The following is a 115,343-nucleotide window of genomic DNA, read 5'->3' on the forward strand; positions in this document are numbered from 1 at the left end:
GTCCAAGATCAATTGATAAATAATGACCATTCTGAGGAAGCGGTTCTGGCTCCTTGACCTCATAGATAACAATAAGGTCACATTTTCCATCTTCCGGTGGATAGATCCGCAGCTGTTTTATGTGATCCATGTTCCTGAAAATCTTATTTTCAAGATATAGAAATTTTTCATGAATCCCATAAGCTTCTTCCATATAGCTTTTCAGATCCTTTGACAGAGACAGCCGCAATTGGTCGGAACCTTTCTCGTGCCGGATTCCCATCTGCATATAAGTGATCGGTATATTGTCCTGTTTAAATCGCGGTGGATTTGGCTCTTTGATCCCACCGGTCTTTTTAAGAACATAAAATGATTTCCAGGCTTTATCCAGCTGCTTGCAGGTCTCCTGCGCTGTCTGGGACGGAAGCTGCCTATACCACAGATCTCCTTTATGCGCTTTCTTCTGATAATACCAGTCAGGATACTTCTCCAGCCCCAATTCTTTATATCGACGACGTTCATAGTTGCAGACATTCCAGAGCTTGGAAGCAGCGTAACACATATGCCCTATAATATTAGAATATTCCGGCCGGATATTAACCGATGTTCTGTGAGACAGCAGCATTCCCCTTCCCCCCTTCAGACAGCCATGCATATGAATATTTACAATTCACATTGAATTAATACGACTTGCTCTGATGTTCAATATAACGGCGAATATTTTCCTCAGATACGGATCCGATCGTTTCCACATAATAGGAATGGTTCCACAGTTCTCCCTTCCACAACTGGTTTCTTATTTCCGGAAAACGTTCGAATAATTTCCTGCCTGTGATCCCCTTCAGATACTTGATAATGGCTGTTATTGACAGCTTTGGTGGAGCTGATACAAAACAGTGAACATGATCACCTTCACCACATTCAAATAAATGAACGGTAAAGCCTTTATCGTCAGCTATCTGCTGCACGAGTTCCTGCAGGTATTTCTCAACTTCTGGGGTTAATATCTTCCGTCTGTATTTCACCGACCATACCATATGGTAGTTAATATTACACACGCAAGTTCTATAATGTATCAGATTTCCTTTCATACATATAGTATATCATATTGAAGTGTAATACGCAATTATTATTCGAACATATTTTCGTTTTTATTGTATGCCGGTTACGGCATTACTATCAAAGGATGAGAATTATTATACTATTTGCATTGTGCAGATATGCACACTCCTGCGCTTTCATCTCGGTAATTAAATTGCCGAGGATTCCCGCTTATTGTCCTAAAAATTTAATTGACTGGCTGATTTCAGAATAAACTTGAAAAAGAATGTGCCTTTTTGTGTAATAGAGAATTCCAAGGAATTTCCTATTACACAAAAATAGCGGCGGTCTGCACTCATCATGCAGGACCGCCGCTGAAATTGATTCTATAAAGTTACTTTCTCATAATGATCTCATCACGTCCCGGACCATTGGATACCATGGTTACCGGTACGCCAAGCTCTGCCTCGATCGTCTCGATGTAGTTGCGGCACTCTGCCGGGAGATCTTCGTATTTCTTGATTCCGCGGATATCACATTTCCAGCCCGGAAGTGTCTTCAGAACCGGTTTTGCTTTCTCCAGCTTGTAGGTTACCGGGAAGTCTTTGACAACTTCGCCGTCGATCTCGTAGCCAACGCAGATCGGGATCTCGTCCAGATATCCCAGAACATCCAGAACGGTCAGAGCCACTTCGGTTGCACCCTGAATACGGCAGCCGTAACGGCTTGCTACTGCGTCGAACCAGCCCACACGTCTCGGACGTCCGGTGGTTGCGCCGAACTCGCCCTTATCACCACCGCGGCGGCGAAGTTCGTCTGCCTCATCACCAAAGATCTCGCTGACAAATGCGCCTGCGCCGACTGCACTGGAGTATGCCTTTACAACGGTTGTGATCTCTTTGATCTCGTACGGCGGAATGCCTGCGCCGATAGCGCCGTAAGCTGCCAGAGTCGAAGAAGAAGTAACCATCGGGTAAATACCGTGATCCGGGTCTTTCAGGGAACCTAACTGACCCTCAAGAAGGATGTTTTTGCCCTCTTTGATCGCGTCATGCAGATATGCAGATACATCGCATACATACGGCTCTACCATCTTCTTGTATTCCATCAGCTCTGCCAGAACCTCATCCGGGTTCAGCAGCGGTTTGTGGTACAGATGCTCTAACAGGACATTCTTTGTCTCGCAGACACGCTGTACTTTATCTTTCAGAGCTGCCTCGTCCTCGAACAGTTCGCTGACCTGGAAACCAATCTTCGCGTATTTGTCAGAGTAGAACGGCGCGATACCGGACTTGGTGGAACCGAAGGACTTGCCGCCCAGACGCTCTTCCTCATACGTATCAAACAGAACATGATACGGCATCAGGATCTGTGCGCGATCCGATACCAGAATATGCGGCATCGGAACACCCTGAGATACCAGACTTTCCAGCTCTTTTACCAGGAATGGAATGTTTAATGCCACACCATTGCCAATGATGCTGGTTGTGTGTCCGTAAAATACACCGGACGGCAGAAGGTGAAGTGCGAAACGGCCATAATTGTTGATAATCGTATGACCTGCGTTGCTTCCTCCCTGAAAACGGATAATGATGTCGGATTCCTTAGCAAGCATATCGGTAATCTTACCCTTGCCTTCGTCTCCCCAGTTAGCTCCTACTATTGCTCGTACCATGAATTTTCCTCCCTCAGAAGAATATAAATACTTTTTGGCATGTTCGAAAAACGATCATGCCTTCTTACTGTATAATCATACACAACTTTTCTATATAAGTAAAATCAATATTATTTATAAACTACATAATTAACACTTATATCATTGATGCTCACACATATGCCAGGCAATGTGATTTGAAAAACCACTACTGTGCAGCTCCTATTTTTCTCATGTGGTTACCTTCGCCAGCTGATTAAAAAGCTTCGCAGCCGCTGGGGACATCCAGGCTTTCTCAGCTGCCACCAGACAAAACTCACGGGATGGCATCTCTTCGTCAAATTCCAACGCAAAAACATCCCCATTTCCAAGAGCCTCCGATGCAAAATCCGACATCAGACAGCCGATTCCCAGATTCCGCTTAACAAACTGGACAATCATCTCACTGGTGGCCAGTTCAAACTCCGGTTCCAGCCGAACCCCGCGCTTTGTCAGAAACTCATCCATAAAGCGGCGCGTACTGGTATTGCGCTCCAGGAAGATGCAGGGGCAGTTCAACAGCTCTTTATATGAAAGTTTTCTGCCCTTTAACTGGGCTGCGTATTTGGGTCCGGCTATAAACACATTGCGGATCTCCTGAACCGGAAGACTCTTTACCTCCTGCTTGGTTTCAAAAGGTGTGCTGACAATACCGAAATCAATGTGTCCCTGATAGAGTGCTTCAAGGGTCTCGGGCGTCGGACCGTTTGAAACCGTCACCTTGATATTCGGATACTGCTCATGAAATTGTTCCAGATATGGAAGCAGATAAAACTGGAGTGTCATATCGCTCGCGCCAATGCGGATCTCGCCCGTTTCCAGGTCCTTCATGCGCCGCAGCATCGTCTCCCCGTCCTGTATCGCATCAATTCCCCGTCTGACATACGACAGAAGCAATTCTCCCTCGCTCGTCAGCTTCACGCCGCGGGATGTCCGCAAAAAAAGGCGGCAGCCAAGCGCGGTCTCCAGTTGTCGGACCGCCTGGCTGACCGCCGGCTGGGAAATGCAGAGTGCCTCTGCGGCCGCCGTGATGCCGCCGCATTCGCACACGCTGCAGAATACCCGGTAATACTCCAGATTCACACTTCCATGTAAATCCTGTTTAGACATTAATCTCTGCTTTTACGCCCAGATCTTCTTTATTTGCATCCAGAATCGGCTGGATTACCTCTGCCAAGAACTCATCTACCTGCTCTTTTGCACGGCCGGTGTAGCGCTCCGGTTTCATCGCTGCTTTCAGATCATCTAAGGACAGATTGAACGCCGGATCCGCTGCAATCAGCTCGAGAAGGTTGTTATCCAGACCTTTCTCTTTCACATTCTTTCCAGCTTCCATCGACAGAGTACGGATCTTCTCATGCAGTTCCTGACGGTCACCGCCTGCCTTTACTGCATCCATCATGATATTCTCGGTTGCCATGAACGGAAGTTCTGCCATCATGTGTTTCTCGATAACCTTCGGATATACAACCAGACCGTCAACGACATTCAGGTACAGATCCAGAATACCATCAATTGCAAGGAAGCCTTCCGGAACACTCAGACGCTTGTTCGCAGAATCATCCAATGTACGCTCAAACCACTGGGTAGATGCAACCAGCATCGGGTTCATCACGTCTGCCATCACGTAGTTAGCCAGGGAAGCCATACGCTCGCTTCTCATAGGATTTCTCTTATATGCCATAGCAGAGGAACCGATCTGATTCTTCTCGAAAGGCTCTTCTACTTCTTTCAGATGCTGAAGAAGACGGATATCGTTGGAGAATTTATGGGCACTCTGTGCAATACCTGCAAGAACATTTAATACACGTGTATCCTGCTTACGGGAATAGGTCTGTCCGGATACCGGATAGCAGCCATCAAAGCCCATCTTCTCCGCGATCATCTGATCTACCTTGCGGCACTTTGCATGATCCCCATCAAAGAGCTCCAGGAAGCTTGCCTGTGTACCGGTTGTTCCCTTGGAGCCAAGGAGACGTAAGGATCCAAGCACATAATCCAGATCATCCAGATCCTGCTTGAGCTCCATCATCCACAGAGTTGCACGCTTGCCGACGGTGGTCGGCTGTGCCGGCTGGAAATGGGTAAATGCCAGGGTCGGCTGTGCTTTATATTTATCAGCAAATTTAGCCAGCTCATCCAGAACACTGATCAGTTTCTTACGTACCAGCTTCAGGGCTTCTGTCATAATGATGATATCGGTGTTGTCTCCTACGTAGCAGGAAGTTGCACCCAGATGGATGATTCCTTTTGCTGTCGGGCACTGTACGCCGTACGCATACACATGGGACATAACATCGTGGCGCACCAGTTTCTCACGCTCTTTAGCAACATCAAAATTGATTTCATCCTTATGTGCTTTCAATTCATCGATCTGCTCCTGCGTGATCGGAAGGCCAAGCTCCTTCTCCGTCTCTGCCAGCGCAATCCAGAGTCTTCTCCAGGTGCGGAACTTCTTGTCCGGGGAGAAAATATACTGCATCTCCTTACTTGCATAGCGCTCAGAAAGAGGGCTTACATATCTGTCATACATGGCTAATTTACCTCGCTTTCTTTTTTCCGGGTATGGAAAATAGTCTCTTTCGCAGCCATTTGAAGGCGTCACCGACACATTTTCTCAATATCCTACCTGCAAATTATAATACAGGCACTTTTCAAAATCAATCACTTTTCCTGCATAGTATTCCCATATCCAGTATTCTTTTTATGAATCACCCGAATTCGTGCATCCTTCACATACCTTTCCGCATTATAAGCAGGTATAATAACCGAAACTTTTACCATTTTTTCTCCTTTACAGGCACAAGCGTTCCACCCGCCACCTCATACACTACATCGCAAGCTTCTATAGTATACATGTTGTGAGCAATAATCAGAAATGTTCTTTTCTTTGCCATCTCCCTGATGGTATCCAGCACGATAAATTCCGTATCTTTATCCAGTGCGGCGGTCGGCTCATCCAGAATAAAGAAATCACAATCCCGGTAAATCGCCCTGGCAATCCCAAGCCGCTGTCTCTGGCCGCCGGAAAGCCGGATGCCGCCTTCCCCAATCTGCGTATCCAGTCCATCCGGAAGACTTCTGATAAAGGAATCCAGTCCAACCGCCTGAAGACATTCCATAACCTTCTTCTCATCCATGTTCTGATTTTCCAGACCGAAGGCGATATTGCCCTTGATTGAATCGTCCAGCATAAATGAATTCTGTGGAATATAACCGACTTTCACTTCCTTCTTTCCTGCTGTATTTACATAGATTTCTCCGGATTCCGGAGTCAAAAGACCCAGAAGAAGATCCGCCAGTGTTGTTTTACCCACACCGGACTCCCCGATGATGCAGGTGATTTGTTCAAGAGGAAATGCTGCATTTGCATGTTCCAGAATCCACCTGCTGCCGGATGGATAACGGTAACTGAGATCCTTCATATAAAGCATATCCGTCATCTCGTGTTCCACTGTCCGGCACGGAATGCTTCCATATACATGGCACCTCTCATCGGAAGCGTCTTCTAATGCCCCTGTAATCCGGTCCAATGATTTTTTGCGATAGTGAATCAGGGATACGGCTGCCGAGATCCGGACTGCCGCAGGCATCAGCTTGACCGCTGCCATGGCAAAGGCACTGACTGCCGGCAGAACCTGTTCCAGTTCCACTCCCGACATCACCAGCAGATACAGATAACCAAGCATGGAACAGATACATACGGTTTCCACAAACATCCGCGGAATCGAAGCATACACGGCATTCCGGCATTCCAGGCGGCAGATCACCTCCGCCTCCCGTTCGATATGATTCACGATATAATCTTCGGTCCGAAGTGTTTTTATCTCCTTAATGCCTCTTAATCCCTGTATGAGCCAGCTGTTTCTACGGATATTGTGTTGAATCTCCTGATTTCCAATTTCACCGGTTCGGGGACGTATCACTGCCAGAATCACTGCCACCACCACCGTCATGGTAAAGACGGCCCAGATCGTCATGAAAGGATTGATAAGAAAGATAGCAGCTGCCAGAAAGATGGCGATGACACTTTCCGTCAGAATCGTCAAAATCGCCTGAATAATAGAGACAACTGCAGATGTATCATTCACAATCAGCTGGAAGATATCATTGGAATTGGTTGTCAGAAAATGTTCATAGGAACGATGCATATAAAAGTCCGTCATCCGGTTTTTCAGCCGCCTGCTGCAATCAGAAGAAAATCCCGCGCAAAGTTTCTGTTCCCAGAACATATACAGATTTTTAATTATATACACCAGAATCAGGGCGCCGATGCAGAACGCCAGAAAGGAATTCCTGCAGACCATGGGCAATTTTGTACACATGGCCCCTACATACCGTTTTTTTTCTGCCAGATCCGGATCCAGGATCGCCTGGATCATCGGAACCACCAGAGTCACACTAAGGGTCTCTAAAAAAGCTCCCAGCAGCATGGCAAAAAACAGAAGAAACAGATGCTTTTTCTGATCCGGCTTTAAAAGAACTGCAATTTTTTTACAAATCTCTCTCATCTGGCTCCTTTCCCCGGGAAAGCAGCTGTCTGAGTTCCTCTCTTGCAAAAGCGGAGCAGAATGTACCTCTCACAAGGCGGAAAACTACAAAAAAGGGGATCCCTATCTTGTATTTATACAAAAATGGATAATTTGTTTTCCACCACCATCGATCCGGAACCACTCTCCGGGCGATATATTCTGCCTTTCGCCCGATTCCCGTATGTGCCCGATAGTTAAACTTACGGATGCTGTTCTCAGCACTTATCTGCTCACTTCCATGAGAACCGGACCGGAACATATAGGATAAAAATTTCTCCTCTTCTTCGGAGAAATCAAATACCGGAATCTCATCTGCAAAAAGTTTATCCGAAAGAGTCCGGATTCTCTCTTCAAATTCAGAGAGACCCAGCTGTTTCAGAAGTTCTCCAAGCTTCTCCCAATCCATGTCCTTTCCGTATTCTTTCAGGTAAAAGTATGTGTCCGTGATATACCGGATACCGGTTCCGCTGCCCTGATAATGATGGTCTGCGTGAGCCAGAAAATGCAGGTAAAAATCCTCCGGTGTCATCTCATACAAAAATTTATTATTCTCCACCCTATGAAGCTTCGGAAATATCCGGTTCAAATAAGAAGCCGCTGCATCTTCTTCCTCCGTCTCGTCCATAAGTCTCCAATGCATCTCAAAATGATACGATGGATTTTTCAGGTAACTATCATGTTTTCCAGATGAAGGTGATGCCTTGTATCCTCGTTTTTCCATGTATCTGCGGATCGTCTGGCAGTACTCCGGATCCACCAGAATATCATTATCCGATGCATATCGGGTGCCCACTGACGGGTACAGGGGCTGAATCTGAATCCCCTTCAGCGGACAGTGCCAGATCCCCTGTTCATCCATAAAATCAAAAATCCTTGCCCGCTCTGTATTCATAAGAAGTTCCCGGTGCAGGGCATGATCGTATGACAGCTGCAGCTGTCCCTTCAGTTTCTCCGGCAGCACTATCTTCTCTTCCAGAAACCAGGTATAGATGAGTTCTGCCTGAGACTGGGCATAGGCCGTACGAAACATCCGGCTCACCGCCTCCTCCCCCGGGTTTATCTCGTCGAAATAAGAGGCCGGAAGGCGAAGAACGGCTCCCCGAAGGCTCTTCAAATACAATTTCTGTTCTTCTGTTATCATCTTTTCGTTCTCCTCATGATCCTTCCGAAAACATCCCGTAAAAACAGAATGAAGGCACGCAGCGGAAAAAGTCCGCACCAGAGCCGGACATACAGACGGTACCTCCATCCATCCAGGGGAACTTCCTTTCCCTTTCGCACAATACCCGTCATAACTCCCACCAGATGTCTGTCCCTGATCCCGTATTCCAGCCGCCACCGGTTGTCGCCGCAGATCACGTAGTCCTGCTCCCGCACCTTCAGAATCCGATGAAGCACATAGTTCTCCCCTCCATCCCGCCGATACAGGGGAACGTCATATTTTTTCAGCCGCTGCCCCGGCTCTATCTTCTGGATCGTCACAATATCCCTTCGATTTGCCAGAAGCGGCTCCATGCTGTCGCCTCTGGTGGTGCAGACTGTGATTCCATTTTTATCCAGTTCTTCCTGAATCGCTGATCGCATCATTCTGTCCTCATAGCTTCATAAGAAAGCCGGGCCGCCTCTACATCCGGCAAGGCTTTTAATCCATAAAACGGCACCATCTCAGCCAGTTTGCTCAGAAGGTTCATCATCTGCTCTGCTTTTCCCCTATCCCGGAACCGGTACGCATGAGACATCATGCGGGGAAATACTTCCTCCGGTGACAGCCTGCGTATCTCATTCTTCGTCCCCCGCTCTAACAGGCAGATCCCCGCAAGGGGGCAGGAAGTATTTGTATTCTGTCCTTCTTTTCCGCACCAGGGGGAACCATATACCGTCACCGCCTCTTCTATCTTCAGAAACGGCTTATCTCCGTTTATCACGGTAAGAGCCTCCCCCAGAAGTTCTTTCCAAAATCCGATGTGGGTTGTCTTTCCTGTTCCGCTTTTGGCGCAAAACAGATAAGCCTGCCCCTCCACTTCCACCGCTGCACCGTGAATGAGAAGTATATGGAAATCAAGAAGCGCCTCTGCGATCTTGCGGTTTAACGCAGATATTTCCAGTTCTTCGTCACTGACCGATCCGTTCTCCCGTTTTTCTGCCGCACAGACCGCCTCATATTGTTTTCTCTCATAGGCCAGATCCTCTCTGGTTATGGTCACCTCAAGCTCCGATTCTCCGGAAGGCACCAGATACTTTCTGCAGTGCATCAGTACCTTCTGGTACCGATGGACAACCCGGATTTTCACTCCGGCAATCTGAATCACAAACGAGTACCGTAGCCTCTCTTTCTCGCTTTCCTTGTGCTTTCTTTTATAGGAAAGCCTGCGCTGTCTGGCCCTCTTCTCCTGTTTCTCCCATTCCGGATCCTCCAGATAGGAAAACTCCGGAAATACAGATGCGTACCTGCGGAATATATCCGAAGAAACGAGACAATATCCGGGGTTCCAGGGTTTGGAACTCCCGTTGTAATGAAGGATACGGCAATCCTTTAAGACCTTTCTTCTTTCCCCGGAAGTTAGTTTATCCAACGCATAGGTCGTGCAATTATAGTATTTCGGATCCTCAAATTTAACGCAGCGGTAAAATACCGCATTCAACACATCCTGATCCCCATAGATCAGACGCTTTCCAAAGACCTGCAGATACCGGGTATATATCCGGATCCAGTTTCTTTCTCTGGGCTTCTAAATCATACAGAAGGACACCAGCATTGAAATATCTGGCATCCGGAGGCAGCGTCAATTGATTTAAGGATGCATGGTAACTCTCCTCATCCATGACAGAACAGGCAGCCAGAAGATTCCCCTCCAGGTCCTGATGATAAAACTCTGTGATATCTCCGCAGATTACCACATCGGCATCCAGCCATAGAATCCGGTCCACACTTTCGGGCAGAAGTTTCTGAGCCAGCAGCCGGTAATATGTCTCCGGAGAGATCCATTCCAGTGTCGGCAGATCCGCATAGGTGCTTTCAGCCACTAGCAGAAACACGCACCGGCCGCGGCCTTCTGCCATGGTTATTTCTGAAATCCTGTCTTTTTCCGCTTCGGTCAGTCGAGAATAAATAATATAGAAGACTACCTCGCAGTCATGATTGCAGAGCAGAGAGTAGATGGTTACCATCGCAGGCTTACAGTATTCCGAATTAAATGCCATCAATATATTCATCTGTTTTTCACTCCAGAATTCCGTTTTCTGTCAATGTTCCCAGAAAATCATCCAGATCCTTTCTCGCCGTCTCCTCATCAATTCCATATTGTGCAAGAAGGGCAGATACCAGCTCCTCCTTCTCACTTCCCTTTTCTATCTTCTCCCAGAGAAATGCTCCGGTGGAGTTGAGGCGGACCATTCCGTTGAACTCCTCCGCCCTCTCATCCACTGCCACAACCAGATTCTGGACTCCCACTTTCATCAGCTTAAATCCTGACTTTACCTTCATAAACTTCTCCCTCCTAATTCTCATTCCAAATCGGCAAAATCGGCCTGTTCACACATACCTTGACCCGCTCATACGAAAAAAGGGTATATATCCAGCGATATATACCTCTTTTACTACTACGAATACTAAAAGCCTCAAGTTTCCCAAGGATAAGCGGTTGGCGATGTTGATGTAGCTACCACATCCACCGTCTCAAAGATGACAACCTCTGCTTCCGGTTTCTCATATTCCTTCATATGCACATCTCCTTTCAGCTGCATGTTCTGAATGCCTCGCCACCTAAAGAGGTGGGAGTCATCTCACATCTGATATGTCTAATCTTTTTGTTGATTATACTCTTTTTTCAGATAACCTGTCAAGAAAAAGGCATCATTACTCCGCTCTATTTTCTTCATGAATCATCTCCAGCTGCCAGGTTTTCAGGTTAATGCGGATCCTTGTGGCGGCCTCTGAATCCCCCTCCGGCAGCCGGTATTCGATCTCCTCACACTCTCTGATGGACCAGATCTTCTCCCGAAGTTCATAGACACTGGCCAGATAGAAAAAGACCGCTGCCGCCAGTCCGTAAAGGAAGAAACGCTGTCTCCGCCTCATCCGGAAACGTACACCTTTCAGGTAGCGCCGCACCTTCTTTTGCTGAAATTTACTATTATCTGACATCTGCATACCTCCCTGCAGGTGCCTCTCCAAATTCAATTATATGCCTGTTCTTAACCAATCACATCTGCCATATCATAACGTCCTGCCGGTTTTCCCGCCAGGAACTTCGCCGCCTGTACGGCACCCTTGGCAAAAATTGCCTTGGAATATGCGGTATGATTAAAGGTGATCACCTCATCCTGACCGGCGAAGATCACATCATGCTCTCCAACGATGGTGCCGCCGCGGATGGCCTGGATACCAATCTCCTTCGGATCCCGTTTTTCACGGGTTGCTGAACGATCATATTTATAATGGTAGGTATTTCCCATCGCCTCATTGATAGAATCAGCCAAGGCAATGGCAGTTCCGCTTGGTGCATCCACCTTCTGATTGTGGTGTTTCTCCAGAATCTCAATATCAAATCCAGCCGGAGCCAGAATCTGCGCTGCTTCTTTCAGAAGCTTTAAGAGCATATTGATACCAAGAGACATATTTGCAGAGCGAAGAACAGCTGTCTTCTCTGCCGTCTCTTCTACCTTTGCCAGCTGTACCTCGGAAAGTCCTGTCGTACACAGAACAACCGGCATTTTCTTCTCTGCACACCAGTCGAGAAGTTCATCGACAGCTGCTGCATTGGAAAAATCAATCACAACATCCGCTTCTACCTTACATTCGTTCAGAGACGCAAAAACCGGATAATCATTTTTCTGCTCGGTTCTCATATCAATACCCGCAACGATAGAGATCTCCTCGTCCTTCGCTGCGATTCCGGAAATAACCTGTCCCATGGCGCCGTTGCAGCCATGCATAATTGCTCGTACCATCTGTTAAAACCTCATTTCCCTATCTCATCCTAATTTTAACGGTTCTTATCACTCTTTCAGGCTGATTCCGTAATTTACCAGTTCTCTTCTCAGACGATCGCGGTTTGCCGGTTCCATATCCACTAACGGTTTACGGAACGGACCCACTTCCTCGCCCATCATGTTCATCGCTTCCTTAACCGGAATCGGGTTTACCTCGCAGAACAGCGCCTCAATCAGCGGAATTGCATCTATCTGCATCTGTCTTGCCTTCGCTACATCGCCAGCCTTGAATGCCGCGCACATATCATGTACCTGACGCGGTGCCACGTTGGATAATACGGAGATAACGCCCTTTGCGCCCAGTGCCATCATCGGAACCGTCTGGTCGTCGTTGCCGGAGTAAATATCTACTGTTCCGCCTGACAGGCTTGCAATCTGTGCGATCGCGGAGAAATTGCCGCTTGCTTCTTTGACACCGACGATGTTATCATATTCCTTGCACAGTGCCACGATCGTCTCCGGGGTGATATTGACGCCGGTACGGCTCGGTACATTGTACAGAAGGATCGGAAGATCAACTGCCTTTGCGACCTCTGAGAAATGAACCTTTAAACCCTTCTGGGTTGATTTATTGTAATACGGGGATACGAGCAGAAGTCCGTCTGCGCCTGCCTTTTTCGCTTCGGTAGACAGATATACCGCTGTCTCTGTGCAGTTGGAACCGGTTCCTGCTACAACCGGGATTCTCTTATTTACGACCTGACATACGAAACGAATCACCTCGATGTGCTCCTCATGGCTTAATGTAGCCGCCTCGCCGGTCGTACCGCAGGCGATAATACAGTCTGTACCGCCAGCGATCTGTTCTTCTACGATCTGCTCCAGTTTCTCATAATTTACGCTTCCATCCTCATGAAATGGCGTTACCAGCGCTACGCCTGCTCCTTCAAAAATAGACATTTTGTTTCCTCCTTATTCTTTTGCACGATGGCTGAGTTTCTATTCCAGAGTCCGTTTCTGTCCCTGCTTCAAACGAATGTTTGCAGCCTGTCGGTCCTGAGCGTACAAAAAGCTGGCACAATGGCCAGCTCTATGAATTCAAATCCAAACTCCCAGTAGCTCCCCATCTGTCGATGACAGTTACAGAATTCTTCATCCTGCACCCAGGAACTGCAGATACAGGCGCCGCAGCCCTTCGGCGTATCATCCTTTCAGCTGTCTTCTCCTGCACCTGCCGCATCCGACCGCTTACTGATAATCAACGCAACCTCTACTTGTTTTTTCTATCTTAGCATTACTTTGAATACTTGTCAACCGTTCATGCACGCATGATCGTTTGACGGCTTCAGGCATTCCAGGCGCGTCACCTCGTCTGCATGCTCCTTGGCCCCAGCCGGGCATACTTTTCCGGTCAGAATCAGATCGACATTCTCCTCGCGCGCTGCCAGCAGTGTTTCCAGAGCATCGTCTCCGACCAGTTTCTGATCTAACACCCCAAGAAATTCATCCAGAATCAGCATATCGCATTCGCCGGTACAGAGTACTTTTTTTGCAAAATTATACCCGTTCTGAATGTTGCAGAGCTCTTCCTTTTTGCCTTCTTCAGAGAGATTTTCATAATACTCATTCTGTTTTTCAAATCGGAATACTTTAAATGCCGGCTCCAGCTGTTTTAACCCATCTGCTGTCTCATGGCTCAGCACTCCCTTTAAGAATTGTATCATAATTACCTTCCGGCCGTGCATGGCTGCACTGACACCACGTCCCAGTGCCATCGCTGTTTTTCCCATCCCGGTGCCGAAGATGATATGAACTTTCCCCTTTTTCATTTCCCTCTCCTCTTTCTGTGCTTCCCGCTGCGCTGGCGCACAGACTGTCTTTCCTGATGTCTTGTTACACACAGGCCTGTGTGTTTTATTTCTATCCATCCAATGATCGTTTTACGAATTCTGTAAACTGCCTTATTCTAGCATATTTTATCTGTTTTGGCAAGCTATGGCAAAACCAGCCATTTATCATGCCCTATAGATTGCATAACCGACTTCAAACTTTGCTGTAACATCCTAAACCTATCCTATTCTTCCACGCACTCCAGCTTGCTGACCGACACCTCGTATGCCACACGTTTCTCGCACTCTGTCTCGCTCAGTTTCTTCGTATATTCACGGCTCTGCACGCGCCCCCACACGCACACGTGGCTTCCCACGCCAAATCCGGACGCATAGCGGGCATTTCTGCCCCACGCAATACACGGTATGTAATCGGATTTTCCATACGGACGGTTGACCGCCAACAGCATATCGGCAATCTCGCGTCCCAGCGGTGTTTTCCGATAGATTGGCTCCTTGCAGATATAGCCTTCCAGAAAAATCTGGTTGGTTTTGGTGTAATCCGTAAATTCTTCCAGGAAATGAATCTCACGGACAAACACAGATAGCACCAGACGGTTTTTCGCGCCCTCATGACGGTTGTAGGAACGGAACTGGCCGATCGCCTCCATCGTCATTCCGCGGTAGTCTTTCGATACATCCAGAAGCCGTTCCGAAATCATGAGTGGAATCACGTCCACCTGATCGCTCAGACGGCTGACTGCCAGGTCTGCGATATAAAATCCTTCCCCGAATACTTCGTGGCTGAATGTAAATTCCGATACGACCTCACCAATCACGCTAACCTTGTTGTTTTCAATCATTTTTTCCGACATAGTATCTCTCTCCTCTTCTTTTTTGCAGTTTTTCACGGCAGGTTCTTGGAGTCCTGCTTCTTACTGTATATATGTATGAAGAAGATATGCGTTTTAGAAGAAGAAGTGAATGAGAAATTTCGACAGGGTGGGTGACATGAATCGACAGAGGGAATGGGAGCGGCAGAGGGACGGAAACGGCGGGGCGCGTCGTTTCCTGGATATCTCTCGCTTGAATATACGAAAAGGAGCAGCTGGCTTGCGCGGCTGCTCCCACTTTACGATTATTTAGCTATTTTTACGGCTGATCATCGCTCTCTTTCTCAGAGTCGGATCAAGAATCTTTTTACGGATTCGTAAGCTGGTCGGGGTGATCTCGAGAAGTTCATCGGTATCGATGTAGTCGAGGCACTGCTCCAGGCTCATGATTTTCGGCGGAACAAGGCGGAGGGCTTCATCGGCGCTGGAAGAACGGGTGTTGGTCAGCTTTTTGGTTTTGCAGACGTTTAACTCGATGTCTTCCGGTTTTGCGCTCTGTCCGACAATCATGCCGGAGTAAACTTTAACGCCCGGTCCGATGAACAGGGTTCCGCGCTCCTGGGCATTGAACAGACCGTAGGTGATGGACTCGCCTGCCTCAAATGCAATCAAGGATCCCTGTTTGCGGTAACTTAATTCGCCCTTGAACGGTGCATAGCCGTCAAAGCTGGTGTTTAAGATACCATTTCCCTTTGTATCGGTCATGAACTCGCCACGGTAGCCGATGAGACCTCTGGACGGAATCGAGAACTCCAGTCTTGTGTATCCGCCGCCGATCGGGCTCATGCCCTGCAGCTCACCTTTACGGCTGGTCAGCTTCTGGATAACAGCACCGGTAAAGTCATCCGGTACGTCGACGTAAGCAATCTCCATCGGCTCTAATTTGCGGTTTCTCTCGTCATATTTGTAGAGTACCTCCGCCTTGCTGACTGCGAACTCAAAGCCCTCGCGGCGCATATTCTCAATCAGGACGGACAGATGCAGCTCGCCACGGCCAGATACCTTGAAGCAGTCAGCGGAGTCTGTCTCCTCTACACGCAGGCTGACATCGGTATTCAGCTCCCGCATCAGACGCTCGCGGATGTGGCGGGAAGTGATGAATTTACCTTCCTGACCTGCCAGCGGGCTGTCGTTTACCATGAAATCCATGGAAATGGTCGGCTCAGAAATCTTCTGGAACGGAATTGCCTCCGGTTTCTCCGGTGAACACAGGGTATCACCGATGTGGATATCTGCGATACCGGAAATCGCTACGATCGAACCGATCTTTGCCTCCTGTACTTCTACTTTATTCAGACCCTCAAACTCATAGAGCTTACCGATCTTAACTTTGCGGAACTTGTCCGGCTCATGATGGTTGACGATGACGCAGTCCTGATTTACTTTCAGGTAACCGTTGTCGATCTTACCAACGCCGATACGTCCTACATACTCGTTGTAATCAATCGTACTGATCAGAACCTGTGTCTCTGCATCCGGATCTCCCTCCGGTGCCGGGATGTAATCCAGAATGGTCTGGAACAGCGGCTGCATATCCACATTCGGATCGTCCAGGTTCTTCTTTGCATAGCCAGAACGTGCAGATGCATACAAAAATGGGCAGTCAAGCTGCTCGTCGGATGCATCCAGATCCATCAGAAGTTCGAGAACCTCGTCCACAACCTCCTCCGGACGTGCTTCCGGACGGTCAATCTTATTGATACATACGATAACCGGCAGATCCAGTTCCAGTGCTTTACGCAGAACGAATTTGGTCTGCGGCATCGCGCCCTCGTATGCGTCTACCAGAAGGATAACGCCGTTTACCATCTTAAGAACACGCTCTACCTCGCCGCCGAAGTCCGCATGTCCTGGTGTATCGATAATGTTGATCTTGGTGCCGTTGTAATTAACAGCCGTATTCTTGGACAGAATCGTGATACCTCTCTCACGCTCAATATCGTTAGAGTCCATGACACGATCGACTACTTCCTGATTGGCACGGAATACACCGCTCTGGCGGAGCAGCTGGTCTACCAGCGTCGTTTTACCGTGGTCAACGTGAGCGATAATTGCAACGTTTCTGACATCTTCCCGTTTCATTTTCATATCTGCTTACTCTCTTTTCTTATGATGATTCATTACATGTACTAATTAATAATTATTTTCTGTCACAGACAAGCATCCTGCCGTTTCGTCTTTGGCAAAGGATCCGCCCACAAAATAATACAGCTTGTTATTTTAGCATTTTTTTATCCATTATTCAATCTTTTTTTACAATAAAATGATTTTTCCGTCATCCATGCCAAAATAAACCTCATCCAGTTTTTCGATCCGGCATCTTCCATTTGTGCCCTCTATGAGCTTCTTCTCCGCTGCTCCCGCCTGGTCAAACGGCACCAGGATCGTCAGATCCACACCCTCGCCGTACTCGCTGTCCAGAATCGGCAGCTCTGCTTCTGCCAAAATGTACTGCACCTTTCCAAGCCCGCTGTAGTCTGTCCCGACCTTCCATTTACGAGCCAGGCATTTTTCCAGAACCACACAGTTTTTAAGACCTTCCTGGAGCGCGCCGCCGTATGCCCGCACCAGTCCGCCAGTTCCTAAAAGTGTCCCGCCAAAGTACCGGGTCACAACCGCACAGACGTTGTGAAGCTCGCGTCCCAGCAGCACATCCAGCATCGGGCGTCCCGCCGTCTGCGCCGGTTCGCCGTCGTCGCTGCAGCGCGCCACCTCGTTATTTTCTCCGATCGTAAATGCCGAACAATGATGTCTCGCATCCCAATATTTCTTCTTGACTTCCGCAATAAATGCCGTCGCCTCTTCTTCCGATTCCACCGGGCGGATCTCCGCGATAAAGCGGGACTTCTTCTCCACAATCTCGCCCTCGCCGCCCTGATAGACGATTTTATAGCGCTCTTTCATCTTTTCCTCCATCTATGAACTACGCATCCTTAAAACGGATGTTTTTTCACTTCTTTAACCGCTTGTAAACCTTAGTTACTGTTCACGCATACGTGCCCAGTAACAAACCTTATCTTTTATGATACCGTAAAAAAAACTTCATGACAATAGTATTTATTTATCCTATGAATTTTGATATAATTGGAAATACTGTATTTATTAATAGAATGAACCACTACGAACCCAAAGGAGGTTCTCATGAATTACGGTGTAAAAGCAACCAAGAAACGGATCCGGGCAGCCAATTCCCGGAAGAAGAAATACGCCAACCGGCTGTTTCTGACCTTCTTCAAGACTGCCTTTGTTCTTGTTCTGTTTCTCTGCGTGACGGGTGCCAGCACCTTTATCGGCATGTTTAAAGGCATTCTGGACAGTTCGCCAGACTTCAACCCGGACAGCTTCACCCCAAGCGGATATTTTTCTACTATATATAATAGCGCCGGGGAAGTGACTGACACGCTGGTCGGTTCCAACTCGAACCGAATCGAAGCATCCTACGAGGATTTTCCTCAGGATCTGATCGACGCGTTCGTCTCCATCGAGGACTCGCGTTTCTGGCAGCACAGCGGTATCGATCTGCGCTCCATTTCACGCGCCGTGGTCGGCGTCCTGACAAATAATTATAAGGGCGGCGCCAGCACCCTGACCCAGCAGCTCATCAAAAATACCGTTTTCAACGGCGGTATGGAGACAAGCAAGGGTTCCAAAATCGAGCGAAAAATCCAGGAACAATATCTGGCGCTGCAGCTGACAAAAAACGTCGATCGGAAGGTCATTTTAACGAACTATTTAAATACGATCAACCTCGGCAGCAATACGCTGGGCGTCAAAGCAGCAGCGCTGCGCTATTTTAATAAGAACGTCTCCGATCTGACTCTTTCTGAGTGCGCGGTCATCGCCGGTATCACACAGAATCCGTCAAAGCTGAATCCGATCAGCGGCGCGGAGGCAAATGCCGCCCGGCGCAAGGTCATTTTGCAGGCAATGTATGAGCAGGGCTATATCACAAAAGAAGAACAGGAGGAAGCGCTGGCAGACGACGTCTACGCCCGTATCCAGAATGTCGACACGGCGCTCAAGGAAAATGAGACACCGTACTCCTATTACACGGACGAGCTGATCAGCCAGGTCACCGAAGCACTCAAAGAGCAGCTCGGCTATACTGACACGCAGGCGTCCAATCTTCTGTTCAGCGGCGGACTGCAGATTTACACCCCGCAGGATCCGCAGATTCAGGCGATCGTCGATGAGGAAGTCAACAATCCTGCCAACTATGACGCGGCTCGCTATTCGGTTGAATACCGCCTTTCCCTGACCCATCCAGACGGGGAAACGCAGCATTATTCACAGGAAACTCTGAAAACATGGATCCAGCAGGTCAAGGGACAAAGCGGTTTTGACGGGCTGTTTAATTCCGAGGAAGAGGCGCAGACGGCGATCGATGAATACCGCACCGCCCTCACGCAGGACGGAAGCACCGTTCTCGGTGAATCAGTTACCATGATTTTAGAGCCGCAGACCTCGTTCGTCCTGATCGAACAGTCCACCGGCTATGTCAAGGCAATCAACGGCGGACGCGGACAGAAGACGGCAAACCGCACCTTAAACCGTGCGACCGACTCCCTGCGGCAGCCAGGATCGACCTTCAAGGTCATTTCCTCCTTTGCCCCGGCATTGGATGCCTGCGGCGCGACCCTATCAACTGTTTACTATGACGGGCCATACTCTTCCGGTGAAAAAGAGTTCCGAAACTGGTGGGGCAGCGATTACAAGGGCTATCACACGATCCGCGACGGCATTACCTATTCCATGAACATCGTCGCCCTGCGCTGCATGGCGGACACGGTAACGCCGCAGCTCGGTGTCGAATATGCCGAACGGCTGGGAATCACTTCCCTCGTAAGCCAGGATCAGACTCTCTCGACAGCACTCGGCGGTCTGACAAAGGGCGTCAGCAACCTGGAACTGACAAATGCATTTGCGGCGATCGCCAACGGCGGCACCTACACGAAGCCTGTCTTCTTTACTAAGATCCTGGATCGCAACGGAAAGATACTGATCGACAATGAACCGGAGACGCGGCAGGCGCTCAAAGACTCTACCGCCTATCTTTTAACCAGCGCGATGCAGGATGTTATGCAGAGCAATACAATGTATACGCGTTCCGGTTCCGGGGTTAAATCGACCGGTACGACAGCGGCGATTCCCAATATGAGCTGCGCCGGAAAGAGCGGTACGACCACCAGCAACGTCGACGTCTGGTTTGTAGGCTTTACGCCGTACTACACTGCCGGTATCTGGGGCGGATGTGACAATAACCAGCCATTAAAAGGCGGCACCGTTTCAAACGGCGGTACCAGTTACCACAAGCGCATCTGGCGAAATATCATGACACGTGTCCATGAGAGTTTAAGCGACCCCGGATTTACGGTTCCGGACAGCATTGAAACTGCTGAAGTATGCCGCAAATCCGGCAAGCTTCCGGTTTCCGGCGTCTGCAGCAGTGACCCGCGCGGAACGGCCGTCTACACTGAATATTTCGCGAAGGGCACGGTTCCGACCGAGACCTGCGATCACCACACCCGCGTGACAATCTGCTCCGCCTCCGGCGGCATCTCGACTGCCTTCTGCCCGACGAACCAGCAGATTTCCAAGACAGTTATGGTCGTTCCGGAAGACGGCGGAGAAACGGACGATTCCCGCTTCTCCATGCCGGGCGAGTGCAAGATTCACAATGGTTCGTCCACGATCATCCATCCTTCTGAGAGCGCCGATTTCTCAGCTCCGGGCTACAGCCCCGATTCAGATAATCTATCGGCTCCGATCCACTCTGTGGTTCCACGCCCGATGACGGGAAGTGGACGGAATGGAAATAATATTCCGATTGTCCCGGCGAATCCGGAGCATTAACAGCAAAATAATATATCTGCAAAAAGCTGCTGTAAAAAGTGACATTCATATGCCTCTTTTACAGCAGCTTTTTATTTCCTCAACTGATTTTCTTTTGCTTTGCTTTCTTTTACTTTTCTTTCGTCTTCTCTCTAATCCTTCATCTTGGGTTTGCAAATCAGCGACGACAGATAGCCGAAGATCAACGCCCCGGAAATCCCCGCCGCACCCGCCGTGAATCCGCCGGTGAACAGCCCCAGAACCCCATCCTTATCTATTCCATCCCGCACACCCTTCCAGAGCGTATTCCCAAACCCCAGCAGCGGCACTGTTGCCCCGGAACCCGCCCATTTGGCATACGGTTCGTACAATCCGATCGCACCGAGAATCGAGCCACATACCACCAAAAGTACCATGATCCGCCCCGGCATGAGTTTCGTTTTATCCATCAGAATCTGCACGGCGGCACAGAGGAGTCCGCCGGTCACAAATGCTTTGATATAGTCCATTTTTCTGCTCCCTCTCTAAAGTTTCTTGCAAATATCTATTATTCACCGAACGATTCTTTTCCCTCAAGCACCACTCCATGGGCAATCCCCGGCACATTCTGCCCCTCATTAAAGCTGATCTGGGACAGCAGCGCCCCGGTCGGCACAAACAGGACGCGTTTCCACTCACCCACCTGTATTTTCGGAAGAATATAGCCGCACAGCACCGCCGCCGAGCAACCGCAGCCGCTCCCGCCCGAATGGGTATCCTGCGTCTTCGGGTCAAACATTTCGATCCCGCAGTCCATATGGATGCTGGAAATATCCTGTCCTGCCTCGCGCATAAAATCAAGCAGGATTTCCTTCCCCACCATTCCCAGATCGCCAGTGATGATCCGGTCATAGTCAGATGGTTTCCGGTTAAAATCACGGAAATTCTGCAAGATTGTGTCTACCGCCGCCACCGCCATTGCCGCCCCCATGTTCATGGAATCGCGCATCTGCATATCGACGATCTTTCCGGGGGTGGCAGCTGGGATACAAGGTTGAAATTTGGGATGCAATTTTTCCTGTCCAGCATTTTTCAGTGATTCTGACGCATTTTCTTTCGCTCTGCGCCCATCTTTCCCTTCATTTTTCTCATTTTCCTCGATCATCACACACCCGCACCCGGTCACCGTCCAGGTTGTGGACTGCGGTCTCTGATTCCCATACGCCAGCGGAAACCGGAACTGCCGTTCTGCCGATGCAAAATGGCTCGACGCCAGCGCCAGAACCCGGTTCGCATAGCCAGCCCCTGCTGCCATCGCCCCCAGAATCATCGCCTCTCCCATCGTCGAGCAGGCGCCGTAAAGCCCGAAAAACGGGATATCAAACGACTCCACACCAAACGAGGTCGCCACAATCTGTCCCAACAGGTCTCCCGCAAACAGGCAATTCACATCCGCCGCCTGTCTGCCCGCCTTATCCAGGCATTTCTGCACCGTCTGGCGCTGCAATTCACTCTCCGCCTCCTCCCACGACTTTTTCCCAAACGTCGGATCCGGCTCCACCCGGTCAAAAAAACTTGCCAGCGGTCCCTCGCCTTCCGTCTGCCCCACGATCGATGCCGCCGATGTGATGATGGGCGGATGCTCAAACTGGATGCTTGATTTACCTGCCTGCATAAAATTCCTCCTGAAACATAAAAACATTGTCAAAAATATACTGTTCAAACTTTCGCTACAATCTCAGTATTTACACAAACATACATTTTTATGTTTTCTAGTAATCTGCATTCCTCGCAGGCTTCATTCACCCGTTTTTACCATATTATTAATACTGCACCGCCGCCAGTTTCTCTCTCAGTTCCTGCGGGTCCTGGGACGCATCGACTGCCGTCTGCGGTGTGATCACGCCCTCTTTCGCCATACGGATCAGAAAATTATCCATCGTAATAGAGCCCTCTTTTGCACTAGAAAGCAGATAGCTCTGCATCTGCGGTGTTTTTCCATCGCGGATCAGATTCCGGATCGCCGGCGTGAGCATCATAAGCTCACAAGCTGCCGCCCTGCCCTGGCCGCCCGCCCTCGGCACCAGCTGCTGTGACAGCACCGCCCGCAGCGTCATCGAGAGCTGCATCCGGATCTGCGGCTGTTTATCCTCTGGAAAAACACCCACAATCCGGTCAATGCTGTCGATTGCCGAATTGGTATGAATGGTGGAAAAAACAAGATGTCCCGTCTCCGCCGCCATCAGCGCCGTCTCGATCGTCGCCGGATCACGCATTTCTCCAATCAGAATGACATCCGGGTCCTCACGGAGCGCCGCATAAAGCCCCTTATCATAGCTCTCTACGTCCACGCCCACCTCGCGCTGGTTGATGATCGCCTGCGCCGGTTCATAGACATACTCGATCGGGTCTTCCAGCGTAATCATATGGAGCGGACGATTCTGGTTGATCTCATTTAAAATTGCCGCCAGCGTCGTTGACTTGCCGCTTCCCGTCTCGCCGGTTACCAGAATAATGCCTTTATTCCAGCTTGAAAACTGATTCACTGCTTCCGGAAGCCCCAGCTCCGACAGGTTCGGAATCGTACTGCCCAGAAGACGGATCGCCGCAGAGAGCGCGCCCTGCTGCCGGAACAGATTCACTCGGAGACGCCGTCCCGCAAACGAAGCACTAAAATCCAGCTGTCCGATCGCCTCGATCTGATCTGCCGCATTGCCTGCCAGCTGGCGTCCATATTCCTCACAATCCTCACGCGTCAGCCCGCCATCCGTCAGCGTCTCGATTCTGCCGTCAATTCTGCATTTTGGCGGCAGCCCTGCAATCAGATGCACATCCGATGCCCTTTTTTCAGCTGCCAGCGCGATTAATTCCTCGATTCCATACATACCATCTGTCTCCTCTTCTCTTTCTGCACCATTTACAGTGCCAGCAGCGTCCGGATCACCTCGTCTACCGTCGAAACACCCTCTTCTACCAGCTTCTGCGCGTGTTCCAGCATCGGAACATACTGGCTCGCTCTTCTGGCTGCCTCTAAGAAACGTGTCCGGTCAGCTCCTTCCAGAATGCACCGGCGCAGCTCCTCCTGAATCAGCATTACCTCAAACACACCGATTCTGCCCCGGTATCCCGAATGGAAGCACTGATCGCATCCGGCTCCCTGCCAGTATAATTTTCCAGGGTTCTCCGGGATTCCTGCCATCTCAAGCGCTTTTTTCGGCGGCTGAATCTGGGTTTTGCAGTTCGAACAGATTTTCCTCAGCAGCCGCTGGGAAATAACGCCTCGCAGTCCCGCCGCAATCAGGTATGGCGCCACGCCCATATCTCGCAGACGGTCAATCGCCGAGATCGCATCTTCCGTATGAATCGTGGTGATAACGAGATGTCCCGTCATTGCCGCACGCATCGCGATCTCTGCCGTCTCACCGTCACGGATCTCGCCGACGCAGATGATATCCGGATCCTGACGCAGAACTGAGCGCAGACCCGATGCAAAGGTCAGCCCCACTTTTTCATTGATCTGCACCTGTGTCGCGCCTTTGATATGGTATTCCACCGGATCCTCCAGTGTAATCAGGTTGGTCCGATCCGAAAGAAGTTCGCGGATCAGCGTATACATCGTCGAAGATTTACCTGAACCTGTCGGTCCTACAATCATGATAACTCCGGAAGTAAGCCCTAAAAGTGTATCAATCTTTGCATCCTCCACTGCCGGAATACCGATACCGCGGCGGTTCAGCGTCTCCTCATTTCGTTTCAGAATACGGATAACCACTTTTTCTCCATACAGGGTCGGAAGGGTGGATATACGCATATCAATATCTTTTCCTCTTAAATGCATCACCGCACGACCATCCTGCGGAATTCTTTTTTCGACGATATCGAGCTGGGACATGATTTTAAGCCTCGAAATGACCGAATCCTTGAGTTCCGACGGGATCGTCATGATCCGATGAAGCTGCCCGTCGATACGCATCCTGACGACCATCTCCTCCTCCGTCGGCTCAAAATGGATATCCGAAGCATTTTCCGAAATGGCGCGCTCAATAATCGAATTGACCAGGCGGATCATCGGCGTCACATTTTCCTGTCCTTCTCTTGCCGCCGTCTGCACCTGACGCACCTCTTGTGCCGCTGCCGTCTCTGCCTGCATCTGCGCCATCGCTTCTGCCGCTCCCTCGTTGCCATACAAAATATTGATCGCACGCTTCACCGCCGGTTCAGAGGCGATCATCGGCACAATTCTCTTTTTGGAAGTATGCTGTGCTTCCTCAATCGCCATGAAGTTCAGCGGATCCGCCATTGCCAGATAAAGCTGGTCTTTGGAAATACGCACCGGTACGATCGTCATCTTCTTTGCCAGGTTTTTCGGCACAAAACGCGACATTTCCGGGCTGATATCGACCCGCGTCAAATCAATATAGTCAATGCCCAGCTGCATGCGAAGCGCATCGATCAGCTGCCCTTCCGTGATATAATGATGCTTGACCAGCGTTGTTCCCAGACGTTCTTTCTCCTTCGCCTGATAGTCAAGCGCCTCTTTAAGCTGCCCTTCCGTGATCAGTCCCAGCTCCAAAAGCATGTCTCCCAATCGCTTTGTACGCATTCTCTCTACCTCCCTATAAATATGGATCTGGTTATTCAGCCATTTTACTGCGGAAATCCCGAATCCGGTCAAAGCAGTCCCGATCCATCTCGATGGCCGTCTGATTTCCAGTCGTCACAATCCACGCTTCTTCCAGAAGCCGCCGGATGATCCGCGCCGCCTCTTTCTGATCCTCTGCGGTCGTCTCACGGATCTCCTCTGTCCAACGACGGATCTGTACAATATCCAGACCATTGTACGCATACTGCATCGCTGCCATACGTCGCCCCAGGCATCCGCACGGCGCCGTCGCATTGCCGTAACTGCTTAAAATATAGCCATTCCGATCTGCCTCCGAAAGCTGCAGTTTTTCCAATACACCCGCTGCCGCCCGGATCGCCTCGATCGTCTCACTGACCTTCGGATCCCGGTATGTACTCGCCACGATCCGGTCCATCGTCGGCGTAAATGCAAACGACGCGCTGTATGCGCCGCCTTGAAAACGGAGCTGCGGCACAAAATACCGGTCATCCAGCGCATTTACATACGGAAGAATCCGCCCGGAAAATCCATCTACAGCGCTCAGCTCTGCCGAAAAGACGGTATACTGGCTGGAGCTCTCCACAATTACCGCCTCCCTGCGCGCCGGAACCGGGAAAGTATACCCAGCATTTTCCCCTCTGTTTTCCGTTTTATTCTCATGGTCTGGCATCTGTTCTCCCCGCAGATTTCCCAGAATCCGCCCTGCACAGTTCCGCATCCATTCCAGATTTTCCCTCGGTGCAACATGAAGGATCGTCACCGCTGTTCCATGCAGGATGCGGTCGCGCACCTCCTCCATCTTCTCTGCCAGCTGGAAGATCGCTGCATCCTCCTGTTCCAGTCGCCCGCGCAGTTTTTTCAAAAACTCATAAAACGCCTGTCCGCCGACATATTCCTGATACCGCGTATTGATGCTATAGCCAGATGCCGCCAGACGCACCGCCAGCGAATACGCATCACTGCGCGACTCATCACAGGACGGAATCGTCTCATCCAGTGCCTGAAGAACCGCATTCTTATCTCTCCAGAGTGGATGTGATAAGAGTTCCAACAGGACATACAGGCTCTCTTCATAATCCTCCGCCATCCCATACCAGCTGACCGCCAGCGTCGGATGGCTGTTTCGTCCCGCCCGAACCTCCGGATGTCCCTCATTCATGGAAAAATCATGCAGATAGCGCTCAATCTGATTTTCCTTTTCCATTCTGCCATACCGGGCATTTTCAAGCTCTGAAACAAACATTGTATATAAAGGAATGTAAAAACGGTCCTCTTCCGGCACGCCGCTCAAATCCAGGTATAAACGGTTATAGCTGATCGCTTCCAGATCCGACGGCGATTCATAGACCGAAATCCCATTTATCTCATATATCTGATATTCCGGCGTCTCTTCCGGCGGCGGAAGCTCATCGACCCGGATCATAAAATCCGCATTCGAACACTCCGACGCATTCCACGCATCAAAATCCAGGGTCTTCGCAATCAGCGCATCCAGCTCTGCCTCGCTCATCTCCGCCTTCATCTGCGCCAGATACGCGTCGCGCTCCTGCTCCATCGCCTCTGCCATCCCCGGCGTCGGAATCGTCGTGACAAGAACCCGCCGCTTCGCCGCGCCAAGCTCTGCCGCAAACCGGCGAATCTCCGCCTGTGCCGTCCCTGCATCCAGAGAATCATAGGCTGCCGCCTCATCCGCATACACATCCGCATCGCCCGTCAATGCCCATTTCAGGCTGACTTCCGGCACGATCGAATCCGCAAATACATCCGTATCTTCGCCTGCCGTATAATCATGTATCGCCCGCGCCTTGAGCGCCGTCTCCACCACTGACGGGTCGATCCCGCGCTCCTGCATCTCGCATAATGTCTCATCCGACACCTGCCGGAACCGTTCTGCATCCTTCGGACTGCTGTCTGTCATTTCGAAAACAAAAAATGGCTTTTCTGCCTCCATCATCACCGATGCACTCGCATCACAATGGATGCCCGCCGTCCGCAGCTTTTCCCTGAAAACCGATCCATCCACATTCATCATTCCCGCAATGATGCTGTACTGGATCAGCTTTTCCCATGAAATGCCGCTCAGATCCATCGCATACGATACCACCGCCGCATTCTCCGATGCGTCTCCCCGGTAAGCAGGACTGGGAACGGTTGCCTGACGGAAGAATGATTCTCCCCCATTTTCCAAACCATCTGGCTCGGGGCTGTAAAACGCACTCATCCCTATATTCTGCATTTCCTGTTTTTCCTGTCGCCCGCTGCCTGACTGGAAACTCCATCCGTCTTCTTTTCCATAGCTTTTCTTTGCATCACACAGATACTCTTTATCCAGGAATGCCAGAAACCGTTTCCAGTCCAGATCCCCATACAACAAAATCAGAGCATTATCGAACCGATAAAATCGATCATACATCTCCATCGTATGTTCATACGTCAGATCCTTATAAAAACGGTGCGCCTGTCCATTCGCATTTGCCGCCGTCTCCCCCGGATACAGCGCCCGCAAAACATTCCGCAGTGCCTCATTATCTGTATCATTCAGCATGCCGAAATCCTCGCTGTACACCGTTCCTGCCAGCGTAATCGGGCTTTCGCGGTCGCGCAGCTCATAGCGGACCGCTTCACGGTCAAAAAAGCGGCGTTCCCGCCGGATTCCCGGCGCTTTCATGCAGCTTAAATACACATCTGCCATCTTAAGCAGCTGTTCCTCGCTCTGGCTGCACACCGGATATGCCGTAAACGGTATATAGGTAAATGCATTTACAAATGTGTGGTATGTCTTGCTGCAAAGATCAAAAAAAATATCCTTACTCGGATATTTATCAGAGGAAGCAAGTACCGAATGCTCAAACACATGATTCGTGTCCGTCTCATCCAGATGCGGTGTCCGATAGGAAATCGAGAATCCCCGGTTTGTATCTTTATTTCTGATATAAAACAGGGACGCCCCGCTTTTCTCATGTTCAAAATACAGTGTCTGCGCTCCCAGCGCCTGCAGTTTTCCCACCTGTTTCAATGTAAAACCTGCTGTCTGAAATCCCGGCTGCAGTCTCCCATCTGCCGCCCTCCACTGCTTTGTACCTGCCATTCTTTTATCATGCCTCCTGCCATCATTCGTCTGCTGTCTTTTCTCTATATCTATTATACAAGAGCACGTCCTATATTTCCATAAAAAAAAGCACATCCGGTTCTCTCTGTGTTCCGGATGTGCTTCTCTGATTCATAAATCTATTATTTATTCTTTCCGCAGCACTTCTTATATTTCTTACCGCTTCCGCATGGACACGGATCGTTCGGGTAAATCTTATGTGTATTGCGGACTGTGCCAGATGCCTTCTGCTCGCGGTACAGCTCTGTTCTTCTCTCCTCAGTCAGGATTGCATCCCACTGCGGAAGCTCATACAGCCAGGTAGCCTTTGCCTCTACCATGTTGTAATATAACTTCTCCGGGTCGATCTCAATCTTAACCTTGGTATCCTCATCCATGGTCTCGATCGGGTTCTCATAGCCCTTTAAGCTCTCATTGATTCCATCCAGGAAACCGGTCATGATCATAACTTCGGTATCATACTTCTCAGCCAGTTCCTTAACGGTACCTTCTACAACCTCAGTCGGGTTTGCAAGAATCTGCTCGTAAATGCCTTTCTCAATCGTAAAATATCCAGACCAGAGTTCCTCTTTCTTTTTATCATCCAGCCCGTCACCATATGCCAGATTGCGCCAATTTTCTAACAGTGTCATCGGTAATTCCTTCCTTTTTTCGTTCTTTCATTACTATAATAACATAGTATATTTAAGTATATAACAAGTTGGGGGGATTTGCAAGGAGGAAAACTGGCATCTGCCTATTTTATCGCATAAGCAAACGTATCACTCATTCCGTATCGCCGCCAACGGACTCAGCTTCATCGCGCGCATTGCCGGGAAGAATCCGGCTGCCATGCCGATGATGATGGCAAATCCTACCGATGGAACTGCCAGCCAGATCGGGATCACGGACAGTTTTCCATCCATTCCATATAAAAAAGTCGCTGCCAGAAACTGGTTAATCAGCACGGAAACCATAAAACTCAGCGTCAGTCCGATGAGTCCTCCCATGAAACCGATAAAACCTGCCTCAATCAGAAACATATTTCGGATGGTTGCAAGGGAACATCCCAGCACTTTCAGCACGCCAATCTCTTTCGTCCGCTCATAGATGGACATCATCATCGTGTTGGCGATGCCAATCGCAGCAACCAGGAGGGAGACGGCGCCGATGCCGCCGAGGGCTGCCTGAATCATATTAGACTGCTGCTTGGACTGTTCCAGCCACTCCATCTGGCTGTTTGCCTCGTAGCCCATGTTGCTGATGGCTTTCTGCACCTCAATTACATGATCCATGTCGTCCACATTTACCGTCGCTTCTTCATAGACAAAATAATTGTAAGGTTTTCCTTTTTTGTTGGTCGGCTGTCCCGGAATCGGCTTTTTCTTAAATATCTGTTTCAGCTGTGTCTTGAGCTTATTCAGATCAACGTAGACGCCGTAGCTGTAATCACTCCAGTCTTCCGGTCCACCCGCTACCATTCCAGCCGTTTTCATCATATATTTCTTTGGCGCCGCTACTTTCTGGCTGCCATCCTCGCCGCTGGAATTTCCCTTGGACTGATAGTACGCATCCGTGTCAAAGATCGTAAACATCGGTTTGTTGATAAAATCGATGTCCGGCATCTCCCCGGTGTCCCAGTAACCTTTTCCTGTCTTGGCATTGCTAAAATTCTGTGCGACCATATTTCCGACTACCATCTCCATGTCCTTCGTTTCAGTTGTCGGCAGGCTTCCTTCTCCCAGCTTGATATTCTTCATCGCTCCCAAGGGGATCCCATGCAGCTGCACGTTTCCCTCGTAGGCACCCTGACGCATAATCACATTCAGGTTCAGATCCGGATAAGCACTTGTCACATGCGGAATCTTTTCAAATGTCTTCATCGTCTCATCCGTCATGAAGCTGTCTTCCGGATTTTTCTTGTCACTGGAATTTCCATTGTTATAATTATATACCTGAATCGCGGTCAGGCTTCCATAGGAAGAATACTGTTTGATGGTAAATTCTTTCAGTCCTATTCCGATGGAAACCATGACAACGATCGATGCCGTACCAATCACGACTCCCAGAACCGTCAGAAAGGTACGGAGCTTTCTGCGAAACAGGTTGTTGACGCTCATCGTCAGCAGATCACTGAATCTCATTTTCACCGGTCCTTTCTATTTTTTCTTTCTTTTCAGATGATCGTTTTGTTCTTTTTCAACGTCCTTTGTTTCGTCTTCCGATACATCTGCTGTCGTCATTTCCGGCTCGCCCAGCTCATTGTCCAGTTCCTCTTCTAATTCGTCTTCAAGCGCCTTTTCTCCTGCTATTTTCTTCTTTTTCCTCTTCCAGACAACTACACCGACACCTGCGCCCACCAGCGCAGCGATCACAAGCATCGGAGCGATCCGCCCAGCGCCGCCCGCTTGCGCCGCATCGGCATCTGCATCCATGCCGTTGTCCATTCCATCCATGCCGTCCATCCCGTCATCGGAAAACGCCTCACTCACGTTCAGAAGCATTTCTTTTTCAGTCTCTGAAACGACTCCATTTTCATCCTCATAGGAAATGATAATCTTCACTTTTCCATCATCGGTTGTCGGCGCAATCGCGGTCAGCATCGTATCGACATTGCCGGTTTCGCCCGGCTTGATATTTCCCACATAAGCGTCAGCTGGTTGGATAGAATCTGCCTCAAAACGCGCCATAACATTGTAAAGAATTACTTTTCCGGTGTTGTTGATGCCAAACATGACATTCGTCTCAGAACCAACCTCAACCGCATCCGGCATCACATCGATCGTACTGGTGTTCAGACGCGGCTCCTGCTTGACCGGAAGTGCAATCTTGACCTCTTCCTTGGCATTTTTAAACTCCGGGCTGTCGTACTGCTCCTGGATTGTCATGCGGTATGATTTCTGCTCTGCCGTCGGCGCTGCCTTAAATACCATCGACAAATCCGCCGTCGCCCCCGGCGCCATATTGTTGACTACCACCGAAGTCGAACCGCTCTCCGAGGTAAAGATCGGTGTATTTTCAACCTCTTCTGACGCAAATGTAAACATGATATTGGAAGCCGACACATCGGAGGAGGCATTCTTCATCCGCACGCGCAGCTCAAACGGCTGCCCGGCATAGATTTCTGCCGGAATCGTCTCGAAACTATCTACGATGATTCGGGATTTGGTACGATCCTGCTCGCCCGCATCGGCTGAAAGCTCATCGTCATCCTTTCCCTTGACACGCACGTAAAATACCTTGTCCACCGGATCGGAGAACTCGCCGCCCTCTTCTTCGCGGTATGTAACCAGATAGTGAATCGGGAAAAAGCCCGATTTTACGTTCTCGCGCACCATCATGCTGTACGGAACCGTCACCATCTGCCCTGGTTCCATGTCGCCCATCTTGCGGTTATAGTTGCCCTCGTTGATATCAAACGGAAACTTTGTTATATCCGCGTCAAGCTGCATATCCACGCGGACATCGTAAACCTTTTTAAGCCCCGTATTCGTCAGATTCACGCCAAAATTCATGACCTGATTGTAGCCCGCATACGGTGTCTGCTGGTTGTCACCGATGGAAAAATCGTAATCCAGCTTCGTGTTGTCGTCTTCCTCGGTGGAGGAACCATCGTAGGCGGATACCCAGATGTTGATGCCGACTTTTAGGCTGTCATCAATATAGAAAAACGCCTGATAATATCCTGCTGCCAAATCCCGGCGCAGTTTATACGTCAATGTTACACTTTTAGACGAACCTGGCTTTACATCAATTCTTTTTTCTTTAAACGTATTTGAATCAGCTTCAAATGGAAAATGTTTTCCAGACCATGAAATATTGGAATCCGAATCACTGTCATCATCGTCATCATCATATGTATAAAATTGATCGTATTGATCCGCATTGGCTAAACGAATTGTTCTTAAATAATTATCTCCTTTGCTGCCATTATTATGAACCGTCATCTTAATCGAAATTTTATTTCCGGCCTTTCCGTGCGGCACTTTACTGACGGTAATTAAATCATCGTTATATTTTGTCATATCCAGCATTTCCGCCTGCGCCGTCCGGCTTCCTCCCACCGCCAGCACCGCAAAAAGCAGCAAAAACACCGCCCATCTCTTCCACTTTCTCATACCTCTCATTTTTCATACCTCCATATCCTCTCACATTAAATGCTGCTTTTATCAATTTCTCATTCTATCGTCAGCATTCCTGTGTTTTAGCCTTCTATTTTCCCATCTTCCTTACCCATTTGCCGATTCTCCTCTATCTTCACAATCTTACCATCGATAATATGGAAGATCCGGTCCGCATACGCCGCCAGATGGTTATCATGCGTGACCATAACCAGCGTCTGGTTCTGTTCCCGGACGATCCGCTGCATCAGTTTCAGCACATCCATCGTCGTATGGGAATCCAGATTTCCAGTCGGCTCGTCTGCAAAAATGATCTCTGGATGTACCACCAGCGCCCGTGCGATGCCGACACGCTGCTGCTGCCCGCCGGACATCTGGTTCGGCATATGATCGCCGACTTTTTCCAGTCCGACCATTTTCAGATATTTTTCCGCCATCTCCCGGCGCCTGACGCGCGGCACACCGCGGAAGGACAGCGGAAGCGCTACATTTTCAACCGCATTCATCGTACCGAGCAGGTTATATGACTGGAAGATAAATCCGACCCGCTCCCGGCGGAATGCCACCAGCTGGTTCTCGTTTAATTTTTCTATGTGCTGTCCGGCTATGACAATCTCGCCCTTCGTCGGCTTCTCCAGCCCCGCCAGCATATTCAATAAGGTAGATTTACCCGAACCGGAGGTACCTACAATCGCACAGAATTCGCCACGGTACATCGTAAAATCAACGCCGTTCAGCGCGTATACCTTCGTCTCGCCGACGCGGTAGACTTTATATAGATTTTTTACCTGTATGACAGGTTCCCGTTTCCGGAATTCATTCTTCCCCGGCACTTTCCGCTCTTCCATCAGCCTTCTCCATTTTCTAACTTATTTCATGCTCCTGAATATTCCATCGAAATCCATTCCTGACAACCTGGATTTATACAAGTTTCAACCATTGCAATTCCAGTTCTTCTTTCTACATTATACCGGATTTGTTTCAATTCTCCTACCTTATTTTTCTTAATGTTCCTTACGCTTTTCTTACCGTTACTGTTCACACACGTGTGCCCAGCAACGGGATTTTGCCGATGCTGCGCATTCCAAATCGGCAAAATCTGCTGCCAGAACTGTATCGTACGGAATTTTCAGTTCAGAAAATTCCTACCTGTGAACAGTTACTTCTTACCAGTTTTTCTCCCTGTCTGACCGTTCCTTACGCTAATCTATTTTGCCCTGGAAAGTCATTTTTATTTCCTATTTCATCGCAGGTAATCTTCCAGCCGTCATCACATTGTCCATATTTTCTATCCCCCCTATTCATATTTTTTATATCACAGATCATTAAAAGCTATAGCAATCCATCTGGAAATGTTTTATAATAGTTGGGAAAAATATGCTAATACGAATAGAGAAGGAGAATCAAATGAGACATTTGCTGAATCCACTGGATTTTTCCGTTGAGGAGATCGACCAGCTTCTGGATCTCGCTTCCGATATCGAAGCCAATCCAGCCAAATATGCACACGTCTGCGACGGAAAGAAAATCGCGACTCTGTTTTATGAGCCAAGCACCCGTACACGCTTAAGTTTTGAGGCTGCTATGCTGAACTTAGGGGGACGGGTTCTTGGCTTTGCTTCTGCCGATTCAAGCTCTGCTTCCAAGGGCGAGAGTGTGGCAGATACCATCCGCGTTATCTCCTGCTTCGCAGATATCTGCGCGATGCGCCACCCGAAGGAAGGTGCGCCGATGGTTGCTTCCCTGCACTCTTCCATCCCGGTTATCAATGCCGGCGACGGCGGTCACCAGCATCCGACGCAGACCTTGACCGATCTGATGACGATCCGTTCTTTAAAAGGACGCCTGAACAATTTAACAGTCGGTCTGTGCGGCGATTTAAAATTCGGACGCACGGTTCACTCCTTAATCAATGCGCTGTCCCGCTACACAGGCATCCGTTTCGTCCTCATTTCCCCGCCGGAACTGCGCGTCCCGGATTATATCATTGAGGATACACTGAATGCAAAGGGAATCGAGTACAAAGAGGTGGAAAACCTGGATGAGGCGATGCCGGAGCTTGATATTCTCTACATGACACGTGTCCAGAGAGAGCGTTTCTTCAACGAGGAAGATTACATCCGTATGAAAGACTGCTACATTCTCGACAAAAAGAAGATGGAGCTTGCCCGTGATGATATGTTTGTGCTCCATCCGCTTCCGCGTGTCAATGAGATTTCCGTTGAGGTGGACAACGACCCGCGTGCCGCTTACTTCAAACAGGTTCAGTACGGCGTATACGTCCGTATGGCTCTGATCATGACTTTACTGGAGGTGGAAAAACCATGTTAAATATCAGCGGATTAAAAGAAGGTTTTGTTCTGGACCACATCCAGGCAGGACGCAGTATGGATATTTACTTTAAACTGGGGCTGGACAAGCTGGACTGCCAGGTGGCTATTATCAAAAATGCGCGCAGCAGCAAGATGGGACGCAAGGACATCATCAAGATCGACGGCAGCCTTGATCTGGTAAATGTTGATGTGCTCGGCTACATCGATCACCGTATCACGATCAACATCATCAAGGATGGAAAAATCGTAGAGAAAAAAAATGTCAAGATGCCGAAAAAAATCACGAATGTCATCCACTGCAAGAACCCGCGCTGCATTACCTCGATCGAGCAGGAGCTTCCGCATATCTTCTATCTCGCGGATGAGGAAAAAGAGGTATACCGCTGCCAGTACTGTGATGAGAAGTATTCGCTGTAAATTCTCCTGAATATATCAAATGAATATCAAAAAAGCCATGAACGACTTTTCTGTAGATTTACAGATCATAAGCGATTTCATGGCTTTTATTATTTTCCAGATTATAGATTCCAAAAGTGCCTACCCTTGAACATCTTAATTCCAGAACTCTGTCTTACCTTCCAGCCCGATACTCTCAGCCTTGAAGCACGGATTCTTGCCTTCCTTTTTCTGCACCAGGTAATCATCCAGACATTTGAGCGCTGTATTTCCCAGAATCACGATAACCGGCAGGTTGATGATCGCCATGATACCCATGAGGACATCCGCGAGATCCCATACCAGACCGAACTGGAGCTGTGCGCCGATGAAGACAACTACCACCGCAAACAGGCGGAACACGTTCATTTCTTTGTTTTTCAGCGTACGGCGTGCGATGTAGTTGAGACATCCCTCACAGTAGAACAGGTTGCCGAGCAGTGTCGTAAATGCAAACAAAAGAAGTGCAAATGTAATGAAATACGGTCCAATCACGCCAAATACCGTTCCCAAAGATTCCTGTACGAACGGAGCGCCTTTCAGTTCTTCGGACGGAACGATACCGGTGCAGAGGCACATCATCGCTGTTGCCGTACAGATGAGGATTGTATCGATAAAGACGGAAAGCATCTGTACCAGTCCCTGCTTAACCGGATGGCTGACATCGGCTGCTGCCGCCGCGTTCGGTGCAGAACCAACACCCGCCTCGTTGGAATACAGACCTCTCTTGATTCCCTGCATCATGGCAGAACCTGCAAATCCGCCGAAGATCGCCTTGAAATCAAAGGCATTGGAGAAGATATTGACAAATACCTCCGGGAGTCTTCCGATGTTTAAGATCATGACCGCAATCGCCATCAGGATGTAGAAAACGCCCATAAACGGAACCAGCACGCCGGTAATGCGGACAATCTGTTTTCCGCCGCCTATGATACAGATGCCGACCAGAATCGCCAGAATGGCGCCGCCGATCATCGGAACCAGGCTCCTGTCCCCCATCATAAATTGATGGTAAAAGCCGTAATTCGACATGCTGTCAATCAGGTTAAAAGACGCCAGCATATTAAAACCGCCAGCATAAGTAGCAATCAGGGCAATCGCGAAGACAACGCCCAGCGCACGGCTCTTCAGCGCCGCCTCGATATAATAAGACGGACCTCCGTAGCTTCCGCCGGATGCGTCGCGCTTCTTATAAATCTGTGCCAGCGTGCTCTCAACAAAAGCCGATGCGCCGCCCACAATCGCGATCAGCCACATCCAGAACACCGCGCCGTAACCGCCGATCGCGATCGCATTGGCTACACCTACGATATTGCCTGTGCCGACGCGGCTCGCCGTCGATACCATCAGCGCCTGAAATGCGGATACGGAGTTGCTGTCTGTCTTTTCTCCGACTACCCGGATTGATTCCGGAAGCAGACGGAGCTGTACGAAACGGCTTCGGAGTGTGAAATACAGTCCGACCGCCAGCAGCATGATAATCAACAGATAGCTGTACATAACATTGCTGATCACACCAACGAGTGATGCAAATCCTTCTAACATAAAATTTCCCCCTTTTCTTTTGTATGCAATATAGAAAAAAGAGCCGCTGCCAAATAAAGATGCTCTTTGGTATCTGCATTCGGCAACAGCCCTCTTAAATGATTTGAGCAAAACGGTAAGCCGGGTTATGTCGTTGAATGGTCATCTATCTAGTCCTGCTGTCGCCAGCAGGCTCAAGCGACCTACCCGAGAGCAGACGGGCCGCCTTGCGCTCTCTGTTCGGTCTTGCTTCGGATGGGGTTTACATGTGCCCCGGCTGTTACCAGCCGGGCGGTAGTCTCTTACACTGCCCTTCCACCCTTACCCGGTAAACCGGGCGGTACATTTCTGTTGCACTGTCCTTGGAGTCGCCTCCACCAGACGTTATCTGGCATCCTGCCCTGTGAAGCCCGGACTTTCCTCACCTGCAGCCTTTCGGTTCTGCAGCCGCGACCATCTGTCTTACTCAAAACATCCTAACTCTACCATATTTTCAGGCATTTGTCCAGTCAATCATACTTTAAAACAGCTTCCGCCGATAAATTCGCGCACAATCGAATTGTGCGGCACCTGTTCGCTGCTGACACCCAGAAAATAATCGAGAAATTTGAGCAGCCGCTTCGCCTCGTTGTACTCCGCCGAATCACGCGGAACACTATATAAGATCGGCTCCGCATACTGTTTGAGCACCGAAAGCTCATATAAAAATGCCGAATTGAACATCGCATCCGCCTCTTCCTGATACGGGAAAATATTCCGCTCCTCGCCCCGGCGTACGGAATCCCACATCCGGATCGTGTCCTGTGCCGACGCACCGCGCGTTCTCGCATCGCGGACCATCCGCCGGATCAGACGTCCGTCCGTCGTCGGAACGCGGTTGTGATCGTCGATATTTAACTGAGTCAGCGCACTGATATAAATCTTAAATTTCTTATCACGCGGCAGTGAATACGACAAATCATCATTCAAACAGTGAATTCCCTCGATGACCAAAATATCCTCCGCCCCAAGCTGCAGAAAATCGCCCTTATATTCGCGCTCGCCCTTGACAAAGTTGTAAACCGGCAGCTCCACGCGTTTTCCCGCCAGAAGTGCTTCCATATCTTCATTAAACTGTTTCACATCGATGCAGTTTAATGCCTCATAATCGTAATTTCCATTTTCATCCCGCGGGCTGTCCACACGGTTGACAAAATAATTGTCCACCGCGATCGGATGCGGTTTCATTCCCAGCGCGGCGAGCTGAATCGACAAACGGTGTGAAAAGGTCGTTTTTCCCGAAGAGGACGGTCCTGCAATCATGATCAGTTTGCGTCCGCTCTCATGAATCTGCTCCGCGATATCTCCGATCTTCTTTTCCTGCAGCGCCTCCTGCATCAGGATCAGGTCGTTCATGCGCCCCCGCGCGATCGTATCGTTGAGTGTTCCCACGTCAAACACACCGAGCTTGTGACCGAGCTTTTCCGCCTCCTGCTGGACATCAAACAGTTTTTTCTGCGGATGGAACGGCTGAATCGCCTTCGGCTGCTTCTTGTTCGGCAGACGCAGGATAAATCCTTCCTCGTACATCTGTAAATCAAAATATTTGAGATACCGGGTGCTCATGACCATATATCCGTAGAAATAGTCGTCATAATCGCCAAGCCGGTAAACATTGACCCGCGACGCCCGCCGGTAATTGAACAAACGCGCCTTGTCATACATGCCCTGCTCCTGGAAATGATCCATCGCCTCATCCGTATTTTCACTCCGTTTCTGCAGCGGCAGATCCTGCTCAGACAGGCGCTTCATCTCCGCTTTCACACGGTCTAAGAGCTCCTGGCTGAGTGTTACCCTGCCTTCCACCTCCACATACAGACCATTTTCAACAGAAAAGCAGACCGTGATATTTTTCACATTTTCCCTGCCTGCCACATTCTGAAAGGCTTTCATCATCAGAAAGACGGCACTTCTCTGATATGCCAGATAGCCAGCCGTATCTGCCGCTGTGATAAATTCCATCTGGCAGTCCTTCTGCAGTGTTTTATGCAGCTCCCGCAGCCGTCCATTTACCGAGACCAGAAGAATATCATTCTCGTAATTCTTCTGATATTCCTCCGCAATCTCCGCATAGGCGGTTCCCTGCGGATATGTTTTTATCTCACTCCCAATCCGTACTTCCGGCATGTAATCCCCTCCCTAAACAATCTGGATTGGAAACGCCGGTTTCTCCCGCACAACCTTCACGGCGTCTCCCAGCTTCCCCATCAGATATTTCTCCATAAATTCAGTAAAAATGTGTTCAATTCCATAATGTCCAGCGTCGATGACCGCCATGCCCTGTGCAACCGCGTCGATTCCTTCATGGTGGCTGATATCTCCTGTGATATAAACCTGCGCCCCGGCTGCCAGTGCCTCTCCCATCGTGCTTCCTCCTGCGCCCGGGCAGACCGCCGCTTTCTGAATCACTGCCTCACCGTCCAGCTCACCGAAGACCGCCACATACGGCAGGCCAAATGCCTCCTTGACCTGCTCGGCAGCTGCCCGCAGCGTCATCGGCTGTTCGAAGCGTCCAGTGCATCCGATTCCGTAGGAAGTACCGTCTCCGGTCTCTCCCATTTTCTCTAAAACTTCACAATCCGTCAATCCCAGCTTCTTTGCCGCCAGATCTGCCATGCAGCCCGGCGCTGCGTCGAAATTCGTGTGCATCGCATAGTAGGAAATATCATCCTGAATCATCCGCAGGACTCTTCTGCCGATGAAATTCTGATCGGACACCTGCTTGATTCCTTTGAAAATAAGCGGATGGTGCGTCAAAATCATATCCGCCCCCGCCTGCTCTGCCTGCTCAATCACAGAATCGGTAGCGTCCACCGCCAGAAAGATCGTCTTCACTTCCTTCCCGCTGCGCCCCGCTAAAAGCCCCGGATTGTCCCAGTCACATGCCATGCTGCGCGGCGAAAGTGTTTCCAGGATCTTGATAATCTCACTGCATTTCATGTCTTGTCTCCTCTATCAGCGCCAGATAGGCGGTCAGTTCGTTAATGCGTGCTCCACGGCGGCTGATCGCCGCCTCTCCCGCTTCACTGGCTTCTAAAGTTTTCTTCTTGTTCTGGGCATCATTTTCTGTCAGCCCTGCCAGCACCTGTCGCGTCATCTTCTCTTCTTTCTCCAGATACGCAAGCAGCACCGGATCTTTCTTCCGGATCAAATCGGCTCCAAAACGGTAATCCTGCTCTCTCCCCGGCCGCATCGTGCCTCGCGCCGCTTCTATCACTATGTAATATTTTCCCTCGTCCGTCAGCATCGCTTCCCGGAGAATCGAAAATCCCTGTTCTTCCAGAAAATGACGCACTTCGTCCTGCTCCGACTGCGGCGACAGAATCAGGCGTTCTTTTCCCTCGCTCCAATTCTCCCACACATGGCGTCCCTGTTCCAGAATCCGGCAGGTCAGTTTTCCGCCCATTCCTGCGATCACAACTGTGTCTGCCTCGCCTGCCTTCAATTTTGCCAGTCCGTCTGACAGGCGCAGTTCAATTTTCCCGGAAAGCCCCACCTCTTCCACGTGTTCTTCCGCCCGCTCCAGCGGGCCTTTCCGCACATCCATCGCCAATGCCGACGGGCACACGCCCTTCTGCACCAGCCAGATCGGCACATAACCGTGATCGGTGCCGATATCTGCCACCCGGCTGCCCGGCTGTACAAAAGAAGCGATCCGTTCCAGACGCTTCGAGAGTTTTACTTCTGTCCGCATGATTTATTCTCCTGTGTTCTACTTTTTATTTCTTCTTTCCAGATCATTCATCCAGATAATCCTTCAATTTTTTGCTCCGGCTCGGATGGCGCAGCTTCCGCAGCGCTTTCGCCTCGATCTGGCGGATCCGCTCGCGGGTGACATTGAACTGCCGTCCTACCTCTTCGAGCGTGCGCGGTCTGCCGTCGTCCAGGCCAAAGCGCAGACGCAGCACCTTCTGCTCCCGCTCGGTCAGCGTATCGAGCACTTCCATGAGCTGTTCATGCAGCAATGTATAGGTTGCCGCATCGACCGGAACCTGCACATGATCGTCCTGAATGAAATCGCCCAGATGACTGTCTTCCTCCTCGCCGATCGGTGTCTCCAAGGAAACCGGATCCTGTGAAATCTTCATGATCTCCCGCACACGCTCAACCGGCATCTCCATCTTTTCCGCGATCTCCTCCGGGGTAGGTTCCCGTCCAAGTTCCTGTAAAAGCTGTCTGGAAGTCCGGATCAGACGGTTGATCGTCTCCACCATGTGAACCGGAATCCGGATCGTCCGCGCCTGATCCGCGATCGCGCGCGTGATCGCCTGACGGATCCACCAGGTTGCATAGGTGCTGAACTTAAATCCTTTTGAATAATCATATTTTTCAACCGCCTTGATAAGACCCAGATTTCCTTCCTGAATCAGGTCAAGGAACTGCATACCTCTGCCGACATAGCGCTTCGCAATGCTGACAACCAGGCGCAGATTCGCCTCCGCCAGACGTTTTCTGGCATTTTCATCTCCCAGCTCCATCCGCTTCGCCAGTTCAATTTCCTCTTCCGGGGAAAGCAGCGGCACTTTTCCGATCTCTTTCAGATACATCCGGACTGGATCATCGAGGCTGACGCCATCCGGGATGCTGAGATCCAGGTTGTCCACGTCGATCGGCTCCTCCTCGCCGTCTTCAAAAAGTTCTGGCTCCATGTCCTCATCGTCATCCATCCGGAGAACGTCTACATGATGATTTTCCAGAAAATCATAGATCTGATCGAGCTGTTCCGGGCTCAGTATCTCACCATGGAAATAATTCAATATTTCTTTATTGTCCAGTACATTTTTCTTTGTTTTTGCCAATTCCAGAAGCTGTGTGAGTTTTTCTTCAAATGTAACTTTTTTCTCTTCCATAGTTCGTCCTTCCTTCCATCCTCAGAACCTGCCCGACCATTTCCAATTTTGTTACTGAACACGCATACGTGTCCAGTAACGGAATTTGCCGTGGCTTCGCATTTCAATACGGCAAATTCCTGCTGCCACCACGTTTTCTTACGGCACTTTCGGTTCCAAAAGTGCCTACCCGTGTACAGTAACCCAATTTTTCCCAATCCGCAATCACTCCAACGTAATTACGAGCGAAGGCAATCCCGCCTGTTCCCGTATGAGCCGCTGCAGCTCATTCAAATCCGACGCCCGCCGGATCTGATCGTCGAGGCTGTTCTTCTTGATCCGGCGCACCGTCTCCGCAAATGCCTTTTTCTGCTCCTCATTGTTTAAGGATTCTTCCAGACTTGCATTGAAAAGCGCCGCGACTTCTTTATAATTGCCCTCGTCGTCGATAAAGCGGTTCAAAATCGCCGCCGGATTGACATTTCCAGCTTCCAGACCCTCAAATACAGCTTTTGCTGCTTCTTTATAAAGTGGTTTTACAAAATCCTCCGGTCCGATGATGTCCTTGATCCGGGCATACAGCGATGGTTCTTCAATCAGCCATGTAAGAAGCAGGCGTTCTGAACGGCGGATGCCCTCGTCCTTCTCCTTCTTCCTGCCCACCGGTCTCACCGCCGGTCCCGTATTTCCCGGAAACTCTGCATTTCCAGCACCGCGGTTTTCCGCCATTGCCCCGGCACTGCCGACGCTTCCGCCTACCTCCCTGTTTTGTACCGCACCAGTCGTATTTCCGGTTCTATATGAATCACCATAGCGACCCGCATATCCGCCTGCTGCCGTCTCCCCGACGCCATACCGGCTTCCGAGCTGGTTGACCAGCCGCCGCAGATCTTCATAATTGATAAAGTATTCCCGCGAAACCGCCTGTATATAATTATCCCGCTCCAGCGCCTCGCCAAATTCAAGCAGCTTGCGCGCCGTCTGATTGTAAAATGCCGTCTTCTGCTCCGGATCTTCCATATCAAAGCCGGCTTTCAGCACATCGATCTCATAGAGAAAGCTGTTTCTAGCCGTCTCGATCCGCTTTTCAAACTCCTCTGCTCCCAGGTTTTTCATAAATTCATCCGGATCCTTATACGGACGCATATTCAGTACCTTGGTTGAAATTCCTGCCCGCTTGAGGATCGGAATCGCCCGCAGCGCCGCCTTGACGCCCGCGCCATCGCTGTCGTAGGTCAGAATGACCTGATCCGTATACCGCTTCAGAAGCGCCGCGTGCTGCTCGGTCAGCGCCGTTCCCAGCGATGCGACCGCGTTCGTATAACCCGCCTGGTGCATGGAAATCACATCCATGTAGCCCTCGCAGAGCATCATATATTTCTTTCTCGAAGTACGCGCGTAATTAAGTCCGTATAGATTCCGGCTTTTGTCAAACAGCATCGTCTCCGGTGAGTTTAAGTATTTCGGTTCCCCGTCCCCGAGGACACGTCCGCCAAACCCGATCACCCGGCTGTTGACATCCATGATCGGAAACATGACACGGTTCCAGAACTTGTCCCTGGCGCCGCGCTCCTCGATCGTCACCAGCCCCGTATCCTTTAAAAGCTCGTCCTCATAGCCCTTGCTTTTCAGATACCGGTACAGATCGTCGCTGATTTTATTGGAAAATCCCAGTCCGAACCGCCGGATCGTCTCATCCGTCAGCTTCCGCTTTACCAGATAATCATATCCTATCTTTCCCTGCGGCTGCTTGAGCTGGTAATAAAAATAATTGGCTGCCAGCTTATTGATCTCCAGAAGCGCCGCCTTGCGGTCCGCCTTCGCCTTTGCCTCTTTAGAATATTCCATCTTCGGCAGTTTCACGCCCGAACGGTCCGCCAGCATCTCAACCGCCTCGCGGAATGAATAATTTTCATATTCCATCACAAACGTAATCACATTGCCGCTGACACCGCAGCCAAAGCAGTGGTACATCTGCTTGGACGGCGACACCGAAAAGGATGGCGATTTCTCATGATGAAACGGGCAGAGTCCAAACAGGTTGCTTCCCTTCTTCTGCAGCTTCACGTATCCGGAAATCACATCCACAATGTCGCTACGCATTCTGACTTCCTCGATTACCTCTTCCGGATAATACATTTCTTCCTCCTTATACGCTCCAGGCTTTCGGAATAAACAATTCCTTAAACCGGTCAATCGCGTAAATATCTGTCATACCCGCGATATAATCGCATACCGCGCGCTCTTTCGTCTCATTTCTCATCTCCATAATCCGGTGGGATTCTTCCGGAAGTTCCTCCGGATGCGCCATATAATATCCATACAGCATCTCGATCATCTGCTGTGCGCGCCCTTCCTCCGCTTTCGCAATCCCGTCATGGTAGACATGGTCAAACATCCAGCGGCGCAGCCCGTGCATCGCCTCCTCGCGTTCCGGTGACATCGCCACCTCCGGCTTGTCCTGGCTGTGCTCGATGATGTCGTGGATCATGATATTCAGCCGCTCATGCACACTGTTTCCCAGAATGTCCGTGTACTCCCGCGGCAAATCCTCTTCCTTCATGATCTTTCCCCGGATCGCATCATCTATATCATGGTTTATGTAGGCAATTTTATCTGAAAGCCGCACAACATTCCCTTCCAGCGTCGCCGGATGACCGCTCGTCCGGTGGTTCAGGATCCCGTTGCGAACCTCCCAGGTCAGGTTCAGCCCCTGCCCCTTCTGCTCCAGCACCTCCACAATGCGGACACTCTGCTGATAATGCGCGAACCCCTCGCTGCAGAGCCGGTTGAGCACCGCCTCCCCCGAATGACCAAACGGCGTATGTCCCAGATCGTGCCCCAGCGCGATCGCCTCCGCCAGAGACTCATTCAGCCGCAGCGCTTTCGCGATCGTGCGCGCTATCTGCGATACTTCCAGCGTGTGCGTCAGGCGCGTCCGGTAATGGTCGCCCTCCGGCGCCAGAAAAACCTGCGTTTTCTGTTTCAGACGCCGGAACGATTTGCTGTGCAGAATACGGTCGCGATCGCGCTGATACTCTGGCCGGATGTCGCAGAGCGGTTCTTTCCGCTCCCGTCCCCGTGTATTCGCACTCAGCGACGCATACGGACTCAGGGTTTCCTGTTCCCATTTTTCGATCGTTTCTCTGATATTCATCCAGATCCCACCTTTATTCAGAATAATTTACGGAATAAATTCGAAAGTTCGCCCATTATCTTATAATAATATCATATTTTTGTAATTTGGGACAGAGGTTTTCCATGGATTTTTGATCTTTTTCTATTTTCTTTTTTTATTTTATGTGGAAAGAAGGGGAATTATGACTACTTATTTCCATCTATTGAACAAAGGGGCTTAGAATGAAAAAGAGAAGACATCTGTTCTTTTGAATACAGACATCCTCTCTTTACTATCATACATACAAAACGTAACGGCTGTCCCTGATGGACCTCATCTACATTTTATTTTCACTTATTATTTTTACTTATCCGCTTTTTCAAGCAGTTTCTTGATACCCTGAATTGCTACTAATACACCCAGGATTAACAGCAGCACTGCAAATACAAGCTGCAGTGTATTTCCCAGATCCAGACCGGTCGTCATAAATGCGTTTGTGAGCTTTATGATGGTCATGCTCAGTGCAGTAAAGGTAACTGCCATCATGAACAGCATCGGCACCCAGAGCATCCAGCCCTGACGCTTGGTTTTCTTTAAGAATACTGCACAAGCTACAAGAGCAAGTACCGATAACAGCTGGTTTGCAGAACCGAATAACGGCCAGATCTCTGCATAGCCGACCTTGGTAAGCAGGTACGCGAGTACCAGTGTGATGATGGTTGCAAAATATTTATTGGTTACTACCTTTACAAACGGGCTCATATTTTCCTCGTCTGTGTCCGAATCCATGAAAAATTCCTGGAACGACAGACGTCCTACCCGGGCAACCGAATCCAGGGAAGTCAGTGCAAATGCAGATACCGCCAGGTTGATTAATGTAAATACAAGCGAATGCGGCAGACCAACTACGGAAAGAAAATTTGCGATCGCGCCTGCAAAAATCTGTGGCTGGGTGGTAAGTCCCTGTGCTGCTGCCTCGCCATCTGCAAAGGAAGCAACTGCAATCAGTGCGATGATAGCAAGCATACTCTCCATCAGCATTGCGCCAAACGAAACTGGAAGCATGTTCTTTTCATTTTTGATCTGTTTAGATGCAGTACCGGAAGATACCAGAGAATGGAAACCGGAAACTGCGCCACAGGCAATCGTTACAAATAAAATCGGGAACATATACTGTCCATTTACATTAAAGCTTGTAAACGGTTTCAAATTACATGCCGGATTGGCCACAAATACACCGATAACTGCACCGACGATCATAAAGATCAGCAGATAGCTGTTCAGATAATCACGCGGCTGAAGCAGCGCCCATACCGGAGCGACACTGGCAATCAGAATGTACACAAAGATAATAATATGCCAGGTTCCAAGATCGACATAGACCGGGAAATTCAGTCCCAGTGCGATCGCTGCCACCAGTAATAAAATAGCGACGGCTGTGTTGATCCATTTGTTGAATTTGGTATATTTGAGGAAATATCCAAGTGCAACTGCCTCGATGATAAATAACATAGAAGTAGTTGCAACGGCTCCATTTGCCGCTATCTTTGTGACAGCACCTGCCTCATCGACCGTAAATCCCTTAAATGTTCCCGCTACAACGTCTGCAAACGCTGCAACAACCAGAATACAGAACAGCCAGCAGAATAAAAGGAATAATTTCTTTCCTAATTTTCCAATGTACTCTTCGATGATGTATCCGATTGTTCGTCCCTTATTTTTGACAGACGCATACATGGATGCAAAATCCTGAACGGCGCCGAAAAATACGCCGCCGATTAAAATCCAAAGCAGGACCGGAAGCCAGCCAAAAATTGCCGCCTGGATCGGACCATTGATCGGACCCGCACCGGCGATCGACGCGAACTGATGACCAAACACAACGTTTGTATCAGCCGGTACATAATCGACACCGTCCTCCATCTCATATGCCGGAGTTTTGGCATTCGGATCGATGCCCCACTTATTCTGGAGATAACGCCCGTACAGGAGGTATGCTCCTCCCAGAACAACGATGGCGATTATCATCATCATTACTCCACTCATAGTTAAACCTCTTTCCTTTGTTTATTTATAAAAAAACGCCTCTGCTATCCAGTCGGATAACAAAGGCGAATTTTCTATCCCAACAGCTTTCCCGATCCATCCAGTGACTCTCTGTATTTCCGTTCTTTTATGTCTTTCCATGCTCATTGCATTTTATATCATGTAAATTATACTCTTTTGAGTGGAAAATTCAATTAACACTTTAAATATAATTTACAATTTCATTTATTGTTTTTTGTGCACCTTGCACTTCCTATTGTTTTTACAACGGGAAACTTCGCTCCAGACACAATGCCCCATACCCTACCCGCTCATTCGGATATACCGTCTCCCCCGGCAGACTCCGCGCCCCGCGGATGAAATATGCTTTCAGCTTCTCCCCATACAGGTAGGGATCGTTCCCATTTACAATCCCCCATTGCATCATCAGCGCCGCCGATCCGGTCACAAATGGAGCGGCAAAGGAAGTTCCTGTCACCGCCTCATATCCGCCGCCTGCGCGAGCGGTGATAATATTTACACCAGGTGCCGCCAGCTCTGGTTTGATCGGATGCCCCAATCTTGCAAATCCACGACCGGAAAAATCTGCATACGCCTGCGTGGCGTCATCGTACGCCCCCACCGAGATCGCCCGGCTGGCGGTCGATGGGATTGTCAGCGTCGTGTCCGGCGATGCCGTCAAAAAACGTGTTTCCCTGTTCAGTGCCATGCCCGCTGGCAGCCACAGATCATACTGACCATCCCGTATTTCTTCTGGAATCAGACGGATTTTCCAGAGCCCGTCCTGAATGTAGCTTCCTTTTGGAATCAAATCCAGATAAATCTCCTGCGCCTGACTGTATGGACTCGGCATCCCATAATATAGAAGAATCTCTTCCGTCTCATAGGAAAGCCGCTGTGCTCCCAACGATTCCCGGATCACCCCGGTGCTGCTGCCGCCCGGGCTGAAAATTTCTACTGAAAACCGGTCCTGATACAATTTCCATAGCTGCACACCGAAGCCCGTCTGATATTCCCCCACTGCAAGCTCTATCTCCACCGGACGTCCCATCTGCAGAAATCCCGCCCGGTGTCCCATGCTGTATCCTTCATTTCCGGTTCCCACGATGATGGAAGTCCGCCCCCGCTCTGCCATCGAATTTAGATACGTCTCCAGCAGGCTGGTTCCGTCATGAGAACCGTAGGTATTTCCAAAGCTCAGATTCACCGCCACCGGCATCCGCCATTCCTGTGCGATTCCCACCACATAGTCCAGCGCCCGCATCAGCTCTGTTGTCCTGGGAAATGAATCCGCAAGCGGCGTTCCAAGCTTCACGACCAGAAGTTCACTCTCCCAGGCTACTCCCCGGTAGTGTCCGCCGCCCTCCCAGCCATTTCCGGCTGCAATCGCCGCAACTGCCGTCCCGTGCCCGCTCACATCCCGCGACTGGACGATCTCGTAAGCGCGTTCCCGGCTGCCCGCCTCCAATGCCCGGTTGAGCTCCTCCCGCGTATAAATCCGGTTCTGCTCCTGATCCCAGAGTGCGGCGATGCGCGTCGTTCCATCTGCGTTTCGAAAGTCTGGATGGAAATAATCGATTCCGGAGTCGATGATGGCAGTCAATGTGCCGCGACCACTTAAATCAGCATCTCTGCCATACACGTTTTGAGAGACTTGATTTCCGCTCTGCACCGGCGCAATACAGGTATCACGAATCGCCCGGTTCACCTCAAAATAAAGACGCTTCGGCTTTTCTATATACTCAACCTGTGATAATCCTGCCAGATCATCCACCTGCGATTCAGGGAGCCGCACAATCGCGTAGCCGCCGGAAAGTGGATAAATTTCCGCCTGCGGCAGCTGTTCCTGCAACTTTTCCACAGTTCCATTATATTGAATGATTAATTCCCAGCGTTTCGTATTCTGGTCGTATCCCATCTGAAGTGCCGGGGACTTTTCCCGTTCCGCTTCTGTCGCATCCAAAGATAAGTTTAAAAGGTTTTCTTTTTTCTGGCTCTTGCCATTCACTAATTCACTCATTTTACAGTTTATGCTTATATGGCAAATCCCAGCATCATATTCTATCTATTTTTTTAACAAAACAAAACCCGGTACATCTCTGTACCGGGCTATCGATCATGCAGAAGAAGGGACTTGAACCCTCATGATGTTGCCATCACACGGACCTGAACCGTGCGCGTCTGCCAATTCCGCCACTTCTGCTTACTGCGGGAGATGGGACTTGAACCCACACGAGCATACACCCACAAGATCCTTAGTCTTGCCTGTCTGCCAATTCCAGCACTCCCGCTTACTGTTTTTCAATTTTCTCTGTCCGATGATTTTCTCACCGACAAAGAGTAGTATAGCACAATTTCATTTGAATTGCAAGCCTGTTTTCCGCAAATTTATATCTGAATTTATTGAATCAGAGTATAGCAAAAACCCGGCACATCTCTGTACCGGGCTATCAGTCATGCAGAAGAAGGGACTTGAACCCTCATGATGTTGCCATCACACGGACCTGAACCGTGCGCGTCTGCCAATTCCGCCACTTCTGCTTACTGCGGGAGATGGGACTTGAACCCACACGAGCATACACCCACAAGATCCTTAGTCTTGCCTGTCTGCCAATTCCAGCACTCCCGCTTACTGTTTTTCAATTTTCTCTGTCCGATGATTTTCTCACCGACAAAGAGTAGTATAGCACAATTTCATTTGAATTGCAAGCCTGTTTTCCGCAAATTTATATCTGAATTTATTGAATCAGAGTATAGCAAAAACCCGGCACATCTCTGTACCGGGCTATCAGTCATGCAGAAGAAGGGACTTGAACCCTCATGATGTTGCCATCACACGGACCTGAACCGTGCGCGTCTGCCAATTCCGCCACTTCTGCTTACTGCGGGAGATGGGACTTGAACCCACACGAGCATACACCCACAAGATCCTTAGTCTTGCCTGTCTGCCAATTCCAGCACTCCCGCTTACTGCTTTTTATTTTTGCCTGTCGAGTGAGTCACTCACTGACGAAGCTTAGTATAGCACAGGCGATCCGCGAATGCAAGCATTTTTTTGTTTTTTTTATTTTTTTTTATTTGTTCTAATTATTCCTATATTTTTATAGTTTCTTTCTACTGCAAAATCATGTATTTCAGCCCTATCCTACCACTCCGCAGCTCCCTTAAAAAATCCTTTCTTACTTCTTAAACAGGAAAACAGACAACCATTACACATTTCTGGTTACTGTTCACGCATACGTGCCCAGTAACCATTTCCGCATTCCTATAGCCACAAAATGTCTCCTTTGAGATTGAAAAAGCGCTGTCTTTCTGCTATAATACATAGTTGCATTGATTTCTTTCATTAAAATTAAGAAAGATTACAAAAAGGGCGTAAAAAGGCGCAATAAGAAACCGAAAGAAAGGCGGAAATCCTGATAAGCAAAGGGTTTTCGGATAGGTAAATCATAAAATGAAATTAGGAATCGTAGGTCTGCCAAACGTAGGCAAAAGTACACTGTTTAATTCTCTGACCAAGGCTGGCGCTGAGTCTGCCAATTACCCGTTCTGTACCATCGATCCGAACGTCGGTGTCGTACCGGTTCCGGATCCGCGTCTGGGTCAGTTAGCAGCTCTTTATAATTCTGCCAAAATCACTCCGGCCGTGATCGAGTTCGTTGATATCGCTGGTCTGGTAAAGGGCGCTTCCAAGGGCGAAGGTCTTGGAAACCAGTTCCTTGCCAATATCCGTGAGGTAGACGCGATCGTACACGTTGTCCGTTGCTTTGAGGATCCAAATGTTATCCATGTAGACGGCAGCGTCAATCCGCTCCGCGATATCGAAACCATCAACCTGGAGCTCATCTTCTCCGATATGGAAGTTCTGGAACGCCGTATTGCCAAGACCACCAAGAGCGCCATGGGAAATAAATCCCTTGCAAAAGAGCTGGAAACTCTGAAAAAACTGTATGCGCACCTTGAAAACGGCAATCTGGCTAAGAGCTTTGAGCCGGAGGACGAGGATGAACTCACGTTCATCAATACGCTGGATCTCTTAACCTGGAAACCGGTTATCTTCGCTGCCAACGTATCCGAGGATGATCTGGCAGATGACGGTGCTTCCAATGAATATGTAAAACAGGTTCGCGAATTTGCAGCTGAGAACGACAGCGAGGTATTTGTTATCTGCGCCCAGATTGAGCAGGAGATCGCTGAGTTAGATGAAGATGAGAAGAAAATGTTCCTCGAAGATCTCGGTCTGACTGAATCCGGTCTTGAAAAACTGATTGCAGCCAGCTACCGTCTGCTTGGTCTCATCAGTTATCTGACTGCCGGAGAAACCGAGACACGCGCATGGACCATCAAAGTCGGCACCAAAGCTCCGCAGGCAGCTGGAAAGATCCACTCTGATTTTGAGCGTGGTTTCATCAAAGCCGAGGTAGTCAACTATCAGGATCTCTTAGACTGCGGTTCCTACAATGCAGCCAGAGAAAAAGGGCTGGTGCGCATGGAGGGCAAGGACTACGTGGTGAAGGACGGCGATGTCGTACTCTTCCGCTTCAATGTTTAATATCGTGTCATAAAATCTCAGAAGCTGCCATCCGCTGATCAGATTCCCTTTTCGTAGATTTGGGGGAGGGGTATCCTCTCAAAGCATATCAACGGATGGCAGCTCTTTTTATTTCTCCCTTTTTACAAAAGTGTGTCTGATGCATACTAACTCATAATTATACGAAACACCACTCTTTTATTCATTTTCTATTCATTTCTGGCTAATGGGTATTCATTTTTACTCTAAGTTGTCGTGCAATTTATTAGATTTGAATTTTTGAAAGAGCCAGCACCTTGAATGGGCTGACTCTTTCAATGTCACCTGTAATTGACAAACTGGAATTTGGCTATTTCGTTGCAACAATACTTATCCAATGATTTTTTGCATTTGAATACGTTTTGATCTCTGTAAAACCCGCTTCTTTCAAAGCGGCAACAAGTTGTTTAGATGTGTAAATCTTCATACCATTGATCATCTTTGTCCATTTTTCATCTGCGGCATTCGTTCCGTCACTCTCGTTACAAATCAGGAATATGCCTTCGCTTTTTAGCACACGGTTGATCTCGGAAAAGCATTTTACTAATCCTGGCCAAAAGTAAACTGTTTCGAAGGCAGAAACATAATCAAAAGTCGCGTCAGAAAAGGGTATAGCAGATACATCTCCTTGAACTACATTACATTTCCCTTGTTTAATGGCGAGGGCGTTCAATTTTTGAGATTCTGCCACACTAACCTCAGAATAATCCATTCCTGTCACGTGGCCATTTCCACATCTATCAAGCCAGACCGCAATATTGGCTCCGCCGCCACAGCCGACGTCCAGAACTTCAGCATCAGACTTCGCGGAGATATTTGAGAATCCCCATTGCGATAATTTGGCGTGACCGCTGTTCATCATCTTCGTCATCAATTTTCCGCCGAAGCCTTGTGGCTTACGGGTATTTTCAAAAAATTTCATTACAGAATTCCTCTTACACAAATACCGGTTTTCTTAATTCGACAAACCGGTATTGCTCAATCGTTTTTCTCCGTTAGGAGAATATACAATCCATAAATAAAAAGAACAAGGAATAAAACCGTAGGAATCAATAATCCATTTTCTAAAATACTTACAATCATTCTTCCAGGTGGCGTTACCCATTCAGTTGCTGGATTTTGCATTGCCACTATTATCATTCCCACAATACCAACAACACCACCTAATGTTAAAAAACCACCTTTTATATTTCTACTCATAATCATTACCTCCTCGTTAAATACCGATTAGTATAACAGTAGTCTAACACATGTTGTTTAAAAATACTACAGCCAAGCTAATGTCTGTAATTTACCCTAAAATTTCATTTTATGGAATTTGGACTACTTGATTTTCTAATCGCATACGCAATTTGTGAAATGTATCATTATACTGTTGATACATCAGACACACAAATGTAAATAGGGACTTTTATTTTTATAACAAATCATATTCTTTCATTTTCCCTCAAACCGTCTCATACACTGTACTAAACGAATTCCGGAGCTTTCTTATGAGTTCAAAAACAAAAATTGTCGTACTCCGCATGAAAGAGATTATTTATACTGCTATCTTTATCGGGCTGGGGCTTCTTCTCATCGCGCTTCTCCTCATCATGTTCCGTCCTGGAAGGAAGACACAGAGTGCTTCTGCCCCTGCTGCGGCTGGTATCCACTATCTGCCAGGCATGTACAGTTCTACCCTGACACTTGGCAGCCAGGCAGTCAATGTCGAAGTCACGGTTGATTCCACCCAAATCACCTCTGTTACCTGCCGTCCTTTAAGTGATTCCATCGAAACTATGTACCCGCTGCTCTCCCCTTCCGCTTCGCATCTCTCGGAGCAGATCGTGAGCACGCAGTCGCTTGAAAATCTCTCCTTTGAAAGCGGCAGCCAGTATACCTCACAGGCACTCTTAAATGTGATACATACCGCACTGGCGAAAGCGATCCTTTAAGTTTCATATCACTCCATATAGCTTCTTCTAATCAAAACGTCCGGCTGAACCGTCTTTCCAAACGGTTCAACCGGACGTTTTACTTCCGTATTCGTGACTGTTCAGTACCTTCACAGTCACGCGTATTCATTTACGTTATTTACTGAATAACCTTAACCGGGCACTTCGCTGCACAAGCTCCGCAGTTTACGCACTTCTCATAATCGATAACAGCTACGTTGTTATCCATATGGATTGCGTCAAACTTACACTGCTTGGTACACAGCGTACAGCCGATACAGCCAACCTGGCAGGCTGCCTTGACAGCCGGTCCACGATCGTGGGAGCTGCACTGTACCAGATGTTTTGCCTTGTACGGTACCAGGTCGATCAGGTGTTTCGGGCAGGCTGCCACGCAGGCACCACACGCTACACACTTCTCTTTGTCTACAACCGCTACGCCGTCTACCACGTGGATTGCATCGAATTTACATGCCTTCACACAGGTTCCGAAACCGGTACAGCCGTAAGAACATGCCTTTGCACCGCCACCCGGTACAACGGATGCCTTCGCACAGTCCTCGATACCATGGTACTCGTATTGTACTTTTGTCTTGTCGCAGGTACCTTTACATTTAACGAAAGCTACCTTCTTCTCAGAGGAACCAGCCTCTACGCCCATGATAGCAGCGATCTTCTCGCCAACCGGAGCACCGCCGACCGGGCAGGCATTAACCGGAGCTTTGCCCTCTGCGATGGCCTTTGCAAGACCATCACAGCCCGGGTAACCACAGCCACCGCAGTTGTTGCCTGGCAGCTCTTCACGAACAGCTGCCTCTTTTTCATCTACTTCAACTTTAAATTTCGCGCCGAACAGACCCAGACCGACACCGACGATGATGCCGACTGCCGCGATCACGACAGCAGCGATAATGATTGAATTCATATCCATTTTCGTCTCCTCCTTCTACAGTAATCCGGAAAATCCGAGAAATGCAATCGCCATCAGACCAGCCGTTACAAGTACGATAGGAGATCCCTGAAAGTTATACGGGATATCATTTCCCTCGATGTGCTCACGGATACCTGCCAGAAGCACGATGGAGATGGTATAACCAACGGCTGTACCAACACCATTTACCACGCTCTGTAAAAATCCATATCCGTTCTGAACGTTTGTCAGGGCAACACCAAGAACGGCACAGTTTGTTGTAATCAGCGGAAGGAATACACCCAGCGCGTTATACAGGGAAACCATGCACTTCTTTAAGAACATCTCAACGATCTGAACCAGTGCTGCGATAACGAGAATGAAAACGATGGTTTTCAGGTAATCGATACCAAGCGGTGCCAGAACGAACTGATAAATCAAGTTTGCAACGATGGATGCGATGGTAATAACGAAGATAACCGCACCACCCATACCAGCTGCTGTTTCAACTTTTTTGGATACGCCGACGAAGGAGCAGATACCGAGGAACTGGCTCAGTACGACGTTGCTGACCAGCGCCGAGCTTATCGCAATAATAAGTAATTCTTTCATCACTTCTCCTCCTGTTCCTTCTTAACTTCTGCATCATGACCAGCACAGCTTAAGCAGTCGCCGCTGCAGCAGCCACCCTTCTTCTTCTCTTTTACGGAACCGTTTGTTGCACACGGCATCTTCAGACGATTCTGAAGAGCAGTAAGGCAAGCCAGTACGAAGAATGCACCCGGCGCCAGGATGAAGATTGAGATCGGCTGATAGGAAGCCGGCATAATCTGGATACCAAAGATAGTACCTGCACCCAGAAGCTCACGGAAGGAACCGATGAGTGCCAGAGCAACTGTAAATCCAAGTCCCATACCGATACCGTCAAATGCAGACAGGATCGGACCGTTCTTCATAGCATATGCCTCGGCACGGCCAAGGATGATACAGTTAACTACGATCAGCGGAATGTAAAGTCCCAGGGAAGCATATAAGCTTGGAACGAAACCTTCCATCAACATATCTACGATGGTTACGAAGGATGCTACGACTACGATCTCTGCCGGCAGACGCACGCCGTCCGGAATGATCTTACGAAGCAATGCAATCAGAAAGTTCGCCGCAATCAGTACGGCGGTTGTCGAAAGTCCCATGCCGACACCGTTGATGGCGGAAGTGGTTACCGCCAGGGTCGGACACAGACCCAGCATCTGAACGAAAATCGGGTTTTCTTTCCAGATACCGTTATATAAGCGCTCTACATATTTATTCATAATCTTTCCACCTCCTACTGTGCCAGGCAGTTAGCCACGAAATAGATAGCTGCATCTGTCGCGTTGGTGACTGCCTTGGAAGTGATCGTTGCACCACTGATGGCTTCAATCTGATTATCTGCAGACGCGCCTGTCTTTGTAACTTCCAGGTTCTCAGCTTTCTTGCCGATAAACTGATCCTTGAAATCCGGTTCTTTGGCTCTCATACCAAGACCTGGCGTATCGCTGATGCTTAAGAAACCGATACCGGTCAGCTCGCCCTCGTTGCTGATACCAACTGCGATCTGCACGTTGCCGCCGTAGCTCTCTGCGGAGGTAGAGGTAATCAGGTAACCGATCTGGTTGCCGCTTGCATCCAGCGCTTCTTTTGCATCATTGATGGTAACTTTTCCAAATCCCCACTCAGAGATGCTGTCCGCTGCAGCAGTTACTGCGTCAGCCAGCTCCTGCGGTTCATCAAAGCTTGCCGCATCCGGGTAAACTTCCTGATAAGTTTTAGTAGCTGCTGCCTCCTGTGCCTGTGCAATCGGATCCAGCGTAATATCATGTACTGTTCCCAGACAGATACCAGCTACCAGAGTAATAACGAAAAGGATGATTGTATTTTTGATAATCTGGTTCATTATTTCTTCTGACCTCCTTTTCCAAATGCTGTCGGAAGCGTATAGCGCTCAATCAGCGGAACCAGCAGGTTGCTGAAGATAATTGCGTAGGAAACACCCTCCGGAGAAGCACCCCAGAGACGGAAGATTCCGGTTACGATTCCGAGGATCAGTCCGTATACGATCTGTCCCTTCGGAGTCAGAGGACTCGTTACATAATCGGTTGCCATAAAGAATGCACCGAAGATAAGACCACCTGCACAGATCTCACTGAGAGAATAGGTCAGGTTGAATCCGCCAAACAGGAATGTAAATACAAATACGGTTCCAATGTAAATCAGCGGGATAACCGGGCTGATAACTTTGCGGACTACCATGTAAATCGCACCAATCAGCAGGGCAATTACAGATACCTCACCGATAGTTCCCGGGATACGTCCGATTACCAGGGATGCCAGATCCACTGTCTCACCGGCTCTTAACTGTGCCAGCGGAGTTGCACCTGTCAGACTGTCAAATCCAAGCTTTGCGGATGAGAAGTTATTCATAAACAGAGCGAAGGAAGTCAGAAGGAAACATCTGGCTGCCAGTGCCGGGTTCATGAAGTTCTGTCCCAGACCACCGTAAAGCTGTTTTACAACGATGATTGCAAAGAATGCACCAAGAACCGGGATCCAAACCGGGATTTCCGGCGGCATATTCAGTGCAAGAATCATGCCGGTAACAACTGCACTGCCGTCCGAAATCGTAATCGGCTTGTGCATTAATTTCTCATAAAGATACTCGGCTGCCACACTGGCGATCACGGTAGCGATCAGAACCAGAAGTGCATTCATGCCGAACTGCCATACACCATAAACACTGGCAGGAATCATGGCGATCACAACGTCAAACATCAGGCGCTGTGTCGTAACTCCGTCACGAACGTGAGGTGATGACGATACTTTTAATAATTTTTCCATTTCTTCCCACCTCCTACTTTCTGCGGCTGGCTGCTACTGCCTTACGCATCTCTTTGAATGCCTGAGTCAGCGGCCGTCTTGCCGGACAAGCATATGCACAGCATCCGCACTCAACGCATTCCATGCCGTTTAAGCTCTGGAATTTCTCAAGGTCGTGAGCCGTAGATGCCTTCATCATCAGCGGAGGTACAAGATGCTCCGGACAAACGCCTACGCAGCGTCCGCAGCGGATACATGCTGACGGCTCCATCGCTGCTACCTGATCCTTGGTAAAGGTGGTCAGAGCAGATGAAGTCTTCGCTACCGGGAAGTCAAGGCTGAAAAGAGCCTGTCCCATCATAGGACCACCGGAAATCATCTTCTCCGGTTCCTGTTTAAAGCCGCCTGCTGCCTCTACCAGTCTCTGATAGTTGGTACCAAGGCGTACCTCAAAGTTCTGCGGCTCTGCAATGGCATCACCGGTTACCGTAATGATCTTGCGGATCAGCGGAGTTGTCTTGCATACTGCATTATAAATAGAAGCAACGGTATCAATATTGTCTACGATACAGCCTGCATCTGCCGGCAGCATGGAAGAATTGATCTCACGTCCTGTCACTGCATAGATAAGTGTACGCTCACCACCCTGCGGGTACTTGGTAAGCAGCGGACATACTTCGATTCTCGGCTCGTCCTTTACCATCTCCGTCAGCTTCTTGATAGCCTCCGGCTTGTTGTTCTCGATACCGATAACACCCTTCGCATTGTCAAACAGCTGAAGCATAACCTTCAGGCCGCCGATAATCTGCTCCGGACGCTCCATCATGGTACGATAGTCACTGGTTAAGTACGGCTCGCACTCTGCACCGTTGACGATAACGTAATCAATTGCGTTCTCATCTTTCGGAGTAAGCTTTACATGTGTCGGGAAACCAGCGCCGCCCAGGCCGACGATACCGGCATCCTTAACGATCTTACGGATCTCTTCTTTCGACAGCTTTGTTGCATCTCTGTCTGTTCCGAAGCCCTCAATCGCCTCTTCTTCACCGTCATTCTCCACCAGGATTGACTGAACCATTGCACCATTGGCAACCAGCTTGGACTCGATTCCCTTTACCGTACCGGAAACAGAACTAAGTACGTTTGCGGAAATAAATCCGCCTGCCTCTGCAATGATCTGGCCTTTCAGCACGTGATCGCCCTTCGCTACCAGTGGTTTCGCAGGTGCGCCAATGTGCTGGGACAGCGGATAAACCATGATCTCGCCCTGTAACGGTTCGAGAACCTTGATCGGCTTATCCTCAGACAGTTCTTTACCCTCATATGGATGAATGCCGCCTATAAATGTAGCCAAACCCATCAATTAAACCCTCTTTCTCTTACTAAATTTTCCTTCATCCTCCACCCATTCACCTCCCGTCAGATGCCTTTTCTGCCGAAATTGTGAAAATATTATCGGGCGTAGGAGCTAGAATCTACCGCGTATAGTATAACACAGGTAAAAAAAATTCACAATTGAAAAATGAATCTTCTGCCCCCTTCACTCTGTATAAAAATTAATACAAATGGTTATAATATAGCTTTTGTTTATACAGAATCAACAAAACTGTGTAAAAATCCCGTAAAACTTTCCCTTAAATACTATGTCAATAGCCTTGGCGAACAAAGGAAAGTCCGGCGGAGTTTGCCTCTGCCGGACTTTCCTTTGTTCTCGTTACCTAAAGAGCTGCACAGTCTACTGGAAAAACTTACTCCAGTACCCCTGCACAAAAATAAACAGCACAATCAGTGGAATGACATATGTCACATACGCTCGCACCTGGCGCGGGAACTTCACGCCTTTTCCCTCATTTGCCTCCTTGAGAAAATTCTCAAATCCCCATCCATACCGGCTGGTACAGAACATCAGGTAAACGAGACTTCCAAGTGGAAGCAGGTTGTTGCTGACGATGAAATCCTCGAGATCCAACACGTTGCTGCCCTCTCCGAACGGCATGAAACCACTCCAGAGATTGAAACCCAGCACACACGGAAGCGACAGGACCGCAATCACCACCAGATTGATGCAGACTGCCTTTTTGATCGAACAGCCAGTCAGATCCGTTGCAAAGGATACGATATTCTGGAATACCGCTGTGACCGTTGATGCCGCCGCAAAGGTCATAAAGACAAAGAACAGCGTGCCCCAGAAACGTCCGCCTGCCATGTGGTTAAATACATTCGGCAGCGTGATGAAGATCAGGCTTGGTCCCTGTCCTGCCTCGATGCCGTAAGCCGCGCATGCCGGGAAAATGATAAGTCCTGCCATAAACGCTACCAGCGTGTCAAGGACCAGTACATTGATTGCCTCGCCGGTCAAGCTGCGCTCTTTATCGATATAACTTCCAAAAATCGCCATCGCACCGATACCGATACTCAACGTAAAGAACGACTGTCCCAGCGCTGCAAATACGACCTTGCCGACACCAACCTCCTGAATCTTGCCAAAATCCGGCTTTAAGTAAAATTCAAGTCCCGGACGTCCGCCTTCCATCCGCACCGAATTGATTGCCAGCACAACCATCAGGAATAACAGGCAGACCATCATCATCTTTGTGATCTTCTCAACGCCGTTCTGGAGTCCCATCGCACAGATGGAAAAACAGAATACGACACAGAGCAGCATAAATACCGTCATCAGTCCCGGATTTGCCAGTACAGAGCCAAATTCCCCTGCTACACCGTCCGCATCCAGACCCACGAAATCGCCTTTCGCCATCTTGAACACGTACAGCAGAAGCCATCCGGCTACCGTCGTATAAAACATCATCAGGACATAGTTGCCCGCCATCGCGAACCATTTTTCAAAATGCCACTTAGTACCCTTTGGCTCCAGCACATCAAATGAAAGCGCCGCACTCTTCTGGCTCGCTCTGCCGACCGAGTATTCCATAACGATGATCGGAAGACCTAAAAGCACCAGAAATGCCGCATAAATCAGTACAAACGCCGCGCCGCCATACTGACCGACAATGTACGGGAATCTCCACACATTTCCCAGACCGATCGCACAGCCCGCGGAAATCAGGATAAATCCCAGCCGAGAGGAAAAACGTTCTCTTCCCATTTCTACTTACCTTCTCCTTTTTTATTTCTACAGGCCCACACTGACAAGAGTCAGACGGGCGCAAAAAAGAGGCGCCTCCGCAAATCCCGGTACCAACCCGAATTTCGGAAACGCCACCAAATGGTATTTTACTATATTCTGTTTTAAAAGACAAGCTTTCAGGTGCTTTTTATCCCTCAAACGTCTCTACTTCCTCCCGGTTCGGCACCGACGGAGCTGCTCCTGGGCGGGAAACGGCGATCGCTGCCGCTTTTGCCGCATGTTCCAGCGCCGTCTTCGGGTCTTCACCGAGCTGTAAGCCGCCGATAAAATAACCGGTAAATGTATCGCCTGCCGCCGTCGTGTCCACAACCGGCACTTTATAGATTCCCTGACGAAGGACTGTATCGCCATCGCGGTACACGGAACCATCGCCGCCGAGTGTCAGGACAATCTTCGCCTCCGGGAACCGTTTTACCAGTCCGTTCATCAGCGCCTGCGGATCTTTGGTTGCCTCAATGCCGCAGATATCCGACGCCTCCACCTCATTTAATAAGAAGTAATCCACATATTCCAGCGGATAGGACAGGATCTTCGCATTCATCGGGGACGGATTCAGAACGATCTTCATGCCTTTTTCATTGGCTTTCTCCATGATATAGCCGATCTCGCTGATCTCATTCTGTAAAATCAGGAAATCGTCCGCCTCAAACTGTGTCAGGACGCGATCCACCATTTCCCTCGTGATCCGCTGGTTGGCACCGCCATACAGCAGAATGCAGTTCTGCCCTGCCGGATCTTTCTGAATGATCGCGTGTCCTGTCTGCCCGTCGAGATGCTCGATCAGCTCCGTGTGGACGCACGCCTTCTTCATCTGCTCGATGAGGAAATCTCCATCCCCGGCTCCGACAGCTCCGGCGTGCCATACGTCTGCGCCCGCCTTGCTCAGCGCGATCGACTGATTCAGCCCTTTGCCGCCGCTAAATACCTGCAGCGACTCGGAGGACATCGTCTCTCCCGCTCTTACAAAATGATCCACCTGATACGTATAATCAATATTCAGTGAACCAAAATTCAATACCTTCACTCTGCTCCCCTCTCTCTCCGGTTACCGAGACGGCTGTATTCTCGCCGTGCTCTCCCGCACCACCAGTTCCGGGGCAAAGATCACCTTGCTCTCCGGTCTTTTATGTTCCCGTATCTGTTTCAGAAGCAGCCGTACCGCCTCTCTTCCCATCTCCCGTACCTGCTGGCGTATCGTTGTCAGCGGCACCTCCAGCATCCGGGCATAGAAAACGTCATCGTATCCGACAACCGAAACATCTTCCGGTACTTTCTTTCTGTATTCCTTGAGTTTTCTGCATACGCCATACGCCGAAGCGTCGTTGCAGGCGAAAATCGCCGTAAAATCCTGTGAAATGAGCTTTTCGACCGCCGCCGCGCCGCCCTCCTGCGTATACTCGCCGGCACAGACGAGACGTTCATCCACTGGAATTCCCGCCTCCTCCATCGCCCGGCAGTAGCCATGGTAACGGGCCTCCGAATCCATCTGGGTCGCATGCGGTCCCACAACGCAGGCAATCCGCCGGTGTCCAAGGCTTAACAGATGGCGCGCCGCCAGATAACCGCCGATCTCATGGTCGGTACCGACCGCCGGACAGTTCCGAAGCTCCGGGATCCGGTCAACTACCACATAGGGTATGTGGATCGATTCCAGATAATCAATCTCCTCCGCCGCCATCTCCCGCGTATTATCTTTAGCCATGATAAACACAATGCCGTCCGCGCCTTTATCCGCCAGAAGATCGATATACTCGCGATCCCGGTCATAATTATCATTCGTGTTGCAGAGAATCACACTCCAACCATTTTCGCGGCACGCCTCATCGATCGCGCGCGCCATATTGGCAAAATATACATTGGAAATATCCGGGACGATAAATCCTATGGTCTTGCTCTGCCGCTTTACCAGACTGACCGCGAGCTGGTTCGGACGATAATTCAGTTCCCGCGCCTTCGCTAGGATCTGATTCTTTGTCTCATCCGAGATCTTATATCCTTTTCCATTGAGAACCAGTGAGATTGTCGTCACGGAAAAACCAGTCTCAGCGGCAATATCCTTGATGGTTGCCCTCACTCATCCACCTCCGATGCGATCAGATCCATGAGAACCTGAATGGATTTCTGATATTTTTCTATCTCGACCCGCTCATTTGGCTTATGCGCCATACCTGCCTCGCCCGGACCAAATAAGAGAACGGCTGCATCCAGCTTGTGTTCCACCAGGATCGAAGCATCTGTAAAGAAATTAATCCCAGTCGTCTCCACTGGAAGCCCTTTTTTCTCCAGTTCCTTCGAGAGCTGTTTCACAAGCGGATGTGATTCTCCAATCTCGATCGCCCGCCGGTCATTGACAATCCGGCAGCTGACGCGAAATTTTTCTTCTGATGTAACGGAACGCGCCGCCGCAAACGCCTCCGCCTGACCGACTACCATCTGACTTGTCAGTCCCGGTGTCATACGGATATCCATGAGAATCCGGCAGGTGTCCGGCGTCATATTTGGCGCCACGCCGCCGGAAATCTGCGTTACCTGCGCGGTCGATGCGCCGAGAACCGGGTGTGTGAAGCTTTTCACATATGTTTCAATCTCACCTGTCAGCGCCATCGCCTGTTCCACGGCATTGCAACCCTCCTGCGGGTATGCCCCGTGGCTCGTCTTTCCGTGTGCTTCTATCTCCAGCCACAGGCAGCCTTTCTGCGCCACGCCCAGCCTGCATCCCGTCGGTTCTCCTATCAGAAGCGTTCCAATCGACGTCTCCGGGACTTCCTTTAAGATCTCCCTGGCGCCGATGCCGCCCTTTTCCTCATCACAGGTTCCGAGGAAATGGATCGTACGCGGCACCGGACGACCGGATTTTTTATATTCACAGAGCGCGTACACCATCGCGGCAAGCCCACTCTTCATATCGCTGGCACCGCGGGCATAGAGAAAACCGTCCCGTTCCACCGGAACCGCCGGGTCAGTCTTCCATTCTCCGGTATCTCCGTAAGGAACCGTGTCCAGATGCCCGTTCCAGAAGATCGGAGCGCCATCCGACTCCCCCTCAAGCTCCGCCAGCACATTGGCGTGTGTCGCGTCAATCCGCTGTATATGTGCAGAAATTCCCGATTGTTCGAAATACTTACACAAATATTCTGCCACTGCTCCCTCGTCATCCCGTCCATTGACACTCCGAATGGTCAGAAGCTCTTTTAAAAGTTTCACCGCTCCGTCCATACGCGCTCTCCTTTTTCCTGCTATCTTATTTCTGAATCAGCCAGTCTGCGATATTCTGCCACAATTTATTGTAGTATTCCCACTCGCAGAATTCCGGCGGTGCCCAGTGCGGTGCACAGTCGGTTGTGACAACACCGCTGCGCCCTTTTCCATAAGAAGCAAACGCGATAAACGGATCGCCCTCTACAGTAACCGGAACCTCTGCCTCCGGTTTTGCGATTACCTTATTGTAACCGAGAACCTCCGGCCAGTCGGTCGGAATGCCCTTTAAAGCTTCATGCTCGCCCACGGTTACCGGTTTTACACCCTCGCAGTGTTCCATACGGTCATCGACCGTCAGAACCTCGACTGGAAGAACCTCCTGTACGGCTGTGTCATGCCATTTGCCCTTTGCATCCACGCCGGAGAAGGTCAGATAGCCGCCGACCATCAGAAGAGCGCCGCCATCGTTGACATAGTCGCGGATCAGATTGCAGCGGTTCGGCATTTTTTCACTGCGGTTAAACGTAGCGCCCGGCAGAAGCAGGGTGTTTGCTCCGATATCGGACAGAATTACCAGATCATACTGTTTCAGTTCTTCCATTGTAAATGGAAATTCCTCATTTGCCAGATGGTTCGGAAGGAAGGTTACTTCGTAGCCGCCTGCCTCCAATGCAGCTTTCAGCCATTTCTCTCCTGTCTCATAGGTAGAGGTATAAAACGCGTCAAAGCCTTTTACATGGGTGGTATAGCTCATCCAGGACTCGCCTGCCAGTAAAACTTTCTTGCTCATATTTTTATCTCCTTATATATTTATCAATTCCTTATTTCTTCTCTCCCCAGGAAAGAATCAGTTTCGCATACACCAGAATCGCTTCCAGATAGGAATCGAGCTTCAGCCACTCATCCACGGTATGGCACTGTGCGCCCTCGCCCGGTCCGTACTGGATCGTCGGGCATCCGGCAATGTTGCGCCACAGGCGGGAATCACAGCCAAAATGGGATCCTTCCACCTTCACGCTACGCGAAAGTGCCTCACTGTACGCCTCCTTAAAGGTGTCTACCAGCGGATGATCCTCCTCCATCTCAAACCCGTGTCCGGTCTGGTAAATGGAAATCTTCGGCGGATGTGCCTCCATCCACGCGTCGGAACGGCTGATCCGCTCAACGACCTCTGTAAATTCCTTTACAACCATATCCTGATTCATCAGGGTCGGAACATAGTGGACGCAGGTAGAAAAACTGCACTCGCCCGGCACGGTAGAACCGGCGGTTCCACCCTCGATCACGCCGATATTTAAGCTCGGCGGCGGAAGCAGGCGGTGGCGGATCGTCAGAAGCCAGCGGTGCTCCATCTCATTTAACCCCTGAATTACCTTGATCGCCTTCTCGATCGCGCTGACGCCCTCGGCTTTTGCACCGGAATGGCACGCTTTTCCTTCAAAATCAACCTTAAAGAATACCCAGCCCATATGCGCCAGAATCAGGGTATCGTCGGTCGGCTCGCAGTTGACAACGCCGTCGGCTTTCAGACCGCGCATTACCGCCTGGATCGAGCCATTGCCTCCGCCTTCCTCGTCACACACGGAGGTAATTGTCACATCGCCCGGCAGCTCATACCCGGCATCCTGCAAAAGCTTTACCGCCATCACCGATGCCATCAGACCGCCCTTCATATCCGTGCAGCCGCGTCCGTACATCTTGCCATCCCGAATTACCGGCTCAAACGGCGGGTTCGTCCAGCCGTCTTCCATCTCCGCCGGCATAACGTCAATATGACCGTTAAATAACAGGCTTTTTCCGCCCTGTTTTCCTTTAAATGTCGCATAGACATTGGCACGGTCGGTCTGGTTGTGCCCCAGGTTTCCTTCCTGGTGCTTTTTGTAGCTTTCCTGAATCACAGCCTCATCCATCGGATCCACCGTGATCTCGTCGGCTCCCATCGATTCAAACAGGTTTACCATATACTCCTGTCCCTGTTTCTCCAGACCACCATCGATTCCGTGCCCTAAGTCATGGGTATCAATTCCCACCAGATTCTTGAGTTCTTCGATATATTTCTCTTTGTTCTGCTCTAAAACTTCTTTCAGGTCTCTCATCTATATCTGCCTCCGAACACAAGTATTATAAACTATGCCTCGCTGTATCTTCTCAGCCCTGCCTCAACGATATCCCAGAACTTCGCCGCATCGATATCGATCGCTACGTTTGCAGTCGGCTCCTGTCCGCCGTAACCGAAGAAATCGCAGTTAGTACGTCCGTAGGACTGGACGCTGCGGATGTCAATGTCCACATGCATCGGTTTCAGGGTCACAACGCTCGGATCAATCAGCCATGCGATCGTAACCGGATCGTGCAGAGGTCCGCCTTCCCAGCCAAATACCTCTTTCTGGGTCTTGCAGAAGAAGCGCATCAGATCCGCAAAGAGCTTGGATGCCTTATTGCCTATCTTCTCCATCCGGTCAACGATCTCCGGATAGCACAGTACCTTGCGGGTAACATCCAGACCCATCATCGTGATTGGGCGTCCGCTGGTAAAGCATACATACGCTGCATCCGCATCGGCGATGATATTGAACTCTGCCGCTGGAGTTACGTTACCATTGGTATACGCGCCTCCCATCAGGACGATCTGTTTGATCTTCGGAATAATCGCCGGTTCCATCCGCATCGCCATCGCCAGATTGGTCATCGGACCGGTTGTCACCATCGTGATATCGCCATCGGACTCCATCAGGGTTTTAACGATGAAATCGACTGCATGCTCTTTCTCTAATTCTTTTGTCAGCGGCGGGAAAACCGGACCATCCAGCCCTGTTTCACCGTGGATATCGCCCGCTATCATTTTTTCACGCACCATCGGCTGTCCGCAGCCCGCATACACTGGCACATCCACACCGAGCCACTGGCACACATTTCTCGCATTAATCTGCGTTTTCTCCAGCGTCTGGTTGCCTGCTACGACTGTAATACCTAACAGATCGATCTTGTCACTGTTCGCCGCCAGCGTGATCGCGACCGCGTCATCATGTCCCGGATCGCAGTCAAGAATAATTTTTGTCTTTTCCATCTGATTATGTCCTCCTTATAGTGTTTTATCTTTCTTCATCATCAGCTTCCCACATGCAGGGATGATTCTCTCTTCTTGTTGGCTGAAATCTTCGCAATCATGGAAATTGCCAGTACCGCGATGGTCACGATATACGGCATCATCAGAACGAACTGGGATGGAATGCCATATGCCTGGAGACGGGCACCGACGGAATCTGAAAATCCAAACAGCAGACAGCCCAGTGTGGTCAGAACCGGGTTGGCACCGCCGAAATACATGGCTGCAACGCCCATAAAACCACGGTTGTTGGTCATGTTCTCGATAAACTGGGTACTGTAACCCAGGGAAAGATGAGCACCTGCCAGACCTCCGATGAGACCGGAAAGCAGCATTGCCTGATATTTCACAGCATTTACTTTGATACCTGCCGTCTTCGCCGCTTCCGGAAACTGACCTACTGCACGCAGACGCAGTCCCCATACAGTTTTATAGAAGAAAAACTGAAGCAGGATAATCAGAACGATGGCAAACCACTCGGTCACGCACCAGTTGTTAAACAGATCCCCCACCACCGGAAGATTGTCTAAAAATGCAACGTTCACACGGGGAATCGCCTTGATATCCGGGCTTGAAAAACTTCCGGTACTGTGGAAAATCGCATTTACCATGAATTTAGTAATAGCCAGTGCCAGCATATTAATACCCATACCGATGGCGCAGATCTCCGAATTGTACCGGATATGTCCCACTGCCATGATCATAGCAATGACAGCACCGGCGATCATCGCTGCCAGAATGCCTAATAACCAGCTTCCGGTAAAGAAGCTGACTGCAACTGCAGTAAAAGCACCTACCAGCATGATACCCTCTGTACCGATATTTAAGATATTGGCCTGCTGAGTGATAGCCGCACAAAGAGCGGCAAAGATGATCGGAGTCGCTGAACGAAACGTTGCATAAATCAGCGACGCATTAAAGATTTTATCAAAATTCTGCATTATCGCATTCATGCCTTATCCTCCTTCTTCTCCTCCGTTTTCTTTTTACGTTTCTTTGCAAACTGGAACGCAGTCTCCATGGTCGCTATGATAATGAACACAGCTGTAATGGTATCAACCAGTGATTTCGGCACACCGGTTGACTGCTGCATTCCCATAGCGCCCGATTTTAAAACTGCCAGGAAAAATGCCATAAATGGAGTCGAAACCATGTTGTTCTTTACAATCAGAGCTGCCAGCATACCATTGCTTCCAAGTCCGGTTGCAAAGTTGTTCAGGAAATATCCATGAACACCCAGAACCTCGATGCATCCTGCCATGCCGCCCAACATACCAGAAAGCATCATGGCACCGATAAACACCTTCTTAGAATCAATTCCCACATAATCCGCATGGGTCGGATTCAGGCCAACGGTACGAATCTTATAGCCCCAGCTGCTCTTCTGAAGCATAAAAATAATCACAATCACGGTGATGGCCGCGATGAAAATACCTACGTTAACACTGCTGGGTTTCATAAACTGATACAGCCTTACCGTAACCGGCAGGGACTGAGCGTTAGCAGTACCCGCACTCATAGGTCCGCTGACCAGATAAGATGTAATATAAAGGGCTACCGTGTTCATCAAAATGGTGGTACATACTTCATTTACATTATAATAGGCACGCAGAACCGCCGGAATAAAGGCCCAGGCAGCTGCTACCGCCATAGCGCCTACAAAACAGGCCACATACAGAGCCGGCTTCGGAAGGAAGGTCCAGTTAATGCCAATATAAGCAGCTGTGATACCGCCCAAGAAAACCTCGCCCTCAACACCTACGTTAAAAGCACCTGCTTTCGCTGCAACTGCAAAGGCAATGGATGTCAGCAGCAGCGGAGTAAATCCTGCCAAGGTTGTGCCCAGACGGAGCTTTCCGTCAAAAGCACCGCGGAACAGCGCCGCATATGCATCAATGGGATTTTCCCCGATGGCTATGATAAACAGCGCACCGACACCCATCGCAACGAGTATCGTAATAAGAATCCTTCGAATACCATTTAATGTCTGATTCATACTGCTGCTTCACCGTCCTTCCCTGTGTCTGTACCGCCCATCATAAGCAGACCCAGATTGTTTTCATTGGCCTCGTCGGCTCTCATCTCACCGGTAATTTTACCTTCATGGATAACTACGATACGATCTGAAAGGGAGATAATCTCTTCCAGCTCTGCCGAAACCAGCAGAACACCGGCGCCTGCCTTTTTCGCCTTTTCCAGGGTATTTCGAATCAGTTCGATGGCACCGATATCTACACCTCTGGTAGGCTGGGATGCTACCAGAAGCTTATTGCCAAGAGATACCTCCCGGGCTACTACTACCTTCTGTGCATTGCCGCCGGATAAGGAGGAGGTAGGAAGATTATAATCCGCCGGGCGGATATCAAACTGCTCTACCATCTCCTTTGCATAAGCATCCTGTCCCGATTTATTCATCATGATGCCCTTCGTAAAGGGAGGCTGATCCAGCCGGACTGCAATCAGGTTTTCCTCAATGGTCATGGCACGGTTCAGACCTCTTGTATTTCGGTCCTCCGGAATATGGGAAAGACCGCTCTCCCTTACTTTTCTCGGACTCTGATTCGTAATATCCTTGCCACAAAGAAGGATCTTGCCTTTCTCTACCTTGCGAAGTCCGGTGATCGCCTCAACCAGCTCACTCTGTCCATTTCCATCGATACCTGCCACGCCGACAATCTCGCCGGTCTTGACATGCAGGGACATACCCCGGATCTTCGATGTCTCCTTCTGGCTGGGAATCCACACGTCCTGAACCTCCAGAATCGTATCTCCCGCCTCAGAATAAGCCTTATCAATGTTTAAGAATACTTCACGTCCGATCATTCGTTTGGTCAGATCCAGCGGAGAGGTTTCCTCTTTATTAACAGTGCCCATATATTGTCCCTGACGCATCACAGAGATGCGGTCTGATATTGCCATAACCTCATTCAGCTTATGAGAAATAAAGACAAGGGATTTTCCATCCTGTTTCAGATTATTCAGGATTTCAAACAGACGTTCCGCCTCCTGAGGGGTCAGAACCGCTGTAGGCTCATCCAGAATGATGATATCAGCACCTCGCATCAATGTCTTGATAATCTCCACACGCTGCGCCTCGCCTACTGAAATCTGGCTTACCTTCTTATCCAGCTGCACGTCCATATGATACTGTTCAATATACTTTTTAACTTCTTTTCTTGCCTTGTCAAAGTCAATTGTCAATCCCTTTTTCGGTTCAAATCCCAGAATAATATTCTCCAGAACCGTCAGCTCATTCACCAGCATAAATTCCTGATGGACCATGCCGACACCGTGCTCAATTGCAAGCTTCGGTGTGATGGTTCCCATCGGTTCACCTTTGACGATAATCTCGCCCTCGTCAATGGGATACATGCCGTACAGAAGCTTCATCATGGTGGATTTACCAGCTCCATTTTCACCAATCAGAGAATGAATCTCGCCCTTTTTCAGAGTAAATTCACCATGCTTTACCGCCTGAACCTGCCCGAAATTTTTGACAATTCCTTTCATCTCCACTACGTATTCGTTCATTCGATCACCCTCTCGTCCGGAAATGCCTGACGGCTCTTTCCAAGAAAAAACATTTTGTTGAAAATGAAGGGGAACCTGAAAGAATTCAGATCCCCCTTCGCCGCCAGGTTTCACTCGCTCCCGGCCTTGTCTTTATCAATTATGCCTGTGGGCCAAATCCTTCATAGTTTTCAACTACGATCTCGCCGGATTTGATCTTCTCGGCAAGCTCATCACACTTATCAACGATATCCTGCGGGAATTTGTCGCCCAGAGATTCTTTGATAACAGAGAAATCGGTCAGGCTGACACCGCCGTCCTTCAATGCCAGATATTTGGTTGTGCCGCCCTCAAAAGTTCCCTCTACTGCAGACTGGATAACCAGATAGCAGGCATTATCAACTCTCTTAACCATGGAAGTAAGAACATGTCCAGGCTGATCGGAATCCTGGTTTAAGTCAACGCCGATTGCGTATTTGTCAGCTTCTTTTGCACCTTCCAGAATACCAACACCGGTACCGGATGCTACGTTCATGACAATATCAGCACCCTGCTCATACTGTGCTAACGTCAGCTCTTTACCCTTTAACGGATCCGTCCAGCTTCCTGCAAAAGCCTGAAGAATCTTGATATCCGGATCGATATACTTCGCGCCCTGCTCATAACCTGTATAGAAGTCATGAAGTACCGGAATATCCATACCGCCTACCCAGCCGATGATATGATCTTCATTGACATTCGGGATATCGGTCTTGGTGGTGAACATAGCTGCTGCCGCACCTGCCAGGAAGGAGCCCTCATTCTGAGCAAAGCTGATGGACTCAACGTTCGGCAGATCAACGGTTGTATCGATAACTGCAAACTTGGTATCCGGATAACTGGATGCATTCTCAGTGATATAATCTGCGATGTTGGAAGAAGCACCGATGATTAAATCGTAGCCGTCATCACAAGCCTGAAGTAGGTTTGCTTTCCACTCTTCAGCAGTGGTACCCTCAAGGCTCTTAAGCTCGATGCCGAAATCCTCAACTGCTTTCTGTGCACCCATGTTGCAGGAGTCATTGTAGCTCTTATCACCTAAGTTGCCGGTGTAGACAACACACACACGAAGCGGTTTGTCAGATTTCTCTGAAGCGTCGGCTGCCTTTGTCTCGGTATTGCTGCTGTCAGCTGCCGTTGTCTCAGCAGTACTTCCGCCACCGCCGCAGGCTGTTAAGCTGGCACACATTGCTGCTGCAAGTACAATGCTTAATGTTCTCTTTCTCATTCTTTCATCCTCCTTTTTATGTGAAATACGTTATCCGCCGGACCATTCCTTTGGTAAAACGTTTTTCCATTCGTTCAAAAAAAATAAATCCTTTTTTCATATTTGCTTTACAGTTATTTTACAATCATTCCCACTGTTTTGTCAATAAATTTCGTATAAAAACGATTATTTTTTAAAATATTGTCAAACTTTTAGCAATATTCCTTTTTTCGGTCTTATGCAAAACAAAAAGGAATACGTTTCTCTCCGTCCTGGTTGTACGGTAAAACGCATTCCTTTTCAAAGTTGTATTCTATTTTCCTTTGTTTCGACGCCATCCGGCATTTCCCCAGATGATTTTTGTCTGTTTCTGAGGAAATGCATTCGTTTTCGGAACAATTCACACATTTCATGCAATGTAACAGATTGCTTGTCTGCACGATATCCCGTAAAAAAGACAACTTATTTTTTATTAAATGCCGCCTTCCCCGGATACTGTGCGCCGGTTCCCAGCTCTTCCTCAATCCGCAGAAGCTGGTTGTATTTTGCCACGCGCTCACTCCGGCTCGGTGCGCCCGTCTTGATCTGGCAGGTATTCAATGCGACCGCCAGATCTGCGATCGTCGTATCCTCGGTCTCGCCGGAACGGTGGGATACAATCGCCGTGTAACCTGCCTTATGTGCCATCTTGATTGCCTCCAGTGTCTCGGAGACGGATCCAATCTGGTTCAGCTTAATCAGGATCGAATTGCCGCAGCCGAGACGGATACCTTTTTCCAGGCGTTCGGTATTTGTTACAAACAGATCGTCGCCGACCAGCTGCACCTGTCCGCCGAGTTCTGCGGTCATCTTCTGCCAGCCTTCCCAATCCTCCTCGTCCAGACCATCCTCGATGGAGGCGATCGGGTATTTCCCGCAGAGCTGTTTCCAGTGTGCGATCAGCTCCTCGGAGGTGAAGTGTTTGCCATTCTTCGGAAGCAGATATTCGCCCTTCCTGCCGCTCTTCCACTCGCTGGATGCCGCATCCATCGCCAGGACAAAATCCTCGCCCGGCTTATATCCGGCTCTCTCCACTGCCTCTAAGATGCACTGGATTGCTTCTTCGTCACTTCCCAGATCCGGTGCAAAACCGCCCTCATCGCCGACGGAGGTTGCCAGTCCGCGCTCTTTAAGCAATGCTGCCAGCGCATGGAACACCTCGGTACACCAGCGGAGTCCCTCGCAAAAGCTCTCCGCGCCAACCGGCATAATCATAAATTCCTGTACATCGACAGTATTTGCCGCATGCGCGCCGCCGTTTAAAATGTTCATCATCGGGACCGGAAGACGGTTTCCAGATACGCCGCCGAGAAAACGGTACAGCGGAAGACCATACGCATTGGCTGCCGCCCGTGCGCTCGCGATCGAAGCCGCCAGGATCGCATTCGCGCCCAGCTTGGATTTATCCTTGGTTCCGTCCGCCTCGATCATCGCTTTATCAACCGCATAAATGTTCGCCGGATCCATGCCCTTTAATACTTCTGCAATCACGGTATTCACATTCTGGACTGCTTTCTGTACGCCCTTTCCGCCGAAACGCGACTTGTCGCCGTCTCGCAGCTCCAGAGCCTCAAATTCACCTGTCGATGCACCGCTCGGTGCCGCGCCGCGTCCTATGCTTCCGTCTGATAGATAAACCTCCGCCTCCACGGTTGGATTTCCTCTCGAATCAACAATCTCCCGTCCAATCACCTTTTCAATTTCCAGATGTTTCATAGCCTGTCCCTTTCCGCCGCGTGGGCTTATGTGATTTCTATTTTTGTCTAACCCGAAATCAGGAAACTTTCTGCTTTTTATTATCGGCGTTTTTCTGTTTTCTATTCATAGTCTCCACGGGGCTTCTCTGCCCCACGTCCGGCAGGGCAACCGTGTCCACGCTTCTTTCTTTCACATTCATAATCAGCATCTGCAGGCGGTTTTCCAGATTGGCAAAGCTCACATCCGGATCGTAGTCAAGCGGCAGGATCTGGGCGTCCGGGTACATTTCCCGCATTTTTTTTACGATGCCGCGTCCTACCACATGGTTTGGCAGACAGCCAAATGGCTGTAAAATCACAAATGCCCGGCAGCCATGCGCCGCATGGTGCAGGATCTCGCCCGGAATCAGCACGCCCTCGCCCGCATCAAAGGTGTGCGGGATGATCGGGTCACTTTCCTTTACCAGTTCCGGCAGGCGGCAGACAGGCGTATAGAGCGGATGCTGTTTCGCTATCCGATCCGCTGCCGCGTGCGCAGCGTCAAATACCCGGTTCGCCACATGGTACCAGTTTTTCTTGACAAACGGCTTTTTCAGATGATACGTCCGAATCTGCTCATCCTGGCAGAAATACGTTTTCCGGATAACATCCGTCATCCGCGCCTCAATAATCTCAAATCCATTTTTCTCCAGGTAGCGCTCAATCTCATGATTCGCGCCCGGATGGAAATTGAGGAGATACTCGCCGATGATCAGGACGCGCGGGCGCGGCTGGCTCCGGTCATATTCGATCGCATTCATCCGCTGGATCGCCTTTTTAAAGCCTCGCAGAGCGCCTGAAAGCCCATGCTGCTCCAGACCATCCACGACGAAATCCATCGCCTCGCCAAATGCCTGATCACTGCTTCCGGAAACTTTCTCATACGGGCGGATCTTGCGAAGCAGCTCTTCCAGAATATCGATCATCGGAAGCGCTCCCGCCAGACGGATCGCCGACACAAGGTTCATCCGGAAGCCCGGATGCAGATCATGATAATCGACGTCATCGTTCGTCAGAATCGCCACCTCCGGGTAGCCGGCGTCGTCAAGCGCCTTGCGAAGCAGCGCACTGTAATGGGTCAGGCGGCAGTCACCGATGTATTTTCCCATACCGATCGCCGTCTCAGATGGCACATACTGACCACTCCGAAGTGCTGCCAGCGCCTCGCCGATGACAATCTGCGCCGGGAAACAGATATCGTTGTGGACATACTGCTTTCCGAGGCGGATCGCCTCTTCCCTGCCGACCGCCAGCGGAACTGCCCGGATTCCCTGTGTCTTCAACGCCGCCGACATAATCCGGCAGAACGCGTGGGAGGTGTTCGGGACCAGAACCGTGCGCTTCTTGCGGTCTTCCACCTCAAATTTAACCGGATATGGATCCGAAAGTTCGTGAACCTGCCAGGATTTTTGAATGTCTGGTCCCAGCGCAGCCGTCCCGCATTCATTTCCGCCGCCCGCATTCTCCTGTCGGCTTGTTCCAGGCTGGTTTTGCAGCCTCTCCGCCATCTCCCGCTTCTTCCGCCGCATGTTGATCGTCTCCAGGAAGGAACGCACCCTGATCCGCAGCGGTCCCTGTACCTCGCTCTCGTCAAGTTTCAGGATCAGCGGTGATTTTCCGGAGATTCCCCGCATCATACGCTGGATCTCATCCGACAAATATGCATCATGCCCGCATCCAAAGCTTACAAACTGGACATATTCCAGATTCTGGCTCTGTGCCGCCAGAACCGCGGACGCCAGTATCCGCGCGTGGTAATTGTTTACGACATCCAGACGGCTGTGGCTTAAATCCACATTTTCAATGCCCGGAACAGAATCTGCCGTCAGAACCGGAACGCCAAACTCGGTCAAAAGCTCCGGCAGGCTGTGGTTGACAAGCGCATCATTCTGATACGGTCTTGACGCCAGCACCACCGCATAGCGCCCCTCTTTTTCCACCTCTTCCAGAACCTTCGCTCCCGCCTCTTTCAGGCGGCTCCCAAACTGCCGCATCGCATCATTTCCTGCAAGAACCGCCTTTTTCGTTTCCGACGGCTGGATGGAAAATGTCTGTTCCATATATGTAATAAGCTGACGTTCTTTATCTTCCTCCCTGTACCAGTAAAATAACGGTGCATCAAACGGAATGCCCCACTGTTTCTCCGGAGAATCCGAGTTGCGGATCACAAGCGGATATCCCTTCACGACTGCACACATGGACTCGCTCGTTGATTCCGTATTTTCCGATCCGATCGCCGCAATCGACGGCATAAAAATACGATCCACTTTCTTCTTTACCAGATCGCGGATATGCCCGTGCACCAGTTTTGCCGGAAAGCAGACGGTATCTGAAGTTACCGCGCTTAAGCCTTCCTCAAACATCTTGTGCGTGCTCGGGGATGAAATCTGAATCTCAAAGCCCAAAAAACGCCAGAACGTCGTCCAGAACGGCATCGTATCCCAGAAAGCAAGGACGCGCGGCAGACCGATGGTTATATTTCGCCGCACAGTATCAGACACAGCATTCGGCACAAGACCAGTCTTAGCGGCTGCCCGCTCTGAATGACTTTTTGCAGACGATGCATCCCCCTCTTCCGCTTGATCCAGATAATCTGCAAACAGGAGTTCTTCCCGCAATTTATAGAGATTTGGCACTTTATTCCGGGTTTCTGACGCTATTTTCAGTCGCTCGCGCACCTTCACATCCTTCGGATCGCCAAGAATCTCGCCCCGCTCACAACGGTTGTTCGTGATCCATGAGGTTCCATTCGAAAACCGCACCACCGCACGCTGACAATGGTTCATACAGAACGGACACGGCACATTCGCCTCCTGCTGCCAGGTCAGGGACTCCATTTGATCCAAACTGGTAAAATGCGGCTGTTTCCGGCTCCTTGCCTCTTCCTTCGCTAAAAGCGCCGCACCGATCGCCCCCATAATGCCCGGATACGGCGCCCGGATCACCGGGCGGCCGACATACTGTTCCAGCGCACAGAGAACCGCATCATTTTCAAACGTTCCGCCCTGTACGACAATCCTCTTTCCCAGAGAATCCAGGTTCGACACACGGATAACCTTTGTAAATACATTTTCAATGATCGAACGGCACAGCCCCGCCATGATGTCCTCCGGCAGCTTTCCATTTCTCTGCTCCGTCACGATACTGCTCGTCATAAAGACGGTACAGCGGCTTCCGAGCGCAGCCGGATGCTGCGAAGAAAATGCCTTTTCAGCAATCTCCCGCGCCGGAATATGCAGGGAGGATGCAAAATTTTCCAAAAAAGACCCACAGCCGGATGAGCAGGCTTCATTCACGACAATATTTGTGATAACGCCATTGTCCAGCCAGATTGCCTTCATATCCTGACCACCGATGTCCAGAAGAAACGTCGCATCCGGCGTGTATTTTGCCGCCGCACGTGCATGTGCCACCGTCTCAACCGCGTGTGTCTCGGCCGAAAATGCACGTGAAAACAGCATTTCTCCATAACCGGTCGTCCCGGCTGCCAAAATCTCCAGCCGCACGCCGTGGGACGCATACTTTTCCCGCATCGCAATCAATGCTTTCTTTGCCACCGTCAGCGGATCGCCTTGATTCGGCGCATAAAAGGAATCCAGAAGTTCCTCATTCTCATCTAACAGGACAAATTTTGTCGTCGTACTGCCCGAATCAATACCCAGATATGCCCGCAGCGTACTGCCTGACTGCGGATATACTGTTTTTCGTTCCGGACGTCTGTGTCTCTCCTGAAATTCCGTCTGCGCCGCCTGATCGGCAAAAAATGGACGGGAACGGAACGTGCCCTCCGCCATCTCATCGCCATTTCCGGCTTCACTTTGTTTCTTTGCTTCCTCGCGCGCCGCACGCACCTTCTCGATCCGATCTAACAGTCCGTCTGCCGTGGCGAGCGCCTCTTCCTTCGAAAAAAGCTTCACTGCCGCACGCGCCGCACCGCAGGCAATCAGAAGTTCCGGCCGGTCCGGACTTAAAATTTCCTCCGGCCGAAGGTCCAGACGTTCAGCAAACACGCGCACCAGCGTCCGGTTAAAGGTCAGCGGACCGCCCTCAAAGACAACCGGCTTCTCGATCGAAAGTCCCTGTGCCAGACCGCCGATCGTCTGTTTGGCAATCGCATGGAAGGAGGAAAGCGCCAAATCTGATTTTTTCACCCCCTGATTTAAAAGAGGCTGGATGTCGGTCTTGGCGTACACGCCGCACCGTCCGGATATATCATATACGGTTGTTCCCTGTGCCGCCAGCGCGTCAAATTCCTCAACCGGTGTCTTAAGAAGAGAAGCAATCTCATCCACAAACGCACCTGTACCGCCAGCACAGCTGCCGTTCATCCGCATATCTGCGACCTGCAGCTCGCCCGTCCGTTTATCCCTCTGGAAAAAGATAATCTTCGCATCCTGTCCACCCAGCTCGATCGCCGTTCCGATTTCCCCGTACATGGCTTTCAAGGCGATCGAGTTCGCCACTACCTCCTGTACATAAGGGATCCCCAGCTCTTCCGAGAGGTGCTTTGCGCCCGAACCGGTCATCGCCGTCAGAAATGACCGCCCCGCAAGCGTCTCTTTCACCAATTTTACAGCTCTCGACACACTCTGAAGCTGATCCGAGTGATGGCGTGTATAGTCCGAAAACAGGACTTTCCCCGTTGCCGCCTCCATCACTGCCACCTTCGTCGTCGTTGAGCCAACGTCAATTCCGACGAGAATCTGTTCCTGTCTGTTTTGTCCCTTCTGTTCCATTCTGTATCTTCTAACTCCTTTATCCCAGATGTCTGAAAACTTGTGCGGTCATTCTATCCGACACAAACAGCCTGCGCCCTGTCATCTCTTTTCTCTTCATCTTAACAACTTCTTAGCATCCGCCAAAACATGAAGAAGAGGCATACGGTTTTTCCCCGCACACCTCTTTACCGTATGGATCTGTACGCATCTGCCTTCCAGCATTCTGTACAGCCATAAATATGCTACATTCTAACAAATTTAAAATAAAAAGTCAATTCCCGGCAGTTTCAAAAGTGCCGTAAGAAAACGTGGTGGCAGCAGGAATTTGCCGTATTGAAATGCGAAGCCACGGCAAATTCCGTTACTGGGCACGTATGCGTGAACCGTAACACAGTAACCTATCATCTGCCTGTTAGCGCATCAGCCCTGCGTAGAGCTCCGTCGGCACATACGCCTCCACGTAAATGCCATCTTCCCGGTACTCTTCTTTTAAAAGCTGACCGTATTTGCGGATCGTCTGGATGCGTCCAGCCTCCTGGTAGGAAAATACCTTTTCCAGATAAATCTTGCGGTTTCGCAGAATCATTTCCAGAATATCCTTCAGCTCATCCAGCCCCGCGCCCGTCTTCGCGGAAATCTGCACCTGATAATCAGAATGCAGATCTTTCAGCGTCTCCGGCTGCTCCACCTGATCCATCTTGTTAAAGACTGTTACCACCGTCTTATCGCCGATCTCCAGCTGACGCAACGTATCATATACGACATACATCTGCGTGTCCATCTGCGGATTCGACGCATCGACCACATGGAGGACAATATCGCTATAACGTGCCTCCTCCAGCGTACTCTTGAACGCCTCGATCAGATGGTGCGGCAGTTTGCGGATGAATCCGACCGTATCTGTCAGCAGGATCTCCTGTCCGCTCGCCAGCTTTAATCCACGCGTCGTCGGATCCAGCGTCGCAAACAGTTTATCCTGTGCCAGGATTCCTGCACCCGTCAGGGTGTTTAAAAGCGTTGACTTACCGGCATTCGTGTAGCCGACGATCGCCGCCGACAGCGTATATTTCCGGTCGCGCTGTTTTCTCGTCACCTCGCGGTGGCGTTTGACATCTTCCAGTTCCGACTTTAGCTGCCCGATCCGCTCATGAATCAGACGGCGGTCCATCTCCAGCTTCTTTTCACCCGGTCCTCTCGTACCGATACCGCCGCCCAGACGGGACAGGGAACTGCGCAGACCGACCAGGCGCGCTGCGCGGTAACGCAGCTGTGCCAGCTCAACCTGGATTTTTCCCTCGCTCGTCGTCGCATGCGCCGCGAAAATATCGAGAATGACCATCGTCCGGTCCATTACCTTCGTATCCAGCGCCGATTCCAGATTGCGAAGCTGTGCCGGGGACAGTTCATCGTCGCAGATCACGCCGGTTGCGCCCATTTCCCAGACCATCTCCCGCAGTTCCCCGATCTTTCCACTGCCCAGATAGGTGCCTGGATGAATCTTCTCCCGGTTCTGCACCAGACGCCCGATCGCCGTCGCTCCGGCGGTATCCGCCAGCTCCTCCAGCTCATCCAAGGACGCCTCCGTATCATCTTCATCAGAGGTGCTGACCGCCACCAGAATGACGCGCTCCTCCAGTTCTTTCATATCGAACAATTCTGCCATATTACCTCCAATATTTACCGGCTTTCCAGAAAACGGATTTCCTTCTGCACCTCCGGTGTGTCCGCACCGGCTGCCTGGCACTCCTTAAACTGTTCCAGCGCCTTCGCAAAATCGCCCTCTTTCTCATAGAGAACCGCAATATTCTGCCGGATTACCAGCGCCGTCTCACTGTCCGCCAGCGAAAGCGCCTCCTCATAATGGGACATCGCGCTCTCATAATCGCCAGCCTCCATTTCACTGATCGCAAGCTGATTATAAATCTCCGGCCCCGACACGCCGCGCTCGATCGCCTGATTGCAGTACTGGGCTGCGAGCTCACTATCCCCGGCATCCCGCGCCGCCGACGCAAGCGCCGTAAACGCCAGACTCACACCCGGAGCCGCGGCGCTGCTCTTTTTGCTGTTCTTCGCCTTTTCCTCCGCTGCCGCAAAATCCTTTTCGGCATCCTCCGCCTGTCCGGCTGCTGCCTCCGATGCCGCTTTATAATAGAGGTATTCCGCTTTTCCGCCGTCTACCTCCGCCAGAATTCCATAGGTCTGCGCTGCCGCCTTATAATCCGCCAGTTTGTATTCTGCCTCGCCGCGGTATTTTAAAACATCCAGCTCAAAAGAATTGACGATCCCATCGCTCTCATCCAGCGCTTTTCCAAACGAATCAATCGCATCCTGATAATTACCTGCATTTAACTGCTCGATTCCGGTCATACGCGCCTCTTTCGCTTCCTTCGATTCACCGCCGCAGCCGGAAAGGATGCCCAGTGAAAGCACCGCTGCCGCCAGAAAAAGACTTACTTTTTCTCGTTTTAACCTCTTTATCTGCTTCATTTTTTACCAAACCTTTTTATTAATTCTTTCCCGTACTTCCGATCCCGCCGCGATCTTTATTGTCAAGCTTCTCCGTCTCCTCAAATACGATCTTCGGCTGATGCTCCATGATGCGGAACTGGCAGATGCGGTCATTGACATGGATCACTGTATCACGCAGCGCATATGCCGGAAAATGCCACTGATCATTGTCCCCGCAGTAGCTCTCATCGATCACACCCATATGATTGGTCTGGATGATGCCGAAATTTTTAAAGGTACTGCTGCGCGGAACTACATGCGCCTCATAGCCCTTCGGCAGCTCCATCGCCACGCCAAGCGGAATCAGGGCAAAATCACCCTTTTTCAGCACCACCTCACGCGCCGCACGCAGGTCGATCCAGTCAGATTTGCCGTCAATGTAGGCGAGGCGGTCAATGGCGTCTGTGAAATATTTGATCTTTATGTTCATGCTGTTCATATCTGTATGAAATCCTTTCTTATGTCACATTTTATCTGGTAATGGCTGCCTTGCAAGTTTGTTTTTCACAAAGCACCTCCCCGAAAAATATTTTTCAACTTTCCAGTTTCTCTATAATACCACACGCGCGCGTTTTCCGAAAGTATTAATTCGTGCAGGCACAGACTTTCGCTCGTTGCACGCGAAAAATCCCGGCGGCCTGGAAATCCAGAACCGCCGGGAAGGAAATAGGTTGGAGCTACTTCAATATCGGGATATTTTAAATGGATACTTTGCTGAACCAGCCATCAAATTATAAGAGGTTCATGAAAGTAGTCAGTACCATGGAGTTAAAGAAGTCTACGAATAAGCTTCCTACTAACGGTACGATGAAGAATGCACGCGGAGCCGGACCATAGCGCTCTACCAGTGCTCTCATATTTGCCATTGCGTTCGGGGTTGCGCCCATACCGAAACCACAGAATGCGGTGGTCATTGCAGCTGCCTCGTAATCACGGCCCATGATGTTGAATACAAGGAAGTTTGCATACAGGAACATAACAACCGTCTGAACTAACAGGATAACAATCATCGGAAGCGCCAGAGCTGCTAACTGCCACAGCTTCAGGCTCATCATTGCCATCGCTAAGAACAGGTTCAAGGACAGACCGCCCAGTGCGTCAACTTCTTCCATCGGAAGATCTTTGTGCTGTACATCCCAGATGTTACGGATAGCGGCTGCTGCCAGCATCGCACCGATGTAAGTCGGGAATGTAAGACCAATGCTCTTAAAGAACGCGAAAATGAAGGTACCAACACCGATTGCAACTGCAAGGAATACAGCCGCGGTGGTGAATTTCTGACCGTCGATCGGCGATGCTACTTCGTCAACTGCATTGCCTTCCTCGGCTGCGGTTGATTTCAGATGGTGTTTCTCAACACGGGCACGGGCGATAGGACCACCCATCATACTGCCGGATACCAGACCGTATGTAGCGGATGCCAGGGCAACTGTAGTTGCGCCTACAACTGCGTATTCCTGCTCCAGAAGCGGTCCGAAGGAACCACTCGTTCCGTGACCTCCAACTAACGGCATAGAACCCATACATAAGCCGAGAAGCGGATTCAGACCAAACGCTGCTGCCAGACCGCTGCCGACTGCATCCTGCACGATACAGATACCAACTGCCAGCGCCAGGAACATAAATACCTGAACGCCGCCCTTCTTTAACAGACGGAAGCAGGCGGTAAAACCGACGCTGCAGAAGAAGATCGTCATAAATACGCTCTGTAAGGTTGTATCAAAGGAAAGCTCCAGAACTCCTGTTGCATACAACGCCAGATGAGCGAATGCAAATACGACACCGCCCGCAACCGGAGCCGGTATACAATACTTGCTCAGGAAGGGCAGCTTTTGTACAAGCAATCTTCCCAGACAGTAGACCAGTGCGCCAAGAGCACACGCCTGATACATATCAAGCTCAAGTGTCAACATAAACAATTCCCCCTTTTGTTTTGCTGGCTTCTTTCATTTATGTAGCGATTTGAAAGAGCTGCTTGTTTGTTTGTGTTGACCTCATTTTCCACGTTGGCTACAAAAAGTTACAAGAAAATACAGAAATATGATGTTAAGAATCTGTTAATGTCAGAATTGAATGAATATTGTTAAGAAAACGTTAATATTTTATTTCCTTCTCTGCCTCTTCCGGCAGTTTCCCCTCAAACTTCAGCTCTTCCTCCGCCTCCATGCGGAACTCGTCGATTCGTCCCGGTGCCGGTTCCGGCAGTTCTTTCGTCGATCCGACTCCAAACCGGCGCAAAAATTCCTCCGTCGTCGCAAACAATGCCGGACGTCCCGGCACATCCAAACGCCCTACCTCGTAAACGAGATTGTACTCAATCAGTTTATTGACCGCGTGATCCGATTTAACCCCGCGGATCTTTTCAATCTCAAGCTTCGTGATCGGCTGTTTATAAGCAATGATCGAGAGTGTCTCAAGCACAACATCCGTTAAAATCTGCTTCTTCGGCGTCGCTGCCACCCGGATCAGATTCTCATAATATTCCGCGCGGGTCGCCATCTGCCAACTGTCCTCCAGCTGCGTGATCTGCATGCCCCGCTTTTCTGCCTCATAACGGCTCTGTAATCGTCTGACCGCCGCTTCCGCGCGCTCTGTATCCGTCCCGAGCGCCGCCGCAAGCTGGCGCAGCTCAACCGATTTTCCCATTGTAAAGAGAACCGATTCCACGATGGCTTCCTCGCGTTTTTCATCTAATTCTGGCATACTCTTCTCCTTCCTCCGTCGAAAGTTCCAGCTCTGCCTCGCCTTCCGTTTCATCCACATCCACCGTATCGAGCTGCATCTCATCAAACAATTTTTCCTGCACCAGATGAATCCGTCCCATCTTCATCAGCTCCAGCACTGCCAGAAACGCCACGACTATCTCCAGGCGATCGGATTCCCTCTCCAGCACATCGCTGAATTTAAAATGACGGTGTTCCCGCGCATAAGAAAGCACCGACTTTACCTTCTGCTCCAGGCTGATCGGTTCTCTGCGGATCGTGCTGAACCGGCTTCGCACCGGGTCAAGCTTATTGGCATTCCGCTTCATGACCGCGTCAAACACTTTCTGCAGCTTTGCCAGCGTCAGACCATCCAGAAGCTTGTCCAGATCCAGCGGTTCTTCATATTTCGCCACCTCCCGGGGAATCGTCGGTTCCTTAAAAAAGAGAAGCTCTGCCTCCTGCTCCCGCTCTTCCAGCTCCTGCGCCATATATTTATACATCTTATATTCCAACAGCCGGCGCACCAGCTCGGCGCGCGGATCTTCCTCGTCTTCTTCCTCTTCTTTTTCCACCTTCGGAAGGAGCATCCGCGATTTGATGTCCAGAAGCGTCGCCGCCATCACCAGAAAATCGCTGACCACATCCAGATCCTCATGATCCATCTGATTAACATATTCCAGATACTGCTCCGTAATCAGGACGATCGGAATATCGTAGATACTTACTTTATTTTTTTCAATCAGATGAAGCAGCAGGTCCAACGGTCCTTCAAAATTATCTAATTTATAGGAAATTTCCATTCTTTCCGAACTCCTTCTTTTAGCCAGCTTTTTCTACAATCATATACCAAATTCCGTATACATCCACCTGTGCCGAAGAGTTATTCCTGCTGCCACCACGTTTTCTTACGGCACTTTCGGTTCCAAAAGTGCCTACCCGTGTACAATAACCAGGATCTCTCTATTGTTTTCCCCGCAACGTCACACAAACCAGCTCTGGCCGGTCATTCAGCCGCACATTGATCGAATGTGTCCCAAGCCCCCGGCTGACGATCATCGTCTTTCCGTCCGCATCAAACCGTCCGGCGCACCATGGCAGGAAAAACTGGTACTGCGGCGTCATCACGCCTCCCAGCCCCGGGATCCGGATGGTTCCGCCGTGGAAATGTCCGCAAAGCGTCAGATCCGCGCCCCATTTCCGGCAGGTCTCAAAAAAGAGGGGAGAATGAAATAATAATATCTCATACATTTCATGTCCGGCTTCCCGCTCCTTTTCCGCCAAGTCAGGAAAAAACGATTCTTTCATCTGTTGAAAACACGTCTTCTCTGCCGCAGTTCCAACCCGCTCCGAAAGCTCTTCCATCGGCAGTTCCGGCACCGTGAAATGATGCTTATAATATATCTCCCGCAAATTGCACCCAGTCACCCGGATCCACGGATTGATCTCCTCGCTCCGATCCGACAAATAATGAACCCCCAGACGTTTTAATTCCATCTGGAACCGATCATACAAATCTCCGTACACATCCCGCTCCCGATTCATCCGCTCCTCATGATTTCCGTTCGCATAGTAAACCGGCACAAAGGAGGTCAATTTTTCCAGAAGCGATACCGTGACGGTTAAATCACCTTTTCCCTTACAGACCATCATATCGCCGCCGATCAGCACCGCATCCGGCTTGAATGTGCGGATCGCTGCCACCAGCGGCTCATTGTCCGTTCCATACACATTATCATGCAGATCCGACAAAAATACGCAGCGGAACGCAGCGCCATCCGGCAGCTTCGGACTCTCTATCTCATACTGGTCGGTCACAAAATGTTTTTTTTCATATTCCGAGCGGAGCAAAAGCCCCACTGTCACGGCTGCCAGTGCCGCCGCACATGCTGTGATTGCGATCATTTTGTTTCCTCCCATGTCCCATTTTCCAATTGGCTGCCGGCTGATTTTTGCTGCTGTCCGCATCACTGCCATCCTTATGCCCTGCAGACCCGAATCATTTCTATCCTGTTATCATACGGGAAACCGGTGTTTTCGTCAAGACAGGCAAATCCGTTGCTATTTTTTCGACCTCATGATAATATACTTTTAACAACACTGAAATGGCATTCACCTATCGTCAGCCATTTTTCAAAGGGAAATGAGCCAGTTACGGATATTTTCTTAATAACATAAATCAAGCGAGGTTTTCCATGCTTTCTTTTCTCCTGAACTGTAAACGGATTTACAACGATTTCATCAAAGACGAAGTCACGGTGTACGCCGCCCAGGCTTCTTTTTTTATCGTTCTCTCCGCCGCACCTTTTATCATGATTCTGCTGACGCTGATCCAGCTCATCCCCGCCGTCAGCCCGGAGGATCTGATGCACGTGATGACACAGCTTCTTCCCTCCAGCATCCACCCGCTGATTGAATCGGTAATCCAGGACATCCAGACTGTATCCCCGGCCGCCCTGCTCTCGGTTACCACCGTGGCAACCATCTGGTCGGCTGCCCGCGGCATGCTTGGGATCGAGCGCGGCTTAAACCGGATCATCGGCTGCCGCAAGCGCAGAAATTACCTTTTAGGACGTATCATCAACTCTGGCTATACCATCGTTTTTCTCCTGATGTGCATTTTCTCCCTGGTTCTGATGGTGTTCGGTTCCTCCCTGCAGCGCCTGCTATTCCGTTACTTTCCGATGCTGGACAGATTCGTTTCCTGCCTGATTAGTCTCCGGACGTTTCTTGCGCTGGCGCTGCTGACGCTCTTTTTCGTCGCGCTGTACACCTGGCTGCCCTATGAACGGCAGGATATCCGTCTCCAGCTTCCCGGTGCGCTGATTTCCACCGTCGGATGGATCGGATGTTCCTACGGATTTTCCATCTACTTCAACTATTTCGGTAATTATTCTTATATGTACGGCAGCTTGACCGCCGTCGTGATCCTGATGCTGTGGCTGTACGCCTGCATCTGCATCCTGTTTTTCGGGGCGGAAATCAACCAGCACTGGCGCAGATAATCCCCAGCCTCAGGAACACCGGATACAGATAGCTTGCCCCAAACACTCCCAGCTGCTTTGGTCCGGTCACGCAGCCAAGCTCCTGCGCTTTTTTATACGCCACCAGGATGCTTGCACGCGTAACCGACTTTTCTTTCCGGCTGACAAACATCTCGTTTCCCCGGATCGTGTACGAATATTCCAGCCCTTTCGCCGTGTAAAATATTGCCCCTTCAAATGCAAGAATCGCTTCCCACAGGGCATCCGGCGTCTGTTCGCGCAGTAAAGTCTCCCTCTTCCGGCGCTGCACAGCTGTCTCCTGTACCTGGCAATCTGCTGTATCTGGTTTTATTTCATTCTCTTTTGTTTCATCCATTTTTCCCACATCCATTTTGGGATCTTATTTCTTCCGCGTCAATGAAACCACTGTCTCACAATTGGCAGTATGCGGGAACATATCCACGCAGCACACCTTATCCACCTGATATCCTGCCGCCTGGATCGGTTCCAGATCCCTCGCAAGGCTGGTTGGTTTGCAGGACACATAAACCATGTGGCTGACGCCAAAATTCAAAATCTTTCCGATCGCCTTCGGATGGATTCCGTCGCGCGGCGGATCCAGAACGATCAGATCCGGCTTTTCTTCCAGCTCGTCCACCACCTTGAGGACATCCCCCGCCAGAAATTCGCAGTTGCCAAGTCCGTTGCGCGCCGCATTCTCACGGGCTGCCTCGACTGCTTCCCCGACAATCTCCACGCCGACTACTTTCTCCGCCACCGGTGCGAGGATCTGCGCGATCGTGCCGGTGCCGCTGTAAAGGTCAAATACGACTTTTCCCTTCGTCTCACCCACATACTCACGCGTTTTCTCGTACAGTACCTCCGCGCCCAATGAGTTCGTCTGGAAAAAAGAAAACGGCGAGATCTGGAACCGCAGCCCTAAAAGCTCTTCGTAAAAATGCTCGCGTCCGAACAGAATGTCCGTCCCCTCATCTTTTACGGCATCCGCCAATGTATCATTTTTGGTATGCAGAATGCCCGCAAAGCTTCCCTCCATAGAAAGTGCCTGAAGGCGCTCCGTCCATCCCCGTAAAAGTGCTTCCTCGGTTCCCTCAAAGGTGTCCGTCTGTGTCGTCGTGATCAGATCGACCAGAATCTCCCCTGTCTTGATCGCACGGCGCACCAGAAGATGGCGCAGATAGCCGGTATGCTGCATTTTTTTATAAAATCCAACTTTCTTTTCCTCAAAATATTCTTTTGTACAGACAAGAATCTTGCAAAAATCCGGATGCACGATATGGCATTCGCCGGTTGTAACCACATCATAAAAACTGCCGCGCTTGTGCATTCCCAGCGACATAGGACCATCCTTGACCTCATCACCGAAGGAAAACTCCATCTTATTCCGGTAGCCCTGCACCAGCGGGCTGCCTAAGATGCCCTCAAACTCATATTCCGGACATACCGCATCCAGAAGGGAACGAACCTGTTTTTCCTTGATCGCAAGCTGTTTCTCATACGGAATCGGCTGATAAAGACATCCGCCGCAGATACCAAAATGCGGGCATATATCCTCTGCCGTCTCTAACTTTGAGTGCTCGACAACCTCCAAAAGCATACCCTCGCATCGGCCGCCGCGCTTTTTATTGATACGGAACCGGATCTTCTGTCCCGGAAGCGCATTTTTGACGATCGCTTTCTCTCCATCTATCACAACTACGCCCTTATTTGGAAACTCAATCCGTTCTACAGTTCCTTCGTAAATCTCACCTTTTTTCATTGATAACTATATAGCTCCTTCTCTCAGTGGCTTTTACCGCACTATAATCACCAACTGCAAATGATTTTTCAACTCACAGCTAATTTTCATCTGCGGTTCTAATTCATATCTTTATAGTATACAGGAATTTTTTTCTTTTTCCAAGATATAAAAAATACAAACTTATCTACAAACTTTCCTATGGCATAAAAAATACTGCGTGAAACCGATTTTCCGGTTCCGCGCAGTATTTTTTATGATTCATTGACTAAATTATCACAATCAGTCTTTCTTCTCTTTCTCGTCGCTCTCATCCTCGAAGAAATCATCGTCGAAATCATCATCGAAGTCGTCCTCGAAATCTTCCAGATAATCTGGAGTAAAGAAACGATATACGCCGTATGCAATCGCTGCAACTGCTGCTACAATACCGATAATGGCTAAAATCCAGAGAATACAGTTTTTCTGTTTCTCCTCTTCTTCTTTTCTGTGAAGGAATTCATTCAGTTTGGTTGCATTCATGATCTCTTCTACTCTGGAGAGCGCATCTTTGCTCATCATATCAAATTTATTCATACACTCCACATCCTTTCCCGCGTTTTGATCCGCAATTCTTGATTTTATTATACCATCTCTCAGCCGATTTTACTATATTTTTTATTGGATCTGGCGAAAATGTTTTAATACGGCATTACTGTTTTCGCATACGTGTACCGTAACAATACGGCAAACACGGTCTAACATTTCACCAGTTTTGCAAATGAAGCGAACATTTTTTTCACGCCCACGCGGTCAAAATTAACCGTCACCTCAAAATCCTTGCCGCCGTCCGCGATCTGCTGCACCGTTCCCTCGCCAAATTTGAGGTGGCGGACTCGGTCGCCCTCACCGTAGGAAAGATGGTCGGCCTTCTGGACCGTAAATGCCTTGCCAAATGACGGTGCCGGGCTGGCTGGACGGCTGCTGGAACTATAAGCGCTCTTATATGGATCCAGCGTGCGGCCAGAACCAGCACTTCCGGAACCATTCACACCGCCCCAGCCGCTCATCCGGGCTGCGCCGCGCTCCCAGGCGGCATCGTTCTCTGAAAGAGGGTGTTTTCCAGACATTCCGCCAATCCGCACCCGATCGCCGTCTCCCGCGCCAGATACACCAAAGCTGCCCGTTGTCCAGCCAGAAGTCCCCGAATCTTCAAATCCGCGTCTGCCCCGGCTCATACCAGCAGCCCGTTCAAAGACGGTCGGCTGCTCTTCCTCGTCCAGAAGCTGCGGCGGAATCTCCTCGATGAAGCGGCTGACCTTCGCAAACCGCGTTTCTCCATTGACCATGCGCTGTCTCGCCGCCGTCAGCGTCAGTTCTTTCTCCGCACGGGTGATTCCGACATAGCAGAGACGCCGTTCTTCTTCGATGGCGTCCTTATCATCCGAAAAGATGGACATGCTGCTCGGAAACAGCCCGTCCTCCATGCCGCTTAAATAGACATACGGAAATTCCAGACCTTTTGCGCCGTGCAAAGTCATCAGGACAATCCTGTTTTCGGATTCGTCCAGGCTATCTACATCCGCTACCAGCGCAACCTCCTCCAAAAATCCGTCCAGCGTCGGTTCCTCCGCTGTGCTCATATAGCCGGTCGCCTTATTAACCAGCTCTTCCACGTTCTGCAGACGTGTTTCTCCCTCGATCTCGCCTTCCGCCTCCAGATCCTTCTTATATCCCGTCTCTTCCAGAATCGCCTCGATAAGTTCCGGGATCGAAAGGGCCGAAAGCCGCGACCGGAAGTTTTCGATCTGCTCCGTAAACTTCTCGATCTTATCCGCCGCCTTGCCGATCGTCGGCACGCCGCGCACGCGCAGCAGCGCATCATAAAAGCTCATGCCATTGGCAGACGCATAGATCGTCACTTTTCCGATCGAGGTCGCACCGATGCCGCGCTTCGGCACATTGATAACACGCTGAACCGCCAGATCATCGCGCCCATTCGCAATCGTCTTTAAATAGCAGAGAATATCCTTGATTTCCTTGCGCTGATAGAAATTGACGCCACCGACCAGCCGGTACGGAATGCTGTAATAAATACATTTTTCCTCCAGAAGACGCGACTGTGCATTGGTACGGTACAGCACGGCAAAATCCGAATATTCCGCATTTTTCTCTTCTTTCTCACGCTCAATATCACAGATAATGGCGTCTGCCTCCTCGTATGCCGTGTCATACTGACGGAAGCGCACCTTCGGTCCCTCGTCATTCGCCGTCCACAGCGTCTTGTCCTTTCTGCCGCGGTTGTGGCGGATCACCTCATTTGCCGCGTTCAGGATGCTCTGGGTGGAACGGTAGTTCTGCTCCAGCTTGATAACGCGTGCGCCCGGAAATGCTTTCTCAAAACTTAAAATATTTTCGATATTTGCCCCGCGGAATTTGTAGATCGACTGGTCATCATCACCGACCACACAGATATTTCTGTACTTCTTTGCCAGCAGATCGACCAGCTTAAACTGTACAAGGTTCGTGTCCTGGTACTCGTCCACCATGATATACCGGAATTTATCCTGATAATATTCCAGCACATCCGCGTTTGCCTCGAAAAGCTCTACCGTTTTCACCAGCAGATCGTCGAAATCCAGGGCATTATTCTTCTTGAGTTCTTTCTGGTATTCCCGGTAAATCTGAGCAATCTTTTTCTCCCGGAAGTCCGCTCCCGCCTGTTGCTCAAACTCATCCGCCGTGATCCGGTCATTTTTCGCCGCAGAAATCCGTGACAGCACCGCCCGCTCCTTAAACTGCTTCGGATCCGCCTGCATTTTCTTGAGCACCTGCTTCATCAGCGTTTTCTGGTCGTCGCCGTCATAGATAGTAAAATTCGAGTCATATCCCAGACGGTCGATAAACCGGCGCAGAATCCGAACACAGCTCGAATGGAACGTGCTGACCCAGATCGCCTCCGCGCCTTCCCCCACAATCTTATCCACACGCTCGCGCATCTCCGCCGCCGCTTTATTGGTAAATGTGATCGCCATGATATTCCACGGCGCCACCCGTTTTTCCTCGATTAAATACGCAATCCGGTGTGTCAGGACGCGCGTCTTTCCTGAACCGGCGCCTGCCAGAACCAGGAGTGGTCCCTCCGTGTGAAAAACCGCCTCCCGCTGCATCGGGTTAAGTGTGTCGTATTTGCTCATATATGTTTCGTTCCCTTCTATCCTCTTATATAATCTATTTTTAATGACAAAAAGTATGTTCGAATACGCTCTAGTATAATCTATTTTCTCTTGGATGTCACGGAATTTTCATTGATTTTAAATTTCTCCTTGCTATCTGGTTTTCAAAACTATATAATATCACATAGAGAGTTCATGACAGCGGAAGCGCCAAAATCGCCTCCCTGTTTCGCAGCTTTCGAATTTCAACGCAGCGAGGTACATACATGAAATCGAACGAAGAACGCCTGCAGGATCTGCTGGCTTATGTTGATAGTCTGACCCGGGTGCATCCGTCGGAGATTCCCGGTATTGATTTATATATGGATCAGGTCACGACCTTCATGGACAGCCACCTGAACACTTCCAAATGGCTGGGCGAGGATAAGATCCTGACCAAAACCATGATCAATAACTATGCCAAAAATAACCTGCTGCCGCCGCCCGTCAAAAAACGCTACTCCAAGAATCATCTGCTGATGCTGATTCTGATTTATTATTTTAAAAATGTGATATCCTTTCGAGATATTGAGCAGCTCTTCTCGCCCATCAGCGAGCACCACTTTTCCCATGGTTCCAGCCCGGAATTAGAAGAGCTTTACAACGAAATCTTTTCGCTGGAAAAAGGGCAGCGCAAGCGCTTGCAGGAAGACGTCATGGCAAAATTTGACGCCGCCAGCCAGACATTCAAGGACTATGACTGTGAAGACCGCGAGTATTTACAGCTGTTCGCCTTTATCAGTGAGCTGGCGTTTGATGTCTATCTGAAAAAACAGATGATTGAAATCCTGGCGGAACAGCTCCGGCAGGAGACGCCGGTGAATCCGAAGAAGAAGAAATAGGCAGCACTTCCGCTGTACCGCCACACTCAAAAACAGGCTAAACAACAAAAAATTCAACCCATTGCACCATACACGATAAAAAAGACACTGGAATCACTTCCCCTTGTGGAAATTCTTTCAATGTCTTTTTTCTTTCATTTCTTTTTATCTTTCATTCAACCAGCTGCCAGCTCCTGGGACAATTCCACCCCAAGCCAAATTTGTCCATCTTTGGCAGGTTGGTTTGCTACACCTATGAAAGTACGCGCTTTATCTATCGTGCGTATATTCCTACTTCGTCTTACGCTTCCGTTTTCTCCGCCTCTTCCTGCTCTTTCACACGCGCAAATACCATATCATATCCGTCGCTTCCGTAATTTAAAGAACGGTTGACACGGCTGATCGTCGCTGTCGATGCGCCGGTCTTGTCCGCGATCTCCAGATATGTCTTCTTCTCACGCAGCATCTTCGCTACTTCATATCTCTGGGAAAATGATAAAAGTTCATTAACTGTGCATACATCCTCGAAAAAGCTATAGCATTCGTCGGTATTTTTCAGTGTCAGAATCGCCTGGAACAGATGATCCACAGCTTCGGTTTTCAGTTTTTTATTCATAATGCAAGGCACCCCTTTTTAATATGTACTCCGAAAATATATTCATTTTTCCGTTTTTCTTATATTAACATATTAAAGTTTTAAAGTCTAGTATCTTGCCTATTTTTATGAATATTTTATTTTTCATCTGTTCACGCAATATACATTTATGCGAATCTGCCAAATCTTCTACAGCATAAACTTCTCCACCACATGAGCCACACCGTCGTCGTTGTTGGAATAGGTAATAAAGTCTGCAGCTTTCCGCACCGGAAGCACCGCATTCTCCATCGCTACACCTAATCCGGCATACTGAATCATCGTGAGGTCGTTGTAGCCGTCCCCACAGGCAATCATCTGCTCACGCGAAAGCCCGATGTGAGAAAGAAGACGCTCTAACGACTGTGCTTTATCGATGCCCCTCGGAAGCACCTCCAGGAAAAACGGCTCCGAACGGTAAACGCTGAAATTCTTCCCCATCGCCGCCTTGACGCGCGGCTCGACCATCGCCAGGTAGTCTCCATCCTCCATCATCAGGTATTTCGGTACCGGATACGTGATCGCAGCTTCTATGTCGTCCACCTGTACTAACTCCATGCCGTTGATCCGCGCTTCCAACTTCGCATAGGGACTGTCACTCTGGTTCGTCAGAAGCTTTGCCCCCGCCTCATCGTAACTCAAAAGCCCCACCTGTTCCTCCTCGGCCAAGCGTATAATCTTCTGATTTGCCTCCTGCGGCAGGGAACGGCTGAATATGATCTCGCCGGTTTTGCAGTTCGTGATCCTGCCTCCATTAAACGACAGAATATAACTGCCGTATTTTGCCAGCTCCAGCTCTCTCGCAAGCGGCAGCACTCCCGGCGTCGGACGCCCGGACGCCAGTACAATCTTCTTTCCGCGCTCCTGAAGCTCCATCAGACGCTGCTTCGTCTTTGGCGTAATCACCTTATCTCTGTTTGTTAAGGTTCCGTCCAGATCCAGGACGATAATCTCATAACTATGTTTTTCGGTCATATTTACTCCACATTCAAATCATACGTACTATTGTACACGTATATACGATACTTAGAAAAGATGAATTTGTCAATTAGCAACATGCCACATTACTTAATGCAATCCCTTCTTAACTTCTCAAATGGTTAACTCATATACTTCCGTTACTTTTGCCATTGCTTCCTGTATCCCCTCTATGAAAGATTTTTTTGCAATGCATCAATTAATTCCTCTACAACAATTGGCTTGGATAGAAATCCATTCATACCGTATTCCAGCGCTTCCTTCCTGTCTTCATCAAAAGCATTGGCAGTCATGGCAAGAATAGTGATTCCCGCCTGTGCCGGATCATCCAGGGCACGAATCCGCTTTGTGGCCTCATACCCGTTCATGACAGGCATCTGCACATCCATCAACACAAGATCATAACCGCCCGGTTTCGATTTTTCTACCTTCTCCACTGCCTCTGCTCCATTTTCGGCAGTGTCAACCAGAAAGCCATATTCATTCAGGATCTCCACCGCAATTTCACGGTTCAGTTCATTGTCTTCCACAAGCAATATACATCTGCCCTTGAAATCTGAACCTGCTGCCGGGAGAATATTATCCTCTTGCTCAGCCTGCCTCTGACCGATAGCTGTCATCAAGGTCTCTCTGATATCTGACATAAACATAGGTTTCGAACAGAATGCTGTAACCCCTGCCGCTCTGGCCTCCACTTCGATATCTGACCAGTCATAAGCCGTCAGGATAATGATTGGCGTATGGTCACCCAGACTGCGGATCTGACGGGTAACTTCAATGCCATTCATATCCGGCAGACACCAGTCAATGATATACGCATGGAATGCATCCCCCAGTTCCATAGACTGCCGCGCCCGGAGAACAGCCTCCTTACCGGAAAGAGTCCATTCTGAACGCATTCCAACCTTGACAAGCATCTTTGTCACACTGTCACAGGTATTAAAATCGTCATCTACAACCAGTGCCTTAAGACCTTCCAGCTCTGCGATCTTCTCTACATGGTGATGCTCAGGCTGAATCCGGAATGGCAGGCGGACAATAAATTCAGTTCCCTTGCCATATTCTGTCTGAACCTCGATAGTTCCGCCCATCATATTCACAATGTTCTTGGTAATAGCCATGCCAAGTCCGGTACCCTGAGTCCTGGTGACCGTGGAAGTCCGCTCCCTCTCAAAAGGAGAAAAGAGCTTCTGTACAAATTCCTGGCTCATACCGATTCCGTTATCCTTTACCCGGATCTCGTACAGCGCACTGCCGCTTTGCGTCCCCGGACACTGTTTGAGCCGGACTGAAACGGTTCCACCAGCAGGTGTAAACTTAACCGCATTGGACAAAAGATTCAACAGTACCTGGTTCAGACGCGTCTTATCACAATAGATATCCTCATTAGTCACATCCATTGCATCCATATAAAGCTCCAGCTGCTTCGCATGGATCTGCCCACCAATGATCGTCTTCAGGTCATGAAGCACATCCGACAGGCTGACCTCTGTTTCTTCCAGATGGATTTTTCCACTCTCAATCCGGCTCATATCCAGTATATCGTTGATCAGTGAGAGCAGGTGGTTGCTGGATGAAAGAATCTTACCCAGATAATCCCGGACTCTTTCCTTATCATCAATATTACTTACAGCCAGTGTGGTAAAACCGATGATCGCATTCATGGGTGTCCGGATATCGTGAGACATATTGGAAAGAAACGTACTCTTGGCCCGGTTTGCTGTCTCCGCAGCACGGACTGCCTCAGAAAGTGCCTGATTCATTTTCCTGTCAGAGGTACGATCCGACATAACCAAGATATATTTTCTTTTTCCGTTTACCTCGCTGCACATTGCAACATTATGAAACCAGCGCTGCTCTCCTGATTTATAATGAACGTATTCAAACTCCCATTCTTTCTGTTCATGAACCCGGATTCTCTCCAGATAATTTTTATCCGGTTCTTTCGGATTTTCAGAATGCAATTTTCCCAAAACATGAATATCCTTACGGATCTCTTCTACCGTAATCCCCAACAATTTTTCCGCATTCGGGCTGACGTAATCTGCCTGATATGTTCTAGCATCCAGCATCAGAAAAACATCATCTACATTCATTGACAGCTTCTGAAACAATTCGTCTCTATACAGGATCTCCGTATCCTTTTTCCTGAGGTTTGTTCTGCCTTTTTGAACAATAAAACTGATAAGTAAAGCGGCAATACAGAGCACGACTCCTCCCACGAGAAGCATTGTATTAAACTGCAGGCTATTCATACTGGCATTCACGATATCCGCCGGGACAAGTCCCAGAAACATCCAATCCTTGATATCTGATTTTTCATAGACCAGATAATAGCTCCTTCCATCAAGCTTTACCAGCTTCGCATCGGTACGTCCTTCTTTAAACTTCTCCGAAAGCTCATTGATCTCTCTTTCAGACATATCAGAATGCTCTCTCAGAACACCGAAGAAATTATACACTCTCCCCCATGACCCAGAAGAATGCTCCACCACAACACGACCATCCGGATGAATCACATAGTTCTGGGCATTTCCGTCGAAAGCAGAGATATCCAGTACATTTACGATATCAGAATTCTCATAGGCAATGGCAATCGCATCATATTCAAATCCCTGATAACTTCCATAGGCCTTGGGAGTTGCAAAAACAAGCAGCTGGGCTTTTCCAGGAACTGCTGCATTTGTTATCACATCACTTCCCTGTCGGAGCTCCTCTTCCATATTTCCCTGTAATCCAAGATACCCTGTTTCACCTGTTACCTTCTTATAGTTTCCGTCAGCTGACAGAAAAAAGAATTCTAAAAAGCCGGCATCTTCCTGTGCTTTCTCTATATAATCACGAATTTCGTCTTCATTGGAGGTGTTCTGCAGATTCTCTCCCCACATATGAAGATAGGTCAGATTCTTGTCTGTCAGTTCCCGCAGCATATTATCAGACTGATGAAAAATCTCTGTCAGATGAGACACACTTTCCTCATATACCGTTTTCGACACAAATTTAAAATATCGGGAAACCGTCAATACGATTCCAAGAAAAACAGCTATAACGACAGCTGCCTTGAATTGTTTTCTATTGACAAGTTTCTTTTTGTCTGTATTATGATTCTTAATATCCATTTTTCTCACCTCAGAGCCACATAGTCTTCAGGCTCTGCAAGAACGGCATCACCATCTGAAATATATCCTATCCAGGTATCCTTCACAGAAGTATCTCCCCTATCAAACACAATATTATCCTCTACCGGATAATTCTCCATGTGTTTAGGTATCGTCAGGCAGGTTACCGTGAACATATCATTGTCTTGAACTTTCTTTCCATCCTTCATAACTTTGCTCAATGTATAACCATCATCCGTTTCCCTGATCTCCACAGAAATACCGCTGACTACAGGTAGAGAACCGCTGTTAAAGGGAATAAAGCCTCCCTCATAGCCTTCCACAAAATTTCTGACAGTCTCTTTCAGCTCTGCCCCACTCATCTTACTGCTGTAAGCCAAAAGACCATTTGGCATGATCATGCTGCCCGCCATTTTTTTCGTATACCCGGCTTTCAGCACGTTTCCGGTAAAGCTGTTTCCGGTGGCGATCAGCACATCCGTCCCGTAGACACCGCGCAGCGTATTTGCCATAACCGAATAGGCTGCATTACCTCCACTGGCATGGAAACGATTGGAATAGAATTTCTGTGAATCCAGCAGGATATCCTCGGAGATAGTCTGCTGATTCAGAAGCTGGGTGTTAAAGGACTGATAAGCCTGCCCTGCATCGTATTCTCCTGCGATCATCTTAGATACTACATCCTTGGAAATAGAGAAGAAGTCATTTGACGCAATACGGATATACATGTGATTTTCTTCGATCACAGGTTTCACATCTTTCAGATATTCTGTAAGATGGATATCCACATCCTGGCTGTAGCTTAAGAGATCCTGACCATCATAAAGGATCTGGTTCTGAGCATCCTCTGAAAGCATTGTATCCAATACCTTCATGGCTTTCTTCCGTCGTGTTTCATCCTGTGCCAGATCACGGTTTAAAGCCACTTGAAAATAGGGTGTCGTCATCAGCCATTTTTCTCCATTCTCTTGAAAGAATGGCAGAAATGTTGTGTGAATGCCCTGATCCTGAAACATTTTAACACCGGAAGAGCTTCCAAAGTACATGGCAAGCTTACCACTTTTGAACAACTCAACCACATTATCATAGTTCAAATCCAAATCATCCCGGTTCAATCCTGTATCCCGGATAAACCGCTCCATCCGTTCAAAAGCCGCCGGCCAGACGGTATTGTCCAGACCTTCTTTCACTGTATGATCCGGGTCACTGTAGGTGGTGCGCCATCTGCGTCCGTCGGCAGAAGAAAGTTCTGACGCCGACAGGCCCTGCAGTGTCTCCATACAGGTATAGTCATAATAATAGTCTGCGGTAAACCCTCGGATTCCCACCTTATCAAATGCCTCGCAGGCAGAGACAAAGCTTTCATAGTCTGTTGGCAACGGGATATCATATTTTTCAAAAAGATCTTTGTTCACTACAAAGCCATGGGCATCCGCACACACCGGAAGCCAGTTTATGCTGCCATCCTCGTTCCTAAAATTGTTTAGATATGTATCATAGACAGCACCTGCCGCATTGGTTGTGGAAAGATCCATCAGGCTGTCTTTCAGCGAACTTGCATCATGCAGTGAAAAACGACAACAGGTTATAATATCCGGCAATCCTCCATTTTCATCAAGAAACTTATAAAAATCCAGATCATTATTTCCTACTACAAATTCAATGTTAATATCCGGAAGCTGTTCCTGAATATAGGGTGCATATTTTTCATACAGGTTTGTGCTCCATAAATACACCGTGATGGTTTCTGCATCTTCTTTTTCCGCTCTTTTCCCGCCGCAGCCTGATAAAAGTAATATGGCCATTACCATCACCAGGAATACAGCAAGTAACTTATTTCTTTTTTCCTTTTTCATTACGAATCCCCCTAAAACTGTGTTCCGCTAGTTCATAAATTACCTTTACCAGTAATTTTGCATCAACAGGCTTAGAAATATGTTCATCCATTCCCGCTTCTTTTGCTCTTATTCTGTCCTCCGTGAACGCATTTGCTGTCATTGCAATGATCGGTATCGTCTTAGCATCCTCTCTCTCCAGAGACCGGATCCTCTTCGTTGCTTCATAACCATTCATGACCGGCATCATGATATCCATGAGGATCGCATCAAATTCACCTAACTCACTTTTTTTGAATTGATCCACAGCTTCCTGCCCATTCCATGCCTTGGTCACGACAGCACCTTCATTCTGAAGCATAAATTCAGCAATTTCTATGTTCAGCTCATTATCTTCTGCCATAAGAATATGCAGTCCCTTTATAGATTTTCCATCTGATACATCTTTCTGTTCTTCCCATTTATCCGAATTCAGATCTATTTTAAATGGAACCTGGATCACAAAGGTAGTCCCTACACCATCTTCACTTTCAAAGGTAATGGTTCCACCCATTTTCTCAACCAGCTTCTTTGCAATCGACATTCCCAGACCCGTTCCCGCAAATTTTGTGCGGCTTCCTGCGTGTTCCTGTACAAACGGTTCAAAAATATGTTTCTGAAACTCTTCTGCCATTCCGATTCCGGTATCCCGGCAGACAAATTCTATCGTCGTCATCTCTGGCTGTTCGGATGGAATCTCCCGGCAGCTAATATAGATATATCCGTTTTTTCTGTTATATTTCACCGCATTCGACAGAATATTCATCATCACACGTTTCACATGTCCTGGACTTCCAATAAGCTTTCGATGTGTGATTTCTTTCTTCTCCCACACAATCCGGATATTCTGGTCTGCAGCCATCTGCTCGATCACAACAAGTACTTCCCGGGAAATACGGCTTAGATCAAATGGAATTTCTTCCAGAATCACTTCACCCGCCTCCAGCTTACTCATATCCAGGACATCGTTTACCAGCTCCAGCAACAGATTGGATGCCTCTTTCACCTTTGTTCTGTATTCTGTCTGTTTCTCCATATCATCTGCACAATGATCTGCCATATTGAGTAAACCGCAGATTCCATTAATCGGAGTCCGGATATCATGGCTCATCCTTTGGAGAAATTCCGTCTTCGCCCTATTGGCGGCTTCCGCCTTTTTGGCAGCTATCAGAAGTTCTGATTTATATTTTTCATCCTTTTCCCGCTCTTGTTTCTCATGTTCCAGATTGGTTCTGAAGATACAGGACCAAAATATACCAACTATCAAAGAATATAGAAAAATGACACCAGCCACACTTAATGGAAGGTTATGAAACACTTCCTCATCCAGAAGATATGCATAAATATAATAATCCCGCTGCTTCAGCATGATTCCGTAGCATCCGGTTCCTTCATTCTTCAAATGAAAAATATGCTGGCTGTCTGTGTGCTTTTTCATTGCCTGAATAACCTCATTGTCGGTCGTATTCTGCCCCAACAGGCTCTCATCGTTACTGGCAACAACGAGCCCATCGTCTGCAACAATAATTGTTCCATCTTTTTGGACACTATATCCATTTAAAAGCCCTTGTATCGTCAAAGTATAGTTTCTGGTAAATTCAGGAGATGTGTAATAGTAAATTGCCACAATACCCGGTGCGTCTTTTCTGGCGCAGGCTGCAATGTCGATCCGGGACCCGTCTTCCCTGGCAAGCCGTTCCGAATAGCTTCTTTCTTCATATCCTGTAAAATCCATGATAATTTCTTTTTGCAGATACTTCGTAATCTCATCCGTCAGAGACTCTTTTGTGCTATACTCACAGACCGTCTTTCCCTCTGCATCCAGTACAAGGATGCCATCCACCCAGAGAGTCTGCAGATTATCTTTCAGAAACTCCCGGCTTAACTGACCACCGTTTTCTGTTTCCATGTTAATATTGGTACTCATCTGTCTGGCACTTTCAATGGCACGGAGAAGGCTTTTGGATTCCGAAGATTCATTATAATGAGTATAGGTGGAACACTGCACTTTCACATAGTTTACAATCTCTACCATTCTTTCTTCTGCTTCCGCTTTTTCCGCATGAAAGAAATAAGTCAGGGAAACTACCGCCACACAGATTCCAAGCAAAATACCAACTATTTCTATCTGCTTTTTCTTTGTCCTTCCCTTAATATCCAAGTTCATCCACCTCCAGATACCTTCCCGGATCATCCAGATATTTTTCAATGATTTTCAGGGATGTTCCATCCCGACGCATTTCCTCCAGGGTCTGATCCATCTGCTCACAGATTCCCCGGTCATCCTCTTTTGCAAAAGCAACCCCTATACCGGTGATCATCAGCGGCTCTTCCAGAATACGAAAGCTTGTGTCATAATCCTTCATATACTGGACAATCGATTCCTCATGTGCGGCAACTGCATCTACGTATCCTTTTCCCAGAAATGTATAGATCAGCTCCCTGTGTCCCAAACTGATCAGATTACCCAGCTTTGGGATTCTCTCATCCGTCCGGTTCAGAAAAATACCTTCCGGTTTGGTTGTGGACTGAACAGCCAGATTCTTTCCCTCCAGGTCACTCAGTTTATAGATATCACTGCTCTCATTTACAGCAACCACCTGACGGCTTGCTATATACGGTCCGGCCCAGCGGTACTCGTCAAGGCGCCCTTCCATGGAAAAACAGCCCATGATGCAATCGATCTCCCCGCTCTCCAACAGTTCTTTTTTCTTCTCCCAGTTAATCTGGACAGGCTCCACCTGATAGCCCATTCTTCTGAACGCTTCTGTAGCCAGTTCTACATCAATTCCTGTCGGCACACCATCCTCATTCAGATAAGTGTATGGTGGATAGCTGTCGCTTCCCAGGGTGATGACGGGTTTTTCCGTTTCTTTTTTATTCTCACCTGTGTTTTTGCACCCTGCCAGGGTAACTGCTAAGATTCCAACAAGCAGAATACCTGCGATCACTCTTTTTCCTTTCATTTTCATTCCATCCCTGTTATTCTTTTCTATTTCTTCACATCTGATTTCCGGCCATTTATTACGATTCAGTGGCCCGCGCTTAGGTGTCCCCGTATATAAGACTTAATTTCCTATATGATCAAAAAAAGCTCCATGTAAAAAATTTACAGGAACTTTATCCATAATGCCCTCTTAACTCTTACCTTATATTCTTACACTTTTTATTATAGCATTCAAAATATACCATGTCCACAAAAAGTTGCCATCATCCATTTTGTTACTGTTCACACATGCGTGAACAGTAACTCCATTTTTTCATAAACAGCCACAGATTATTTATACAAAAGGACCCCCTTACTTTCGTAAGGGAGTCCTTATCTACTCATTTATTTTATTCAAGGTTTTCCTTAAATGATTATTTCTCAGCGATTGCAGCCTGAGCAGCAGCCAGACGAGCGATCGGCACACGGAACGGTGAGCAGGATACATAGTCAAGACCAATCTTGTGGCAGAACTCTACGGAAGACGGGTCGCCGCCGTGCTCGCCGCAGATACCTACATGAAGGGTCGGGCGCTCTGCTTTACCTAACTTGATCGCCATCTCCATGAGCTTACCTACGCCAGTCTGATCCAGTTTTGCAAACGGATCGCTCTCGAAGATCTTCTTGTCATAGTAAGCATTCAGGAACTTGCCTGCATCATCACGGGAGAAGCCGTAGGTCATCTGAGTTAAGTCGTTTGTACCGAAGCAGAAGAATTCAGCCTCTTTTGCGATGTCGTCAGCGGTCAGAGCTGCACGCGGGATCTCGATCATGGTACCTACTTCGTACTTCAGATCAACGCCTGCTGCTGCGATCTCCTCGTCAGCGGTCTTCACAACGATATCTTTTACATATTTTAACTCTTTCGCATCGCAAGCGAGCGGAATCATGATCTCCGGTTTTACGGACCAGTCAGCGTGAGCTTTCTGTACGTTGATAGCTGCACGGATAACTGCCTTGGTCTGCATAACAGCGATCTCCGGATAGGTAACTGCCAGACGAAGTCCACGGTGACCCATCATCGGGTTAAACTCATGCAGGGAAGCAATCAGGTTCTTGATGAACTCTACAGATTTGCCCTGAGCGTCAGCCAGTTTCTTGATGTCATCTTCCTCAGTCGGAACGAACTCATGCAGCGGCGGATCCAGGAAACGGATAGTTACCGGGTTGCCCTCCAGAGCCTCGAACAGACCTTCGAAGTCGCCCTGCTGATACGGAAGGATCTTATCCAGAGCTGCTTCTCTCTCTTCTACAGTGTCAGCACAGATCATCTCACGGAAAGCAGCGATTCTGTCTTCCTCGAAGAACATATGCTCGGTACGGCAAAGACCGATACCCTCAGCGCCAAGCTCTCTAGCCTTCTTAGCATCTGCCGGTGTATCTGCGTTTGTACGAACTTTCAGTCTTCTGAACTTGTCAGCCCATGCCATAACGCGACCGAATGTACCAGCGATAGTAGCATCTACGGTCTTGATCTCACCTTCGTAAATATTACCGGTTGTACCATCGATGGAGATGAAGTCTCCCTCGTTGAATACTTTACCAGCTAAAGTGAATTTCTTATTCTCTTCATCCATAGCGATGTCGCCGCATCCGGATACACAGCAGGTACCCATACCACGAGCAACTACAGCTGCGTGAGAGGTCATACCACCACGAACGGTTAAGATACCCTGAGCAACCTTCATACCGGTGATATCTTCCGGAGAAGTCTCAAGACGAACTAAGATAACTTTCTCGCCCTTCTCAGCCCATTTCTCAGCATCTTCTGCGGTGAATACAACTTTACCGCAAGCAGCACCCGGAGAAGCACCTAAGCCTTTTCCAAGCGGAGTAGCTGCCTTTAATGCAGCAGCGTCAAACTGCGGATGCAGCAGTGTATCGAGGTTACGCGGGTCGATCATAGCGACTGCTTCTTCCTCTGTCTTATGACCTTCATCTACCAGGTCGCAAGCGATCTGCAGCGCAGCCTGAGCAGTTCTCTTACCGTTACGGCACTGTAACATGTAGAGTTTCTTGTTCTCTACGGTGAACTCCATATCCTGCATATCATGGTAGTGGTTCTCAAGCACATCACAAACCTTGATGAAATCTGCATATGCCTCCGGGAACTCCTGCTCCATCTGTGCGATCGGCATCGGAGTACGAACGCCAGCAACAACGTCCTCGCCCTGTGCGTTCTTTAAGAACTCGCCCATCAGCTTCTTCTCGCCGGTTGCCGGGTCACGGGTAAATGCAACACCTGTACCAGACTCATCGTTTAAGTTACCGAATACCATCGGCATTACGTTTACTGCAGTACCCCAGGAATACGGAATATCATTATCTCTTCTGTATACGTTCGCACGCGGGTTGTCCCAGGAACGGAATACAGCTTCGATCGCTAATTTTAACTGAACAACCGGATCAGACGGGAAGTCCTCACCTAACTGTTTCTTATACTCAGCCTTAAACTGCTCTGCCAGAGTCTTTAAGTCAGCTGCGGTCAGCTCTATGTCGTAGTGAACGCCTTTTTCTGCTTTCATCTTGTCGATGAGCTGCTCGAAGTATTTCTTACCAACCTCCATAACGACATCTGAGAACATCTGGATGAAACGTCTGTAGGAGTCATATACAAATCGCTCAAATTTCGGGTCCGGGTTGCCTGCGATCATCGCTGCAACTACCTCGTCATTTAAACCAAGGTTTAAGATGGTATCCATCATACCTGGCATGGATGCTCTCGCACCGGAACGAACCGATACTAACAGTGGGTTCTTCAGATCGCCAAATTTCTTTCCATTGAGCTCTTCCATCTTCTTAACGCCTTCCATGGTCTGTGCCATGATCTCGTCGTTAATCTTGCGACCATCTTCGTAATACTGGGTACAAGCCTCAGTTGTGATTGTAAATCCCTGTGGAACCGGCAGACCGATGCTTGTCATCTCCGCCAGGTTCGCTCCCTTTCCTCCCAGCAGGTTACGCATGGTCATGTCGCCCTCGCTAAACATATAAACCCATTTTGCCATAAGTATTTTCCTCCTATACTCGTTTATGTTTTACATTCACATATTTGTATTTATGTGAAAGATAAAAGCCATCGTGAATATTATAACATAAACTGCGGTCTAGTAAAGAGTTTTTTTGAATTCTTTCCAACTTTTTTTCGATCAATATATATTTTTTTGTAATTTTCGCGAATATTAAATAAGATGACTATCCAGAACAGTGCCTAATCTGCCCCAAAATAAATTTCGTTCTTTGCAAAATGCCAAAAATGTCACAAGCCCTCTCTAACACAAAAAGCAGAAACCACCTCCTGTATCCCGGAATATGGTTTCTGCTTTTTTGTCTATATTAAATAATTAGAAACGGAACTTATCCTCAAAGTAGTTCTTTAACTCAGCGATCGGCACACGTACCTGCTCCATGGTATCACGGTCACGGATGGTAACAGCCTGGTCAGTCTCGGATTCGAAGTCATAGGTGATGCAGAACGGAGTACCGATCTCATCCTGACGACGATAACGCTTACCAATGTTTCCTCTGTCATCGAACTCGCAGTTGTAGTACTTGGAAAGCTCTGCGTAGATCTTCTCTGCTCCCTCGTTAAGCTTCTTGGACAGCGGAAGCACACCGATCTTAACCGGTGCAATCGCCGGATGGAAGTGAAGAACGGTTCTCACATCGCCCTCGCCGATCTCCTCCTCATCGTAAGCTGCACACAGGAATGCCAGCGTCACACGGTCAGCACCCAGGGACGGCTCGATAACGTACGGGATGTATTTCTCCTTCTTCTCATCGTCAAAGTAGGTCATATCCTGACCGGATGTGTTCTGATGCTGGGTCAGATCGTAATCGGTACGGTCTGCGATACCCCACAGCTCGCCCCATCCGAACGGGAACAGAAATTCCAGATCGGTCGTCGCCTTGCTGTAGAAGCACAGTTCTTCCGGAGAATGGTCACGCGCGCGCATCTCGTCCGGCTTGATGCCAAGTGTCTGCAGCCAGTCGATGCAGTGCTGTTTCCAGTATGCAAACCACTCAAGGTCGGTTCCCGGTTCACAGAAGAACTCAAGCTCCATCTGCTCGAACTCTCTGGTACGGAAAGTAAAGTTACCCGGTGTGATCTCGTTACGGAACGATTTACCGATCTGACCGATACCAAACGGGATCTTCTTGCGGGAGGTTCTCTGTACGTTTTTGAAGTTTACAAAGATACCCTGTGCAGTCTCCGGACGCAGGTATACAGTATTTTTGGCATCCTCGGTAACGCCCTGGAAGGTCTTGAACATCAGGTTAAACTGACGAATGTCGGTGAAATCATGCTTGCCGCAGCTCGGACAGCAGATGTTGTTGTCATCGATGTACTGTTTCATCTGCTCCTGGGACCAGCCGTCTACAGAACCCTCGATCTCGATGTTGTGCTCTGCCATATAGTCCTCGATGAGCTTATCTGCACGGAAACGCTCTTTACAGCTCTTGCAGTCCATCAGCGGGTCAGAGAAGCCGCCCAGATGTCCGGATGCCACCCATGTCTGGGAGTTCATAAGGATCGCACAGTCTACACCTACGTTGTACGGGCTTTCCTGAATAAATTTCTGCCACCATGCACGTTTTACATTGTTTTTCAGTTCTACGCCCAGATTGCCGTAGTCCCATGTATTGGCAAGGCCGCCGTAAATCTCAGAACCCGGATATACAAATCCTCTTGATTTTGCGAGCGCCACGATTTTGTCCATCGTCTTTTCCATTTGTCTTGTCCTCCTGATTCATTTATCATTGTACCCGTCCCCGCCTCTTCTTTCGATATCTGGCAGATGGACGAATTTAACAATCATTCTGTTTTTATCTTTTAAAAATCACATAAGCCGTGCCTGTTTCCGGCAGACTGACGGTTGAATCGTCTTTTAACTCGGTATTCGAACTGCGGTAAAGCACTTTTCCGCCGACCATCAGCGTCGCACCGCCCTCGCTCCGGACTGCCATGCCGCTCTTTTCATTCTGAACCGTATCCGTTCCGGCTTCGCTTCCATCCGCTTTTACCAGCTCACCCTCGGAAAACCATCCATCGGCAATCGCCTCCGAAAGCGGCTTTGCCTCCAGCGCCGTCAGGGAGTTGCTGGTGTCCTCATTGTCATTCGTCTCTCCGAATGCTTTCAGATCTTCAAAGGAAGCATAATCAAAGATCGCAGTCACCGTGTCTTTTCCCGCCTTCACACTTTTCAATGCTGCCGGCAGTCTCTCGGCATTTTTCTGGTTCTGTGCCAGCGCCCCGGCGCCTTTTTCTTCATTAAAATGAATCACTGCCGTCTCTAAATACTGCTTTAATTCATTCTCATCGACCGAAATACCGCCGGTCTGCTCCACCAGAGCACTCGACAGCGCCCCGTCTTTTGCCACATATACGCAGCTCTCCGAAGGGGAAAAGGCGGTTTCCCGTGAGCCACAGCCGGACAGCATCACACCCACGGTACACGCTGCCAGAAGAAATCCTCTTTTTTTCATTGCTCTTCCTCCCAAGCGCAAAAATGCTCCTACAACCAAGTTTTTATAGTATACCTGCTTTTCTATGTATTTTCAAGACTTGGACCTGAAAAAACGCATACTCGCACTTCCGTTTCCAGAGATACCTGCCTTTCAACCGTAAATCCTGCTTTTTGTCAGCGTCCCCCATTCAGGGTCTTCCAGATATCCGGACGGTACCTCCGCAACACGCGCGCCGCCTGATAACAGAGTGTCACTGCAAGCAGCGGCATACACACATACATAAACATCGAAACCAGCTGGCTGCCCGGAAATAGCAGCGCCGCCGCCTTATTGAGGAAACGGACCACCACAAAGTGCGTCGCATAGATAAAAAAGGTGCAGGTCATAAACGGTCTGACTTCTCCCAGCCAGCGCTCGTTTACCATCATCCAGATACCGATGACTGCCAGAAGCTGGTAGAGAACGATTCCCGGCACAAAATAGTGGGTATAATAGCTCCTGCTGAGCACGATTCCCACTGCCAGCAGGCACACCCCCAGTGCCGCCCGCTTCCACGACCATACCGCCTCCGCCCATTTTCTCCCGTGCAGCGCCGCATAGGCGGCAAAGGAATAATAAATCAGGGCGTCCAGATTCAGCTCCGGCAGCGCCACCCCCTTGAAAAGTGCCACAAGCAGCACCAGCAGAAATGCCGCGCCGGTCCAGATATTTTTCAGAAACAGATACAGCACCGGTGCCAGCAGCACCAGCAGGATGATCTGGTACATGAACCAGAACACCGGATTGAAGGTGTACTTGGTGATCGCCTGCCATGCGCCCGACGGCGTAATCACCAGATCCGTCCGGTTAGCGATCGTCTGCAGTCCCGGAATCCGGCTCGCCGCCACGTACGCCACGTAGTAGATAGTATTCCAGAGCAGGTACGGAACCAGAAGCGAATGCAGACGTTTATTTAATTTTTCTCCCAGCCGCTTCATCGTGAAGTTCCGGTAGAACAGGTAGGCAGACAGCATGATAAAGCATGGGATGTCCACCCGCAGAATTTCCTGCATGACCGGGTACTGGAAATGCCACCACGGTGCGTCCTGCCCCAGTTCCGGGAAAAACAGATCCGCGTTGCCGGAATGCGTCCAGATGACCATGAGGCAGCAGATGAAATTGAACCAGGCGATTTTCTGGTGGAATTTGGCTTCTGGCATATAAACAGCTCCTCCCTGGATAGTTGTATGTTATGTAATCGTCTGCAATATCTCCAATGAGTGAAAACTTTTATCTACATACGCCCTCTTATTCCGCTCCACATTCGCCGCAAATTGTGCAAATGCATCTTCTTTCAGAAGAAATGTATACAACTTCTCGATCGGCGCGTAGATGACGTACTGCCAGGCGTAGCGTGCGGAGTCTCCGGCGCGCAGGGGTGGATCTTCGGTGTATTCGCCGTTGATGACCATGATTTTTAACTCGAAGATACGCTGTACAAGTTTGTTGGGGAGTGCGGGTTTTAGGAGGGCACGGAAGGACTGGTAGAGTAATCGCAGCATTTCTCTTGCCTCCAGACCTTCTCTTCCGAAGTATTCGGCGAATTCAGCAAAATAGGAGGCGTAGCAGGCGCACTCAACGTCCTGTTCAAGTCCCTCGAAATAGTTTTCGATCTCCGCGCCATAAAGATTGTAGGCATCCCGCGTCTCAGAAAGTGTGAAGGTTCCAAATGCGAAAGGCCGGCTTGCCGCACGCAGCAAACTTCCAGTGCGCTTCGCCCCGCGGGCAAATGCCGTGATTTTTCCGCGGTCTCCCGTCAGGAGAATCAGACGTTTATCAAATTCACCGACCGGGGCTGCATAAAGCACCATTCCGGTTGTCTGTATCAAATCTCGCATGCAGCCCTTCCTTCCCTCACTTAAATTTCTTTCGGGTTATATCCGTAATTCTTCATATACATATCGCTGTCTCTCCACTCCCGGCGCACTTTAACCCAGAGTTTCAGGTTGACCTTCGTGTCCATCAGATTTTCAATTTCCATCCGGGCAGCGGTTCCGATACGTTTTAACATCGATCCGCCTTTTCCGATGATGATGCCCTTGTGGGAATCGCGCTCGCACACGATCGTTGCATCCACGTCGATGATGCCGTTTGGGCGCTCTTTCATCTGGTCGATGACAACTGCAATGCCGTGCGGGATCTCGTCGTCCAGCATCCGAAGCGCTTTCTCGCGGATCAGCTCCGCTGCGATCTGGCGCATCGGCTGGTCGGTGACGGTATCCTCATCGTAAAACTGCGGACCTGCCGGGAGATATTTAAAAATACTGCTCTTGACATCCTCGATATTCATCTCTTTGAGAGCCGAAACCGGGATAATCTCCGCAAAATTCAAAATATCCTTATATGCCGCGATAAAGGTCAGAATCTCTTCCTTCGATTTGACCGTATCAATTTTATTAATAACCAGAATGACCGGCGTCTTGATCTTCGAAAGCTGCTCTGCAATGTGACGCTCGCCTGCCCCGATGAAGGTGGTCGGCTCTACCAGCCAGAGAATCACGTCAACCTCTTTTAACGTATTCTCTGCGACATTGACCATGTACTCGCCCAGCTTGTTTTTCGCCTTGTGGATACCCGGTGTGTCCAGAAAAATGATCTGTCCGCGCTCGTCTGTGTAAACCGTCTGGATACGGTTCCGGGTCGTCTGCGGCTTCTCAGATGTGATCGCGATCTTCTGTCCGATCAGGTGGTTCATCAGCGTAGATTTGCCGACATTCGGACGCCCGATCAGGGTCACAAAGCCAGATTTAAACTCTTTTGTATCTGTATTTGCCATCTTGTTTCCTTTCACTTGCATTTTGTTTAGTTAAACAGATTCTTCACCGTCTTAAACAGATCCTGATTTGCCTTGACTTTTTCTGCATTTCCAATCGCACAGATGCTCTGCTCACTGAGCACTGCCCTGATAATCGGCGCCAGCTCCCGGATATCCTCCGGGGTAACTGCCAGGATCTCGTCTCTCTCTTTCTGAACCATCGCATCCGTCACGCCGGTAAACCAGGCCGCGTCGGCGCGAATGCCTTTGTACGGCGGCAGAAGCGGCGCATCAAGGTCGCTGATGGTTCCAATCACGAATTTCGTCATATCACGCTCGTCTGCCTCAAACTGCTCCAGATACGGCACGATGCCCTCGTAAACCTCATTCGTCTCGCGCAGGTTCGGATCGCGGTAGGAAACGAAATAGCTGTCGCCAAACCGTCCGGCTCCATTCATGACGCCGTAAGCGCCGCCCTTGACACGGACATTGATCCACAGATAATCATATCCGAGAATGACTTTCAGCGTCCGCAGCGTGCCCTTGTATGCCAGCCCTTTCTCCACGAAATTGCCGCAGCGCGCCAGATAATTGACCTGGGAGGAGGTCATGAAGCCCTCGTTTAAGTTCTCTTTTTTCCACTCAAACGGATAAACGGTTCCGTCGCCCTGTGGAAGACGTTCTTTTAAAAGCGGAAGCGCTGCTTCAAGCCCTGCCTGATCGTCGGCTGCTGCCGTGTAGCTTATCAGCATATTTTCTTTCGTAAACAGACGTGCCGCCGTCTCTTTTAATTTCGCGATCACCTCGCCCTTTTTCTCCTCAAAGTGCTTTGCCGTCTCTTCAAGGAACTGGTAGAAGCCGATTCCGCCCGTGCAGTCGTCAAATGCCGATTCTGCCGAAAAATAGGAGCTGGCTCTCATCACTGCCGCTGAATGTGCCGCCTGATTTAAACGCATCTGGCTCTTCGATTTCGTCTCCGCCACAATCTCGCCGAGACGTTTCTCATCATCAAGGATTGAATCAAGCAGAATCTCCGCGATCGCTGAAAATCCGAAGTCCAGCTTCTCGCACAGCACCCGGGCACTCGCGGTAAAAATACCGGTAAACGCGCCCTGTTTCCGGCTGTCCGCATAGGAGCTGACGCTGAGCGTGATACCGCCGGTATTTAAGTTGATCTCATCCGACAAATCGCTGTATGTGTGTTTCGTCGTATCGACAAATCCAAGCACTGCTTTCAAAAGTCCCACATACGGCAGATCCCTGGACGGTACATGGTCGGTACGGAACATCACGCGCAGATAACCGATGCCTGAGGTAAAGAGCTCATGTGCCAGCACCTTGGTTCCGCCAATCTCGCGCTCGGTCAGGATAAATTTCTCCGCCTCTTTGCGGATATCTGAGCGTTTCAACAGCGGAATCTTCTCTAAATCTTCCTTCGGGGACGGGGTGTCCTGATACTCTTTCAGCTCTTTCGTGCCATCCACGATCGCCTGAATCTCCTCCGCGCCCAGGCTCTTCTTATATGCTTCCAGCTTTTCACGCAGCTTCTCATCCTCGATCGCCGTCAGTCCCCGCTTCGGGCTGACCGTGATCACCGCCTCAAACGGGTTATCTAAGAGATATTTGCGGATCAGTTCTTCAAAATATCCTTCCTTTGCTGCTTTTTTGAGGAATGCAAATGTCTCCTCATATTCCAGGTGCATCAGCGGATCGCCGCCGTACAGCCAGCTATCTAAGCACTGCAAGCCGTACATCAATCCTTTCGGCGCGTTGCCGAAATCCGCCTCACGGCTGCGGAATTCATAGTAGTTGATGCCCGCCATCAGGCTCTTCTGGTTGATGCCATCATCTGCCAGCTTCTTAAGCGTTCCCTTGACAGTCTTTAAAAATGCCTCTTTCTGGCTGCCATCCGCATTTTTCGCAATGACAGAAAAATATGGCTGTAAAATACCATTTTCATAGCTTCCCAGGATATCCTGGCCAATCCCGGCGCTGATGAGTTCTTTCTTTAAAACGGCGCCCGGCGCATCCAAAAGCACATACTCCAGGATCTGAAATGCCATGTAGAGAATCGGGTCGAGATCGTCGCCCACCACCGTATTAACCGACAGGTAGGTTGCGTGATCCTCCGGCTCATCCTCAGTGATCGGATAGAAGATCTCACGGTCCTTCGGCGCGTCAAACGGCTTCTGGTAGTGAATTTCAGAATCCACCGGCTGACGGTCATAGTGGCTTAAATACTCACGATCCAGCCAGTCCAGCTTCTCTGCCATATCCATATTTCCGTACAGATAGATAAAGCTGTTGGACGGATGGTAGAATTTGCGGTGGAAATTCAGGAAATCCTCATAGGTCAGCTCCGGGATAACCTCCGGGGCGCCGCCAGACTCATGCGTATAGCAGGTATCCGGGTAAAGCGTGTTCTGCGTGTAGCGATCAAGCACGCCCTCCGGGGAGGAAAATGCACCCTTCATCTCATTGTAAACGACACCGTTTACCGTGATCGGGCTGTCCGCCGACTCCATCTCGTAATGCCAGCCCTCCTGGCGGAAAATCTTCTCTTCTTTATAGATATTCGGATGCAGAACCGCGTCCATATAGACGTCCATCAGGTTCTGGAAATCCTTGTCGTTGCAGCTTGCAACCGGGTATACCGTCTTATCCGGGTAGGTCATCGCGTTTAAGAAGGTATTTAAGGAGCCCTTCACCAGCTCTACAAACGGATCCTTGACCGGAAATTTCGCCGAACCGCACAAAACACTGTGCTCCATGATATGCGGCACACCCGTGCTGTCAGATGGCGGGGTGCGGAATCCGATGCAGAATACCTTATTCTCATCGTCATTCGAGAGCAGGAACACTCTCGCTCCCGTCTTCTTATGTTCCAGAAGAATCCCCTCGGAATTCAGCTCTTTTACGTATTTTTCGTTCAGGATCTGATAGCTCTTCAAATCTTTTACTGTCATGCTGTCTTTCCTTTCTCTAAAACGATTCCACAGCGCATACAGACATCTGTTGAATCGTTACTGTTCACGCATACGTGACCAGTAACGTTGAATCGCACCTTTTTTTCTTCTTTTTTTACAGTCTTCCCATAAATTTGTCTTTTAGTACGGCAAATGCCTCCCGCAGCCACAGGTGCACCGCCAGCACCGGGTCGCACGCAGCTGCCACACCGACCGGCTCGATCTCCTGTCTGCGCGCGATCGCCTCCGCCCGGAACACATGGTAATTGCTCGTCAGAATCCCGATCCGGATGGTATCGCCGTCCGGGCGCTCACGGTAAAACTCCATCAGGTGTGCCCGCGCCGCCTGCGCCTTGTTGTATTCCTGCCGGTCGATCACCGTCCGGCTGAACTCGATGTTCTGCACCGTGTCGGAGGACTGGTCTTCAATCAGCAGCTTATCCTCCGGAATCCCGTTGTACTGTAAATATTCGTACATCGCCCGCGCCTCGCTGATCTCCTCGCCCGGACCTTTTCCGCCGGAAAGCACCAGAACCGTGTTCGGATATTCCTCCGAATACTCGATCGCCCGATCCAGACGCTGCTTTAGGGAATTGCTGATCTTGGTGCCGCGCACACGTGCTCCCAGCACGATCACATAGTCCGCCGGCTGTCCCGTCGCCGTAATGGCGCTCCAGCCGATCAAAACCTCCGTGATCACCAGAATCAGAAATCCCGCCGCACATACTGTCCCGACGGAAACGCCGATCCACACGGGGATTCTGCCCTCATGCTGGCTGCCAAACCACCATCCAGCCGCCAGAAGTCCCAAAAAGATCGCCAAGCAGGGCCAGATCAAGGCAAACGAAGTCGAAACACCTGAATAAATAACAATTATGATATAATATAACAGGCACAGGACCGCCGTTCCTCCTAAAAACCAAACCATCTGTCATCCTCCTGATGTCCATCCAGCCGCACCTTTACAAATCCAGCGCTTCGTCCTCACGCCGCAGGATATCCTGCGGCTTTGCCATACCGCCTAAGTCTACCCAGAGCTGCTGCTTCGGGTGCGGTGCGCTCTCCTGCGCGGTTCCATCCTCAGTAAAGATGCCTTTCACTTCCACACGCAGGTTACGTCCGTCCGGCTTCATGATCTCGATCGTCTCTCCCACGCTGAATTTATTCTTCTGCTCCAGATGAACCAGGCCATCCCCGCGCACAGCGCCGACCGTTCCCAGATAGGTGTACGGTTTTACATAAGTATTGCTTCCGTATACCTGCGACTCGGTACCCGGTTTATGGAAATAAAATCCAGTGATGTATTCCCGGTGGGTACATTTGCGGATCTCACTCTTATACCACTCCATCTTGGACTGGTATTTTTCCGGGCTTTCCAGATAATCGTCGATTGCGATTCGGTAGGTTCTCGCCACGGTTGCCACATAGAGTGCTGTCTTCATGCGTCCCTCGATCTTGAAGCTGTCGATTCCTGCTTCGACCATCTCCGGAATGTGCTCAATCATGCACAGGTCGCGGGAGTTGAAAATATAGCTGCCGCGCTCATTTTCATAGACCGGCATCCACTCGCCCGGTCTTGTCTCCTCCGCCACCGCATATTTCCAGCGGCACGGATGAGTACAGGCGCCCTGGTTCGCGTCGCGCCCCGTCAGAAAATTGCTGAGAAGACATCGTCCTGAATAGGAAATGCACATCGCTCCGTGGATGAAGCTCTCGATCTCCATATCCTCCGGAATATGTTCGCGGATCTCGCGAATCTCCTTCAAGGACAGCTCCCGCGCCGTTACCACGCGCTTCGCGCCCTGTTTATACCAGAAAAGGAACGTCCCGTAGTTTGTATTATTTGCCTGTGTGCTGATATGGATCTCCATCTCCGGGAGAATGCGTCTGGCAATCTCAAAAACACCCGGATCGGAAATAATCAGCGCATCCGGCTTGATTTCTTTCAGTTCTGTGAAATATTCTTCCACACCGGCTAAATCATCATTATGTGCAAAAATATTTGCTGTAATATATACTTTGACGCCGCGCTCATGGGCGAACGCAATGCCCTCTTTGATCTCTTCGTTCGTAAAATTCTTCGCCTTTGCCCGCAGACCAAACGCCTCGCCGCCCAGATAGACCGCATCGGCTCCGTAAAGGACCGCCGTCTTGAGGACGTCCAGGCTGCCCGCCGGGATTAAAAGTTCCAGTTTTCTCATGTTTTTCCTTTCTTTTATCGCTTTACACTTAACGCCACGCCATCCCCGATCGGAATGACAGACGTCTCAAATTCTTTCATGTGTGTCAGTTCATATAAATAATCGCGCATCCGCGTGTGGATCGTCCGGTTGCGGCGCTCGACCGCATAGCGGGATTCCACGATATCGCCGTCCTGTAAGACATTGTCCGACAGAAGAACGCCGCCGGACGGCAGCAGACGCAAAATCTGAGGCAGCCAGTGCATATACTGCCCCTTAGCCGCATCCATAAATATAAAATCATAAGGGCCGGAAAGCGTCCCCAGTATCTCTTCCGCATCGCCTTCCAGTAAAGTAATGCACGGCTCTTTTCCTGCCCTTTCAAAATTGCGCTTGGCAATCGGTATTCTTTTTTCGTACTTCTCAATCGTCGTGATCCGGCAGTTTTCCGGCATCACACGGCTCATCAGTAAAGCCGAATAGCCCACAGCCGTTCCTACCTCCAGAATCGACTGCGGGCGCTTGAGAGCAATC

93 protein-coding genes, 6 tRNA genes, 1 other RNA gene and 1 riboswitch (1 of these 101 cut by a window edge) are annotated in these 115,343 nt (G+C 49.4%); of the genes, 8 read left to right on the top strand and 92 right to left on the bottom strand.

Going from position 1 to position 115,343, the window contains the following annotated elements:
- The 17 genes from DWX68_RS14855 to DWX68_RS04590 form a co-directional block, all read right to left on the bottom strand.
- Nucleotides 1-604, bottom strand: a 604-nt coding sequence (locus DWX68_RS14855) for a transposase (RefSeq protein ID WP_279220402.1), incomplete at its 3' end; no start/stop codon positions are given.
- Nucleotides 605-659: 55 nt separating this feature from the next.
- Nucleotides 660-1,070, bottom strand: coding sequence for an IS200/IS605 family transposase (tnpA, locus tag DWX68_RS04520; RefSeq protein WP_118628723.1), 411 nt, complete (start codon nucleotides 1,068-1,070; stop codon nucleotides 660-662).
- Nucleotides 1,071-1,414: 344 nt separating this feature from the next.
- Nucleotides 1,415-2,695, bottom strand: a complete 1,281-nt coding sequence (locus DWX68_RS04525; RefSeq protein WP_107001526.1) for an adenylosuccinate synthase — start codon at nucleotides 2,693-2,695, stop codon at nucleotides 1,415-1,417.
- Between the two features lie 210 nt (nucleotides 2,696-2,905).
- The gene (locus DWX68_RS04530) at nucleotides 2,906-3,823 is read right to left on the bottom strand and encodes a LysR family transcriptional regulator (protein ID WP_118628724.1); all 918 of its coding nucleotides are present in this window, start codon (nucleotides 3,821-3,823) and stop codon (nucleotides 2,906-2,908) included.
- Complete coding sequence (purB, locus tag DWX68_RS04535) at nucleotides 3,816-5,246, bottom strand: adenylosuccinate lyase (protein ID WP_107001528.1); 1,431 nt, start codon at nucleotides 5,244-5,246, stop codon at nucleotides 3,816-3,818. The genes DWX68_RS04530 and purB overlap by 8 nt, the downstream gene beginning before the upstream one ends.
- Before the next feature lie 244 nt (nucleotides 5,247-5,490).
- The gene (locus DWX68_RS04540) at nucleotides 5,491-7,224 is read right to left on the bottom strand and encodes an ABC transporter ATP-binding protein (RefSeq protein WP_118628725.1); all 1,734 of its coding nucleotides are present in this window, start codon (nucleotides 7,222-7,224) and stop codon (nucleotides 5,491-5,493) included.
- Nucleotides 7,208-8,386: a nucleotidyltransferase family protein gene (locus DWX68_RS04545; protein ID WP_182432135.1), complete on the bottom strand. Its 1,179-nt coding sequence runs from the start codon at nucleotides 8,384-8,386 to the stop codon at nucleotides 7,208-7,210. Before DWX68_RS04545 ends, DWX68_RS04540 begins: the two co-directional genes overlap by 17 nt.
- Nucleotides 8,383-8,832: a S24/S26 family peptidase gene (locus DWX68_RS04550; protein WP_118628727.1), complete on the bottom strand. Its 450-nt coding sequence runs from the start codon at nucleotides 8,830-8,832 to the stop codon at nucleotides 8,383-8,385. Before DWX68_RS04550 ends, DWX68_RS04545 begins: the two co-directional genes overlap by 4 nt.
- The gene (locus DWX68_RS14860) at nucleotides 8,829-9,554 is read right to left on the bottom strand and encodes a hypothetical protein (protein WP_243027548.1); all 726 of its coding nucleotides are present in this window, start codon (nucleotides 9,552-9,554) and stop codon (nucleotides 8,829-8,831) included. The genes DWX68_RS04550 and DWX68_RS14860 overlap by 4 nt, the downstream gene beginning before the upstream one ends.
- Before the next feature lie 304 nt (nucleotides 9,555-9,858).
- Nucleotides 9,859-10,458: a glycosyltransferase family 8 protein gene (locus DWX68_RS04560; RefSeq protein ID WP_118628729.1), complete on the bottom strand. Its 600-nt coding sequence runs from the start codon at nucleotides 10,456-10,458 to the stop codon at nucleotides 9,859-9,861.
- 7 nt (nucleotides 10,459-10,465) lie between these two features.
- A complete protein-coding gene (locus DWX68_RS04565) occupies nucleotides 10,466-10,729 on the bottom strand; it encodes a PqqD family protein (RefSeq protein ID WP_182432136.1) in 264 nt (87 codons plus the stop codon).
- 134 nt (nucleotides 10,730-10,863) lie between these two features.
- On the bottom strand, nucleotides 10,864-10,989 hold the full coding sequence (locus DWX68_RS15015; RefSeq protein ID WP_279220403.1) for a hypothetical protein: 126 nt from the start codon (nucleotides 10,987-10,989) through the stop codon (nucleotides 10,864-10,866).
- 112 nt (nucleotides 10,990-11,101) lie between these two features.
- Nucleotides 11,102-11,389, bottom strand: a complete 288-nt coding sequence (locus DWX68_RS04570) for a hypothetical protein (RefSeq protein WP_118628731.1) — start codon at nucleotides 11,387-11,389, stop codon at nucleotides 11,102-11,104.
- Nucleotides 11,390-11,439: 50 nt separating this feature from the next.
- On the bottom strand, nucleotides 11,440-12,195 hold the full coding sequence (gene dapB / locus DWX68_RS04575) for a 4-hydroxy-tetrahydrodipicolinate reductase (protein WP_118628732.1): 756 nt from the start codon (nucleotides 12,193-12,195) through the stop codon (nucleotides 11,440-11,442).
- A 48-nt stretch (nucleotides 12,196-12,243) separates the two neighbouring features.
- Nucleotides 12,244-13,137: a 4-hydroxy-tetrahydrodipicolinate synthase gene (gene dapA, locus DWX68_RS04580; protein ID WP_118628733.1), complete on the bottom strand. Its 894-nt coding sequence runs from the start codon at nucleotides 13,135-13,137 to the stop codon at nucleotides 12,244-12,246.
- A 148-nt stretch (nucleotides 13,138-13,285) separates the two neighbouring features.
- Nucleotides 13,286-13,458, bottom strand: a riboswitch (Lysine riboswitch).
- 29 nt (nucleotides 13,459-13,487) lie between these two features.
- A complete protein-coding gene (locus tag DWX68_RS04585; protein ID WP_118628734.1) occupies nucleotides 13,488-14,006 on the bottom strand; it encodes a cob(I)yrinic acid a,c-diamide adenosyltransferase in 519 nt (172 codons plus the stop codon).
- A 245-nt stretch (nucleotides 14,007-14,251) separates the two neighbouring features.
- Nucleotides 14,252-14,881: a single-stranded DNA-binding protein gene (locus DWX68_RS04590; protein WP_022359532.1), complete on the bottom strand. Its 630-nt coding sequence runs from the start codon at nucleotides 14,879-14,881 to the stop codon at nucleotides 14,252-14,254.
- Between the two features lie 136 nt (nucleotides 14,882-15,017).
- Here DWX68_RS04590 and DWX68_RS15020 point away from each other — a divergent pair, with 136 nt between their 5' ends.
- Nucleotides 15,018-15,152, top strand: coding sequence for a hypothetical protein (locus tag DWX68_RS15020; RefSeq protein ID WP_279220404.1), 135 nt, complete (start codon nucleotides 15,018-15,020; stop codon nucleotides 15,150-15,152).
- Here DWX68_RS15020 and typA read toward each other — a convergent pair.
- Nucleotides 15,149-16,987 carry a translational GTPase TypA gene (gene typA, locus DWX68_RS04595; protein WP_107001535.1) on the bottom strand — a complete coding sequence of 613 codons (1,839 nt, stop codon included), beginning with the start codon at nucleotides 16,985-16,987 and terminating at the stop codon, nucleotides 15,149-15,151. The two genes, DWX68_RS15020 and typA, sit on opposite strands and share 4 nt — an antisense overlap.
- Before the next feature lie 165 nt (nucleotides 16,988-17,152).
- Nucleotides 17,153-17,815, bottom strand: a complete 663-nt coding sequence (locus DWX68_RS04600) for a YigZ family protein (RefSeq protein WP_347475160.1) — start codon at nucleotides 17,813-17,815, stop codon at nucleotides 17,153-17,155.
- Between the two features lie 225 nt (nucleotides 17,816-18,040).
- Between DWX68_RS04600 and DWX68_RS04605 the strand changes: the two genes are divergently transcribed.
- The gene (locus tag DWX68_RS04605; protein ID WP_118628735.1) at nucleotides 18,041-20,752 is read left to right on the top strand and encodes a transglycosylase domain-containing protein; all 2,712 of its coding nucleotides are present in this window, start codon (nucleotides 18,041-18,043) and stop codon (nucleotides 20,750-20,752) included.
- A 131-nt stretch (nucleotides 20,753-20,883) separates the two neighbouring features.
- Here DWX68_RS04605 and DWX68_RS04610 read toward each other — a convergent pair whose 3' ends face one another.
- The 9 genes from DWX68_RS04610 to DWX68_RS04650 form a co-directional block, all read right to left on the bottom strand.
- Nucleotides 20,884-21,240 carry a SpoVA/SpoVAEb family sporulation membrane protein gene (locus DWX68_RS04610; RefSeq protein ID WP_022359528.1) on the bottom strand — a complete coding sequence of 119 codons (357 nt, stop codon included), beginning with the start codon at nucleotides 21,238-21,240 and terminating at the stop codon, nucleotides 20,884-20,886.
- Between the two features lie 38 nt (nucleotides 21,241-21,278).
- Complete coding sequence (locus tag DWX68_RS04615; protein ID WP_118628736.1) at nucleotides 21,279-22,385, bottom strand: stage V sporulation protein AD; 1,107 nt, start codon at nucleotides 22,383-22,385, stop codon at nucleotides 21,279-21,281.
- Between the two features lie 148 nt (nucleotides 22,386-22,533).
- The gene (locus DWX68_RS04620; protein WP_118467476.1) at nucleotides 22,534-23,595 is read right to left on the bottom strand and encodes a type IV pilus twitching motility protein PilT; all 1,062 of its coding nucleotides are present in this window, start codon (nucleotides 23,593-23,595) and stop codon (nucleotides 22,534-22,536) included.
- A 32-nt stretch (nucleotides 23,596-23,627) separates the two neighbouring features.
- On the bottom strand, nucleotides 23,628-25,313 hold the full coding sequence (locus DWX68_RS04625; RefSeq protein WP_118628737.1) for a GspE/PulE family protein: 1,686 nt from the start codon (nucleotides 25,311-25,313) through the stop codon (nucleotides 23,628-23,630).
- Nucleotides 25,314-25,344: 31 nt separating this feature from the next.
- Nucleotides 25,345-28,422: an insulinase family protein gene (locus DWX68_RS04630; protein WP_118467472.1), complete on the bottom strand. Its 3,078-nt coding sequence runs from the start codon at nucleotides 28,420-28,422 to the stop codon at nucleotides 25,345-25,347.
- 143 nt (nucleotides 28,423-28,565) lie between these two features.
- The gene (locus DWX68_RS04635; RefSeq protein ID WP_022359524.1) at nucleotides 28,566-29,075 is read right to left on the bottom strand and encodes an SEC-C metal-binding domain-containing protein; all 510 of its coding nucleotides are present in this window, start codon (nucleotides 29,073-29,075) and stop codon (nucleotides 28,566-28,568) included.
- Between the two features lie 129 nt (nucleotides 29,076-29,204).
- Nucleotides 29,205-30,566, bottom strand: coding sequence for an ABC transporter permease (locus tag DWX68_RS04640; protein WP_117795159.1), 1,362 nt, complete (start codon nucleotides 30,564-30,566; stop codon nucleotides 29,205-29,207).
- A 15-nt stretch (nucleotides 30,567-30,581) separates the two neighbouring features.
- Entirely contained in the window at nucleotides 30,582-32,549 is a 1,968-nt protein-coding gene (locus DWX68_RS04645; protein ID WP_243027550.1) for a CARDB domain-containing protein, read from the bottom strand.
- 77 nt (nucleotides 32,550-32,626) lie between these two features.
- The gene (locus tag DWX68_RS04650; RefSeq protein ID WP_118628739.1) at nucleotides 32,627-33,391 is read right to left on the bottom strand and encodes an ABC transporter ATP-binding protein; all 765 of its coding nucleotides are present in this window, start codon (nucleotides 33,389-33,391) and stop codon (nucleotides 32,627-32,629) included.
- A 559-nt stretch (nucleotides 33,392-33,950) separates the two neighbouring features.
- Between DWX68_RS04650 and pyrB the strand changes: the two genes are divergently transcribed.
- Nucleotides 33,951-34,874: an aspartate carbamoyltransferase gene (gene pyrB / locus DWX68_RS04655; protein WP_107001544.1), complete on the top strand. Its 924-nt coding sequence runs from the start codon at nucleotides 33,951-33,953 to the stop codon at nucleotides 34,872-34,874.
- Nucleotides 34,868-35,293, top strand: a complete 426-nt coding sequence (locus tag DWX68_RS04660) for an aspartate carbamoyltransferase regulatory subunit (protein WP_107001545.1) — start codon at nucleotides 34,868-34,870, stop codon at nucleotides 35,291-35,293. The genes pyrB and DWX68_RS04660 overlap by 7 nt, the downstream gene beginning before the upstream one ends.
- A 135-nt stretch (nucleotides 35,294-35,428) precedes the next feature.
- Here DWX68_RS04660 and DWX68_RS04665 read toward each other — a convergent pair whose 3' ends face one another.
- The 16 genes from DWX68_RS04665 to DWX68_RS04740 all read right to left on the bottom strand — a co-directional run bounded on the left by DWX68_RS04665 (nucleotide 35,429) and on the right by DWX68_RS04740 (nucleotide 49,834).
- The gene (locus DWX68_RS04665; protein WP_118628740.1) at nucleotides 35,429-36,856 is read right to left on the bottom strand and encodes an alanine/glycine:cation symporter family protein; all 1,428 of its coding nucleotides are present in this window, start codon (nucleotides 36,854-36,856) and stop codon (nucleotides 35,429-35,431) included.
- Between the two features lie 100 nt (nucleotides 36,857-36,956).
- Nucleotides 36,957-37,304: RNase P RNA component class A (gene rnpB / locus DWX68_RS04670), an RNA gene on the bottom strand.
- A 44-nt stretch (nucleotides 37,305-37,348) separates the two neighbouring features.
- On the bottom strand, nucleotides 37,349-39,001 hold the full coding sequence (locus DWX68_RS04675) for a nucleoside kinase (protein WP_118628741.1): 1,653 nt from the start codon (nucleotides 38,999-39,001) through the stop codon (nucleotides 37,349-37,351).
- A 12-nt stretch (nucleotides 39,002-39,013) separates the two neighbouring features.
- Nucleotides 39,014-39,814 carry a Nif3-like dinuclear metal center hexameric protein gene (locus tag DWX68_RS04680; RefSeq protein WP_118628742.1) on the bottom strand — a complete coding sequence of 267 codons (801 nt, stop codon included), beginning with the start codon at nucleotides 39,812-39,814 and terminating at the stop codon, nucleotides 39,014-39,016.
- On the bottom strand, nucleotides 39,801-40,568 hold the full coding sequence (locus tag DWX68_RS04685; RefSeq protein ID WP_118628743.1) for a class I SAM-dependent methyltransferase: 768 nt from the start codon (nucleotides 40,566-40,568) through the stop codon (nucleotides 39,801-39,803). The genes DWX68_RS04680 and DWX68_RS04685 overlap by 14 nt, the downstream gene beginning before the upstream one ends.
- Nucleotides 40,569-40,611: 43 nt before the next feature.
- The gene (gene rpoD / locus DWX68_RS04690; RefSeq protein ID WP_107001550.1) at nucleotides 40,612-41,724 is read right to left on the bottom strand and encodes an RNA polymerase sigma factor RpoD; all 1,113 of its coding nucleotides are present in this window, start codon (nucleotides 41,722-41,724) and stop codon (nucleotides 40,612-40,614) included.
- Nucleotides 41,725-41,928: 204 nt separating this feature from the next.
- Entirely contained in the window at nucleotides 41,929-43,842 is a 1,914-nt protein-coding gene (gene dnaG / locus DWX68_RS04695; RefSeq protein WP_107001551.1) for a DNA primase, read from the bottom strand.
- Nucleotides 43,843-43,852: 10 nt separating this feature from the next.
- Nucleotides 43,853-44,860, bottom strand: coding sequence for a deoxyguanosinetriphosphate triphosphohydrolase (locus DWX68_RS04700; protein WP_022359692.1), 1,008 nt, complete (start codon nucleotides 44,858-44,860; stop codon nucleotides 43,853-43,855).
- A gap of 324 nt (nucleotides 44,861-45,184) precedes the next feature.
- Nucleotides 45,185-46,867 (bottom strand): carbon starvation protein A, encoded by a 1,683-nt coding sequence (locus DWX68_RS04705; protein ID WP_022359691.1) that lies wholly within the window; start codon nucleotides 46,865-46,867, stop codon nucleotides 45,185-45,187.
- Nucleotides 46,868-47,129: 262 nt separating this feature from the next.
- The gene (locus DWX68_RS04710; RefSeq protein ID WP_118467458.1) at nucleotides 47,130-48,887 is read right to left on the bottom strand and encodes a S8 family peptidase; all 1,758 of its coding nucleotides are present in this window, start codon (nucleotides 48,885-48,887) and stop codon (nucleotides 47,130-47,132) included.
- Between the two features lie 99 nt (nucleotides 48,888-48,986).
- Nucleotides 48,987-49,070, bottom strand: a tRNA-Leu gene (locus DWX68_RS04715).
- Nucleotides 49,071-49,074: 4 nt separating this feature from the next.
- Nucleotides 49,075-49,158: transfer RNA gene (locus tag DWX68_RS04720), tRNA-Leu, on the bottom strand.
- A 166-nt stretch (nucleotides 49,159-49,324) separates the two neighbouring features.
- Nucleotides 49,325-49,408 (bottom strand) — tRNA-Leu (locus tag DWX68_RS04725).
- Nucleotides 49,409-49,412: 4 nt separating this feature from the next.
- A tRNA-Leu gene (locus DWX68_RS04730) sits at nucleotides 49,413-49,496 on the bottom strand.
- Between the two features lie 166 nt (nucleotides 49,497-49,662).
- Nucleotides 49,663-49,746: transfer RNA gene (locus DWX68_RS04735), tRNA-Leu, on the bottom strand.
- Between the two features lie 4 nt (nucleotides 49,747-49,750).
- Nucleotides 49,751-49,834, bottom strand: a tRNA-Leu gene (locus DWX68_RS04740).
- A gap of 487 nt (nucleotides 49,835-50,321) precedes the next feature.
- Between DWX68_RS04740 and ychF the strand changes: the two genes are divergently transcribed.
- Nucleotides 50,322-51,419: a redox-regulated ATPase YchF gene (ychF, locus tag DWX68_RS04745; protein ID WP_022359782.1), complete on the top strand. Its 1,098-nt coding sequence runs from the start codon at nucleotides 50,322-50,324 to the stop codon at nucleotides 51,417-51,419.
- Nucleotides 51,420-51,747: 328 nt separating this feature from the next.
- Here ychF and DWX68_RS04750 read toward each other — a convergent pair whose 3' ends face one another.
- Nucleotides 51,748-52,359 (bottom strand): class I SAM-dependent methyltransferase, encoded by a 612-nt coding sequence (locus tag DWX68_RS04750; protein ID WP_117795139.1) that lies wholly within the window; start codon nucleotides 52,357-52,359, stop codon nucleotides 51,748-51,750.
- A gap of 56 nt (nucleotides 52,360-52,415) precedes the next feature.
- Nucleotides 52,416-52,637, bottom strand: coding sequence for a peptidase M50 (locus DWX68_RS04755; RefSeq protein WP_118628744.1), 222 nt, complete (start codon nucleotides 52,635-52,637; stop codon nucleotides 52,416-52,418).
- Nucleotides 52,638-52,930: 293 nt separating this feature from the next.
- Between DWX68_RS04755 and DWX68_RS04760 the strand changes: the two genes are divergently transcribed.
- The gene (locus DWX68_RS04760; protein ID WP_117795137.1) at nucleotides 52,931-53,374 is read left to right on the top strand and encodes a hypothetical protein; all 444 of its coding nucleotides are present in this window, start codon (nucleotides 52,931-52,933) and stop codon (nucleotides 53,372-53,374) included.
- Between the two features lie 139 nt (nucleotides 53,375-53,513).
- On the opposite strand, the gene DWX68_RS04765 is transcribed toward DWX68_RS04760, so the two are convergent.
- The 26 genes from DWX68_RS04765 to DWX68_RS04890 all read right to left on the bottom strand — a co-directional run bounded on the left by DWX68_RS04765 (nucleotide 53,514) and on the right by DWX68_RS04890 (nucleotide 84,956).
- Nucleotides 53,514-54,305, bottom strand: coding sequence for an RnfABCDGE type electron transport complex subunit B (locus DWX68_RS04765; RefSeq protein WP_022359780.1), 792 nt, complete (start codon nucleotides 54,303-54,305; stop codon nucleotides 53,514-53,516).
- Between the two features lie 15 nt (nucleotides 54,306-54,320).
- Nucleotides 54,321-54,896: an RnfABCDGE type electron transport complex subunit A gene (locus tag DWX68_RS04770; RefSeq protein ID WP_107001556.1), complete on the bottom strand. Its 576-nt coding sequence runs from the start codon at nucleotides 54,894-54,896 to the stop codon at nucleotides 54,321-54,323.
- The gene (locus DWX68_RS04775; protein ID WP_022359778.1) at nucleotides 54,896-55,597 is read right to left on the bottom strand and encodes an electron transport complex subunit E; all 702 of its coding nucleotides are present in this window, start codon (nucleotides 55,595-55,597) and stop codon (nucleotides 54,896-54,898) included. The genes DWX68_RS04770 and DWX68_RS04775 overlap by 1 nt, the downstream gene beginning before the upstream one ends.
- A 14-nt stretch (nucleotides 55,598-55,611) precedes the next feature.
- Nucleotides 55,612-56,220, bottom strand: a complete 609-nt coding sequence (locus DWX68_RS04780; protein ID WP_107001557.1) for an RnfABCDGE type electron transport complex subunit G — start codon at nucleotides 56,218-56,220, stop codon at nucleotides 55,612-55,614.
- Entirely contained in the window at nucleotides 56,220-57,161 is a 942-nt protein-coding gene (locus DWX68_RS04785) for an RnfABCDGE type electron transport complex subunit D (RefSeq protein WP_107001558.1), read from the bottom strand. Before DWX68_RS04785 ends, DWX68_RS04780 begins: the two co-directional genes overlap by 1 nt.
- Nucleotides 57,162-57,174: 13 nt before the next feature.
- Complete coding sequence (gene rsxC, locus DWX68_RS04790; protein ID WP_107001559.1) at nucleotides 57,175-58,500, bottom strand: electron transport complex subunit RsxC; 1,326 nt, start codon at nucleotides 58,498-58,500, stop codon at nucleotides 57,175-57,177.
- Nucleotides 58,501-58,875: 375 nt separating this feature from the next.
- Complete coding sequence (locus DWX68_RS04795) at nucleotides 58,876-60,246, bottom strand: sodium-dependent transporter (protein ID WP_118628745.1); 1,371 nt, start codon at nucleotides 60,244-60,246, stop codon at nucleotides 58,876-58,878.
- Nucleotides 60,247-60,415: 169 nt separating this feature from the next.
- Nucleotides 60,416-61,312 carry a ribokinase gene (locus DWX68_RS04800; RefSeq protein WP_118628746.1) on the bottom strand — a complete coding sequence of 299 codons (897 nt, stop codon included), beginning with the start codon at nucleotides 61,310-61,312 and terminating at the stop codon, nucleotides 60,416-60,418.
- 21 nt (nucleotides 61,313-61,333) lie between these two features.
- On the bottom strand, nucleotides 61,334-62,362 hold the full coding sequence (locus DWX68_RS04805; protein WP_118628747.1) for a LacI family DNA-binding transcriptional regulator: 1,029 nt from the start codon (nucleotides 62,360-62,362) through the stop codon (nucleotides 61,334-61,336).
- On the bottom strand, nucleotides 62,359-63,504 hold the full coding sequence (locus DWX68_RS04810; RefSeq protein WP_118538508.1) for a M20 family metallopeptidase: 1,146 nt from the start codon (nucleotides 63,502-63,504) through the stop codon (nucleotides 62,359-62,361). The genes DWX68_RS04805 and DWX68_RS04810 overlap by 4 nt, the downstream gene beginning before the upstream one ends.
- A gap of 25 nt (nucleotides 63,505-63,529) precedes the next feature.
- Nucleotides 63,530-64,276, bottom strand: coding sequence for a glutamine amidotransferase (locus tag DWX68_RS04815; RefSeq protein ID WP_107001564.1), 747 nt, complete (start codon nucleotides 64,274-64,276; stop codon nucleotides 63,530-63,532).
- Between the two features lie 31 nt (nucleotides 64,277-64,307).
- Nucleotides 64,308-65,582, bottom strand: coding sequence for an ArgE/DapE family deacylase (locus tag DWX68_RS04820; protein ID WP_118467445.1), 1,275 nt, complete (start codon nucleotides 65,580-65,582; stop codon nucleotides 64,308-64,310).
- 32 nt (nucleotides 65,583-65,614) lie between these two features.
- Nucleotides 65,615-66,553, bottom strand: a complete 939-nt coding sequence (locus DWX68_RS04825; protein ID WP_107001566.1) for a nucleoside hydrolase — start codon at nucleotides 66,551-66,553, stop codon at nucleotides 65,615-65,617.
- 41 nt (nucleotides 66,554-66,594) lie between these two features.
- Nucleotides 66,595-67,545, bottom strand: a complete 951-nt coding sequence (locus DWX68_RS04830) for an ABC transporter permease (protein WP_243027552.1) — start codon at nucleotides 67,543-67,545, stop codon at nucleotides 66,595-66,597.
- Nucleotides 67,542-68,588: an ABC transporter permease gene (locus tag DWX68_RS04835; protein ID WP_117795128.1), complete on the bottom strand. Its 1,047-nt coding sequence runs from the start codon at nucleotides 68,586-68,588 to the stop codon at nucleotides 67,542-67,544. Before DWX68_RS04835 ends, DWX68_RS04830 begins: the two co-directional genes overlap by 4 nt.
- Nucleotides 68,585-70,123, bottom strand: coding sequence for an ABC transporter ATP-binding protein (locus DWX68_RS04840; RefSeq protein ID WP_118628748.1), 1,539 nt, complete (start codon nucleotides 70,121-70,123; stop codon nucleotides 68,585-68,587). The genes DWX68_RS04835 and DWX68_RS04840 overlap by 4 nt, the downstream gene beginning before the upstream one ends.
- A 139-nt stretch (nucleotides 70,124-70,262) precedes the next feature.
- Entirely contained in the window at nucleotides 70,263-71,369 is a 1,107-nt protein-coding gene (locus DWX68_RS04845; RefSeq protein WP_107001569.1) for a BMP family ABC transporter substrate-binding protein, read from the bottom strand.
- 441 nt (nucleotides 71,370-71,810) lie between these two features.
- Nucleotides 71,811-73,103, bottom strand: coding sequence for a phosphopyruvate hydratase (gene eno, locus DWX68_RS04850; RefSeq protein WP_118628749.1), 1,293 nt, complete (start codon nucleotides 73,101-73,103; stop codon nucleotides 71,811-71,813).
- Between the two features lie 58 nt (nucleotides 73,104-73,161).
- A complete protein-coding gene (locus DWX68_RS04855) occupies nucleotides 73,162-77,859 on the bottom strand; it encodes an acyl-CoA dehydratase activase (protein WP_118628750.1) in 4,698 nt (1,565 codons plus the stop codon).
- Between the two features lie 394 nt (nucleotides 77,860-78,253).
- A complete protein-coding gene (hflX, locus tag DWX68_RS04860; protein ID WP_118472464.1) occupies nucleotides 78,254-79,504 on the bottom strand; it encodes a GTPase HflX in 1,251 nt (416 codons plus the stop codon).
- Nucleotides 79,505-79,518: 14 nt separating this feature from the next.
- Entirely contained in the window at nucleotides 79,519-80,328 is an 810-nt protein-coding gene (locus DWX68_RS04865) for a tetratricopeptide repeat protein (protein WP_118467434.1), read from the bottom strand.
- Between the two features lie 19 nt (nucleotides 80,329-80,347).
- Nucleotides 80,348-80,779 (bottom strand): dUTP diphosphatase, encoded by a 432-nt coding sequence (locus DWX68_RS04870; protein WP_117795742.1) that lies wholly within the window; start codon nucleotides 80,777-80,779, stop codon nucleotides 80,348-80,350.
- A gap of 301 nt (nucleotides 80,780-81,080) precedes the next feature.
- Nucleotides 81,081-82,262 (bottom strand): sodium/glutamate symporter, encoded by a 1,182-nt coding sequence (gltS, locus tag DWX68_RS04875; RefSeq protein WP_107001574.1) that lies wholly within the window; start codon nucleotides 82,260-82,262, stop codon nucleotides 81,081-81,083.
- Nucleotides 82,263-82,443: 181 nt separating this feature from the next.
- On the bottom strand, nucleotides 82,444-83,052 hold the full coding sequence (gene scpB / locus DWX68_RS04880) for an SMC-Scp complex subunit ScpB (protein ID WP_243027554.1): 609 nt from the start codon (nucleotides 83,050-83,052) through the stop codon (nucleotides 82,444-82,446).
- A complete protein-coding gene (locus DWX68_RS04885; protein WP_118628752.1) occupies nucleotides 83,036-83,854 on the bottom strand; it encodes a segregation/condensation protein A in 819 nt (272 codons plus the stop codon). Before DWX68_RS04885 ends, scpB begins: the two co-directional genes overlap by 17 nt.
- Nucleotides 83,855-84,014: 160 nt before the next feature.
- Nucleotides 84,015-84,956 carry a metallophosphoesterase gene (locus tag DWX68_RS04890; RefSeq protein ID WP_107001671.1) on the bottom strand — a complete coding sequence of 314 codons (942 nt, stop codon included), beginning with the start codon at nucleotides 84,954-84,956 and terminating at the stop codon, nucleotides 84,015-84,017.
- Between the two features lie 290 nt (nucleotides 84,957-85,246).
- On the opposite strand from DWX68_RS04890, the gene DWX68_RS04895 reads away from it, so the two are divergent.
- A complete protein-coding gene (locus DWX68_RS04895) occupies nucleotides 85,247-86,056 on the top strand; it encodes a YihY/virulence factor BrkB family protein (protein WP_118628753.1) in 810 nt (269 codons plus the stop codon).
- Here DWX68_RS04895 and DWX68_RS04900 read toward each other — a convergent pair.
- The 4 genes from DWX68_RS04900 to DWX68_RS04915 form a co-directional block, all read right to left on the bottom strand.
- Nucleotides 86,034-86,411 (bottom strand): hypothetical protein, encoded by a 378-nt coding sequence (locus DWX68_RS04900; protein ID WP_107001672.1) that lies wholly within the window; start codon nucleotides 86,409-86,411, stop codon nucleotides 86,034-86,036. The genes DWX68_RS04895 and DWX68_RS04900 overlap by 23 nt on opposite strands.
- Nucleotides 86,412-86,435: 24 nt before the next feature.
- Nucleotides 86,436-87,815, bottom strand: a complete 1,380-nt coding sequence (gene rlmD, locus DWX68_RS04905) for a 23S rRNA (uracil(1939)-C(5))-methyltransferase RlmD (protein ID WP_118628754.1) — start codon at nucleotides 87,813-87,815, stop codon at nucleotides 86,436-86,438.
- A gap of 261 nt (nucleotides 87,816-88,076) precedes the next feature.
- Nucleotides 88,077-88,370: a hypothetical protein gene (locus DWX68_RS04910; RefSeq protein ID WP_022359751.1), complete on the bottom strand. Its 294-nt coding sequence runs from the start codon at nucleotides 88,368-88,370 to the stop codon at nucleotides 88,077-88,079.
- A gap of 161 nt (nucleotides 88,371-88,531) precedes the next feature.
- Nucleotides 88,532-90,970 carry a UvrD-helicase domain-containing protein gene (locus tag DWX68_RS04915; protein WP_118628755.1) on the bottom strand — a complete coding sequence of 813 codons (2,439 nt, stop codon included), beginning with the start codon at nucleotides 90,968-90,970 and terminating at the stop codon, nucleotides 88,532-88,534.
- Between the two features lie 245 nt (nucleotides 90,971-91,215).
- Here DWX68_RS04915 and DWX68_RS04920 point away from each other — a divergent pair, with 245 nt between their 5' ends.
- Complete coding sequence (locus DWX68_RS04920; protein WP_022359749.1) at nucleotides 91,216-91,830, top strand: DUF1836 domain-containing protein; 615 nt, start codon at nucleotides 91,216-91,218, stop codon at nucleotides 91,828-91,830.
- 280 nt (nucleotides 91,831-92,110) lie between these two features.
- On the opposite strand, the gene DWX68_RS04925 is transcribed toward DWX68_RS04920, so the two are convergent.
- The 16 genes from DWX68_RS04925 to DWX68_RS05000 form a co-directional block, all read right to left on the bottom strand.
- Complete coding sequence (locus tag DWX68_RS04925; protein WP_022359748.1) at nucleotides 92,111-92,425, bottom strand: YerC/YecD family TrpR-related protein; 315 nt, start codon at nucleotides 92,423-92,425, stop codon at nucleotides 92,111-92,113.
- A gap of 168 nt (nucleotides 92,426-92,593) precedes the next feature.
- A complete protein-coding gene (locus tag DWX68_RS04930) occupies nucleotides 92,594-93,418 on the bottom strand; it encodes a Cof-type HAD-IIB family hydrolase (protein ID WP_118467424.1) in 825 nt (274 codons plus the stop codon).
- A 173-nt stretch (nucleotides 93,419-93,591) separates the two neighbouring features.
- On the bottom strand, nucleotides 93,592-96,540 hold the full coding sequence (locus DWX68_RS04935; protein ID WP_107001581.1) for a PAS domain-containing hybrid sensor histidine kinase/response regulator: 2,949 nt from the start codon (nucleotides 96,538-96,540) through the stop codon (nucleotides 93,592-93,594).
- A 5-nt stretch (nucleotides 96,541-96,545) separates the two neighbouring features.
- Nucleotides 96,546-98,396 carry an ABC transporter substrate-binding protein gene (locus DWX68_RS04940; RefSeq protein WP_107001582.1) on the bottom strand — a complete coding sequence of 617 codons (1,851 nt, stop codon included), beginning with the start codon at nucleotides 98,394-98,396 and terminating at the stop codon, nucleotides 96,546-96,548.
- The gene (locus DWX68_RS04945; RefSeq protein WP_118628756.1) at nucleotides 98,374-100,581 is read right to left on the bottom strand and encodes an ATP-binding protein; all 2,208 of its coding nucleotides are present in this window, start codon (nucleotides 100,579-100,581) and stop codon (nucleotides 98,374-98,376) included. The genes DWX68_RS04940 and DWX68_RS04945 overlap by 23 nt, the downstream gene beginning before the upstream one ends.
- The gene (locus DWX68_RS04950) at nucleotides 100,565-101,380 is read right to left on the bottom strand and encodes an ABC transporter substrate-binding protein (RefSeq protein WP_107001673.1); all 816 of its coding nucleotides are present in this window, start codon (nucleotides 101,378-101,380) and stop codon (nucleotides 100,565-100,567) included. The genes DWX68_RS04945 and DWX68_RS04950 overlap by 17 nt, the downstream gene beginning before the upstream one ends.
- 394 nt (nucleotides 101,381-101,774) lie before the next feature.
- Nucleotides 101,775-104,408 carry a pyruvate, phosphate dikinase gene (gene ppdK / locus DWX68_RS04955; protein ID WP_118628757.1) on the bottom strand — a complete coding sequence of 878 codons (2,634 nt, stop codon included), beginning with the start codon at nucleotides 104,406-104,408 and terminating at the stop codon, nucleotides 101,775-101,777.
- A gap of 336 nt (nucleotides 104,409-104,744) precedes the next feature.
- Nucleotides 104,745-106,133, bottom strand: a complete 1,389-nt coding sequence (locus tag DWX68_RS04960) for a glycine--tRNA ligase (protein WP_118522402.1) — start codon at nucleotides 106,131-106,133, stop codon at nucleotides 104,745-104,747.
- Between the two features lie 94 nt (nucleotides 106,134-106,227).
- The gene (locus tag DWX68_RS04965) at nucleotides 106,228-106,887 is read right to left on the bottom strand and encodes a hypothetical protein (protein ID WP_107001586.1); all 660 of its coding nucleotides are present in this window, start codon (nucleotides 106,885-106,887) and stop codon (nucleotides 106,228-106,230) included.
- A 155-nt stretch (nucleotides 106,888-107,042) separates the two neighbouring features.
- A complete protein-coding gene (locus tag DWX68_RS04970; RefSeq protein ID WP_118522400.1) occupies nucleotides 107,043-108,068 on the bottom strand; it encodes an acyltransferase in 1,026 nt (341 codons plus the stop codon).
- A gap of 30 nt (nucleotides 108,069-108,098) precedes the next feature.
- The gene (gene recO, locus DWX68_RS04975) at nucleotides 108,099-108,746 is read right to left on the bottom strand and encodes a DNA repair protein RecO (RefSeq protein ID WP_022359740.1); all 648 of its coding nucleotides are present in this window, start codon (nucleotides 108,744-108,746) and stop codon (nucleotides 108,099-108,101) included.
- A 20-nt stretch (nucleotides 108,747-108,766) separates the two neighbouring features.
- Nucleotides 108,767-109,684, bottom strand: coding sequence for a GTPase Era (gene era, locus DWX68_RS04980; RefSeq protein WP_022359739.1), 918 nt, complete (start codon nucleotides 109,682-109,684; stop codon nucleotides 108,767-108,769).
- Nucleotides 109,685-109,710: 26 nt separating this feature from the next.
- On the bottom strand, nucleotides 109,711-112,629 hold the full coding sequence (locus tag DWX68_RS04985; protein WP_118628758.1) for an insulinase family protein: 2,919 nt from the start codon (nucleotides 112,627-112,629) through the stop codon (nucleotides 109,711-109,713).
- 115 nt (nucleotides 112,630-112,744) lie between these two features.
- Nucleotides 112,745-113,557 carry a YdcF family protein gene (locus DWX68_RS04990; protein WP_107001589.1) on the bottom strand — a complete coding sequence of 271 codons (813 nt, stop codon included), beginning with the start codon at nucleotides 113,555-113,557 and terminating at the stop codon, nucleotides 112,745-112,747.
- Between the two features lie 34 nt (nucleotides 113,558-113,591).
- Nucleotides 113,592-114,830: a U32 family peptidase gene (locus DWX68_RS04995; RefSeq protein ID WP_118467416.1), complete on the bottom strand. Its 1,239-nt coding sequence runs from the start codon at nucleotides 114,828-114,830 to the stop codon at nucleotides 113,592-113,594.
- A gap of 14 nt (nucleotides 114,831-114,844) precedes the next feature.
- Nucleotides 114,845-115,343, bottom strand: the 3' portion of a protein-coding gene (locus DWX68_RS05000; protein WP_022359735.1) for an O-methyltransferase. It continues 143 nt past the right edge of the window; 499 of the gene's 642 nt are visible here — the last part of the coding sequence; the start codon falls outside the window, past its right edge — the gene reads right to left on this strand; its stop codon occupies nucleotides 114,845-114,847.

Source organism: Clostridium sp. AF20-7 (assembly GCF_003479275.1).
Lineage (GTDB): Bacteria > Bacillota > Clostridia > Lachnospirales > Lachnospiraceae > Otoolea > Otoolea fessa.

Coding starts and splice junctions, on each gene's coding strand:
- tnpA (WP_118628723.1), bottom strand. CDS start 1,070: ATGAAAGGAAATCTGATACATTATAGAACTTGCGTGTGTAATATTAAC.
- DWX68_RS04525 (WP_107001526.1), bottom strand. CDS start 2,695: ATGGTACGAGCAATAGTAGGAGCTAACTGGGGAGACGAAGGCAAGGGT.
- DWX68_RS04530 (WP_118628724.1), bottom strand. CDS start 3,823: ATGTCTAAACAGGATTTACATGGAAGTGTGAATCTGGAGTATTACCGG.
- purB (WP_107001528.1), bottom strand. CDS start 5,246: ATGTATGACAGATATGTAAGCCCTCTTTCTGAGCGCTATGCAAGTAAG.
- DWX68_RS04540 (WP_118628725.1), bottom strand. CDS start 7,224: ATGAGAGAGATTTGTAAAAAAATTGCAGTTCTTTTAAAGCCGGATCAG.
- DWX68_RS04545 (WP_182432135.1), bottom strand. CDS start 8,386: ATGATAACAGAAGAACAGAAATTGTATTTGAAGAGCCTTCGGGGAGCC.
- DWX68_RS04550 (WP_118628727.1), bottom strand. CDS start 8,832: ATGATGCGATCAGCGATTCAGGAAGAACTGGATAAAAATGGAATCACA.
- DWX68_RS04560 (WP_118628729.1), bottom strand. CDS start 10,458: ATGAATATATTGATGGCATTTAATTCGGAATACTGTAAGCCTGCGATG.
- DWX68_RS04565 (WP_182432136.1), bottom strand. CDS start 10,729: ATGAAGGTAAAGTCAGGATTTAAGCTGATGAAAGTGGGAGTCCAGAAT.
- DWX68_RS15015 (WP_279220403.1), bottom strand. CDS start 10,989: ATGCAGCTGAAAGGAGATGTGCATATGAAGGAATATGAGAAACCGGAA.
- DWX68_RS04570 (WP_118628731.1), bottom strand. CDS start 11,389: ATGTCAGATAATAGTAAATTTCAGCAAAAGAAGGTGCGGCGCTACCTG.
- dapB (WP_118628732.1), bottom strand. CDS start 12,195: ATGGTACGAGCAATTATGCATGGCTGCAACGGCGCCATGGGACAGGTT.
- dapA (WP_118628733.1), bottom strand. CDS start 13,137: ATGTCTATTTTTGAAGGAGCAGGCGTAGCGCTGGTAACGCCATTTCAT.
- DWX68_RS04585 (WP_118628734.1), bottom strand. CDS start 14,006: ATGAAAAAGGGGAAAGTTCATATCATCTTCGGCACCGGGATGGGAAAA.
- DWX68_RS04590 (WP_022359532.1), bottom strand. CDS start 14,881: ATGTCGGAAAAAATGATTGAAAACAACAAGGTTAGCGTGATTGGTGAG.
- DWX68_RS15020 (WP_279220404.1), top strand. CDS start 15,018: ATGAATCGACAGAGGGAATGGGAGCGGCAGAGGGACGGAAACGGCGGG.
- typA (WP_107001535.1), bottom strand. CDS start 16,987: ATGAAAATGAAACGGGAAGATGTCAGAAACGTTGCAATTATCGCTCAC.
- DWX68_RS04600 (WP_347475160.1), bottom strand. CDS start 17,815: ATGGAGGAAAAGATGAAAGAGCGCTATAAAATCGTCTATCAGGGCGGC.
- DWX68_RS04605 (WP_118628735.1), top strand. CDS start 18,041: ATGAATTACGGTGTAAAAGCAACCAAGAAACGGATCCGGGCAGCCAAT.
- DWX68_RS04610 (WP_022359528.1), bottom strand. CDS start 21,240: ATGGACTATATCAAAGCATTTGTGACCGGCGGACTCCTCTGTGCCGCC.
- DWX68_RS04615 (WP_118628736.1), bottom strand. CDS start 22,385: ATGCAGGCAGGTAAATCAAGCATCCAGTTTGAGCATCCGCCCATCATC.
- DWX68_RS04620 (WP_118467476.1), bottom strand. CDS start 23,595: ATGTATGGAATCGAGGAATTAATCGCGCTGGCAGCTGAAAAAAGGGCA.
- DWX68_RS04625 (WP_118628737.1), bottom strand. CDS start 25,313: ATGCGTACAAAGCGATTGGGAGACATGCTTTTGGAGCTGGGACTGATC.
- DWX68_RS04630 (WP_118467472.1), bottom strand. CDS start 28,422: ATGGCAGGTACAAAGCAGTGGAGGGCGGCAGATGGGAGACTGCAGCCG.
- DWX68_RS04635 (WP_022359524.1), bottom strand. CDS start 29,075: ATGACACTGTTAGAAAATTGGCGCAATCTGGCATATGGTGACGGGCTG.
- DWX68_RS04640 (WP_117795159.1), bottom strand. CDS start 30,566: ATGAGATTCAGTGATCTGCTGACGATGAGCGTCAACAACCTGTTTCGC.
- DWX68_RS04645 (WP_243027550.1), bottom strand. CDS start 32,549: ATGAGAGGTATGAGAAAGTGGAAGAGATGGGCGGTGTTTTTGCTGCTT.
- DWX68_RS04650 (WP_118628739.1), bottom strand. CDS start 33,391: ATGGAAGAGCGGAAAGTGCCGGGGAAGAATGAATTCCGGAAACGGGAA.
- pyrB (WP_107001544.1), top strand. CDS start 33,951: ATGAGACATTTGCTGAATCCACTGGATTTTTCCGTTGAGGAGATCGAC.
- DWX68_RS04660 (WP_107001545.1), top strand. CDS start 34,868: ATGTTAAATATCAGCGGATTAAAAGAAGGTTTTGTTCTGGACCACATC.
- DWX68_RS04665 (WP_118628740.1), bottom strand. CDS start 36,856: ATGTTAGAAGGATTTGCATCACTCGTTGGTGTGATCAGCAATGTTATG.
- DWX68_RS04675 (WP_118628741.1), bottom strand. CDS start 39,001: ATGCCGGAAGTACGGATTGGGAGTGAGATAAAAACATATCCGCAGGGA.
- DWX68_RS04680 (WP_118628742.1), bottom strand. CDS start 39,814: ATGAAATGCAGTGAGATTATCAAGATCCTGGAAACACTTTCGCCGCGC.
- DWX68_RS04685 (WP_118628743.1), bottom strand. CDS start 40,568: ATGCGGACAGAAGTAAAACTCTCGAAGCGTCTGGAACGGATCGCTTCT.
- rpoD (WP_107001550.1), bottom strand. CDS start 41,724: ATGGAAGAGAAAAAAGTTACATTTGAAGAAAAACTCACACAGCTTCTG.
- dnaG (WP_107001551.1), bottom strand. CDS start 43,842: ATGTATTATCCGGAAGAGGTAATCGAGGAAGTCAGAATGCGTAGCGAC.
- DWX68_RS04700 (WP_022359692.1), bottom strand. CDS start 44,860: ATGAATATCAGAGAAACGATCGAAAAATGGGAACAGGAAACCCTGAGT.
- DWX68_RS04705 (WP_022359691.1), bottom strand. CDS start 46,867: ATGAGTGGAGTAATGATGATGATAATCGCCATCGTTGTTCTGGGAGGA.
- DWX68_RS04710 (WP_118467458.1), bottom strand. CDS start 48,887: ATGAGTGAATTAGTGAATGGCAAGAGCCAGAAAAAAGAAAACCTTTTA.
- ychF (WP_022359782.1), top strand. CDS start 50,322: ATGAAATTAGGAATCGTAGGTCTGCCAAACGTAGGCAAAAGTACACTG.
- DWX68_RS04750 (WP_117795139.1), bottom strand. CDS start 52,359: ATGAAATTTTTTGAAAATACCCGTAAGCCACAAGGCTTCGGCGGAAAA.
- DWX68_RS04755 (WP_118628744.1), bottom strand. CDS start 52,637: ATGAGTAGAAATATAAAAGGTGGTTTTTTAACATTAGGTGGTGTTGTT.
- DWX68_RS04760 (WP_117795137.1), top strand. CDS start 52,931: ATGAGTTCAAAAACAAAAATTGTCGTACTCCGCATGAAAGAGATTATT.
- DWX68_RS04765 (WP_022359780.1), bottom strand. CDS start 54,305: ATGGATATGAATTCAATCATTATCGCTGCTGTCGTGATCGCGGCAGTC.
- DWX68_RS04770 (WP_107001556.1), bottom strand. CDS start 54,896: ATGAAAGAATTACTTATTATTGCGATAAGCTCGGCGCTGGTCAGCAAC.
- DWX68_RS04775 (WP_022359778.1), bottom strand. CDS start 55,597: ATGAATAAATATGTAGAGCGCTTATATAACGGTATCTGGAAAGAAAAC.
- DWX68_RS04780 (WP_107001557.1), bottom strand. CDS start 56,220: ATGAACCAGATTATCAAAAATACAATCATCCTTTTCGTTATTACTCTG.
- DWX68_RS04785 (WP_107001558.1), bottom strand. CDS start 57,161: ATGGAAAAATTATTAAAAGTATCGTCATCACCTCACGTTCGTGACGGA.
- rsxC (WP_107001559.1), bottom strand. CDS start 58,500: ATGGGTTTGGCTACATTTATAGGCGGCATTCATCCATATGAGGGTAAA.
- DWX68_RS04795 (WP_118628745.1), bottom strand. CDS start 60,246: ATGGGAAGAGAACGTTTTTCCTCTCGGCTGGGATTTATCCTGATTTCC.
- DWX68_RS04810 (WP_118538508.1), bottom strand. CDS start 63,504: ATGGACGGAGCGGTGAAACTTTTAAAAGAGCTTCTGACCATTCGGAGT.
- DWX68_RS04815 (WP_107001564.1), bottom strand. CDS start 64,276: ATGAGCAAGAAAGTTTTACTGGCAGGCGAGTCCTGGATGAGCTATACC.
- DWX68_RS04820 (WP_118467445.1), bottom strand. CDS start 65,582: ATGAGAGACCTGAAAGAAGTTTTAGAGCAGAACAAAGAGAAATATATC.
- DWX68_RS04825 (WP_107001566.1), bottom strand. CDS start 66,553: ATGGAAAAGACAAAAATTATTCTTGACTGCGATCCGGGACATGATGAC.
- DWX68_RS04830 (WP_243027552.1), bottom strand. CDS start 67,545: ATGAATGCGATAATGCAGAATTTTGATAAAATCTTTAATGCGTCGCTG.
- DWX68_RS04835 (WP_117795128.1), bottom strand. CDS start 68,588: ATGAATCAGACATTAAATGGTATTCGAAGGATTCTTATTACGATACTC.
- DWX68_RS04840 (WP_118628748.1), bottom strand. CDS start 70,123: ATGAACGAATACGTAGTGGAGATGAAAGGAATTGTCAAAAATTTCGGG.
- DWX68_RS04845 (WP_107001569.1), bottom strand. CDS start 71,369: ATGAGAAAGAGAACATTAAGCATTGTACTTGCAGCAGCAATGTGTGCC.
- eno (WP_118628749.1), bottom strand. CDS start 73,103: ATGAAACATCTGGAAATTGAAAAGGTGATTGGACGGGAGATTGTTGAT.
- DWX68_RS04855 (WP_118628750.1), bottom strand. CDS start 77,859: ATGGAACAGAAGGGACAAAACAGACAGGAACAGATTCTCGTCGGAATT.
- hflX (WP_118472464.1), bottom strand. CDS start 79,504: ATGGCAGAATTGTTCGATATGAAAGAACTGGAGGAGCGCGTCATTCTG.
- DWX68_RS04865 (WP_118467434.1), bottom strand. CDS start 80,328: ATGAAGCAGATAAAGAGGTTAAAACGAGAAAAAGTAAGTCTTTTTCTG.
- DWX68_RS04870 (WP_117795742.1), bottom strand. CDS start 80,779: ATGAACATAAAGATCAAATATTTCACAGACGCCATTGACCGCCTCGCC.
- gltS (WP_107001574.1), bottom strand. CDS start 82,262: ATGTTGACACTTGAGCTTGATATGTATCAGGCGTGTGCTCTTGGCGCA.
- scpB (WP_243027554.1), bottom strand. CDS start 83,052: ATGCCAGAATTAGATGAAAAACGCGAGGAAGCCATCGTGGAATCGGTT.
- DWX68_RS04885 (WP_118628752.1), bottom strand. CDS start 83,854: ATGGAAATTTCCTATAAATTAGATAATTTTGAAGGACCGTTGGACCTG.
- DWX68_RS04890 (WP_107001671.1), bottom strand. CDS start 84,956: ATGATCGCAATCACAGCATGTGCGGCGGCACTGGCAGCCGTGACAGTG.
- DWX68_RS04895 (WP_118628753.1), top strand. CDS start 85,247: ATGCTTTCTTTTCTCCTGAACTGTAAACGGATTTACAACGATTTCATC.
- DWX68_RS04900 (WP_107001672.1), bottom strand. CDS start 86,411: ATGGATGAAACAAAAGAGAATGAAATAAAACCAGATACAGCAGATTGC.
- rlmD (WP_118628754.1), bottom strand. CDS start 87,815: ATGAAAAAAGGTGAGATTTACGAAGGAACTGTAGAACGGATTGAGTTT.
- DWX68_RS04910 (WP_022359751.1), bottom strand. CDS start 88,370: ATGAATAAATTTGATATGATGAGCAAAGATGCGCTCTCCAGAGTAGAA.
- DWX68_RS04915 (WP_118628755.1), bottom strand. CDS start 90,970: ATGAGCAAATACGACACACTTAACCCGATGCAGCGGGAGGCGGTTTTT.
- DWX68_RS04920 (WP_022359749.1), top strand. CDS start 91,216: ATGAAATCGAACGAAGAACGCCTGCAGGATCTGCTGGCTTATGTTGAT.
- DWX68_RS04925 (WP_022359748.1), bottom strand. CDS start 92,425: ATGAATAAAAAACTGAAAACCGAAGCTGTGGATCATCTGTTCCAGGCG.
- DWX68_RS04930 (WP_118467424.1), bottom strand. CDS start 93,418: ATGACCGAAAAACATAGTTATGAGATTATCGTCCTGGATCTGGACGGA.
- DWX68_RS04935 (WP_107001581.1), bottom strand. CDS start 96,540: ATGGATATTAAGAATCATAATACAGACAAAAAGAAACTTGTCAATAGA.
- DWX68_RS04940 (WP_107001582.1), bottom strand. CDS start 98,396: ATGAAAAAGGAAAAAAGAAATAAGTTACTTGCTGTATTCCTGGTGATG.
- DWX68_RS04945 (WP_118628756.1), bottom strand. CDS start 100,581: ATGAACTTGGATATTAAGGGAAGGACAAAGAAAAAGCAGATAGAAATA.
- DWX68_RS04950 (WP_107001673.1), bottom strand. CDS start 101,380: ATGAAAGGAAAAAGAGTGATCGCAGGTATTCTGCTTGTTGGAATCTTA.
- ppdK (WP_118628757.1), bottom strand. CDS start 104,408: ATGGCAAAATGGGTTTATATGTTTAGCGAGGGCGACATGACCATGCGT.
- DWX68_RS04960 (WP_118522402.1), bottom strand. CDS start 106,133: ATGGAAAAGACGATGGACAAAATCGTGGCGCTCGCAAAATCAAGAGGA.
- DWX68_RS04965 (WP_107001586.1), bottom strand. CDS start 106,887: ATGAAAAAAAGAGGATTTCTTCTGGCAGCGTGTACCGTGGGTGTGATG.
- DWX68_RS04970 (WP_118522400.1), bottom strand. CDS start 108,068: ATGCCAGAAGCCAAATTCCACCAGAAAATCGCCTGGTTCAATTTCATC.
- recO (WP_022359740.1), bottom strand. CDS start 108,746: ATGCGAGATTTGATACAGACAACCGGAATGGTGCTTTATGCAGCCCCG.
- era (WP_022359739.1), bottom strand. CDS start 109,684: ATGGCAAATACAGATACAAAAGAGTTTAAATCTGGCTTTGTGACCCTG.
- DWX68_RS04985 (WP_118628758.1), bottom strand. CDS start 112,629: ATGACAGTAAAAGATTTGAAGAGCTATCAGATCCTGAACGAAAAATAC.
- DWX68_RS04990 (WP_107001589.1), bottom strand. CDS start 113,557: ATGGTTTGGTTTTTAGGAGGAACGGCGGTCCTGTGCCTGTTATATTAT.
- DWX68_RS04995 (WP_118467416.1), bottom strand. CDS start 114,830: ATGAGAAAACTGGAACTTTTAATCCCGGCGGGCAGCCTGGACGTCCTC.